This window comes from Bacillus marasmi (assembly GCF_902168435.1).
GTDB lineage: Bacteria > Bacillota > Bacilli > Bacillales > Cytobacillaceae > Bacillus_BU > Bacillus_BU marasmi.
The window spans coordinates 57,672-173,014 of sequence record NZ_LR656165.1 but is presented as its reverse complement, the minus strand read 5'-3'; the positions used below and the strand labels follow the sequence as shown (position 1 = coordinate 173,014).

The window sequence follows — 115,343 nt, the reverse complement described above, 5'->3', positions numbered from 1 at the left end:
ATAATAAATGATCACTGTATTCGTTATATTGAAATAAAACCTGGGAACCCGCCAATTCCGGTTCGATGGGGAGAACGTTATTTGCCACCAGGACTGGTGAAGGAAGGCAAAATTGTTGATGAAGATACATTAGCGGTAATTTTGGATGAGTGCATAGATGCTTGGAAAATACGTCGTCGAAAGGTTCGTTTCTTAGCACCGGATTCCTATGTTACTATCCGTAAGCTCGCGTTACCTGATGATGTTGAGCATGATGAAATCACTGGTTATTTAAACCTAGAAATCGGTGCAAGCATCCATCTACCTTTTGAGGACCCGATATTTGATTATCTTGCCCTTCCGAAGGATATTGAAAAGCGGGAAATTTTGTTATTTGCGGCAAATCGGGAGTATGTGATGCAGTATTCTGATTTATTTTCTGATTTGAAATTGAATCCTTCTGCTGTTGACCTATCATCATTGGCATTATATCGGCTTTACAATTTAATTAATAAGCAGAAAAAAGATGAAAAAATATTAGTGCTTCAATTTGACTTGGACTTAGTTGTCATGAGTATTTTTGAAAATGAAATACCATTCTTTATGAGGCATCATCATTTCCACTATGATGAAAACGATTGGGATATTCGCATTGGTCGCACCGGTTTTCAACAGCCAACCTTTATTGGAGATGTTGATGAATTAAAGGATCAATTTGATGAAGCGATTAAGGAAGTTAATAAACTGATTGATTTTTATCAATTCTCTCTTCATCAAGGGAAAAATGAAATCAACAAAATTGTTATGACTGGTGACAATCCATTTTTGGAGGAAATTAAGCAGGCCCTCCAAGCAAGATTGGATGTAAAGATTGAAATGCTCGATATCAATAATTTAGAAACTTTGAAAAATAGACCATTGCCTAGAAGTCATTATCTAGCCTTTGGACTAGCATTAAAAGAGGTGTAGTCATGCTAGTAGAAATTAACCTGCTGCCGAAAAAAGACCCAAAAAGTACTGCGTTTTTGGTGATTATCAGTTCAGCACTCGTCATTTTGCTTTTAGCAGGACTCCTCATCCTTTGGCAAGGTAATTCCTTAAAGAATGAGTTGAATAGCCTGAATAGTCAAATTTCAGCTACACAAAAGCTCGTCCAAGCTGAACAGGCGAAACTTGATAAAAATAAACTTGGTACAGAGTCCTATGCTCAACTTGACAGTGCGGTGAAATGGTCAAATGATGAGCCGTTAAAATCAGCTCCAATTTTAAAACGTGTTGTGGCACTGTTACCTGAACGTGGCTTTATACAGAATATTTCATATGCAGAAACAGGTACAGTTACTATGTCAGTACAGTTTGATAGCAGTCGAGAAGCGGCTTACTTTTATAAAACTTTACTAGATGCTGATTGGATTAATGCTGCCACATTATCATCCATTGCAACAGCTGATGTAAAAGAAGTAGATGCTGCTGGCAATGAAATCGAAGCAACTTCTGAGAATTTAGTCCCGCGTTATACAGGACAATACTCAGTCACATTAAATCGAGATATTATTAATAGTCAAGAGTTAGCTGAATTACAAGGGGGCGGTGGTCAATGAGTTTTTCAAAGAAAGAAACCATCATCCTAGTGCTAACCGTACTGCTAACAATTCTTGCAATTTTCTCGCTTTATTATTTCTATTTGGAACCAAAATATAATTTAATTGACACGCAAACAGCGTCTTTAAAAACTGAAAAAGAACTCCTTGCTACACTGCAGGAACAGTCGCAGCAAAAATCAAATATCACAGCTGAAAGTCTTGCGGTATTACAGCGAAAGGTCCCTGTTAAACCACAACAGGAGCAATTAATTCTTGATTTAGAGCAAGCTGAGGTCGTTTCAGGTACAAAAATTATTAACATGTCTTTCTCTGAAGGCGATGTTGCTCCACCACCAGCGGAGACTCCGGAGGATACTAATAAAGAAAACGAAAACGGTGATGATGAGGCTAAAGATGAGAATGCCGATGCTGCTGATGAAGATAAAGATAACGAAGCAAAAGAAGAAAATGATGAGAATGCAGATGATAATAAAGAAAAAGAGAATACATATAAACCGACACCACTACCAGGTGGTATTAAACGTTTAATGGTCACTCTATCAGTAGAATCATCTAATTATGAGGAATTAAAGAAATTCATCGAGTCGGTAGAAGGATTACAAAGAACGATTGTTGTTGAAACGATTAGTTTTTCTGGTGTCGCTGAGGTAACAGAATTGCCGGAAGCAAATGCGAAGCAAGATGATGAAAAGATAGCTTATAGTTTAACTCTTTCAGCCTTCTTTATGCCTGGATTAACTGATCTTCAAGACAAGCTCCCTGAACTTGTCGCTCCACCGCCAGCAAATAAAACGAATCCTTTTAATCGTTTCCCGGATTTGTAAAAAACAAATAAATAACTCTATTAAAAAATTTGGCGAAAGCCTTCTTTAACAAGACGACAAAAGTCTTGTTATTTTTTTTGTCCACTATGATAGGATGGTTACAATTCTCAGCACGCACGGAGGAGGGACCAGGGTGGAAAAGCGAGAACATGGAAAAACGATTACGATTAAAATTAACGGAAAGCATCAAGCTTTTGATAAAAATCAGCAAAAGGTTGAGTGTATAGAAAATAGACAGGGGCAAGTTATCAAAAAAAGTGATAGCGAAATGAAGTCTATCGAGACAGATACGAAACAGGTAGAGGAAGTACTACAAAAAAAAGAAAAAACGAATGTGCCCCAAACATCACCAATGAAAGAACAAGAAATTGTAAACCAAACCTCACTAGAAAAAGAAGAGACAATTGTAACCCAAACTTCACCTAAAAAAGAATCCTCAGCAACAGAACAATCTAAAGAGGATCAATTTGATTGGATATTACCAGAGCGATCCCCTGAAAGTGTGTTTCAAGAGTTTAAAGAAATCCCAGATACAAAAAAATCACCTCTAAAACCGTCTAAACTTAAGAAATCTTCATCAAAATGGTTCTCGGGCAAAACGAAAATTAATCGCGGTATCTTTGCGACGATATTTTTTGCGGTCTTTCTTGCAGTCATTCTGGGGACAAGCTTCGGTTTAACGATGTTAAAGCTGGTCTTCATTGAAAAACCAATGGAATCGGAGACTGCCCAACCTGTTACCGCAATTCCTCAGGAACAACAAGCAACGACTGAAAAGACTGGAGGAGTCGTCTATACTCTCCCTACTATTTCAACCTGGGTCATCCAAGAAAGCGCCTATTCCAATTCAGAAGCAGCAAAATCTGTAGTTGATGAAATAAAAGGAAAAGGAATCAGTGCATCGATCTACGAAGGTGAAAAATCCTTTATTCTTATTGGGGTAGCCGACTCAAAGGATAGCGCCAAGGCATTAGGTGTGAAACTGACTGATTCGGGGATTGAAGATCCTTTCTCAAAAGAACTCAGTGCTGGTGGCAAAGAATTAAAAGGAATCAATAAAGATGAGAAAGCCTTCCTCGAAAAGCTGCCATCATTATTCTCAGCCATGACAAAATGTGCTTCCTCAGGAACAATAGTTGATTCAGATCAACAAAAAGTAAATGAGTACGCTAAACAACTTGAGAAAAATAGCAAAATAGAAAATAAACAAATTAAATCATTATTAGCACACAGCGAAGCGGCCATTAAAAATATTAATTCGATCGCAAAGAAATCAGATAAAAAGCAGAGTAATGAGCTTCAACAACATCTATTAACGATTTTATCAGACTATCAAGCGCTTAAATAAAACACTCATTAAACATTGTTAATGTCGAATATTTCTCGGGTAATAAAAAGTTGGTTTGGAATTTTTTCCCATCCAGCTTTTTTATTTTTATATTTATAAGTGTTTTTTGCAGAAGTTATATTAAAATAAGAATGAGGGTTATAGCGTTTATTAAAGGAGCTTTTAATAATGTATTGGTTTATTTTAATTTTTCCATTTCTAATTTATCCTTGGGGTCCTGACCCATACTACACTCAACCAAAGGTAGCATATTTGTATGTTTTTGTATTAGGATATTGGCTATTCGTCATTTTAAAACGAAAGTACGGTTCATTTGAATTTACAAATAAAACAATTTCAATGGAATTTATTGTTGGATTATTTTTTTTATTAATAATCTTCTCATCTGTGTTTTCTGTTAATATTGATACAGCTTTATATGGAACATCAGGAAGATATGAGGGAGCGCTTACTCTTTTTTGTTACATAAGTATTTTTCTGTTTTCTTATCGTTTTTCAAACGTGAATAAGCTACTTAGTACTTTTCGTGGGATGTTATTTGCATCTGGCTTTCTCTCTATTTATGGGATACTACAGCACTTTTTTATCGACTTTCTCCCAAGAAGCAGCACCAAACTAAACGAAATCCGCAGTTATTCTTTCTTCGATAATCCAAATTTCTATGGCTCTTATCTAGTATTAACAATTTTCATATCAGTAATTGTATTCTTACATAATGAAAACAAGAAATATACATTATTTCATTTTATTACAATTTGTTTATCTTTTATTGCGTTAATTTTTTCTGGAACCAGAAGTGGGTGGCTTGGTGTCTTATTTGGAGTGTTGTTTTTAACTGTTTTTGTTGTTTGGAAAAGGAAATATTTATGGAAAAAATGGATTATATTATTAGCGACATGGTTTTTTATATTTGCAATGATAGATATTGTGGAGAATGGTACTTACTTTGCTAGATTCGCCTCTTTAATTTCTGATTCATATAAAGTTACATCTGGAAACGCATCTGGTGGTGAAGGTTCATCAAGATTAATCATTTGGAAAAATACGGTTCCGTTATTAAAAGAATATTATTTGTTCGGATCTGGACCAGACACATTTGAATATGTTTTTCCACAAGATACAGAAGAAAAAAAGAAGTATTTTGGTCATTTAATTGTGGATAAAGCCCATAATGAGTATTTGCAAATAGCGGTTACCCTTGGAATTCCGGCACTTGTTATATATTTATATTTGCTATATTTAGTCTTAAAAACTGCCTTCAGAGCAGTAAATATTGCACAAGGTAATAATCAAATCATTTTATACGGTTTGATTTCAGCAATAAGTGGTTATCTAGTCCAAGCCTTTTTCAATATAAGTGTTGTTCCAGTTGCACCGATTTTTTGGTTTATTTTAGGAATTACAATGTCGTTTTCGACTCATCTTTTAAATAGTGTCCAAAAATCATAGTAAGAAGCAGTTTCCCAGGGTAAGTTTCGATGGGAAACTGCTTTTATTTATTTTTCTTGCTACAATAAACTTTAACAATTTTTGCAGGATACAATTTGTTAACAGAGCCAAATTTTGATAGTATTGAACTGTATCTCCCCATAATTTGAAGGCAATGGAAGGAAAGTGATTTTGATGCAACACCTCATTTTAGCCTCATCATCTCCACGGCGAAAAGAACTACTTGAAACTCTTCATTTAACATTCGATATTTCCAGCAGTGAAGCAGATGAAAGCTATGTACCAGGAACGGCTCCAAAAGATATTGTCATGGAGCTAGCTATTCGAAAAGCAAGCGATGTCGCACAGCGAAATCCTGAATCATTTGTCATTGGTGCCGACACAATCGTGGTGGCGGGTAATCAAGTGTTAGGAAAACCAAAGGATGAAGCGGAAGCAATGGAAATGCTTACCATGCTTTCTGGTAAAACGCACTCAGTTTATACCGGAGTGGCGATAGTAAACGGAGAAACGCAAGTTCAATTTTATGAAAAAACAGATGTAACGTTTTGGGAATTAACAGAATTTGAAATAAACGCTTATATAAAAAGCGGGGAGCCGTTTGATAAGGCCGGGGCGTACGGAATTCAAGGCTTTGGTAGCATGCTCGTCAAGCAAATATCCGGTGATTATTTTTCAGTAGTCGGCCTGCCTGTTTCACGGACAGTTCGTGAATTGCAAAAGCTTGGCTTTAGGCTGCCTTATTAATCTCCCTAATCTTCATCAAGCATCTCAACTCCCCGTCAAAAAGGGAGGAGTTTTGTTGAAACCAGAATCGTTAATGATTCGTGATTTTCCACAGGATGAACGACCACGCGAACGGTTTATTCAAAGTGGTCCGAGAAGTTTATCCAATCATGAACTGCTCGCGATTATGCTCCGTACAGGAACTAAGGACGAATCAGTGCTGCAATTATCTAATCGGTTACTGAACCAATTTGAAGGTTTAAGAATGTTGAAGGATGCGACTTTAGAAGAAATTACGTCTATTAAAGGGATAGGCAAGGCAAAGGCGATTCAATTATTGGCCGCGGTTGAAATTGGTAGACGGATTGCAAATCTTGTACACGAGGACCGCTATGTGATTCGCTCTCCTGAAGACGGCGCTAAGCTAATGATGAACGAGATGCGCTTTCTTACCCAGGAACATTTTGTTTGTTTGTATCTGAACACAAAGAACCAAGTCCTTCATAAACAAACCATCTTTATTGGCAGTCTTAATGCCTCAATCGTGCACCCGCGCGAGGTATACAAGGAAGCACTGAGGCGTTCAGCAGCATCGATCATTTGTCTGCACAATCACCCCTCTGGAGATCCCGCACCGAGCCGCGAGGATATTGATGTAACAAAGCGATTGGTTGAATGTGGAAAAATAATTGGCATTGACTTATTAGATCACCTTATTATTGGTGAGAATAAATATGTTAGTTTGAAGGAAAAAGGTTATTTGTAGCACTATGATTTTGGGTTTCGTTAAGCTATAATATTAGTTATGATTTTTTGACGAAAAGGAACGGATTTTACCATCAAAATTAAAAATCATGTGCGCACATTCGTGTAGATTATTGCACTTGTCTTTACATTGCTTTACAAAAAAGGGGAGATACAACCATGTTTGGATTTGGAACAAAAGATTTAGGAATCGACTTAGGGACGGCGAATACGCTCGTTTATGTAAAAGGAAAAAGCGTTGTATTAAGAGAGCCTTCCGTCGTCGCTTTTCAAACGGATTCGAAGCAAATTGTTGCTGTCGGAAATGATGCGAAAAATATGATTGGCCGGACACCTGGCAATGTCGTGGCTTTACGCCCAATGAAGGACGGAGTTATCGCCGATTACGAAACAACGGCAACGATGATGAAATACTACATACGTCAAGCGACAAAACAAAAGAGTATTTTTGCCGGTAAGCCATATGTCATGGTTTGTGTACCATCAGGAATTACTGCGGTTGAAGAGCGTGCAGTTATTGATGCGACTCGTCAAGCCGGAGCTCGCGATGCTTATACAATCGAAGAGCCGTTCGCAGCAGCAATCGGTGCGAATTTACCAGTTTGGGAACCAACAGGAAGTATGGTTGTTGATATCGGCGGCGGTACAACTGAAGTGGCGATCATTTCTTTAGGTGGAATCGTTACATCGCAATCGATTCGTGTCGCTGGTGACGAAATGGATGAAGCAATCATTCATTTTATTCGTAAGCATTACAATTTAATGATTGGGGAAAGAACTGCAGAAATCATTAAAATGGAAATTGGTTCAGCTGGTAATCCAGAAGGTGTGGACAACATGGAAATTCGTGGTCGTGACCTGTTAACTGGACTTCCAAAAACAATCGAAATTACTGCTGAAGAAATTTCGAAAGCACTACATGATACCGTATATGCGATTGTTGATGCGGTAAAAGTAACACTAGAGAAAACTCCACCAGAGCTTGCAGCGGACATTATGGACCGCGGTATCGTCTTAACAGGTGGGGGGGCGCTACTTCGTAATTTGGACAAGGTTATTAGTGAAGAAACGAACATGCCTGTTTTAATTGCGGAAAATCCACTAGATTGCGTAGCAATCGGTACGGGAAAAGCGCTTGACCATATTCATTTATTTAAAAATAAAGCACGTGATTCCAGATAAACTTTTGTGACTCGTGAACGGGGCTATTGTTCCGTTCACAGTATTCAAAAGTCAAGAATCCAAAAAAGAGGTGTACATCATGCCACCGTTTTTTCTTAATAAACGCCTGATTATCTTACTTGTCAGCATGATTATACTCGTGGCATTGATTGGTTTTTCTTTAAGAGAGAGAGAAGAACTTAGTTGGCCAGAGCAATTCATGAAGGATACGACCGGTTTAGTTCAATCCCTCGTGTCTCGGCCTGTTAATTATGTTGCTGGTTTCTTTGAAAACTTGAACGATTTGCAGGATACGTACCATGAAAACAAAGAATTAAAGAAACGTGTTGACCAAATTGCTCGTTTAGAAGCGGAAGTTCAGTTGCTTGAAAAAGAAAACAAGCGATTAAATGAAATCCTTGATAAAGAGGATACTCTACGAAATTATCAATCTACTCAAGCGACGGTAATTGCTAGAAATCCGGATCGCTGGAACGAACAAGTCATTATTGATAAGGGAAAAACGAACGGAATTGCCAAAAACATGGCGGTGATTACTGCTAATGGTCTGATTGGCAAGGTTAAGACGGTAAATCAATTTACTTCAACAATTCAGTTACTGAGTGCAAACGACCCTAAAAATCGTATCTCTGCGGTTATTTTAGGGGGAGATGTAGAGGTCCATGGTCTCATTATGGGCTATGATGAAAAACGCGAATTATTACTTATGAAACAAATTCCTGCTGACGCAAAGGTTAGCAAGGATCAAAATATTACAACATCTGGTTTAGGCGGCGTCTTTCCACCAGGACTACCGATTGGTAAGGTGGTTGAAGTTGTCCCTGACGAATATGGATTAACGCAAACGGCATATGTGAAGCCGGGTGCTGACTTTTATGATATTCGGCATGTGATGGTAATTGAAAGAGGAATGCTTCAGCCAGAAGCAGAAGATATGGCAGATGATAAGGGGGAGGAACTGTGAGAACCTTCCTTCTTCCTGTCTTATTCACATCTTGCTTTATTTTTGAAAGTATTTTCTTAGAATTAACACCAGGGAAGTATTATACTCACGATAATGTTTTTGTCCCGCACCTGTTAATGATAGCGCTTATTTTCTTAACGATATATGGCAGTCGGAACTTTGGTCTCATTTATGGTTTTGTTTTTGGACTGCTCTATGATGTGATTTACATTGAGGTTATTGGAATTTATTTAGTATTTTTTCCTTTCGTCGCCTATGTGATTTCTAAAATCATGAAAGTACTGCAAAATAACTTATTTATCATGACAATCGTTACACTCGTCGGCATAGCCTTGCTTGAAACCGGTGTGTATTATTTGAGCGTCCTCATCCACCGAACAGGCATGAATGCTTCCACCTTTTTTAACGATCGATTACTACCAACAATAATACTAAATTTAGTACTGACGATAATTTTCGCTTATCCTCTGAAACGGCATTTTGAGAAATTAGCGGATCAATTGCGAAATGACTAATTATTTGTATGGAAAAATATTTTCTTATTTGTTTTATTAAAAGGGATTTTTCACGTTCCTGTCGAATTCTTTTTCCATTGAGGTGAGCTTTCTACCATGAAAAAATCGCAAAATGTAACCATAAAGGGAACGAAAGACGGTATCACATTACATCTCGATGATTCCTGCTCATACGACGAGCTGAAAAGAGAACTCGATATTAAGCTGTCTGCTAATTCTCGCACCAATGATGGTCAACCGCTTACAACGGTAAAGGTTCAAGTTGGAAATCGGTTTTTAACCGACGAAATGCATGAAGAAATTAAAGAGATAATTCGAAAAAAGAAAAATTTGGTCGTAGACGAAATCGTTACGAATGTGATGGCAATTGAAGAGGCGGAGCGAATCAAGGCAGAATCAGAAATTGTTTCTGTTTCGAAGATTATCCGCTCTGGTCAAGTTTTAGAAGTACCGGGAGATTTATTATTGTTGGGTGACGTTAACCCAGGGGGCACAGTGAAAGCTGGCGGAAATATTTTTATCATGGGAACGTTAAAGGGGATTGCCCACGCAGGCTGCTATGGTGATGATCAGGCTATTATTTCAGCAGCTGTAATGAATCCATCTCAGTTGCGGATCAGCGATTGCATCAACCGCGCACCAGACAAAGGTGCTGATTCCGAAATCAAGATGCTTGAATGTGCTTATATTGATGAGAATCGACAAATTGTCGTTGATAGAATACAAGTATTGATGCATCTTAGGCCAAATTTAACAAGATTGGAAGGGGGATTCTAGCAATGGGAGAAGCAATAGTTATTACTTCCGGCAAAGGCGGGGTAGGGAAAACGACCACCTCTGCAAACCTTGGCACTGCTTTGGCATTGCAGGGTAAACGTGTATGTTTAGTTGACACCGATATCGGGTTAAGAAATCTCGATGTTGTGATGGGACTTGAAAATCGAATCATTTATGATTTAGTAGATGTAATACAGGGGAAATGTAAAATTCATCAAGCACTTGTAAAAGACAAGCGTTTTGAGGATTTACTATATTTGCTGCCAGCAGCACAAACCCTAGATAAGACAGCTGTAACGCCGGAGCAAATGAAAGCATTAGTTACAGAACTAAAACAGGATTATGATTATATCATTATCGATTGCCCTGCTGGAATCGAGCATGGCTACAAAAATGCCATTGCTGGTGCAGATAAGGCGATTGTTGTCACAACACCAGAAGTATCCGCAGTTCGTGATGCTGACCGTATCATCGGCCTTTTAGAAAAAGAAGAAAGTATTGAATCACCGAAGTTAGTCATCAACCGAATTCGCAATCACCTGATGAAAAATGGTGACATGCTCGATGTGGATGAAGTGACCGCACACCTTTCTGTTGATTTGCTTGGTATCGTAGCCGATGATGATGAGGTTATCAAAGCCTCCAATCATGGTGAACCGATTGCCCTAAATCCTAATAGCAAGGCCTCAATTGCTTACCGAAACATCGCTCGCCGTATTTTAGGTGAGTCAATCCCGCTTCAATCTCTAGAAGTAGATGAAAAAGGAATGTTTTCCAAAATCAAACGCTTCTTTGGCGCAAAATAACTTTAATACGTATAGGCCTGTCTTCTTATATGGAGGACAGGCCTTGTTATATTTTAATGAATATTCCTAATAGCCTTCTCATAGACTTGTACAAATGTTTGGAGAATGGTGGGGAGATTATGCGTTCTAATGCGGATCAAATCAGGAAACGGATTGCAAAACGAAAGAAGGAGCGCGAAAAGCAGGCTGAGCAAAAGCGTCCAAGTAAGCCGAGTTTTCTATATCAGGAACAGGAAGAACGAGAGGGCTTTGACCGCTTTCCATCCTATGAAATAAGTCCAGATGAAGGGAATCATCCACTTTTTCGGAAAGAAGTCTTTCTGTTTAAGGTGATGGCGGCAGCTTGTTTATTTTTAGTAATGGCGATACTGTTCCGAAATGAATCTCCAAAGCTTGATACGGCGCGGAATTATGTAACGAAGTCGTTTGAAAAAGACTTCCAGTTTGCGACAGTTTCAAATTGGTATGAGGATAAGTTTGGGAAGCCACTTGCGCTATTTCCGGTTCCTGATAGTAAGGGTGGTAGTAAGGAAAACTCCAACGACCAGCAATATGCTTTGCCTGCCTCCGGAAAAATACTAGAGGACTTTGAAGAAAGCGGGCAGCGAGTTATTTTTGAAACCTCAAAGGACGCAGCTGTAGAGGCGATGGGCGAAGGAATGGTTCGCTTTGTCGGTGAAAAGGAGGGCTTTGGGAAAACAGTGGTCATTCAGCATGCAGACAAAAGTGAATCCTGGTACGGCAATTTAGGAGATATTTCTGTCTCGCTTTATGATTTTATCGAAAAAGGGAAAAAGGTCGGCACAGTAACAAACGGTGATTCAGGAGAAAAGGGTTCATTTTATTTTGCTATTAAAAAGGATGAAAGCTTCATCGACCCAATTCAGGTGATTCAATTTGAATAAGCTCTTGTTCTTGCTCCGGCAAGTAAAAGTCCATCCGCTCCTGTGGCTTGTGATTGCACTGGCTGTTTTAACTGCACGATTTTGGGAAGTTACAATCCTATTCTTGATTGTTCTTGTTCATGAATTGGGGCATGCTGCGGCAGCGTCCTATTTCTCATGGCGGATTAAACAAATTACCTTGCTCCCGTTCGGCGGCGTAGTTGAAATGGATGAGCATGGAAATCGTCCATTATTAGAAGAATCAATAGTGATTTTGGCAGGTCCTTTGCAGCACGTTTGGCTGATTGGGGTTGCTTTTTGTTTTTATCAGTTTTCATGGTTAAGTCCTGATCATTTTTCACTATTTTTATCTATGAACGTAATGGTCTTATTGTTTAATTTGCTCCCGATTTGGCCGCTAGACGGGGGCAAGCTCGTCTTTTTACTTTTGTCCTACGTAAAACCTTTTCCGATTGCCCACCGCATGATGATTTACATTTCGTTCTTGTCTATTGTTGTGTTTACCGGTTTTACACTCCTGCTCATGCCGAGTAATTTAAACGTATGGATTATTCTTTCATTTTTACTATTTTCCCTATATTATGAATGGAAGCAGCATCGCTTTATTTTCATGCGGTTTTTGCTTGAACGCTACTATGGAAAAAGGAATGATTTGCGCAACCTCAAGCCATTAAAGGTCGCTGAGGAGGAATTGATCGTCCATGTGCTTGAACGGTTTTGCCGCGGCTGCAAGCATCCAATCATTATTGAAGAAAATGGGAAAGAAAAGGGCATCCTAGATGAAAATGAAATTCTTCATGCTATTTTCGCTGAAAAATTGTTAACCGCCAAAATCCGTGATTTACTTTATATATACTAATAGTCGTAGCTAAAGAGAGGCCCTATTATGAAAAAAATCATTATTAATCATTCTTTAACTGAAAAACGCTATGCTGTTTTAAATGGTACAAAGCTTGAAAAAATCAATATTCATCAGCCCCAACATGAATCTTTGGTGGGGCATATTTATTTGGGAACGGTAGCAAAAGTAATGCCAGGTTTGAACGCTGTATTTGTTGATATTGGTGAGGAGAAGCAAGGATTTTTGCATCGCGACCAATTGGCGTCCTTCAGGAACGCCGCCGGAGCATTTTCTGATCGGAAAAATAAATCAGTAACAGCCTTTACCTATCAAGGAGAAAAACTGCTTGTTCAGGTCGTGAAGGATGAAACCGGTGATAAAGGCCCGCGTCTATCTGGGCTAGTCGAGCTTAATGGTGAACATCTCGTCTACTTAGCAAGCGAAAATACCGTTTCAGTATCTAAAAAAATTACTGATGAGAACGAACGCAAAGCATGGTTTAATTTTGGAATGAAGCAAAAGGTCGGAAATGAAGGCTTTATTTTTCGGACCGCAGTTGAAGGTGAAGAACAAGAGGACATCATAGCAGAAATTAAAGCGCTAAGAAAGCAATATCATGAGCTTGCCAAATTGGTTGTCCATAAGAAGAAACCTGGGCTATATCATCAAAGAAATCATTTCCTTGAGCTTATAAAAACAGAATGTGCGAATCTGGTTGCTGGTGAGATTTGGGTCGATGATTTAGCGTTAAAACAGGAGTTAGAGCGCTTTGCAACTCCAGAACTTTCTGTCATGTTCTATCAAGGTAAGGAAAACATTTTTTCGAGCTATCACATTGAGCAGGAGCTCGATAAAGCAATGCAGCGGAAGGTAGAGCTCGCAAATGGCGCCTATTTGGTCATCGATGAAACGGAAGCCTTAACAGTAATTGATGTCAACACGGGTAAATTTACCGGAAAAACGAAGCGGGAAGAAACGGTTTTAAAAACCAATCTTGCTGCAGCAGTTGAGGTGGCCAAGCAACTTCGTTTTCGCGATATTGGTGGGATTATCCTGATTGATTTTATCGATATGAAGCATGAAGGCGAGCGGCAAGAGGTCCGCCGAGCTATTGAAACGGAACTAGCTAGAGACGAAAAGCCAACGAAGGTACTTGGCTTTACCGAATTAGGAATACTGCAGCTAACAAGAAAGAAAACAAAGCAGGCATTATCTGAGGCGTTGTCGATCGAGTGTCCAACATGTCAGGGGACTGGCAAAGTGTTAAGTCCAGAAAGTGTTGCGTTTAGACTAGAACGCGAATTATGGGAGCACCGCCATTCCGATTATGATGCGGTTTTGGTGGAAACGACTGAAGCTGTGCGCAATGTTTTTGCTGGTGTGAAGGACGTTCATTTAGAGCGGTTCCAGGAGCTGCTCGGCTTGCGAATTTTCCTTACCGTGACAGATGCGGCAAAGCCGTATTATCGGGTGCGGCAATTTGGCACTGTTGATGACCTAATCGCAAAAATCAAACAATATCAACATTAAATTTCATTAATAGTAAGTCACTTTATACGTCAAGATTTTCTGTTGACACTATTAGGCAGATTGTGATAGGATTTTAATGTTATGTTTATAGCATACCGCACATTTCAGGTAGTAAGCTTTTGCAGAATGGTCGAGTTCGGTTACTTGCCGTTACGATACATAGCAAAACGCCTGGTTATGGCGAGTCCCCAATTTTAAGGAGGTGCAGTTCATGTACGCAATTATCGAAACTGGCGGTAAGCAATTAAAAGTAGAAGCAGGTCAAGCTATCTACATCGAAAAGCTTAACGCAGAAGCAGGCGAAACAGTTACTTTTGATAAAGTTCTTTTCGTTGGTGGAGAAAACGTAAAAGTAGGAAGCCCATTAGTTGAAGGCGCTACTGTTACAGCTAAAGTTGAGAAACAAGGCCGCGGTAAAAAAATCATCGTTTTCAAATACAAAGCGAAGAAAAACAACCGTAAAAAGCAAGGTCATCGTCAACCATACACTAAAGTTGTAATCGAAGCAATCAACGCGTAAGGTTTGATTTGATGATTAACATTACGATTAATCGTACTGAATCCGGATTCATTCGCTCGTTCACTATGGATGGACATGCCAATTTTGCTCGTCACGGCGACGATATCGTCTGTGCGGGAGCATCCGCAGTTTCCTTCGGTTCTGTCAATGCTATCGAGGCATTAACTGGTATCGTACCAGAAATTGAACAAGGTCAAGGCGGCTTTCTCCGATGTACATTCCCAACTGATTTACAACAGGATGTACAAGAGAAAGTTCAATTGCTTCTAGAGGCAATGGTTGTTTCCTTAGAAACGATTGAAAGAGATTACGGAAAGCACATAAAAATTACCTTCAAAAAGTAGGAGGTGGAACTCATGTTAAGATTAGATCTTCAGTTTTTCGCATCGAAAAAAGGGGTAGGTTCTACTAAGAACGGTCGTGACTCACATTCTAAGCGTCTTGGCGCTAAACGTGCAGACGGTCAATTCGTTAGCGGTGGATCAATCCTTTATCGTCAACGTGGCACTAAGATTTATCCAGGTGTAAACGTTGGTCGTGGTGGCGATGACACTCTATTCGCAAAAGTTGACGGCGTTGTTAAATTTGAGCGCGTAGGTCGTGACCGCAAGCAAGTAAGTGTATATCCAGTAGCACAAGAAGCGTAAGCTTTCGTTAGAAAACTCTAACCCTTGTTGGTTAGGGTTTTCTTTTTTTTAGAAAAATAGTTCAGCATTTGTTATATGCCATGCCTAAATGAATGGTCACAGGGATGGTTCCTGTGACCAAAACGTCGTGCCAAAGCTGATAAAATGGTCACAGGGATGGTTCTTGTGACCCAAACGTCGTGTCAAAGCTGATAAAATGGTCACAAGGATGGTTCATGTGACCAAAACGTTGTGTCGAAGCTGATAAAATGGTCACAAGCTGTGTTCCTGTGACCAAAACATTGGGCCGAAGCGGATAAAATGGTCACAAGCCGGGTTGCTGTGACCAAAACGTCGGGCGGGATACGATAAAATGGTCACAAGTTGGGTTCCTGTGACCAAAACATTGGGCTGGATACGATAAAATGGTCACAAGGCGGGTTGCTGTGACCAAAACGTCACGCAGTAGTCGATAAAGTCACCACAACGATTAAGTTTCACCAAAAAAATAAAAGCCAAAATCAAACCAAATACAACATCAATCATTTCACCCTTATCACATCAGTTTTGCTAAAATTTTCATTTTTTGCTTACGGTTTGTTCGTTTTTTGATATACTAACACCAAGCAGTTGCTGACACTATATTGGCTGTGTGGGAGTGCATGTATGAAAAAAGAATGGAATACGGTCGAAGTGATGCGTCATGCACGACACGACTGGTTAAATAAAATACAATTAATCAAAGGCAATCTTGACTTAAATAAAACAGACAGAGTGAAGCAATTAATTGAAGAAATTGTCATTGAAGCGCAGCAAGAGGCCAAATTAACCAATTTGAAAATCCCTCAATTTGCAACGCTTATGTTGACGGCAAATTGGGAGTCATATCCGTTCGTTATCGAATACGAAATTATTAACGGAACAGAAATATTAAACATAAACGATTCACAAATGGCTAACTGGACGCAAGCTTTTTTCAATACCTTACATAATGCGGTAGATGCTTTTGGTGAAAACATTCTATCTATTGCAATTGAAACACAAAAAAATGGAATTCGTTTCTTTTTTGATTTTAGCGGAATAATAAAGGATAAAGACAAATTACAGCAATTCCTTGGTGGCGATGGGGGAGCACAACCGTCGCTGAAAATCTTGGAATTCTCTCAACAGGAACTCGCAATAGATGTTTTTATGCCATTTGTGTAAAAGGTATGAAAAGAGCGATTCTCGTCTTGAAGGAAACTAGTTTGTTACAAATAACAGGCGGGAGGAACAAATATGTTCGTCGATCAGGTAAAAGTATATGTTAAAGGTGGAGACGGCGGGAACGGAATGGTAGCATTCCGCCGCGAAAAATATGTCCCGAAAGGTGGACCAGCTGGAGGCGATGGTGGTAATGGCGGCGATGTCGTGTTCGAGGTCGAAGAAGGCCTAAGAACGTTGATGGATTTCCGTTACCAACGTCATTTTAAAGCACCACGCGGAGAGCATGGCATGTCAAAAAACATGCACGGCAAAAACGCTAAAGATCTTGTCGTTAAGGTTCCACCAGGTACAACGATTACAGATGAAGATACAAATGAAATTATTGCTGACTTAACACTTCATGGCCAACGAGCAGTCATTGCTAAAGGGGGAAGAGGAGGTCGCGGTAACTCAAGATTTGCGACACCATCGAACCCGGCTCCAGAGCTTTCGGAAAATGGAGAGCCAGGCCACGAGCGTAATATTGTCATGGAACTAAAGCTGTTAGCAGATGTAGGGCTTGTTGGTTTCCCGAGTGTAGGAAAATCAACACTTCTATCTGTTGTGTCTTCAGCGCGTCCGAAAATTGCGGAGTACCATTTTACAACTATTGTTCCTAACTTAGGAATGGTGGAAACGGCAGATAACCGTAGCTTCGTTATGGCAGACCTACCGGGTTTAATTGAGGGAGCTCACTCCGGTGTAGGGCTTGGTCACCAATTCTTACGTCATATTGAAAGAACACGAGTAATTGTCCATGTGATTGATATGGCTGCCACAGAGGGCCGCGATCCCTATGAGGATTACCTAACCATCAACAACGAGTTAGGTCAATACAATTTACGTCTGACTGAGCGTCCGCAAATTATTGTTGCTAATAAAATGGACATGCCAGATGCTGAAGAAAATTTAAAGGTCTTCAAAGAAAAGTTGACCGATGATTATCCGATTTTTCCAATCTCAGCACTAACGAAAAGTGGTTTGCGAGATTTATTATTTGCGATTGCTAATAAGCTTGAGGAAACACCGGAATTCCCGCTATACGAAGAAAAAGAAGAAGATGCTGGAGTTCACCGTGTCGTTTACAAACATGAAGCGGAGCAAGAAGAATTCTTTATTACTCGTGAGCCAGATGGTAGCTTTGTGCTCTCTGGTGAAAAATTAGAAAGATTGTTCAAAATGACTGATTTTTCACGGGATGAATCAGTGCGTAGATTCTCACGCCAGCTGCGTGGGATGGGTGTCGATGAAGCGCTCCGTGCTAGAGGTGCCAAGGATGGTGACACCGTTAAGTTATTGAACTATGAATTCGAGTTTATTGAATAGAGCTTCGTAAGACGGGGTGGAGAAATGAGAGGACATAAATTCGATAAGAAGTTTTTCTTAGTGCGTGAAGACGTTTTGCCAGAAGCGATGAAGAAAACGCTCGAGGCGAAGGAAATGATTGAACGCGGTAAAGCAGAATCGGTTTGGGATGCTGTTAACAAAGTCGACCTAAGCAGAAGTGCTTTTTATAAATATCGTGATACAGTCTTTCCTTTTCACACGATTGTAAAAGAAAGACTGATTACGTTGTTTTTCCAATTGGAGGATCGTTCTGGAACGCTGTCTGAGCTACTCGGCTTAGTGGCAACTTCCGGCTGTAATGTATTAACGATTCACCAAACAATACCGATTCAAGGCCGGGCAAACGTCACATTGTCGCTAAATGTAGCGAATATGGGGATTGAAATCGATGACCTGCTGACTAAGTTGAAGCGGCTAGAATTTGTAGAAAAAGTTGAGGTGTTGGGATCTGGTTTATAGGCGTTCATGCCTTAGGCCGGATTTCCGCCTGATTTTGATTTTTAAGGGGAAGAGGGAAAAATCGTGAAGGTAGGGTATTTGGGTCCGCGCGCGACATTCACTGACATAGCGGTGCGCAACATGTTTCCTAATGACACTGGTGTTCCGTACATAACGATTCCATCTTGTATGGATGCAGTTGTCGATGGAGAGGTTGAAGTAGCTGTGGTTCCGCTTGAGAATGCGCTTGAGGGCTCAGTTAATATTACGCTTGATTATTTAGTGCATGAGGTTGATTTGCCGATTCTTGGGGAAATCAGGGTACCAATTCGCCAACATTTTATGGTTCATCCTAATAATGCTGAGAACTGGCGTGAAACGGACCGAATTATGAGCCATTCGCATGCTATTGCGCAATGCCATAAGTTTTTACATAAGGAGTTTAAAGGCGTTTTCTGTGAAAATACGACATCGACAGCTGCTGCCGCTCAGTTTATCATTGAGCATCCGGAAATTAAGGCAGCCGCAATCGCCAATGAGTTGGCCGCGAAGGAGTACGGTCTGACTATCGTCCAGCCAGATATTCATGATCTGCCATTTAACCACACAAGTTTTGTCGTGGTGGCGAAGCAGCCTTTGGAGCTATCCGAGGATCGTCCGTATTTTATCGGATACAAAACGACGCTTATGGTCACGCTTCCATCTGACCATCCGGGTGTTTTGCATACAGTCTTGTCGGCTTTTGCATGGCGCAAGCTCAATTTATCGAAAATCGAGTCACGCCCATCCAAGACCGGTCTCGGGAATTACTTTTTCATTATTGATATTGCGATGAAAATGGATGAAGTCCTTCTACCGGGCGCCATTGCCGAGCTCGAAGCAGTCGGTTGCGGAGTAAACCTATTGGGAAGCTATCCGGTGTATCATATTAAATAGAGTGATAAAAGGGGTTCGCTCCTCGTGCGATCCCCTTTTTATCTTTTTGGTAAAAATAATGCTTGTAAGGTATGTGGAAGGAGTAATCGCCCCATTAAACTCCGAAAAGGACATCTAGGGTAATGAATAGAGAGTAATCGCCCCATCTAAACTCCAAAAAAGGCGTCTAGGGTAATGAATAGAGAGTAATCGCCCCATCTAAACTCCAAAAAGGGCATCTAGGGTAATGAATAGAGAGTAATCGCCCCATCTAAACCCCAAAAAAGTGCTCTAGGGTAATGAATAGAGAGTAATCGCCCCATCTAAACTCCAAAAAGGGCATCTAGGGTAATGAATAGAGAGTAATCGCCCCATCTAGCCTCCAAAAAAGGCATCTAGGGTAATGAATAGAGAGTAATCGCCCCATCTAAACTCCGAAAAGGACATCTAGGGTAATGGATAGAGAGTAATCGCCCCATCTAAACTCCAAAAAGACATCTAGGGTAATGATTAGAGGGTAATCGCCCCATCTAAACTCCAAAAAACGCGTCTAGGGTAATGAATAAACACGCACCTCTTCAAACTTTCGATTCCCAAAACTACCACAAACAAAAAGAGCACAATTCCATTGGCTGCACTCTACTCAATTAAAAATCCACCCTGCTTCAAGGCTGCTTCTGCACGATCTAACGTTTCCACAGTTGCAGCCGAAATAGTATGTAAATGAATTCCGTTCGTCAACTCTGATAAGTATGAAGCTTTCGTTGCCCGGACTTTTTCCATGAAATGCTTGACATCGTTACGGTTTGAGACCATGATGGAGGCCGTTAAATCACCGTAGACAGGGTGCTCGATGCGGACGTCCTTAACGGTAACACCGTGATCGACCAATATATTGAGTTCTTCCTCTGTGCGTTCTGGTGGATGAGATACGGCAATAGTTCGCTCAATGACTTCCTCGACGCCTTGCGGTTTTAAGTATAAATAACCCATGCTAGTAGCGATAATCGGTTCTTTTTTTGCTTTTAATATCGTAATATCGCCAACAATGACTTGTCTAGAAACTTTGGTTCTAGAGGCTAATTCACTGCCCGTGATGGGTTGAGTGCTATTTTTGAGGAGATTTAGAAGCAAGGTCCGTCTTTCATCGCCTAAAATTTTTCTTCTTTGTTCTTTCAATATCGTTCACCTTACCCCTCTGATGATTCCCCATTTTATCATACATTAACTGTGACATCTAACTATCCAACACGATTCCTTCAAAAAGTAATGAAAAAAAGCACTAACTCATATGATTTACTAAAATCTAAATTTTTTGTGTGGATGAATAGCAAATTGCCCACTTCGACATACAATGTATGGACTTATGCCACCTTAGGAGGGGAATCAGTGTGAAGATCCATATCGTACAGAAAGGTGATACTCTTTGGAAAATCGCCAAGAAGTACGGCGTGAATTTTGAAGAGCTGAAGAAATTAAACAACCAGCTCAGCAACCCTGATATGATTATGCCCGGTATGAAAATTAAAGTTCCGACCACTGGGGGAACAATTAAAAAGGAAACCCCGTACGGAGGAGCGCCGGCAAAAATCAATATGGGCGCTAAAAAGGAAATGCCAATCGCTAAAGAACAGCCAATCGTTAAGGAACAACCGATTGTGAAAGAGCAACCGATTATGAAGGAACAGCCAATTGTTAAGGAGCAACCAGTTAAAGAAGCCCCAATTAAAGAAATGCCAGTCAAAGAAATGCCGGTCAAAGAGATGCCAATCAAAGAAATGCCAATCAAAGAAGCTCCAATCAAGGAAGTTCCGAAGAAGCCTTTCATTCCAAAAATACCTCTACCAAAGATTCCAGAAATCGATATCAATAACTATTACATGATGAACATGGCGAACGTAAAGGTGGAACAACCTGCACCGCCACCGCCACCGCCACTAAAGGAAGAAGTTGTTGAAAGTCCGATACAAGCGCCTGTACAACAACAACCAATTCAAGAGGAGTGTGTTCAACCCATGTTCCCTTGCCCACCAGGTTATATGTATCCAATTTCACCAGTATTACCGGGATCAGGATTACCGTGTCCGCCGTATCACCAGGCAGCACCATTCCACCAGGCAGCACCATTCCCGCAAACTCAAGGGATGATGAATCCACAAGCTGGAATGGCGCCACAAGCGTTCGCACCAGATTTTGACGAGTCATCGGACTTTATGCCACCAATGCAACCAGGTGGTCAAGTAGCTGGAGTTCAAGCATTCCAACAGCCGATGGGTCAGGCGATGCCACCACAACAACAAATGCCAATGGGTCAGGCGATGCCACCACAACAACAAATGCCAATGGGTCAGGCGATGCCGCTACAACAACAAATGCCAATGGGCCAGGCGATGCCGCCACTTCAGCAAATGCCAATGGGTCAGGCGATGGCTCCACAACAGCAAATGCCAATGGGTCAGGCGATGCCACCACAGCAGCAAATGCCAATGGACCAATCGATGCTACCACAGCAGCAGATGCCAATGGAACAATTTATGCCAACAGGGCAAACCCAACCAATGGACTTTCCAGCATATCCACAAGCTGGCCAAATGATGGACCCTTCATTTGCAGGACATCAAGGAATCCCATTTGGAGGACCGCAATATCCAATTTCACCTGTATTACCAGGAACAGGGCTACCTCCAGGACATTTCCCATTTGGATTTGGTGGTGCACCACAAGGGATGCCATTTTTCCCAATGCATGGCGGGCCGCAAATGCAAGGAATGTGGGAATCTCCTGATATGATGCAAAATCCATTTCCACAAACAGCGCCAATGGGGATGACTAATCCACCACCTGTTGCCGGAACAGCGGATTGTGGTTGTGGAGGTCCACAAGGTCCAGTAGGAGGGGGCATGCCAGGAGCTCCGCAAGGGATGCCGTTCCAGCAAGGAGCACCTGAATTCCAGCAAGGCGGCGTACCGATGCAACAACCATCTCAAGCAGGAATGCCATCATTCCCGCAGGGAGCCGCACCGATGCCTGGAGGACCAATGCACCCACATGGGGGAGCGCCATATTTTCCACAGGCAGGGCAAGTATATTCACCATTTTACGGTCAGCAGCAATATGTGAATCCTTTCGCATCGGGTCAAATGGGTTATCCAAGTCGTGAGGAAAGCAGTGAATATGAAGGCTAAAACATTTGGAGACGATGTATTTAACAGTCGTCTCCTTTCCATTTTAAACAAATCAGTTCCGTTTACGGTTTTTAAGGTAAAAAAAATCCGAGAAAATGTTTACTACATTGATACAGACCGCCGAGCTTATATTTTAAAAGGCTATTCATCGCTGCACCGCTTGCACTTACAAGAAGCTTTTACATCATCCTTGAAAAAACATGGCTTTTTGCAAACGTATTCCTTCCTTCGTTTTTCGGAAAATCCGGTTTATTTTAATAAAAAATATTGGGGTTGGATTGAATATCTAGAGCCGCACCGAGAATCGTTTTCTTACTTGAGTGAAGCTAATCGCACAGCTGGCCTTGAGCTCTTGCATTCCTTTCACTTAACGACAAAGCAGTTTGCCAAAAGCTTTGAGCAGGTTATCCCCCCGTTTCAATTATTGGAAAAATGGCAGGATCGCTTCCATCAATTTGTGAAAAATAAACCAGTCATCGAAAATTACCTTCCCGTTTCGATGTACCGAGAATTGTTAGAATGGGGGAATTTAGCATTAGCAGGGATGAAACGAGAGAATATGGAGTTTGGAGATGATTCCCAACCTGTCATTTTACATGGTGATGTTGCCCATCATAATTTTTTAAAATCAAAATCGGGAAAACTAAATTTAATTGATTTTGATCTCATTTCGATTGGACATGAGAGTGCTGATTTGCTTCAGTATGCTAATCGGATCCTGCCTTATCTCAATTGGTCATTACAGAATTTGGCCAATCACCCATTGTTTCAGCACTATTTACAGCATCGGGCATTTTTATATGCATTGATGTATCCTACTGATATTTTCCGCGAATGGAATCGAATCATAAAAAATGGTTCCTGTTATCGACCTAAAAAACTGATTCAAACAATTGAATTAACAACAAATCAATACCAACAGCGCCAACAATTCCTTAAAGAACTTAAGATTGTGGTAAAATAACAACTAAACATTGCAATCGAAAGGAAGAAGAATATGGAACAGGTGATTGAAAAATTAGTCCAATGGTTACAGCAAAAGGTCAAAGAAAGCGGAACAAATGGATTGATTGTCGGAGTTAGCGGAGGAATTGATTCTGCAGTCGTCGCACATTTAATAAAAAGAGCGTTTCCCAATAACTCGCTAGGTGTGATTATGCCGTTAAAAAGTAACCCACAGGATCGCGAAGATGCGCTAAGAGTAATTGAAAGCTGTGGTATCAAGCATGTTGAGATAGAATTAACTGAAACTCATAAAGCATTATTTGCGACTGTTGAGGAGCAGTTAAAGCAATCAGGTGATTGGAACGAGAATCGCGCTCAATTGGGAGATGCCAATACCCGGGCTCGTCTTAGAATGACAACGCTGTATGCTGTAGCGAATAATTTTGGTTATTTGGTTGTTGGAACCGACAATGCTGCAGAATGGCATACTGGTTATTTTACAAAATATGGCGACGGTGGTGTGGATCTAGTTCCACTTGTTCATTTTACAAAAGGTGAGGTCCGCGAACTGGCAAGAGCTTTAGGTGTTCCAGAGGAAGTAATTACGAAAGCTCCAAGCGCCGGGCTTTGGGAAGGTCAAACGGATGAAAATGAAATGGGTACGACCTATGATATGATTGATCGATTTTTGAAGGGAGAAGCCATTCCAGAAAAGGATCAACAAATTATTGATCGACTTCATCGTATATCCGAGCATAAACGCAATCTTGCTGCAGCACCGCCAAAATTTAATTAAGTTGGTACTGCCTCTAATAGGGCAGTTATTAACAGTAATGAAACCCCCTACTTGCACACAAACTAATGGGGAGCCTCGTGCTCACATGTTAGCCAAGGGGGTTTTTCGTTTGAATAAAAAACGTTTCCTAATTCCGGTTATTGGCTTCTTGTCAATAGGGCTAGCAGGCTGCGGTAATGACGAGTCTGCCGTACAAGACCGCAATACCAAACGAGTTCAGCCATTTGGATATTATTCCAATGAAAATCACAACAATGGTGGTAATGTCCAGATTTTAGACGAGAATGATAATGATGGTCCATTAACAGAAATAATGGATCATTCGCTTGGGACAGAAGGAGCAACAGGCCGTAATGGCCGCGGGCAATACCTCGATGAGAAGGACGAAAATGGGAATCCAAAAAATCCAACCAGACCTTTGGCGAATTCCGACCGAAATTTTTTTGAGAGGGATAATCGCTTTAGCCGCAGTGATGCCAACTACCATGGTCATCTAGATGGCAACCGCGCTAGCACGTTAAGGTCAACAGTGGATAACAATCGTGATGGAATTTACGGAAGTAATAACAATAATGTGATTACCGGGGATGGAGCAAATAACAATATCTATGGAACAAACAACGTTAGATATAATCGCAAAACAGATGGAAATCAAACACGTATTATGGGAACCCCTAATCCGGCCAATAATGTAAGCTTAACTAATCAACTCAATAAAACGGTTGGCGCCGTGGAGAATGTTAAAAAAGTCCAATCGATTGTTAACAACAATCAGGTTGTCATTGCCGTAGATTTAGCGAATTACCATAATGCTGCAAAAACAAGGCAAAAAATCGAGCAAGCAGTCAAAGGATATACCAATGGTCGGACGATTACAATCGTGACAGACCAAGGCAGTTTCCAACGCGTTCGCAGCATGACGGAACGGAACGGTTACCGTGATGAGTACGACCAAGACCTAAGAAACATACTGAAGTCCAATAACTTTAATCAAGCTCGATAATCTTTATATGCAAAGCAGAACCTTCAAGTTGAGAGGGTTCTGCTTTGTTTTTTAGGTTTATCAGTGTTGTTGATGATTGTTCATTTTTTGAAAGGATAATTTTTCTTTGTATGGTCATGCTATATACGTAAAGTTCATGTTTATTGGTTTCCTATTTTTAAAAGAGGTGATCACTATGAATGCCAGAATGTCCGTGTTAATTGCCGTCGCAACGAGTTTTTTGGTGCTATTTTTCAACCAAGAAATCGATGCAGCTGAGAATCTACCAAGGCATTTGGCAGCAACAGAGCAGAAGGTTACGATTATTTTGCAGCGAGTGTATTTAGATGGGGATGTAAGTGAAGAGGTCGTAACGGAAACTGCCAGCTCGATTGCCGAGGTTCAGGATAGGTATGATCAATGGCAATTTATCAGCAAAAAAGGTGACAAGCTAGTATTTCGATATGTCATCGATGATATTTCTCCACTTTTAAAAGCAAACGGATATTTTGGGATAACTGATGAGGGCATACTGACGATATTTTACGGGAAGCCAAAACACTCAAAGATTATTCATTCTTTTTATCAAATTGATGTCGGGAAACTCGAAAGCCGAAAAAAACAGCAGCTTTTGAAGGGCATCCCAATCAAAACGAAGGACCGCTACCAACAGGTATTGGAAACCTTTAAGCCATATACAAAATATGAATAGCTATTCTTTGCGACGAGGCTGAACTCCTATGTGGTTCAGCTTTTGCTATTTGGAAATTTGATACTTTTGTGCCCGAGATTTTCGGTAAAATGCTAGAGCGGTAACGATAGAGCGAGAATCGTGCCCGTGAACCTCGAAAAAGTGCTTGAGCGGTAACGATAGAGCGAAAATCCAAAAAAAGGTAATCAAAATCTTCGTAGCCAACGCTTCAATTCACCACATTCACCAACACTCTACCTCATACCCCCACCCATAACAATTTTCAGACATTAAGATTTTTGTTCATGCTGCGAAAAATGATATGATACAATGAGTAACAGTGAAATTTGAGGAGAGAAAGCATTTGTTTGAATACATAAAAGGCAGCATTGAATCAGTAGGACCAGAGTACATCGTCGTTGAGAATCAGGGGATTGGCTATCAAATTATCACGCCAAATCCGTTTGTTTTTTCAAGACAAATCGGTCAATATATCAAAATCTACACCTATCATTATGTGCGCGAAGATATTATGGCACTATACGGATTTCAAGCGAAGGAAGAAAAAGCGCTATTTACGAAACTTCTTAATGTGTCGGGGATTGGACCGAAGGGAGCGCTCGCGATTCTTGCATCTGGAAATCCTGAGCAAGTGATTGCTGCAATTGAAAGCGAAGATGAAGCATTCTTGATTAAATTCCCAGGAGTTGGCAAGAAAACCGCTCGACAAATGATTCTTGATTTAAAAGGAAAGCTACAAGCGATTGTTCCGGACTACTTCCCAGATTTATTTACGGCGGGTGAGGACCGCTTCCAACAGCCATCGTTAGCAGAATGGGAGGAAGCTGAGCTTGCACTTAAAGCGCTTGGTTATTCTGATAAGGAAATTCGAAAAATTGCCCCTGAGTTGCAAAAAGAAAAGCTTTCGACTGACCAATATATAAAGAAAGCCTTACAAAAGCTGTTAAGATAGAAGATTGATACACAAAAAGGGTGAGAGAACTCATGGATGATAGGCTTATTTCTGCCGAAGCGGACGACCGGGATGATTCCTATGAGCAAAGCTTACGGCCACAAACATTAACCCAGTACATTGGACAAAATAAAATCAAAGAAAATCTAGATATTTTTATTAAAGCAGCAAAGCTTCGTCAGGAAACACTGGATCATGTTTTGTTGTATGGTCCACCGGGGCTTGGAAAAACAACACTAGCAACCATTATTGCTAATGAAATGGGCGTTAATATCCGAACTACCTCTGGTCCGGCAATTGAACGTCCAGGAGACTTAGCGGCGATTCTAACTTCTCTTGAGCCTGGGGATGTCCTTTTCATTGATGAAATACATCGACTACAGCGATCGATTGAAGAGGTGCTCTATCCAGCCATGGAGGATTTTTGCCTCGATATTGTCATTGGCAAAGGTCCAAGCGCACGCTCAGTACGTCTTGATTTACCTCCATTTACATTAGTAGGGGCAACAACGAGAGCTGGCTCGATTTCAGCACCGTTAAGGGATCGCTTCGGTGTTCATGGACGACTCGAATACTATAATGTGGCGCAGCTTACGGATATCGTAGCAAGAACCGCAGAAATTCTTGATACGGAAATTGAACCACAGGCAGCTGAGGAAATCGGTCGCCGTTCAAGGGGAACGCCAAGGATTGCCAATCGCCTTCTAAGAAGGGTGCGGGACTTTGCCCAAGTTCGTGGAACGGGTCATATAGATTTAGCCATGGCTAATGAATCGCTACAGAGATTGCAGGTTGACCGTTTAGGTCTTGACCATATTGACCATAAATTACTTAAAGGGATCATTGAAAGATTTCGAGGAGGCCCAGTCGGATTGGACACAATTGCCGCATCAATCGGTGAGGAGTCGACGACGATTGAGGATGTATATGAGCCGTACCTGCTGCAGATTGGTTTTTTGCAGCGAACACCGCGCGGCCGTATCGTGACTGATTTAGTTTATCGTCATTTTAATCTGGAGGTGCCTGATAATTAATGACAGGTATGGCGAAAACCATTATGATGATTGGAGCAATCATTTTTGTTATCGGATTCATCATGAATTTTATTCATTTAGGAAAACTGCCTGGTGATATCGTTTTTAAAAAGGGCAACACAACTTTTTATTTTCCAGTTGTGACGTCGATTTTATTAAGCGTTATTTTATCGATTGTTTTTTATGTGATTGGCCGTTTTCGATAAATGGCAGTAAGAATTAAAGTACGTTATAGGTAAAGGTGACCATAGTATGAAAGTTGATTTATTTGATTTTGATTTACCAGAAGAGCTGATTGCGCAGGTGCCGCTAGAAAATCGGACCGACAGTCGCTTAATGGTACTAGATAAGAATACAGGTGTAGTTAAGCATGAGATTTTTAAAAATATTGCTGAGTATTTTCGCCCAGGGGATTGTCTTGTTTTAAACGATACGAAGGTACTTCCTGCAAGGCTTTACGGCACAAAGGAAGAAACGGGCGCTCATGTTGAGGTTTTACTGTTAAAGCATGACAAAGGTGACCAATGGGGAACCTTGGTTAAGCCGGCAAAACGGATTAAAGAGGGGACGAAAATCAGCTTCGGTGATGGACGTCTTACTGCTATCTGCGTGGGGACAAGCGACCATGGAGGGCGAAAGCTAGATTTCCAGTATGAAGGAATTTTCTATGAAGTGCTTGATTCTTTAGGAGAAATGCCACTTCCTCCATACATTAAGGAGCAGCTCGAGGACCGTGACCGTTATCAAACCGTATATGCAAAGGACATAGGCTCTGCCGCTGCACCGACAGCCGGTCTCCATTTTACCGAGGAGCTATTAGCAGAGCTAAAGCAAAAGGGTGTGAAGCTTGCATTTATTACTCTTCATGTTGGGCTTGGTACATTCCGTCCGGTCAGTGTTGACGATATTCATGAGCATGAAATGCATTCTGAGTACTATCAAATGTCAGAAGAGACAGCGCAGCTGCTAAATGAGGTGCGCGCTTCGGGCGGAAGAATTATTTCGGTGGGGACGACCTCAACTCGAACGCTGGAAACAATTGCCTCAGCTCATAATGGCGGATTTGCTGAGTTGAATGGATGGACGAATATATTTATATACCCAGGCTATGAATTTAAGGCGATTGATGGCATGGTAACAAACTTCCATTTGCCAAAATCCACTTTAATTATGTTAATTAGTGCGCTTGCAGGACGGGAACATGTATTAGAGGCGTACAAGCTTGCTGTTACTGAACGCTATCGTTTCTTTAGCTTCGGCGACGCGATGTTGATACTATAGTTTGATGATAAAAAAAGGATAATAGGAGGACAAGAGTTTGTCTGCTATTCGTTATGAATTAATAAAAACATGTAAACAAACAGGGGCTAGACTTGGACGCGTTCACACACCACATGGTTCGTTTGACACGCCAACGTTTATGCCGGTTGGCACATTGGCGACTGTAAAAACAATGTCACCAGAAGAGCTAAAAGCGATGGGAGCCGGAATTATTTTAAGTAATACCTACCACTTGTGGCTTCGTCCGGGTAATGAAATCGTGAAAGCAGCAGGTGGGCTCCATAAATTTATGAATTGGGATCGCGCAATATTGACCGATTCAGGTGGATTCCAAGTATTTAGCTTAAGTGAATTCCGAAAAATTGAAGAAGAAGGGGTTCATTTCCGCAATCATTTAAACGGTGATAAATTATTTTTATCTCCTGAGAAAGCGATGGAAATTCAAAATGATTTAGGCTCAGATATTATGATGGCCTTTGATGAATGTCCACCCTTCCCAGCCACATTTGAATATATGCAAAAATCAGTTGAACGAACATCTCGCTGGGCAGAACGCTGCTTGAAGGCTCATAAGCGTCCAGAGGATCAAGGTTTGTTTGGAATTGTTCAAGGGGGAGAATATGAGGAACTGCGACGTCAAAGTGCAAACGACCTTATTTCGCTTGATTTTCCAGGGTATGCGATTGGTGGATTATCCGTAGGGGAACCGAAGGATGTAATGAATCGCGTGCTTGAATTTACCACACCGATGCTGCCGACCAACAAACCGCGATATTTAATGGGGGTTGGTTCACCAGATTCACTTATTGATGGTGCTATTCGTGGTGTTGATATGTTCGATTGCGTTCTGCCAACTCGAATTGCCCGAAATGGTACATTGATGACAAGTGAAGGCCGTTTAGTGGTTAAAAATGCAAAATTCGCGAAGGATTTTGGACCATTAGATCCAAACTGCGATTGCTATACTTGTAAAAATTACTCTAGAGCCTATATTCGCCACTTAATTCGTTGTGACGAAACATTCGGAATACGTTTAACATCTTATCATAACCTACATTTTCTGATAAAATTGATGGAAGAGGTCAGACAAGCGATTCGTGAAGATCGTTTAGGTGACTTTAGAGAAGAGTTTTTTGAAAAATACGGCTTCAACAAGCCTGATGCAAAGAACTTTTAAAAAAACTGCTAACTAGTGAAAGGAGCTGAAAGGTTTGGAAAACTTACTTGGAACAGTTGGACCATTAGTTCTGATGTTTGCTTTGTTTTACTTCTTATTGATTCGTCCTCAGCAGAAGCGACAAAAGGCAGTAACACAGATGCAAAGCGATTTGAAAAAGGGTGACAGAGTAGTCACAATTGGTGGACTCCACGGATTTGTTGATTCACTAGATGAAGCAACAGTAGTAATCAAGTGTGGCGATGGTAGCCGTTTAACTTACGATCGCAATGCGATTCGTGAAGTAGTAGCAGAAAATAACTAATTAAAAGGAAGCAAGCTATTATGCTCGCTTCCTTTTTGCTTGTGTCTAGCTTAAGGGCGACTTTAGCACTCACTGTTAAGCAGATGTTCTTGATTTTGATGTAAGGTTGACACCTAAAATTCCACCCATCATCGCGATGAGCATGAAGCAGACATGATAGATGATTTGCTGCTGATCAAAGAGTCGATCGTAGCCAAGATACTGGAATAAGAAGATGACTAAGGAATAAAGTAGCCCAGTCAAGCCCCCAAGCATCCAGCCTTTTTCTTTTCCTTTTCCTCCTGAAATAAATCCTCCTGCAAATAAAGCGATAAATGAAGCAGCAGTAATGACAACCTGTAGTCCAGATTCTTGGACAGACGTTAATTTTAAAATGAAGGAAAAAATTAGGCTACCTACAATTTCCAATAGAAAAATGGCAATTAAGCCGTGTAATACAGCTAAGCCAAATGTTCTGGATGCGATGATCATCCTCTCCCTTCTTAAATACCAATAGAATTCATTTTGAGTCTATTGGATTTCAGTATTTGATAGTACAAGCATATTCGCCGAACGATAGGATTAGAATCAGAGATTCATAAATCTGATAATAAATGGAAAAGCCCAAATTCCATTATGTTTTGACGCAGTTTGCGTAAACTATGTCTGACTATGACTGGAGGGGCAAAGGATGGAAGAATATTTTATTATCATCGTTCGCACAATTCTACTTTATTTGCTCATCTTATTGATGTTTCGCTTAATGGGAAAGCGGGAAATTGGTGAATTGAGTTTATTAGATTTAGTAGTTTTCATGATGATTGCTGAAATGGCGGCACTATCGATAGACAAGACAAAGGATTCGGTATTTCGATCTATTGTCCCAATGCTTTTGTTAATGGGAATACAAATGGTTTTTGCCTATTTATCACTAAAAAGTAAGAAGTTCCGCGATCTTATCGATGGTAAGCCATCAATTATCATAAATAACGGCAAAATTGATGAACGCGAGATGAGAAAGCAACGCTATAATTTTGATGATTTATTGTTGCAGTTAAGAGAACAGAATATCAGAAGTATAGCTGATGTTGAGTTTGCGATTTTAGAGACATCAGGTAAGCTGTCTGTGCTCGAAAAGAACGGTCAAGGCGATCAGAGAGAGCAGGAAGGAGGTTTTACGATTCCATTAATCATTGATGGGGAAATCGTTGAGGAAAACCTCCGAAAAATAAATCAAACGAATTTATGGCTCCGCCAGGAATTAAGAAAGCGTGGCTTCCAAAATCCAAAAGATATTTCTTTTTGCAGCTACCAAGATGGTGAATTTTTCATAGATATCATTGATGAGCAGTAATTCATGATGAATAAAAGGGAAATCAAGACCTTGTATCACGTTATCTGAAGACCCAATTAGCTAAAGGCTTACCAATTACTGGAATCCAACGAATGTCTTCTTTGTGCAGCAACTTAAACACAAACAGGAGAACCGTATAAAATAAAGCCATTTCACCAGCTGTAATTAACAGCTTTAAGCCAAGCGGCACTTGTAGGGAGAAGTGCTCTAAGAGCCAGAAACCGCACCAGCCTGTGACACCTATAACAATAAATGTTTTTAAATATTCGAGAACATAAAATGAAAATGAAATAGTCTTTAAAACTGTGGCAAAGTGCAGGAAGGTTACAAGTACGAAGCCAGTAATAATTCCTAAGGCTGCCCCGTTTATGCCGAAGCTTGGCTGACTTGCCAATAGAAAAATAACCCCGGTTTTTACAACTGATCCAATTAAGCTGTTTATCATTGCCGCACGAGCCAGATTCAACGCTTGAAGAACAGCCTGCAGTGGTCCTTGATAATAATAAAATAAGAAAAACGGGGCCATGATTTTTATAAAACCTGAGCCACTTGTTGAGCCGTACATAACTTCCATCAGAGGGTCTGCCAACACAAACAAGAGAACGACTGATATTCCGCCTGTCAGAAAGGTCAATCTTAGGGCTTGCTGTAGCCTATGCTCGATAAGTTTTTTGTTATTGTTCGAATTTGCCTCGCTGATGGCCGGAACGAGTGAAGTTGATAACGATAATGTAATGAACGAGGGGAGCATTAGAACTGGAATCGCGAATCCGGTCAGAGCTCCATATTGTTTTGTTGCCTCAATCGTCGCAACTCCTGCAAAAGCAAGACTGTGAGCGACAACGATTGGTTCAAAAAACCAGGCAATTGACCCGATCATTCTGCTGCCGGTTGTTGGCAAAGCAACACTCATGAGCTCGTGAAAGGTTTGTTTTCCTGAATGGACAAATTTAAAAAAATTAGTACGTAGCTTAAAGCGCTTTTTTAATTTAAACGAAGTTAGTAAATAAATCAGTGATGCTAATTCACCGATTACGGAAGCAAACATAGCTCCTGCGGCCGCATACTCAATTCCATATGGTAAAAATGCTTTAGTAAACGCTGCAATTAAGGCAATGCGGACCAACTGTTCGAGTACTAAAGCGATTGCAGTAGGCTTCATGTTTTGTTTCCCCTGGAAATAACCGCGTAACACCGATGACACAGCAATGATCGGAACAATTGGTGCAATCGCAAGCAGTGGATAAAGGGTCCGCGAATCCGTGAATAAAGTTTCTGCGAGATACGGTGTTAACAATAATAGGGCAGGGGTAAAAATGATTGATAACAAAAGCGTAATCGATAAGGATACGATTAAGATTTTCTTTATTGTTTTATTGTCGCCTTTTGCCTCTGCTTCTGCGACGCTTTTGGAAATGGCAACAGGCAGCCCTAATTGTGTTATCGTAATGACTAAAGTAAAGGTCGGTATAGCCATCATATAAAGGCCAACACCTTCTTCACCAATGAAACGAGCTATGACGATTCTATTGATAAACCCCAATACCTTGGTCACAAAGGTCGAAATTAGAAGAATTACAGTTCCTTTTAAAAACTTAGACATCTGGGCTCCCAACCTTCTCAAACATGCTGATATCATATACAATTAACTATATGCAAGAGAGTGGACAAAGCATGACAAGTTGTTTCGCTGATACAATAAAAAAGAGACTTATGCTTGGAGGCGGATATTATGGAAAATACTCATGAGTACGAAAGATTTCGTGAATTAGTAAGCCCAGCGTTAAAAAGTAAGGTATCGGAGTTTCAAATACTTGGTTATGAATCAGTGTCAGAGCAAGAAGTCTGGGACTTTTTAATAAACAAACAATGGCGTAAAGTAAAAGAAGATATCCATCTTTATGAAATCATTCGAGATGTTTTAGGTGTTCAGGTTGGTCAATACATGAGCTATGCAACCGTGGAAGCGTTCCGAACGCCAGAATTTGATTTGGAAAATGAAGAGGATCGTAAAGCGTTACTTAGATAAATATGAATGAATATTAACTTTTGTTGACATTTTAAAAGTGGAATTGACTTCCACTTTTAACTGTTTCATAATGACAATACTGACTTTTCTTGATTTTTTTTTGCGCTTTTCTATTTGTCTAGCCCAAGGCGGCCATCGGCCCGAAGTCTTAAGCCGATCTGCTTGCGCTTGCGCTTTTCTACTAAGGGAGGATTTATACATAATGGTAAAACGGAGTCGCATTATTGCCTTTTTAATCTTCATCGTTGTGTTCGGTGGAGTGATGGGGGCGACAACAAAAAACATCATTGAGGATATTAAGCTTGGCTTAGATCTTCAGGGTGGATTTGAAATTCTCTATGAAGTAACTCCAGCAAAAAAAGGGCAAAAAATTACCGATAAGGTATTAGCTGATACGGCTGAAGCGTTAGATAAACGTGTCAACGTATTAGGGGTAAGTGAGCCGAATATCCAAATTGAAGGAGAAAACCGGATTCGCGTTCAGCTCGCTGGTGTTACCGATCAAAACAAAGCTCGGGAAATTCTTTCGACTGAGGCAAATTTATCGTTCCGTGATTACAATGACCGTGTCATGTTGGACGGGGCTGACCTCGTTGAGGGTGGAGCGAGTCAAACCTTTGACCAAAACGGAAAACCTAGCGTTTCGCTGAAACTAAAGGATGCAGATTTATTCCGTAATGTAACCCAAGAAATTGTCGATATGGCTCCTAATAATGTGCTTATCATTTGGCTTGATTTTGAAGAAGGTAAGGATTCCTTTAAGGCAGAAATTACGAAGGAAAATCCTAAGTACCTTTCTGCACCAAGCGTAAATGAAGTTTTTCCACAGAAGGAAGTTTCTATCGTTGGGGCATTTACAGTTGAAGAAGCAAAAGAACTTGCTGCTTTGTTAAACTCAGGTGCGTTGCCTGTTAACCTTGATGAAATTTATTCAACCTCTGTAGGCGCTAAGCTTGGTGAACAAGCGATGAACGAGACGGTTTTTGCAGGGATTATTGGTATTTTGGCAGTATTCCTATATATGATTGCCTACTATCGTTTCCCAGGCTTTATCGCTACTATTACACTAACTGTTTACAGTTTTATTACACTATTGATTTTTGATTTAATGGGCGTTGTTCTAACGCTTCCAGGAATTGCAGCGTTAATTCTTGGGGTGGGTATGGCCGTAGATGCCAATATCATCACCTATGAACGGATTCGTGAGGAAATTAAAGTTGGTAAATCAATTAAGTCGGCGTTCAATGCCGGAAATGATAACTCGTTATCAACGGTAACTGATGCCAACTTAACGATGCTACTTGCTGGTATTGTCCTATTTATTTACGGTACAAGCTCAGTTAAAGGGTTTGCCACCGGGATTATCATCAGTATTTTAGTCAGCTTTATTACCAACGTTTATTTATCAAGATGGTTGCTTGGACTTTGGGTCAACAGCAATTGGCTGAAAAATAAACCAGGTTGGTTCGGTGTTAAGAAGCGTGATATCCACAGCCTTAACGATAATATTGATACGTTAGATTTACCTACAAAATTCGATCGGATTGATTTTGTTAAGCACCGTCGCAAGTTCTTTATCGGTTCCGCTGCGATGTTAGTTGCTGGTATTGCAATCCTGCTTGTCTTCCGCTTGAATTTAGGGATTGATTTTACGAGTGGTACACGTGTTGAGGTACTAGCAAAAGACCGTATTACTGCTGAAGAATTTTCAAACGAGCTGGAAAAATTAGACTTAAAAACTGACGATATCGTCATTTCCGGTGAGGATAAAAATGTCGGCGTTGCCCGCTTCAAGGGGATTCTGACTAAACAAGAAATCTCTGAGTTAAAAACTCACTTTAAAGATGAATTTGGTTCTGAACCAAATGTAAGTAGCGTAACTCCGACCGTCGGTAAAGAGTTAGCTAAAAATGCTTTTGTCGCTTTGATTCTTTCCTCAATCGGGCTGATTATCTTTGTAACTTTCCGATTCGAGTTGCCAATGGCAGTCACAGCGATTATTGCCCTATTGTACGCGACGTTCTTTGTCATACCGGTCTTCAGCTTAACAAGGCTGGAGGTTGATATTACCTTCATTGCTGCGCTGTTAACAATCGTAGGTTACTCGATAAATGACACGATTGTAACGTTTGACCGGATGCGTGAGAATATGCAAAAACGCCGTCGGATCAAGACTTATGAAGAAATCGTGGATATCGTCAACACAAGTATTCGTCAAACATTAGGCCGTTCCTTGAATACGGTGCTAATGGTAACGGTGACGGTTGTGGCACTATTCATTTTTGGTAGTGAAACGATTCGTCCGTTCGCCATCGCCTTGACCGTTGGATTAGTAGTTGGTACTTACTCTTCAATTTACATTGCCGCACAGCTCTGGGTGGAATGGAAGCATAAGGAACTGAAGAAAAAAGGTGTGTTAATCACCTACAAAGAAAAACGCAAAAATAACGATCAACCACAAGTATAATCATATTGAACACTCCCAGCTTTTGTCGGAATGCTGGGAGTGTTTTTTTGTTTAAATGCAATTTACTGTTTTAATAGTAGAGTTGTTAAGTACCCTCGATTTTGCGCTGACAAGAAATTAGGGTACTTATGATTGTTCAAAGTACCCTTATTTATGAGTTGACGAAAAAACAGGTCACTTATGAGCAGTCTTAGTGCCCTCAGTTTATGTACTGGCATCAAAATAGGTCACTTAGGGCTGTCTTATTACGAATCCACGGATAAATTTTAAAAAATCCATGGATAAATTCCGAAATCCACGGATAAATCCCGAAATTCGCGGATAAACACCCAATACCCAAAGCGTGAAATGTCCGTCAATTACAAATCATCTCTATATTCCATTAACGGGAACTTTCATTGAAACCCCTGACTTGCTTTTGTATAATAAGAAGGTTGAGGGGTGAAAAACGAATGTTAAAATCAAAATCTAGATGGATGGTTCGGCAGACTAATGAAGAAAAAGTTCAACATATACAGAAAGAACTCGCAATTTCACCACTTGTAGCCTCACTTCTTGTCAATCGTGGCATTGAATGTGTTGAAGAGGCACAAAAGTTTTTATATACAAAAGATCAATCCTTCCACGACCCTTATCTTCTCAAGGATATGGATAAGGCTGTCAGTAGAATTAAATATGCGATAGAGAACCAGGAACAAATTTATATTTTTGGAGATTATGATGCTGATGGTGTAAGCAGCACGACCGTTATGATGAAAACGCTCCAAGATTTAGGGGCGAAGGTTCATTACTATATTCCTAATCGATTTACTGAAGGATACGGACCGAATGAAGCGGCATTTAAGAATTTAGCAAGTAGTGGGGTAAGCTTAATCATCACAGTCGATACAGGGATATCGGCGTTGCATGAAGCTCAAGTGGCTAAGGATTTAGGAGTCGACTTAATTATTACCGACCACCATGAACCGGGACCAACACTCCCCGAAGCCTATGCGATAATCCATCCGAAATTGCCGGATAGCACCTATCCATTTCGCGAATTGGCTGGTGTCGGAGTGGCATTCAAGCTAGCGCATGCCTTATACGGAAAAGTACCTGAACATCTGCTTGAGATTGTCTTGATTGGTACGGTAGCGGACCTTGTTTCGCTTACAGGGGAAAATCGCCTCATTGTCACGCGCGGCATCCAAAAGATGAAAACGACAACCAATATTGGCTTACAAGCTTTGCTGAAGTTGGCGTCAGTTAATCCTGCAATGATTAACGAAGAGACGATTGGATTTACGCTTGGGCCGAGAATCAATGCAGCGGGTCGGCTAGAAAGTGCTGATATTGCCGTCGATTTATTATTAACAGAAGATGAAAATGAAGCGATAACGATAGCTGAGGAAATGGAGCAGCTGAATAAAGAGCGCCAAGCCATTGTAAATCAAATTGCTGAAGAGGCGATAAAAGAGGTGGAGGAAAACTATCCAATCTCGGAAAATGCGGTTTTGGTGATAGGGAAAGAAGGATGGAATGCTGGGGTTATCGGAATTGTAGCTTCAAAGCTAGTTGAACGATTTTACCGGCCAACGATTATCTTAAGCTATGACTTAGAGAAAGGTCTGGCAAAAGGTTCAGCCCGTAGTATCGCTGGATTCGATCTGTTTCAAAATCTATCAACCTGTCGGGAAATATTACCTCATTTCGGGGGGCATCCAATGGCAGCAGGGATGACCTTGAAAATGGAGGACGTGGACGAGCTGCGAGGAAGGTTGAACGCACTGGCTAAGCAGCAATTGACAGAGGAAGACTTCATTCCAGTTGTAAATATTGATACGGCCGTTTCATTGACCAATATTGATTTGAAAGCCATTGAGGAGATGCAAATGCTGTCTCCATATGGAGTTGATAATCCTAAGCCGAAGGTGCTAATTGACTCGGTTGAATTGGAGACGATTAGAAAAATAGGTTCTGAGCAAAATCATTTGAAGGTTACTTTAGCTGAAAGCTCGGCCAAGCTTGATGGTGTTGGCTTTGGCCTTGGTCACCTATTTGAGCATATTGCGCCTAATGCGAAATTATCGGTGATAGGAGAATTATCGATAAATGAGTGGAATAATATGCGCAAACCACAAATCTTTCTGGCAGATATGGCAGTGGCATCATGGCAGTTGTTTGATTTTCGCGGTAATAAAAAGCAAATTCAATATGTGGAATCGGTGCCGAAGCACCAAAGGAAATGGATTGTTTTTCATTCCGCACATTGTGCACTGATACCTGACCACCAAAATGAAGAGGTAATTTGTGTTGAAACAGAGGATTACGCGAAAACAATCGAGCTTGACGGTCAAAACATCGTCGTCGTGGATATGCCACCAACAAAAGCGATAATTGAGCAGCTGTTTATCGGGAAAAAACCAGCCCGTGTGTATGTTCAATTTTATAAGCGAGACAGCGACTTTTTTAGCACCGTGCCAACACGGGAACACTTTAAATGGTTTTATGCATTTCTGGCTAAGAAAGGGCCGCTGAACATGACTCAGCATGGGCATTTGCTCGCGAAAAACCGCGGCTGGTCAAAGGAAACAATAGAATTTATGTCACAGGTGTTTTTTGAATTGGACTTTGTTACAATAAACAATGGACTCATTTCCTTGCAAAAATCAACACAGAAACGAGATTTATCAGAATCGAAGACGTACCAAATGAAATTGGCGCAATTCTCCCTTGAAAAAGATTTATTATTCTCATCGTATCAGCAATTAAAAGGCTGGTTTGATCAAATGATTCAAGGGTCTGTTCATAATGAGGAGGAAATAAACGCATGGATTTAAAGAAATTTATCACAACCGTACCAGATTGGCCAAAACCAGGAATTCAATTTAAGGACATCACTACATTGATGGACAATGGTGAAGCATATAAATATGCGACAGACCAAATTGTCTTATATGCTCGCGAAAAGCAAATCGACCTTGTTGTCGGACCTGAAGCACGTGGGTTTATTATAGGCTGTCCGGTTGCTTATTCTTTAGGAGTAGGCTTTGCTCCTGTTCGTAAAGAAGGAAAGTTGCCTCGTGAAACGGTAAAGGCAGAATACGGACTGGAATACGGTAAGGACGTTCTAACGATTCATAAAGATGCGATCAAACCAGGACAAAGAGTATTGATTACAGATGATTTATTGGCAACAGGTGGAACAATTGATGCAACGATTCGTTTAGTGGAACAGCTAGGCGGTAAGGTTGCTGGAATCGCCTTCTTAATTGAGCTTTCTTATTTAGAAGGTCGAAGCAAACTAAGAGATTACGATTTATTAACATTAATGCAATTTTAATCATAACGGGAAGAGCACTCAATTTGGGTGCTCTTTTGTGTTAAATATACCCATGATATTGTCGAAAAATCGAGAATCGGGTGCTTATTTAGAATAATTTTTCGAAAAATAACATAAAGGTTTTGAACGTTAGGGGTCAGTATACTATAATTAATGATTAGAACCCAAAAAAATATTTGTAAAAAACGCTGCGTGGTTAGAAAAAATTGCCTATTACTTTACATCTGCAGTATTTTTTTCGATAATAAATACAATCATTATTATTTAATAAATCTTGTAAAAAGGTTCAAGTATAAAAAAGTTGAAATATAAAGGTGATTATATGGCGAACGATCAAGTACTTAGCGCCGAACAAGTCATCGACCGAACAAAAGCATACTTAAATGCGGAGCATGTTAAACTAGTTCAAAAGGCATATGAATTTGCAAAACATGCCCATCGTGAACAATACCGAAAATCTGGGGAGCCGTATATCATCCATCCAATTCAAGTCGCAGGAATACTTGCCGATTTAGAAATGGACCCTTATACAGTTGCTGCTGGTTTTCTTCATGATGTCGTCGAGGATACTGACGTTACCTTAGAGGATTTGAAAGAGGCATTTAATGTGGACGTAGCGATGCTTGTCGATGGAGTGACGAAGCTCGGAAAAATTAAATATAAATCCCATCAGGAACAACAGGCAGAAAACCACCGCAAAATGTTTGTTGCCATGGGCAAAGACGTGCGGGTTATTTTAATAAAACTGGCGGACCGCCTTCACAATATGCGAACGCTTAAGCATTTGCCACATGAAAAGCAACGAAGAATTGCCAACGAAACATTGGAGATTTTCGCTCCACTTGCGCATCGTTTAGGGATTTCAAAAATTAAGTGGGAGCTTGAGGATACGGCATTACGTTACTTAAATCCTCAGCAGTACTATCGAATAGTCAATTTAATGAAGAAAAAGCGTGCCGAGCGCGAGCAATATCTTGAAGAGGTCATTGCCGAAGTAAGAGAACGAATGGAAGAGGTCTCGATAAAATCCGATATTTTTGGTAGACCAAAGCACATTTACAGTATTTACCGAAAAATGCATTTGCAAAATAAGCAGTTTAATGAAATATACGATTTATTAGCAGTACGTATCATTGTAAATAGCATTAAGGATTGCTATGCAGTATTAGGGATCATTCATACCTGTTGGAAGCCAATGCCAGGCAGGTTTAAGGATTATATCGCCATGCCTAAGCCTAACATGTATCAATCTTTGCATACGACTGTGATTGGTCCGAAGGGTGAGCCACTTGAGGTGCAAATTAGAACGTCTGAAATGCATGCGATTGCTGAATTTGGAATTGCTGCTCACTGGGCTTATAAAGAAGGTAAAGCGCCGAGTGACATTGGTACTTATGAAGAAAAGCTTACGTGGTTCAGAGAAATTCTTGAAATTCAAAACGAAACAACGGATGCCGAGGAATTTATGGAATCGCTTAAAGTCGATTTATTTTCCGATATGGTATTTGTTTTTACACCAAAAGGCGATGTAATTGAACTGCCAGCTGGCTCAGTTCCTATCGATTTTTCCTATCGAATCCATTCCGAAATCGGAAACAAAACGATTGGTGCGAAGGTTAACGGCAAGATGGTTACGCTTGATTACAAGCTGAAAACCGGTGATATTATTGAGATTTTAACATCAAAGCATTCATATGGGCCAAGCCAAGACTGGTTGAAATTAGCTCAAACTTCTCAGGCGAAAAATAAAATCAGAGCCTTTTTCAAAAAGCAACGGAAAGAGGAAAATGTTGAAAAAGGCCGGGAACTTGTTGAAAAAGAAATCCGCAATATGGATTTTGATGTAAAGGAAATCCTAACTGCTGACAACTTAAAACGTGTTGCCGAGAAATTTAATTTTGCTAGTGACGAGGATATGTATGCTGCCGTAGGTTACAATGGCGTAACCGCGCTTCAGGTGGCGAATCGCTTAACTGAAAAATGGCGTAAAAAACGTGATCTTGAACAAGTCACTGATGTTAAGACTGCGGTATCAGAGTTGAAGGGCTTCCCTGCAAGCAAAAAGCGCGAGTCAGGTGTTCGTGTGACTGGGATCGATAATTTGTTGATACGTTTGTCGCGCTGCTGTAACCCAGTTCCTGGTGACGAAATCGTTGGTTTCATTACTAAGGGCAGAGGGGTATCAGTGCATCGGGCCGACTGTACAAATATCAATACTGAGGACGCCAAGGAAAGACTGATTCCGGTAGAGTGGGAAACCGCGCTTAATGACCGGAAGGAATATAATGTGGATATTGAGATTACCGGCTATGATCGCCGCGGTTTATTGAACGAAGTGCTTCAAGCCGTTAATGAAACGAAAACTAATATTTCAGCGGTAACCGGTAAATCTGATCGAAATAAAGCAGCGACCATCATTATGACAATCGCCATTCACAATGTGGCGCATTTGCAGAAGGTCGTTGATCGCATTAAACAAATTCCTGATGTGTACGCCGTCAGACGGATTATGAATTAAGGAGTTTTTACGGAATGAAGGTAGTAGTACAGCGCAGTAAAGCAGCAAGCGTAACTGTGGACGGAGCTGTTGTTGGAAAAATAAATAAAGGCTTCGTCTTGTTAGTCGGTGTAACACACGAGGATACAGAAGCGGACGCAGCCTATTTGGCAGATAAAATAGCAAACCTCCGAATCTTCGAAGACGATTCTGATAAGATGAATTTATCGTTACTTGATGTCGGCGGAGAGGTGTTATCCGTTTCTCAGTTTACCTTGTATGGTGATTGCCGCAAAGGTCGTCGTCCCAATTTTATGGACGCAGCAAGACCAGAGCATGCCATTGAAATCTATGAAGCGTTTAATCGACTAATGCGTGAGAAGGGTGTTCACGTTGAAACGGGTGTATTCGGAGCGATGATGGACGTCGCGCTTGTCAATGACGGCCCCGTTACGTTGATTGTTGAAAGTAAATAGATTGTTTTGTTGGATTGTTAGCTCCTCATCTTAATGGTGGGGAGTTTTTTGAATTCTGGCTATTGAGCGGGGAACGGGGATCTAGCTAATCACACCATCTAGGTCAGAAAATATCGGTTTAGAGTAATGAATAAAGGCTAATCGCACCATCTAGGACTAAAATTTGCGATTTAGAGTAATGAAAATTTGCTAATCACACCATCTAGGACAGAAAATATCGGTTTAGAGTAATGAATAAAGGCTAATCGCACCATCTAGGACAGAAAAAATCGGTTTAGAGTAATGAAAACCGGCTAATCGCACCATCTAGGACAGAAAATATCGGTTTAGAGTAATGAATAAAGGCTAATCACACCATCTAGGACAGAAAATATCGATTTAGAGTAATGAATAAAGGCTAATCGCACCATCTAGGACAGAAAATATCGATTTAGAGTAATGAATAAAGGCTAATCGCACCATCTAGGACAGAAAATATCGGTTTAGGGTAATGAATAAAGGCTAATCGCACCATCTAGGACAGAAAATATCGATTTAGAGTAATGAATAAAGGCTAATTGCACCATCTAGGACAGAAAAAATCGGTTTAGAGTAATGAATAAAGGCTAATCGCACCATCTAGGACAGAAAAAATCGGTTTAGAGTAATGAATAAAGGCTAATCGCACCATCTAGGACAGAAAAAATCGGTTTAGAGTAATGAATAAAGGCTAATCGCACCATCTAGGACAGAAAATATCGGTTTAGGGTAATGAATAAAGGCTAATCGCACCATCTAGGACAAAAAATCGCGACTTAGAGTAATGAATAAAGGCTAATCGCACCATCTAGGACAGAAAAAATCGGTTTAGAGTAATGAATAAAGGCTAATCGCACCATCTAGGCCTTAAAATATCGACTTAGGGTAACGCAAACAAGCTAATCGCACCATCTACAATAAAAAAACTTGCTTTAGAGTAACGAAAGCAACCACAAAACCACAAAACCATAAAACCATAAATCCTCACGACCACCACACCACCACATCCCCAGCAAAAAAGGCTCGTCCAAAGACGAGCCCGCCAAACAACTTTATTTGCTAAAATATTTTACTAATCCCTGATAGATTCCAGTAGCGGCTTTTTCCTGAAACCCTTTTGTCGTGATGATGCCTTCTTCGGTTTTGTTGCTTAAATACCCTAATTCTAGCAGGGCGGCATTTTGTTTATTTTCCCGGATGACATGGTAATCACCGTGGCGTACGCCTCGGTCTTTTAGACCGATATTCTGAACCAATGCTTGATGGAGCGCGCTGGCTAGTGGCTTTTGAAACGAATAATGGTAAAAGCTTGTTGTACCTCGCACCTGTCTGTCTTCACTGCTATCATAATGAATGCTAATGTAGGCATCCGCTGCATGATAATGGGAGAGACGAACCCTTGATGATAGGGATAGGAAGGTATCATTGGAGCGGGTAAAAATAACATTAGCACCACTTGCGGTTAATTTTTTACCGAGCAGATGTGCCGTTTGAATCGTGATATATTTTTCAGATGTTCCACTGTAGCCTGATGTACCATGATCCTTTCCGCCATGCCCAGGATCAATCACGATGGTTTTATTTTTCAAATGAATTTCTGCCCCAGATTTCTCAATTTGCTGGCCGCTGCCCTTCACTTTTACAACCCAGCCTGCAACATAGGCTTTATTTCCGTTGTTAAGACGGATTTCAAACCAGTCATTTACTTGCTTCACATTCTCGAATACTTCACCTTTATTGACGCGGTCAACAACATCAGCTTGGATGTTCGGATTTTTTCTGATGTTTGTTCCGTCATGCAATATTTCTATCGATTTATTTGTAGCAATCGCGACAGTCTGAGTTTCAGAGGCTCCGCCTTGCTCAATAAACCATGAGGCAACCCAGCCATAGGCCCCCTTTTGGTATTCGATTTTGATCCAATTGTTGGCTACTTCTAAAATTTTAAAGCTATCACCCTGACTTACTTTTCCGATAATCGTACCTTCAAGTGAACTTTTAGAGCGGACATACAAAGTGGATGCGGTTACTGTGCCATAGCCCTTCTCCAGTTTTGAATCGGATTTTTCTTTTGACTGCTCGGGCTGTTTTTCCGCAGCAGCTTTTACCTTTATGTATTGCTTGCTGACCCACCCTTGACCACCTGAATAGGATACTTTTACCCAGTCAGCGCTCGTGCTTGTAATTTCAACGGTCGTCCCGTTACTTAAAGTATCAAGCACTTTATAGTTTGTACCTGGGCCGGAACGAACTCGCAAACCATCAGTTGTCACTTGAGCGTTACTACCTTTGCTCAAATTAGAAGAGCCAGATGATTGCTTTTGATCAGTCTTTACGACCCAATTAGCAACCCAGCCCTTTTTATTTTTACTAAGATCGATTTGAATCCAGTCGCCGCTTTCTTTAATTACTGAAAATTTTTCGCCGCTATCGACCTGTGCGACTTTTTTATAGCTTAATCCTGGTCCTTCACGGACATTGGTTTGGTTAGAAATGATGGTAACAGTGCTGGTTGCGGCTGCAACAGAAGTCTTAATCGGGTGTAATGTCGTAAAACAAAGAATGATAATAAAGACCCAAATAAAATATGTATTTTTCGGCAAGCAGTGTCCTCCTTTCACCTATATCCATTTTAACGGACTAGAATATGTAATTCATTCCTTTTTTTCAGCGTTCTAGAATTTATCACCTAAATGAAACATTTTTGCCACTATTGGGAAAGATAATAACAATGAACCAACAGGAGGGGACTAATTTGAGAAATAGCGGGAAATCGATGTCAGCCATTGCAGGAGAAAATCAATTGTTCGGGATTGATTTTCATGATTTTATTCAACAAGAACAGCAAGCAACTGTATATGAATTAGCAACAGAATTTGGTCTAACTCTTGGGGATGTTAAAAAATTGAAAAAGCATATGGAGCGCTCGTAAAGATTGAAGGAGTACTATCATGGCGCCTCCGCTTTTTATTCTTGACAATCCCGAAAATGCTCTTTATGATTATATAGATAAAATGACTTATAGAAAACCAGTGATCGGGAAGAGTAATGAAGATTACACATGATTAGAGAGGAAATGTCGCGGCTGAAAGCATTTCTACATGTGCCTTGATGAAAGAACACCCAGGAGGTTTCGCTCTGAAACGGCAAATGGCCCTACTAGGAGCAGGACGTAAGCAGGCGTTAACTGTTAGAGCGGGAGCTATTTTTAGCTTCAACTAGGGTGGTACCACGGGAAAATTCTACAACTCTCGTCCCTTTGTTATTTTTAACAAGGGGACGGGAGTTTTTTATTTTTACATAAAATGACAATCAATCCCGTTGTTAAAGAAATAGGTAGGTTTTAAGGAGGATATTTAACACATGTCAATTCAAATTCCGCGTGGGACGCAGGACATTCTACCAGGTCAAGTGGAGAAATGGCAGTTGATTGAAAAGAAAGCTAGAGAGCTTTGCGAAAAATATCAATACCACGAAATTCGCACACCGATTTTCGAGCATACAGAATTATTCCAACGCAGTGTTGGGGATACAACAGATATTGTCCAAAAGGAAATGTATACATTTACAGATCGTGGCGATCGAAGTATTACATTGCGTCCGGAAGGAACTGCTTCAACGGTTCGTGCTTATGTTGAAAAGAAAATGTTCGGTAATGCCACACAACCTGTGAAGCTTTACTATATGGGACCTATGTTCCGATATGAGCGTCCACAGGCAGGACGGTTCCGTCAATTTGTCCAGTTTGGAGTAGAGGCGCTTGGCAGCTCTGATCCTGCGATTGATGCAGAGGTCATTTCACTGGCGATGTCGCTTTATCAAGAGCTTGGCTTAAAAAAGTTAAAGCTTGTGATCAATAGCCTTGGCGATAAAGAAAGCCGAAATGCACACAGAGAGGCGCTAATCGGGCATTTTCAACCACGTATTGGGGAATTTTGTTCTGATTGTCAAAGCCGCTTAGAGAAAAATCCAATGAGAATCTTGGATTGTAAACAAGACCGTAATCATGAACTAATGCAATCAGCTCCATCGATTATCGATTATTTAAATGATGAATCTCGTAGCTATTTTGAGAAGGTGCAAAAGTACTTGACTGCACTAGATGTTGAATTTGAAATCGATCCAAATTTAGTTCGCGGTCTTGATTATTACAATCATACAGCTTTCGAAATTATGAGCAATGCGGAAGGCTTTGGGGCGATTACGACTTTATGTGGTGGCGGTCGCTATAATGGTCTCGTTGAGGAACTTGGCGGACCAGAGACACCAGGGATTGGCTTTGCGATGAGTATTGAAAGATGTTTAGCTGCATTAGAAGCCGAGAAGGTCGAGCTTCCATTGTCTGAAAGCATTGACTGCTACTTGGTGTCGCTTGGTGAAGAAGCGAAGGATTATACCGTTACGCTTTTACATCAACTCCGCAAGGCTGGTTTTTCATCAGAACGCGATTACTTAGATCGTAAAATTAAGACTCAATTTAAAGCTGCCGATCGTCACCAAGCAAAATTTGTTGCCGTTTTAGGTGATGATGAATTGAAGGCTAATAAAATCAATCTAAAAAATATGGCAACTGGTGAACAAACTGAAGTAGATTTACCATCATTCATTGAAACTTTATCAGGTTTTTGTAAATAAAGAGGGGGATTAGAAAACTATGTTTGGAAGAACGTATTTTTGTGGAGATGTTCCAGAGACTGCCATTGGCGAAAAAGTAACTCTTAAAGGTTGGGTGTCAAAGCGTCGTGATTTAGGTGGGGTTATTTTCATCGACCTTCGCGACCGTACTGGCATTGTTCAAATCGTATTTAATCAAGAAACTTCAAGCGATGCATTAGCGATTGCGGAAAAGGTTCGTTCAGAATATGTCCTTGATATTAAAGGAACTGTTGTTGCTCGTGATGCAAGCACCATCAATGAAAACATTTCTACTGGTAAAATTGAAGTAATGGTGGATGAAGTAAACATTATTAACGAAGCAAAAACACCACCATTCCAAATTGAAGATAAGACAGATGTATCAGAAGACCTAAGACTAAAATACCGTTATCTTGATATGCGCCGTCCAGTAATGTTTGAGACGTTCAAAATGCGCCATCAAGTTACAAAAGCAATTCGCGATTATTTAGATGGCGAAGGCTTTCTTGATATTGAAACACCAATCTTAACAAAAAGTACTCCAGAAGGTGCACGTGACTATTTAGTACCAAGTCGTGTACATCCAGGGGAATTTTATGCATTACCACAATCTCCGCAAATCTTTAAGCAACTGTTAATGGTTGGTGGAGTAGAGCGCTATTATCAAATCGCGCGTTGCTTCCGTGATGAGGACCTGCGTGCTGACCGTCAGCCGGAATTTACGCAAGTCGATATCGAAACTAGCTTCTTGAGCCAGGACGATATCATTGCTCTTATTGAGAAAATGATGGCAAAAATCATGAAAGAGGTTAAAGGTGTTGAGATCGCGCTACCCATTCAACGCATGACCTATGATGAAGCAATGAGCCGTTACGGTTCAGATAAACCGGATACTCGCTTCGGCCTTGAGTTAGTAGATCTTTCTGAAATCCTTAAGGATTCAGGCTTTAAAGTATTCTCAGGTCCAATTGCTGCAGGCGGACAGGTTAAAGCATTGAATGTAAAGGGTGCTGCTGACCGTTATTCACGTAAAGATATCGATCATCTAACTGAATTTGCAGCAGTTTATGGTGCAAAGGGCTTAGCTTGGTTTAAAGCTGAAGAGGATGGCTTAAAAGGTCCGATTGCGAAGTTTGTATCTGAGGAAGAACAAGCACAAATTAAAGCAGCATTGGATGTTGAATTAGGTGACTTAATCCTATTTGTGGCTGATAATAAAAAGATTGTTGCTGATAGCTTAGGCGCACTACGTCTGAAGCTTGGTAAGGAATTAGACCTAATCGATCAAAGTCTATTCAACTTCTTATGGGTAACTGATTGGCCACTGCTTGAATACTCAGAAGAAGACGGCCGTTACTATAGTGCGCATCATCCATTTACAATGCCATTCCGTGAGGACTTGGATTTATTAGAAACAGATCCTGGCAAGGTACGCGCTCAAGCATATGATATCGTGTTAAACGGATATGAGCTTGGTGGAGGTTCATTACGTATTTTCGAACGTCCAGTTCAAGAAAAAATGTTTAGCGTTCTTGGTTTTACACCAGAAGAAGCTCGAGAACAATTCGGATTCTTACTTGAAGCGTTTGAATATGGAACGCCTCCACACGGCGGAATCGCTCTAGGTTTAGACAGATTAGTTATGCTATTAGCTGGAAGCACAAATCTTCGTGATACGATTGCATTCCCTAAAACAGCAAGTGCTAGCTGTTTATTAACTGAAGCACCGTCACAAGTAAGCAAAACTCAATTAAGAGAGCTTTATTTGGATTTAACTGTAAAAATGGACAAGTAATTGCCACTTCTCAATTCTTGTTTCCTGAAATATTTTATGGTACTATTTAAGTAATAAGAAAGAGTCCTGATGTGTTAGTTACATTAGCAGATGTTTTGACCTAACATTTTCACTTTGGGAGTTTGAGTTTTCAAGTCGCGTTCACGCCTCGTTATAGGGGACCTACATAAGCTTGAAACAGGACACCCACCTGCAGGGAGCAGGATCAAAACGAAGCAATTACGTGACGGCACGATTGGGGCTTTTTCACTTTTATATTAGTACTCACACTCCTTGGATTTTTTCCATGGGGTTTTTTGTTGTGTTTGTTGATGAGATTAGTTAAGTGAGTTGGCCTTTTCTCTCTTTTGGGATGTGGGTATTGGTAACAAAATGAGGTCGAGAACGAGGAGAATTGTTACCAATGAGGGGGATTGGTAACAAAATTAATCCATGACTGGGGAAAAGTGTTACCAATAAAGCATATTGGTAACAAAATTTGAAGTTCAGTAAAAAAAATTGCTACCAACGAAATGCAAACTCCATCGATAAATCAAAGAGCTTCTCTTTTTACCAAATTCCTATCGAAATACTATTATTTTTATGAGCAAGTATGTTATATTCATTATCGGGAAAAAGCTAAGAAGTAAAACAAAATGAACAGTTTGGTGTTGGAGTGATAAAGTATGCTACATCAATTTTCTAGAAATGAATTAGCCATTGGTCAAGAAGGTCTCGATATCATGAAGGGGAGCACGGTTGCAGTACTTGGTATCGGCGGTGTTGGCTCGTTTGCAGCTGAAGCGTTGGCGCGGTCAGGTGTGGGACGTCTGGTGCTTGTCGATAAGGATACAGTAGATATTACGAACGTCAATCGTCAGGTTATTGCACTATTATCAACCGTTGGACAACCAAAGGCAGAATTAATGAAAGAACGGATTAAAGATATTAATCCTAATTGTGAAGTTATCGCTTTGAAAATGTTTTATACAGAAGAAACATATGAGCAATTTTTCAGTTATGGACTTGATTTCGTCGTCGATGCATCCGATACAATTATCTATAAGATCCATCTAATGAAGGAATGCCTGAAACGGAATATACCGATGATTTCTAGTATGGGCGCTGCTAATAAAATGGATCCAACTCGGTTCCAAATTGCTGATATTTCTAAAACCCATACGGATCCAATCGCAAAAGTCATCCGAACGAAGCTTCGCAAAGAGAGAATTCACAAAGGAATCCCGGTAGTCTTTTCTGATGAAAGCCCAATTGTGATTCGCGAGGATGTCCGCAAGGTGGTCGGTAATGATCAAGCTGAAATCCGTAAAGCGCAAATGCCACCTTCATCAAATGCATTTGTACCATCGGTTGCAGGACTCATTATGGCTAGCTATGTTGTCCGACAATTATTATCCGATATTAAAATTACCCGAGTAAGTGATGAACATAAATAGACATTAAGAAGCTGGGACAGAACTAAATTGTTCGCTAACCAAATGATTTCTTGTAGGACTATATTAGAGTTCAGTGTTGATTTTCATGTAGGTATGAGAATCTAAATAAGAGTAGAATTTCCCCTTATTTTATGTAAATGGGGCTAAATGAGCTGAAATAAGGGTAGATTTTCCGCTTAACTACTCCCCAAAAGACAAAATCAATTGATTTTTATGAAATAAGCGGAAAAACTCCCGTTATTATAAGGGAAATATGGGTCTTTTCCAAAATAAGCGTAATTCTTCCGCTTATTTTCAAACACAAGGAAATCAACATTCGGGTTAACAAACCCTCAAGCAAAAAAACTGCACTTAATGTGTGATCCACATTTATTTCAGGGTAGCTCTATAGTAAAAAGGAATTAAAAAATCGAACTATTAGGAAATTCTAAGTTAGAATTTCGCATGATAGTTCGGTTTTTTGTTTAGCTGAAATACATATGTCCCAGCCTCTTTTCTCGTATCATTCGTTTCGCTTAAGTGACATTCTCACACTAATACTTTTGACAATAATATGACACTGTTGCGACAGGAATCGAAAAACGGTAATTTAAAAGAAGAAATAGGACACTCTTTTACAAAGAGAGGAGCATGACATGGAATCGAAACCAATCGTCTCAATCGAGAACTTAACGAAAGTAATTAAAGGCAGGACCATCATTGATGATTTAAGCTTTGATGTATATCGGGGGGAGGTATTTGGCTTCCTTGGTCCGAATGGTGCCGGGAAAACAACAACCATCAGGATGATTGTCGGGTTAATGAGCATTACCTCCGGTGATATTAAAATTGATGGTTTTAGCATTCAGAAGAATTTTGAAAAAGCAGTGCAGTCGGTCGGTGCTATCGTTGAAAATCCTGAAATGTATAAATTTTTAAGTGGCTATCAAAACCTTCAACAATATGCGAGGATGGTCGGAGGAGTATCGAAAGCGAAAATTGATGAAATTGTTGATTTAGTAGGTCTCTCCGAACGGATTGATGATAAGGTAAAGACTTACTCTTTGGGAATGCGGCAACGACTGGGGCTTGCTCAATGCTTGCTGCATGACCCTGCGGTTTTAATTTTAGACGAACCTACTAATGGACTTGATCCGGCAGGTATTAGAGAAATCAGGGATTATTTACGATTTTTAGCAAAAGAAAAAAATATGGCTGTCATTGTATCTAGTCATATCTTGTCTGAAATGGAAATGATGTGTGATCGTATCGGCATCATTCAAAATGGTAAACTAGTTGATGTTCAACAAGTTAAGGAGTTTGTCCAAGGTGCTGCGGAAACGATTGTAGAATTTGAAGTAACACCACTTCCACAAGCCATATCAGTCCTCGGTGAACGATACCCGAACTTGAGCATTCAAAAAGGTGAGCGGACTATCACTTTAACAATCGCAAAAGAGTTAATTCCGGACATCATTAAAGCTTTTGTTCATACTGACCTTAAGGTTTACGGGGTTCGTGAATTGACGAAAACATTAGAGGATCGTTTCTTGGAAATTACAAAAGGGGATGGAGGGAAAATCTTATGATTGGGTTAATTGAAAATGAGATGATTAAGATTTTTCGTCGTCCTGGCACCTATGTCATGCTTGGTTTATTGATAATCGTGATTGCAATTGCCGGTGTCACAATGAAATACAATATTGGCAATATGGAAGATAATGATCCACAATGGAAACAAAATTTGCAAATGGAGAATGATGCGTTAAAAAGACAAATGGAGAGCGAAAAAGGTCAGTCAGGTATGAATGAATACTACAAAGAGAGTATTGCACGTAACGAATACCGAATCGAACATGATTTACCACCTCTAGAAGCTTATACAATCTGGAGCTTTGTCAGTGATATTTCGCAAATGATTGATTTTGTTGGTATTTTTATCATTACAATTGCTGCCGGTATTGTTGCCAGTGAATTTAATTGGGGGACAATCAAGCTCCTATTAATTAGGCCAATTAGTCGTGCGAAAATATTGACTTCAAAGTATATCACTGTATTTTTGTTTGGATTATTGATGCTGACAATAACATTTTTGCTATCGGGTATTTTAGGTGCAATATTATTTGGTTTCCCTGATAAACCTACACCATATTTGCTTTATCAGGAAGGTGTAGTTTCTGAACTGCCGATAGGGCTTTATTTAATTGTTTATTATTGCTTAAAATCAATCAATATGGTGATGCTTGTGACGATGGCGTTTATGATGTCGGCTGTTTTTCGCAATAGCTCACTGGCGATTGGACTATCAATCTTTCTCATGTTTATGGGTGGGAATGTAACGCAGTTATTAGCTGTTAAGTACGAATGGGCAAAGTATATTTTATTTGCCAACACCAATTTGATGCAGTATTTTGAAGGTAGGCCAATGATTGAGGGAATGAGCTTGTCGTTTTCCGTTGTCATGCTACTCTTGTATTTTTGTCTATTTATAGGGCTAGCCTATTATGTATTTAAAAAGAGGGATATTACAGCATAAAAAATAGAGGTCCGCTTCAATGGACCTCTATTTCTTATTTAACCGTTCATACACTGAAGCCAGTGCTTGTTCAAATTTACCGGTGCGCTTCGGCTCATAGTATTGTTTATTTTTGATGCGATCAGGCAAATATTGCTGCTTAACCCAGCCGTTTTCAAAATCATGTGGATATTGATAATCAATGCCCCGGCCGAGCTCCTTCGCACCTTTGTAATGAGCATCGCGAAGGTGTGCGGGAACTTCCCCTGAGATGCCTTTTCGTATATCAGATAAAGCGGAGTCAATTGCAATAATAGCTGAATTAGACTTTGGTGAAAGACAAAGCTCAATAACGGCATTAGCTAGTGGAATACGGGCCTCAGGGAAACCCAATCTTTCTGCAGTTTCTATCGCGGCAAGCGTTCGCGCTCCTGCTTGTGGACTAGCTAAACCAATATCTTCATAGGCAATCACAATTAATCTTCGGGCGATACTTAGTAAATCACCAGCTTCAATTAACCGGCCTAAATAATGTAGTGCAGCATTTACATCACTGCCACGAATTGATTTCTGAAAGGCTGAAAGCACGTCATAATGTCCGTCACCATCTTTATCATAAGACATGCTTTTTCTTTGGATGCATTCTTCGGCGGTTTTGACATCGATTTTTATTTTTCCATCGTCAGCTGGGGACGTTGATAGCACTGCAAGCTCAAGGGCATTTAAGGCACTGCGTACATCCCCGTTTGAAACGGTTGCTAAATGGAGTAAAGCATCATCTGTAACCTCGGGATTCCATTTTCCAAGACCACGTTCTTCATCTGCCAACGCTCGTGTTAACGCAATCACGATATCGTCAGGGCTTAATGGCTTTAATTCGAAAATTTGGCAGCGACTGCGAATCGCTGGATTGATAGCTAAATAAGGATTGCTTGTCGTAGCTCCAATTAAGGTAATCATTCCATTTTCTAAATATGGGAGGAGGAAGTCCTGTTTGCCTTTATCAAGGCGATGAACTTCATCAAGTAGTAATATTACCTTACCAGACATTTTTGCTTCAGCTGCAACAATTTCCATGTCCTTTTTATTGTTGGTGACAGCATTTAACGTCCGGAACGCATATTTTGTGCTACCAGCAATCGCGCTGGCAATCGATGTTTTGCCAATTCCGGGTGGCCCGTATAAAATCATCGACGATAATTGCCTCGCTTTGACCATTCGGTTGATAATCTTACCTTCTCCAACCAAATGATCCTGGCCGATTACTTCATCTATATTTTTCGGTCGCATTCGAAATGCAAGTGGTTTTTCTGACATCCTTCATCTCTCCAACCTGTAACAAAATCCCATTTTAATCAAGACACTACCCATTTAACATATCATGTTGGAGGGAAAATTGCATTTTCTTGTGCTATAATAGCAAAAGTGATTTTAAATTTGATAAAATTGATTTGAATGTAAGGAATTAAAATTCACGCATGTAATTACGGAATCATAATAATGGAAAAACTTATAATAATTAACTTGCGAAAAATAAAAAGAGGTGCTGGTAATGAAAATCTCAACTAAAGGTCGATACGGCTTAACCATCATGATCGAATTAGCCAAAAAACATGGAGATGGTCCATTGTCATTAAAAGCAATTGCTCAATCGAATGACCTGTCTGAACATTATCTGGAGCAGCTAATTGCTCCATTACGTAATGCCGGACTTGTAAAAAGTATTCGTGGGGCATACGGTGGATACGTGTTAGGAAATACGCCTTCAAAAATAACGGCTGGTGATATTATTCGCGTCTTAGAAGGACCGATTACTCCTGTTGAAGGAATTGAAGAGGAAGAGCCAGTAAAACGTCAGTTATGGATTCGCATTCGCGACGCAGTAAAGGATGTTTTAGACAATACGACATTGGAGGATTTAGCGAATTTTTCCGATGATGATAATGTACCAGATTCTTATATGTTTTATATTTAAAAGCATTGCATTGTTTATAGTTTATAATGTGAGATTAGGTTAATCCATGCATTACATTAACTTTATACGGAGTACTGCTTGAAAGTAGGTGAAATACACTTGGAACGGATTTATGTGGACCACGCTGCCACCTCACCAATGCATCCTCAGGTGGTAGAGGTCATGACACAAGCTATGAAGGAAACTTTTGGGAATCCTTCAAGTATCCATTCTTTTGGACGTGAAGCACGTCACCGTTTGGATGTCGCCCGCGATGGAATCGCCAAAAGTATTGGAGCAAACTCAACAGAATTGATTTTTACAAGTGGAGGCACGGAAAGTGACAACCTGGCAATTTTGGGTGTTGCCCATGCAAATAGTCAAAAAGGCCGTCATATTATTACCACGGCAATCGAGCATCATGCTATCCTTCATTCCTGCAAGAGGCTGGAAAAGGATGGATTTGAGGTTACATATTTACCAGTCGATGAAGCCGGTCGTGTTTCGGTGGATGCTGTAAAAGAAGCTTTGCGCGAAGATACGATTCTTGTTTCGGTTATGTATGGTAATAACGAGGTGGGCACAATCCAACCTATCGCTGAAATTGGCCATTTACTTGAGGAGCATCAGGCGTTGTTCCATACTGACGCAGTTCAAGCTTACGGTTTGGAAAGTATCAATGTGAAAGAGCAAAAGATTGATTTGTTATCTGTTTCCTCCCATAAAATCAACGGACCAAAAGGGATAGGCTTTCTGTATGTTAAAAGTGGAATAAAGCTGTTTCCCCAAAGTTTCGGTGGTGAGCAGGAGCGAAAGCGACGTGCCGGAACTGAGAATGTTCCAGCAATTGTTGGATTTCATGAAGCTGTCAAAATTGCTCAATCTGAGCTTAAAGCAAGAGGCGCTCAATATCGTCAATATAAACAGTGTATGATTGATGAGCTGACAGAAGCTCAGATTGATTTTTCCATAAACGGAATACTTGATAATTCCTTGCCACATGTTTTAAACTTAAGCTTTCCTGGAGTCAATGTTGAATCGATGCTGGTCAATTTGGATTTAGCAAAAATTGCAGCATCAAGTGGTTCGGCTTGTACGGCTGGGTCAATCGATCCTTCCCATGTCCTTGTCGCAATGTTTGGGAAAGACTCTGAACAGATTGTGAATTCGATTCGTTTCAGCTTTGGTTTAACCAATAATCTTGAGCAAATCCAAAAGGTTGGCAAAGAAACAGCTAAAATCGTTAAACGATTGACTGAATCATAACTATAGAAGGATCGCTACTATAGCGAGGTGAAGATGGTGCAAAAAGCAATTAAGGATACCCGGGTTGTCGTCGGGATGAGCGGTGGAGTCGACTCATCTGTTGCCGCTTTATTACTAAAGCAGCAAGGCTATGACGTTATCGGGATTTTTATGAAAAACTGGGATGATACGGATGAATTTGGTGTCTGTACAGCAACCGAAGACTATGAAGATGTAATTCGGGTTTGCAATCAGATTGGCATTCCGTATTATGCTGTTAATTTTGAAAAGCAATATTGGGACAAGGTGTTTACTTATTTTCTTGAAGAATATAAAGCAGGTCGTACGCCTAATCCAGATGTCATGTGTAATAAAGAAATTAAATTCAAAGCGTTTTTAGAGCACGCGTTAAAGCTTGGAGCTGATTATTTAGCAACCGGCCACTATGCTCGCGTAGAGTTTCGCGACGGTGAATACAAAATGCTCCGTGGGATTGATGAAAATAAGGATCAAACTTATTTCCTTAATCAGTTATCTCAAAGTCAACTTGAAAAGGTTATGTTCCCTATAGGTAGCCTTGAAAAAGCAAGAGTTCGCGAATTAGCTAAAGAAGCTAATTTAGCTACGGCTACGAAAAAAGATAGCACAGGCATTTGTTTTATTGGCGAACGAAACTTTAAAGAGTTTCTTGGGAATTACCTTCCAGCCCAGCCAGGGAATATGGAAACCTTTGATGGTGAAGTGAAGGGGCACCATGATGGGCTAATGTACTATACAATTGGTCAGCGTCATGGACTGGGAATCGGTGGTTCCGGTGAGCCGTGGTTTGTCATTGGCAAAGATTTAGAGCGTAATGTTCTATATGTTGGTCAAGGCTTCCATCATGAAAAGCTTTATTCCGATTCGATTACGGCAACAAAAACTAGCTGGATGTCAAATCGTCCTGTTAGTCAGGAATTTACTTGTACTGCAAAATTCCGCTATCGCCAGGCTGATAATAAGGTGACAGTGAAAGTAGTAGATGCAGATAAGGTTGAAGTCATTTTCGATGAACCTATTCGTGCTGTGACACCTGGACAGGCTGTTGTATTTTACAATGGTGACGAGTGCTTAGGCGGCGGAACGATTGATGAAGTATACAAAAACGGTGAACGTCTGACGTATGTTGGCTAAGCTGTAAACAAGGTGCTGACTGTCAAAACAGTCAGTGCTTTTTTTTATGTCTAGCGTAAGCTGCTAGCCCCTCGAGGTCTTAAGACAATCCGTCTAAAAGGTAAAAAGCCACCTTTCGGCCGGCTTGTCTTAAGCTTGTCGGGGCTGAGCGAGCCGCTTCCGCTTTTCGAGTTTTATGCTATAATTTTTGAGAACGGAGTGAGATAAATGGATAAGAACCAACTTGGAATTGAAATGATGAAAGAAGGAAAATGGGAAGAAGCAGCCAAAGTTTTTATGGAAGTAATTGAAGCAAACCCGAACGATGCAGTAGCTTATGTTAATTTTGGTAATGTTTTATCAGCAGTTGGCGACCCTGAACGTGCGATGAAATTTTTTGAAAAGGCAATTGAACTAGGCGGCGGTGGAGCAGCCTATTATAGTGCAGGTGCACTACTATATGAAAAAGAACAATTTGATGAAGCTAAAAAAATGTTTGATCAAGCAATAAAAGAAGGCTTACATACTTCCGATAATTATTTTATGCTCGGCATGTGTTTAGTACAGCTCCAAACTGCTCGTCTTGCCTTACCGTATTTACAGCGGGCTGTTGAACTAAATCCAGACGACGCTGAAGCCCTGTTCCAATATGGCCTCTGTTTAGCACAGGAAGGCCTGTTAGATGAAGCCATCTCGCAATTACATAAATGCATTGAAATCGATGAACAGCATGCTGATGCACTTTATAATCTTGGTGTGGCGTATGCGTTTAAGGAAAATAAAGAACAAGCACTATCCTATTTGGATAAAGCAATCGAAATTCAACCAGATCATTTATTAGCGCTAAATACAAAGGCTGTCATATCTAGTTCAGATAATAATGTAAACTAACGATTTGAGTTGAAAGGGGGGAATTCCGTGGAACAACAGGACTCACTAGATTTATTTTCGGAACAGGGAAAATTTATCAAGGGCAAGCATTTGGTCACGATTTTTCACAATGAACAAAATTTATATACGGTGATGAGAATTCGTGTTGAGGAAACAAATTTGTCCTATGAGGATAAAGAGGCTGTCATCACCGGGTACTTCCCCCGAGTTCATGAACAAGAAACGTATATTTTTTATGGTGATATGAAGGACCATCCCCGTTTCGGCTTGCAGTTTCAAGCTACGCATTTCCGAAAGGACATGCCGCAATCAAAACAGGGAGTTATCAACTATTTAGCTGGTGAGATGTTTAAAGGAATCGGTAAAAAAACGGCTGAAAAGATTGTTGAAACTCTAGGTGAGAATGCAATCTCGAGAATATTAAATCAACCCTCGTTACTTGATTCCATACCAAAGCTTCCCCCTGAACGAGCCAAACTGCTTTACGATACGCTCATGGAGCATCAAGGGCTAGAGCAAATTATGGTCGCACTGAACCAATATGGATTCGGTCCGCAAATTTCGATGAAAATTTATCAAGCTTATAAAGAACAAACACTTGAGGTTATTCAAAAGAATCCTTATCAACTTGTCGAAGATATTGAAGGGATTGGCTTTGGTCGCGCCGATGAACTAGGTCATCAGCTTGGCATTACCGGAGCTCATCCCGATCGAATAAAAGCAGGCTTATATTACATGCTTGAGAGTGAGAGTATTCAAGCGGGACATGTATTTCTTGAAGCGCGTGATTTGTTAATCTCGGTCAAAGCCCTTTTAGAAGAAAATAAACGACAAGAGATCATTGAATTCGAGGATATTTCAAATGAGCTGATTAAACTTGGTGAAGAAGGAAAAATAGTCATTGAAGAGCAACTAGTTTATTTACCTTCGCTTTACTTTTCGGAAAAGGGAATTGTTTCACAGGTTAAACGATTAATGGCGCAAACAGAGTATGCTGAGCAATTTCCGGAATCGGAATTTTTATTGGCCTTAGGTGAGCTGGAGGAGCGTATTGGTGTTCAATATGCTCCGACACAAAAGGAAGCGATTCAAACGGCGCTCATGTCTCCAATGCTGATATTAACTGGTGGTCCGGGCACTGGGAAAACGACTGTTATTAAGGGGATTGTCGAGCTATATTCAGAGCTACATGGCTGCAGTTTAAATCCTAAGGACTATAAAAAAGAGGAGCCGTTTCCGTTTTTATTGGCAGCACCGACCGGTCGTGCAGCGAAGCGAATGGCTGAATCAACTGGCTTGCCAGCGGTAACGATTCACAGACTTCTTGGCTGGAACGGTGCTGAAGGCTTTGATCATCATGAAGGAAATCCTTTAGAAGGTAAAATCTTAATCGTTGACGAGACTTCCATGGTCGATGTATGGATGGCTAACCAACTTTTTAAAGCATTGCCACCAACCATTCAAGTAATATTAGTGGGTGATGAGGACCAGCTTCCATCCGTAGGTCCCGGTCAAGTCTTAAAGGATATGCTTCGTTCCGAGGTCATTCCAACTGTACGCTTAACCGATATTTATCGTCAGGCCGAAGGGTCGTCGATTATCGATTTAGCTCATGAAATTAAGCAGGGCAAGCTGCCTCCTCAAGTAACCGCACAGCAGAAGGACCGCTCGTTTATTCGCTGCTCCACTGCTCAGATTGCCGATGCCGTGGAGAAGGTCGTCCTTAACGCGAAAAAGAAAGGTTTTACTTCCAAGGATATTCAAGTACTGGCTCCTATGTATCGCGGACCAGCAGGGGTTGACCGCTTAAATGAGTTACTTCAAGAAATATTTAATTCTAATCCTGATGGTACGCGCAAAGAATTGCAATTTGGAGAAATAAAGTATCGGATTGGTGATAAAGTACTTCAGCTGGTGAACAAGCCCGAAAATAATGTTTTTAACGGTGATATTGGCGAAGTTATATCGATTTTTTATGCGAAGGAAAATGAAGAAAAGCAAGATATGGTGCTCGTTTCGTTTGAAGGCAATGAGGTCACCTATACTCGAAATGACTTGAATCAATTGACTCTTGCGTATTGCTGTTCAGTTCACAAATCACAAGGAAGCGAATTTCCGATTGTGATTTTACCAATCGTGAAAAGCTATTATCGAATGCTAAGACGGAATTTAATCTATACGGCGATTACGAGAAGTAAACAATTTTTGATTATCTGTGGTGAAGAGGAAGCGTTACGGACTGGGGTTGAACGTGCAGATGACCAGGCCCGCAATACCAAATTGTCGGACAAGCTTATCGAGGCATTGGAGCCGATGCGTCAAGCAGTACAGGAATCTCTACAGACTGCTCATGACTCCGAGCAGGAGGAACTCTCGTACGAAGAAAAGCTACTGTTAACTGACCCATTGATTGGAATGGAGCAACTGACTCCGTATGATTTTATGGAGGAACAGAAATAGATTTATTTGAGTAGTGTCTAGCGCAAGGCGCCATCGGTTCGAGGTCATAAGCCAATCCGTCCAGAAGGTAAAAGACAACCTTCCGGCCAGCTCGTCTTATGCTTGTCACCGATAGGCGGGCGCCTTGCGCTTTTCTTAGAAATGGTAAACGTTTCTCATTATGATTTTAAGACTGGAAGCCAAAACTAACAATGTTCGGAAAGGTGGGGAAAACTTTTGCGAACGTATTCGTTAGTTAAAGGTCTTCCAGTTTTTGATTTAAGGAATGGTTCAAAACTCGGCGAAGTTTGCGACTTATGTATTTCGAGCAATGGGAAAGTAGAAGGGCTGCTGCTAAAAAAGAAGACATTGTTTCACAAAATGAACAGAATTGAGATTGAAAATGTTGTTTCCTTTGGCACAGATGGTGTTATGGTTAGTCAGCCTCAGGTATTGGAACCACTTGTCGAACCTCCCGATTTTACGATTGAGCATCAACATAAACTTACCGGTAAAATGGTGATGTCGGCTGAAGGGGAGAAGTTGGGTCTTGTTGAGGATGTTTACTTTTTGGAAGAATTGGGCACAATCGTAGGGTATGAATGTACGGATGGATTCTTTTCAGATATAAAGGAAGGGAAACGAGTCGTGAAAACCGTTCAGCCACCTGCGATTGGAAAGGATACCATCATCGTAAATGTAGATCATGAGTGAGGTGTCCTACTTGTTACAGTGCCCAAACTGCCAGAGTAAAGATATTGGAAAAATCGGTATTAATCAGTATTATTGCTGGAATTGTTTTATCGAGCTTTCCTTGGGAAATGGTCTAATCCATACCCATCAAGTCGAGGAAGATGGTTCATTAAGTTCACTTGATGATTTATTTGATGAGGACGAGCGTAGATACAGTGTGTAAAAATGACAATTAGAGGTGATACGGATGAACAAGGTAGTTTCCTCTGCTCTTGCCATCGGTGCAGGAGTGGCAGCATTTACTATGATGCGAAATAATAATATGATGTCTGGCCGACAAATGAAACGAATGGGAAAACGTATCAGTAAAATGTTTTAAATTAGATTAGTGTGGTAATATCCCCTAGGCGTGAGCCTACGGGGATTTTTTTTATGTTGATGATTTGTGGCGGTATTCGGGTGGGATAGACGGAGGCGTAGTATGTACACCGTATAAGTGCCCTCAATTTCAGATTTACGGAAAATTAGGGTACTAAGGGAAGTCATAAGTACCCTCAATTTCAGATTCATCGAAAATTAGGGTACTAAGGGGCGATAAGTGCCCTCAATTTCAGTTTCACCGAAAATTAGGATACTAAGGGAAGCCATAAGTGCCCTCAATTTCAGATTTACGGAAAATTAGGGTACTAAGGGGTGATAAGTGCCCCCAATTTCAGTTTCACCGAAAAATAGGATACTAAGGGAAGCCATAAGTGCCCTCAATTTCGGTTTCACCGAAAATTAGGATACTAAGGGAAGCCATAAGTGCCCTCAATTTCAGATTCATCAAAAATTAGGGTACTAAGGGAGGCGATAAGTACCCTAATTTTCAACTGTACCAAAAATCAGGGCACTTAAATAAACAAGAAACAACTATTCTCACTATAACCAAGAAAAAAATCGAAGCATAAATTCCCCTTAACACTAGAAACTATTATGGAGGAGGGGTGAGCATGGAGATTCAGATGAAATGGTTTTATCGAATCGGCTTCTTATTGCTTTTATTTGGTATGATATTTATTTTTCTAAAACTGCAGCAATTATGGTTGCCTGTTCTAAGAATAATGATTACCGTATTCATCCCATTTATCATCGCTGCATTTATCAGCTATTTGCTCCATCCAACGATAGAAAGGTTACATGGAGCCGGTTTACACCGCGGCTTGGCTGTTATCATCATCTATTTAATATTTTTTGGGGGTATCGGATATGGATTATACAAAGGTATCCCAGCCATTATCCACCAATTAAAGGATCTATCAGAAAATATCCCCGTACTAGCAGACCAGTACCGGGACATGGTCGATGAAATACAGAAAAAAACGAATCAATGGCCAGAAGGCGCCCGAGAAAGAATAGACGATGGTATCCTTGCTGTTGAGGAAAAGCTGAATCAATTTTTGGAAAAGGTCTTAACCGGATTTGTTGAGTTGATAAATTCAATTGTCGTATTTGCCATTATCCCTTTCATCGCTTTTTATATGCTTAAAGATTATCATCTTATGAAAAAGGCATTATGGTACATAACGCCACGAAAATGGCGAAAACAAGGGGTCTTGTTTTTACGGGATGTTGATGCCACCCTCGGAAATTACATTCGTGGTCAACTCTTAGTCTGCCTTGTGGTGGGTGCGATATCAGCTGTTCTGTTTTGGGTAACAGATATGCGCTATCCGTTATTGCTAGGGTTTATTATTGGAGTAACGAATGTAATCCCATATTTTGGACCGATTATTGGCGCGATTCCAGCTGTCATCATTGGTGCAACTGTATCTGTAAAAATGGTGATTGTTTCGCTGATTATTATCTTCGTTTTGCAATTTCTCGAAGGGAATATTTTATCACCGTTTATAGTCGGAAAAAGCTTACATATGCATCCAATTTTAATCATGTTTGCACTTTTGGTTGGTGGGGAGATCGGTGGGATTTTGGGGTTGATCATTGCAGTCCCAATCCTGTCGATCATCAAGGTGGCCATCATCCATGGCAAGGAGCATATCATGAAATATCGGGAAAATATCAGCACATTACCCAAACATTGACAAACTATTTCCCGATTTTATATAATTCGGCTATATGCATATTTAACATGTTGAAGGAACAAGTATGTTATAGACCATCTTAAGGTAAAGTCTGGAAGCGAAAGTTCGCATTTCAAGATGAACATTTACCTGCCAGAGAGGAATTTCCCAGGCTGAAAGAAATTCTAGGATGAAGAATAACAGAACGCTAGTCCGGAGTGCAGCTAACCCCTGCCGTTTACCGCGTTAAGGTGATTTGAGAGGTGGACGTGCTAGTTTTGTCCATAATCAGGGTGGTACCGCGAGAAGCATAGCTCTCGTCCCTGTTTTTAGGGATGAGGGCTTTTTGTATTGTTTTTTAGAAAATAAGGAGGGTTTTTTGGTGAAAAAGAATTTAACAGGCTCAGATATTCGCCGGCTTTATTTAGAATTTTTTAAAGAAAAAGGACATGCAGTGGAGCCAAGCGCCCCGCTTGTACCGCATGATGATCCGTCACTACTATGGATTAACAGCGGTGTTGCAACATTAAAAAAATATTTTGATGGTCGTGTCGTTCCTGAAAATCCAAGAATCACTAATGCGCAAAAATCAATCCGCACAAACGATATCGAAAATGTAGGAAAAACAGCTAGACACCACACATTCTTCGAAATGCTAGGGAACTTCTCTATCGGCGAATACTTCAAGGAAGAAGCGATCGAGTGGGCTTGGGAATTCTTAACAAGTGAAAAATGGATTGGCTGGGATCCGGAACGCTTATCAGTTACCATCCATCCTGAAGATACAGAAGCATATGAATATTGGCATAAGAAAATTGGTATTCCTGAAGAAAGAATCATCCGTTTAGAAGGGAACTTCTGGGATATCGGTGAAGGCCCAAGTGGACCGAATACAGAAATTTTCTATGACCGAGGTCCAGAATATGGCGACGACCCGACAGATCCTGAACTATATCCTGGCGGTGAAAATGAACGTTATCTAGAGGTTTGGAACCTTGTGTTCTCACAATTCAACCATAACCCTGATGGAACATACACACCACTTCCAAAGAAAAACATTGATACTGGGATGGGACTTGAGCGGATGGCCTCCGTTGTTCAAGATGTTCCTACGAACTTCGATACAGACTTATTTATGCCGATTATCAATGCAACAGAAGAAATTTCTGGTGTGAAATACCGTGAAAATAAAGAACTTGACGTTGCCTTTAAAGTAATCGCTGACCATATTCGTACAGTAGCGTTTGCGATTGGTGATGGTGCCCTACCTTCAAACGAAGGCCGTGGATATGTATTACGTCGTCTACTTCGTCGAGCCGTTCGCTATGCAAAGCATATCAATATCGAGCGTCCGTTTATGTATGAATTAGTTCCAGTTGTCGGCGAAATTATGCACGATTTTTATCCAGAGGTCAAAGAAAAAACAGACTTTATTCAAAAAGTAATTAAAAACGAAGAAGAGCGATTCCATGAAACCTTACATGATGGCCTAGCGATTCTATCAAGTGTGATTAAAAAGCAAAAAGACCAAAATAGCGATACCATTCCTGGTGAAGATATTTTCCGATTATATGACACTTATGGCTTCCCGGTTGAATTAACAGAAGAATACGCCGAAGAAGAAGGCATGAAGGTTGACCATAATGGCTTTGAAAAGGAAATGGAGTTACAACGTGAGCGCGCACGTGCCGCAAGACAAGATGTTGATTCCATGCATGTTCAAGGTGGCGTACTTGGCGATATTAAAGTACAGAGCGACTTTATTGGTTACAATCAATTAGAAACAAATGCAACAGTATTAGTGATTTTAAAAGATGGACAAATTGTGACTGAAGCAAATGCAGGCGATGAAATTCAGTTCATTTTAGATGAGACGCCTTTCTATGCCGAAAGCGGTGGTCAAATTGCTGACAAAGGTATGCTTGAAGCAGCAGGAGTAAAAGTAGCTGTTAAAGACGTTCAAAAAGCTCCAAACGGACAGAATCTTCAACAAGCTGTTGTTGTTGAGGGGACGCTGACAACTAATCAACAAGTTACAGCATCCGTAGACCAAGATAATCGGGCTCACATCATTAAAAACCATACAGCAACTCATTTACTTCATCAGGCATTAAAGGATGTGCTTGGCGAGCATGTTAATCAGGCGGGTTCTCTTGTTGAAGCAGAGCGATTACGTTTTGACTTCTCTCATTTCGGTCAAATACATCCGGAAGAATTAGAAAGAATTGAAACAATCGTCAATGAAAAAATTTGGCGCAGCTTGCAAGTTAACATCGATTTAAAACCAATCGCTGAAGCGAAAGAAATGGGAGCGATGGCGTTATTCGGCGAAAAATACGGCGATATCGTTCGTGTTGTTCAAGTTGGTGATTACAGCTTAGAGCTTTGCGGAGGATGTCACGTGCCAAATTCGTCTGTGATTGGATTATTTAAAATTGTTTCAGAATCAGGTATCGGGGCTGGAACTCGTCGTATTGAAGCAGTCACTGGCGAAGCAGCTTACCAATTATTGAATGATCAATTGAGCATTTTAAAGGATGCAGCTACAAAGTTGAAAACAAATCCGAAAGATGTCGCTAATCGTGTTGAAGCACTTCTCGGTGAAATCAAGCAATTACAACGTGAAAATGAATCTTTAGCTGCAAAATTGGGCAATATTGAAGCTGGAAGCATTATTTCTAAAGCGAAGGAAATTGATGGTGTGAAGGTGCTTTCTGCAAAGGTTCAAGCAACAGATATGAACAATTTGCGAAACATGGCTGACGATTTAAAACAGAAAATCGGTTCTGGAATTATCCTACTTGGCAGCGTAAACGAAGGAAAAGTCAATCTGATTGCCGGAGTCACAAATGATTTAATTGAAAAGGGCTTCCATGCAGGAAAGCTTATTAAAGAAGTGGCTACTCGCTGCGGAGGTGGCGGCGGAGGTCGTCCTGATATGGCTCAAGCGGGTGGTAAAGACCCTAGCAAATTGGACGCTGCGCTAATCTTTGTTGACGAATGGGTGAAATCCGTTTGATTCGTAAACAAAGTAGTGTAAAATGTAGATAACCATTTCATATCAACGGTTTATTGCTCCACTGAAAAAAGCGAGGTGCAAAAGATGAGCTCATTTGATAAAACAATGAGATTTAACTTTCCTGAAGAGCCAATTGAGCATAATGTCACGGAAGTTCTTAATCAGGTTTATGCAGCACTACAGGAAAAAGGATATAACCCTATTAATCAAATTGTTGGTTATTTGTTATCGGGTGATCCTGCCTATGTTCCACGTCATCGTGATGCTCGCAATATTATCCGCAAATTAGAACGTGATGAAATTATTGAAGAATTGGTTAAATCTTACTTAAAACATCATCATGAGGGGTAGTTTATGCGGGTAATGGGTTTGGATGTCGGTACAAAGACAGTTGGTGTGGCAATAAGTGATGAATTAGGCTGGACCGCACAAGGACTGACAACCTTAAAGATTAACGAGGATGAACAAGAGTTTGGATTTGAGGAAATTGAAAAGCTGATTAAAGAACACCTAGTCGATAAAATAGTCGTTGGATTGCCTAAGAACATGAACGGAAGTATTGGTCCACGGGGCGAGGCATGTCAGTTTTACGCAAGTGAATTGGAGCGACTATATGGAGTTCCCACCGTCCTATGGGATGAAAGGCTTACGACAATGGCAGCAGAGCGAGTTCTTCTTGAAGCTGATGTCAGTCGAAAGAAACGGAAAAAAGTCATTGATAAAATGGCCGCAACGCTCATACTACAAGGCTACTTAGATAGCAAATAATAAAGAGGTGCTAATAATGGATCACGGAGAAAACAACATTACAGTAGTAGACGAAAACGGTAACGAACAGTTATGTGAGGTTTTGTTTACATTTGATTCAGAAGAATTTGGGAAGTCTTATGTGCTATATTATCCAGTTGGTGCGGATGAAGGCGATGAAGAGGATATCGAAATCCATGCTTCTGCATTCACTCCTAACGTAAATGGAGAAGATGGCGATTTAATGCCAATCGAAACAGACGAAGAATGGGATTTAATCGAAGAAATGCTTAATACTTTCCTAGAAGAGCAAGATGAAGAATAATTTTTTATAGAAAAGCTGCCCGAGACTCAGGTCCCGGGCATTTTTTTGTGTTTGAGTACTTGGATAGTGTGGGTGACAAATAATTAGTACCCAATAAAGGTCATTAAGCACTTGGTTTATGTAAAAAACGAAAACAAAATCGATGATGAGTCCTTATTTTCGAACATGAAAATAGAAAAATATGGATGAAACCAAAAAAAATGTAGTATTTTGCTACAAAAAATGAAAATATAGTATAATGGGTCGAGATATATAAAAGAAAAAGTTAGCCTTATGTGAGTGGAGGGAAGGTTTTTGTCAGACAGGAAGCAAGATAAAAATGTTTTTCAACAAAGCTTGATTGAGCGCCAAAGCGAAGCAAAGGTAGTCCGTAAAATTGTACTGATTGCAGCTATTATTATTTTCTTATTAATTGGTGCCGTATTTGGTGGAGGTTATTTCTATATTAAATCAGCATTGAAACCGGTGGATCCTAGCAATAAAAAAGAAGTGGCAGTTGAAATCCCGATTGGATCATCCGTATCTGGAATTGGTCAAATATTACAAGAAAATGGCATTATTAAGAATGCCAAAGTATTTAAATACTATGTGAAATTTAAAAATGAAGCAGATTTTATGGCTGGTGAATATCAGTTAGCACCATCTATGACTCTTCCAGAAATTTTGAGTAAGCTCAAAACTGGAAAAGTGTTAGAAGAAGTAGTCTTTAAAATAACCATTCCCGAAGGCAAGCAATTGCGACAAATTGCTGAGATTATCGCTGAAAAAACGAATAGAGAGCATGATGAGGTTTTTAATACGTTAAACGATTCGGAATTTGTAAAATCGATGATGGAAAAATACCCTGATCTGTTAACAAATGAAATCCTAAGTGACCAAGTCATGTATCCGTTAGAGGGTTATTTATTTCCAGCCACCTATCCATTCTATGAAGAAGCACCTTCGTTAGAAAAAATTGTAACTGAAATGCTGAACAAAACGAGAGACGTTGTTCGTGAATACGAAGGCCAAATGAGTGAAAAGGAGATGTCGCCTCATAAGCTATTAACGATGGCTTCTTTAATTGAAGAAGAAGCAACTGAGAAAGCTGATCGACATACAATCGCAAGTGTCTTTTACAATCGTATAAATATTGATATGCCTTTGCAAACGGACCCAACCGTTTTGTATGCAAAAGGCAAACATAAGGACCGAGTTTTGTACGAAGATTTAGAGGTAGATTCCCCATATAACACATACAAAAATACGGGACTTCCACCTGGCCCAATCGCTTGTGCAGGGACTATGTCGATTGAGGCTGCATTGAATCCAGAGGAAACGGATTTCCTATATTTCCTTGCAACAGCGGAAGGGAATGTAATTTTTACCAAATCGCTTGATGAACATAATCGAGAGAAGGCCAAGCATATTACTGGTAAATAACTTAAATTAGCATTCTAAATTTTTTTGTGATAAAATTATTCGAGTGTTTTATCCACCATTGCAATAGCGTCCACCACGGAAAGGAGTTTTTATTGAAACAGTACAACTGTTTCATATCTCTTATCTGTGAACGCTATTTTTTCTTGTTAAAAAGTTAAATTTAGTACAGTCTAGCTACAGCGGCTAGGGGCTCGGGGTCACAATGCAAGCCGCTACCGCTTTTCAAAGGGGTGAACGTGGCTTGGATAATCAAAAGCTGCAATTATATATAGAGGAGTTAATTCCTAAACGTACAGAATTGCTGACTGAAATAGAGCAGTATGCACAGGAAAATGAGATACCGATTATGGAAATAGTCGGGATTGAGGCATTGCTACAGCTCCTTAGAATCCAAAATCCTCAAACCATTTTAGAGGTTGGGACAGCTATCGGTTATTCTTCACTAAGAATGGCGTATGCACTGCCTGATGCAAAAATCATTACCATTGAAAGAGATGAGTCTCGGCTTCAAAAAGCAGTAGAGTACATCGGCAAGGCTGCAAAACAGGAGCAAATTATCATCATTAATGGGGATGCGCTTGAGGTAGAGGAGCAAATAAAACCACATGGGCCTTTCGATGTGATTTTTATTGATGCCGCAAAAGGGCAGTATCAGCGCTTTTTCGACCTATATTCGCAGTACTTAGCGGATGGTGGTTTAATTATTACTGATAATGTCTTGTTTAAAGGATTGGTTGCTGAGGCAATGATTGATAGTAGAAGCTTGCGAGCGTTAGTTAGAAAAATTCGTAACTATAACAGCTGGCTAATGGAACACCCCGATTATCATACTGTAATTATTCCCGTTGGAGACGGGATTGCGATTAGTAAAAAAAGAGGTGAACAAGGATGAGCAAACCGGAATTATTAGTGACGCCCACTTCACTAGACGATATTGCACCACTATCTGAAGCTGGTGCAGATGCTTTTATGCTTGGTGAACAGCGTTATGGTCTGCGATTAGCAGGAGAATTTAACCGTGATATGGTGAAACAAGCGATTGAAATAGCTCATCAGCATGGGAAAAAGGTATATGTTGCGATGAATGCTATTTTCCACAATGAAAAGATTGATGAGTTAGCAGAGTACATTGCATTTTTAAGCTCTGTAGGGGCTGATGCCATTGTGTATGGCGATCCAGCTGTGCTAATGGTTGCTCGTGAAACAGCACCGAATATGAAGTTACATTGGAATACCGAAACATTAGCAACAAACTGGTATCACTGCAACTATTGGGGGCGTAAGGGAGCAAAACGAGCGGTTTTAGCCCGAGAAATTAGTATGGACGCAGTGATTGAAACAAAGGAAAATGCTGAAGTGGAAATTGAAGTGCAAGTGCACGGAATGACTTGCATGTTCCAATCAAAACGGAGCTTGCTTGGTCATTATTTTGAATATCAAGGCAAGCAGGTGGAAGTACAAAAAAGCAAATACGAAAGAAATAAGTTCTTGCATGATAAAGAACGCGGCAACAAATATCCAATTTTTGAAGATGAAAATGGCACCCATATTATGAGTCCAAACGATGTTTGTATGATTGATGAACTTCAAGATATGATTGAAGCTGGCGTAGATTCATTCAAAATCGAAGGCATCTTGAAAAATCAGGAATATTTGATTGCGGTAACGCAGCTTTATCGGAAAGCTATTGATGTTTGTGTTGAAGACCCTGATGCATATGAGGATTTAAAAACGGATCTATTGGAGGACATACGTGAAGTTCAGCCAGTTGACCGTTCACTCGACACAGGTTTCTTCTTCAAGGAAACCGTTTATTAATTATACCTAACAACGAAAGTTGATTGGAGCGGAAATCAACCACCATTAAAGGAGGCAAAAAAGGATGACTGCAGATATAAAAAGCAAAATATCCGAAATCATTGATGGCAAACGTGTCATCGTAAAAAAACCGGAACTCCTTGCGCCTGCCGGTAATCTAGAAAAGCTAAAGATTGCTGTACAATATGGAGCAGATGCAGTATTTATCGGTGGACAGGAATACGGGCTGCGTTCAAATGCAGATAATTTCACTTTTGCGGAAATGAGAGAAGGCGTCGAATTCGCCAAACAATATGGTGCAAAAATTTATGTAACGACTAATATTTTTGCCCACAATGAAAATATTGATGGATTAGAGGATTATATTCTTGGTCTTAAAAATGCAGGAATTCATGGAATTATCGTAGCGGATCCTCTTATTATTGAAACGTGTCGCAGACTTGCACCTGAGATCGAAGTCCATTTAAGTACACAACAATCTCTCTCGAATTGGAAAGCAATCCAATTTTGGAAAGAGGAAGGACTTGAGCGGGTCGTATTAGCTCGTGAAACGAGTGCTGAGGAGATTAAAGAAATGAAGGAGAAGGTTGATATCGAAATTGAAACCTTCATTCATGGGGCAATGTGTATTGCCTACTCAGGCCGTTGCACCTTGAGTAATCATATGACAGCTCGGGATTCCAATCGAGGCGGCTGCTGCCAGTCCTGTCGTTGGGATTATGACCTCTATGAGAAGGATGGAGAGACGGAAACCGCGTTATTTGCTGAAAATGATGAGCCGTTCGCGATGAGCCCAAAGGACCTTAATCTCATTCAGTCAATTCCAAAAATGATTGAACTAGGAATTGATAGCCTGAAAATCGAAGGGCGGATGAAATCAATCCATTATATTGCAACTGTAGTGAGTGTTTATCGTAAGGTGATAGATACGTATTGTGCCGACCCTGATCATTTTGAAATTAAACAGGAATGGCTAGATGAGTTGGATAAATGCGCGAACCGTGATACCGCATCAGCATTTTTTGAAGGGGTACCAGGGTATAAAGAGCAAATGTTTGGAAATCATAGCAAAAAGACGACATACGAATTTGCTGGATTGGTATTAGACTATAATCCTGAGACACAAATGGTGACTCTCCAACAACGGAACCATTTTAGACCAGGAGACGAAGTAGAATTTTTTGGTCCGGAAATTGAAAACTTTACTTATGTGATTGATAAGATTTGGGATGAAGACGGAAATGAGCTTGATGCAGCGCGTCATCCACTCCAGATAGTAAAATTTAAAATGGACCGACCAGTTTTCCCTAACAACATGATGCGAAAGGAGAACTAAACCTTATGGTTCCCAAACCTGTTGTTATAGGTGTCGCCGGTGGCTCAGGATCTGGTAAGACAAGTGTAACAAAGTCAATTTGCCGTCATTTCACCGGTCATTCCATCTTAATGCTTGAACAGGATTACTATTACAAAGATCAAAGCCATGTACCGTTTGAACAGCGTTTAAAAACAAATTATGATCATCCATTGGCATTTGATAATGATTTATTAATTCAACATATTAAAAGCTTGTTAAATTATCAATCGATTGATAAGCCGGTCTATGATTATTCCATCCATACCCGCTCTGATGAAGTCATCAAGGTGGAACCAAAGGATGTTATTATTTTAGAAGGAATTTTAGTACTTGAAGATGAACGTCTTCGTGATTTAATGGATATTAAATTATTTGTTGATACAGATGCTGATTTGAGAATTATTCGTAGACTTAAGAGGGATATTAAGGATAGAGGTCGAACGATGGAATCCGTTATTGATCAATATGTGAACGTTGTGCGACCTATGCATAACCAATTTATTGAACCAACGAAGCGATATGCGGATATTATTATTCCAGAGGGCGGTCACAACCACGTAGCCATTGATTTGATGGTCACAAAAATACAAACAATTCTTGAACAAAAATCATTTTTATGAAACAATAGCATAGATAATAAAAAAGTATAAAATTAGGCGCGCCCTATCTCAGGACGCGCTCCTATGTATTTATTGATCCTACATATTATTTATCCACAATTTCAATGGGGGATTGTGACGACTAGAAGGAGTGAATGTCTTTGGCTACAGAAAAAGTATTCCCGATGACACAGGCAGGGAAAGAAAAGTTAGAACAAGAATTAGAACAGTTAAAAACCGTGAAACGAAAAGAAGTTGTTGAACGGATTAAAATTGCTAGAAGCTTTGGTGACCTTTCTGAAAACTCAGAGTACGATTCTGCAAAAGAAGAGCAAGCATTTGTTGAAGGTCGGATTACGACTCTTGAAAACATGATTCGTAATGCAAAAATCATTGCTGAAGATGAAATGCGCAGCGATGAAGTTGCTTTAGGTCGATCTGTAACATTTATTGAGCTTCCTGATGGCGATGAAGAAACCTATACGATTGTAGGTAGTGCAGAAGCAGATCCATTTGAAGGTAAAATTTCAAACGATTCACCAATTGCCCGAAGCTTAATGGGCAAAAAAGTTGGCGATGAAGTTTCTGTTCAAACTCCTGGTGGAGAAATGAACGTAAGAATTACTTCAATTAAATAGCAATAATAGTTTGAAAACTGTGCACCTCGTCAAAACTTATGACGAGGTGTTTTTATGCTGAAAAGGAAACGAATTTTAGTATGGGCCATTATTAGCTTTATTTGTGTCCTACTGTTAATGGGAAGACTAGTGCAAATTCAATTGATAGATACAAAGAGCTTTTCGAAGCATCAAGTTAATATTTTGGAAGCAAGCGTAAAGCAACGATCCCAAGAGGTAGTATTGGATAGTGGTAGAGGTAATTTTCTAGACCGCAATGGTAAACCTCTTATTTATGATAGGCAGCAGGTGCTCATTCTGTTTCCTTTTTTAAAAAAAATGAACTGGGATCCAGGTAAGGTTGCTGATATCATTCGCGCAGATAAGCAGGACTTAATGAAACAAATCCAAACTGCAAACAAACCCTTTGCGTACGGTGAACCCAATCCGCTCCGATTGACTAGCTCGCAAATGGAAAAAATCAATGCGTTAAAAATTCCTGGAGTATTTGCCGTTGAGCGGAAATACTTGCTTGAGAAGACTCCTGCAGAGCAGTTGATTGGAATTGTAAAGGAAAATAATCAAGAGCTTCTAAAGCGTTATCCAAACAAGGAATATCCCAGCAATACCTTAATTGGAATTTCCGGGCTTGAAAAAAGCTTTGATGAGTTTTTAATTGCTGAAGGAGAGTCCAAGCTTGTATATCATGTTGATGGTGATGGTGCACCGTTATTTGGTGTTGATGTGAGATACGTTGATTCGGCAAATCCTTATTATCCAGTCAACATTAAAACAACAATTGATAAAAAAATGCAAATGACAGCTGAAAGTCTTGTTGATACTCACGGAATAAAAAAAGGTGGATTAGTTTTGCTCGATGCAAAAACTAACCAAGTGTTAGCGATGGTTTCTCGTCCAAGCATTAATCATAAAGATCCTTATGCTGGGAATGGGATTGAGAATCTCATGATTAAGCAGCAAATTATGGGTTCGGTTTTTAAGACAGTCATCGCCGCTGCGGCTATCGATTATAATTTGAATGCACCGACTCGAACCTTCAATTGTAGTCGAAAAATTAATGGAGACCCAGATTTAAAGTATAATCATGGGATGCTTACATTTAACGATAGCTTTGCTCGCAGCTGCAATGCAACTTTTGGGCAAATTGCTAATGAACTGAAGGATATCGATCCAAACATTATTGAGGAATATGCAGCTAAGCTAGGAATTGTCGGACAGGTTGGCTGGAGGGGCTCGGTATTTCATCTGGATGAATTTGCGCAATTACCCGATGAAGAGAAGGGACGCGTCTTTCTTAGTGAAAGCGCCAAAAAGGATCAAAACTTTGTTGCGATGACTGGAATAGGTCAACACGAGGTCAGGGCAACACCGCTTGCTGTTGCTAATATGATGGCAACGATTGCTAGAGGCGGAAAAAGGGAAATGGTCCGCGTAACTTCAAAAATCGAATATCAAAATGGGACGACGATGTTTGATTTTAACGAAAGTGGAGCAAAGGAAGAAACGATTGCCCCATACACCGCGATGAAATTACAGGAGCTACTGCGTGAGGTTGTTACAAATGACCACGGTACAGGGCGTTGGTTTAAAGATCTTCCTTATGCAGTTGCTGGAAAATCGGGTACAGCAGAAACTGGGAAATTCGAGAATGAGAAGCAGCTACATAACAAATGGTTTGCTGGCTATTTCCCCTATGAGAATCCAAAATATGTGTTAGTTGCTGTAAATTTAGACGTGCCTGACGATCAAGGTGGAGTCAATCAACTCTTCGCAGATATGGTGTCAGAGCTATATGAGATAGATCAACTCAAAAATGCCCAATAATAAACTCCTTCAAGTTTTAATAATGTCGTGTTAAAATATTAAGCGAACTTGTCAAAGGAGGCTTTATCTTTTGAAAAGCAATTTTAATCAATCACGAGAAGGTATGCGTTCTGAAGTGCGTTCAAAACGAAGAAGAACAAATATGATTTTGAATGGCTTAATTGCCCTTGTGCTACTGTTAATCGTGATCGTATCAGTCTCTATTTTTTCAAATGATGATGAAACTGAAACGCAAAAGGACCAAGCTATTGAGGAGAAACGAAACGATAGCCCAGCGGAAAAAACGACAAAAGAGGTAAAACAAGAAACCTCAAAACAAAGTAAGTCAACTCAATCTGATTCTAAAACTAAAGACAAAGATACCAAGAAAGACAAAAAGCAGGAGAGTGACACCGAGGTGATTACTGAAGGTGGCGGCGACAATGTTCAAAGGATGATTGTGAATCCTGCATGGGAACCAGTGGGTACAACGCAATCTGGGCCAAATTCTTCTGAATCAGTGGACTGGGATGAACGAGTGAAGGCGCTCGCTTCGGCAATTGGTGCTGATGAAAGCACAATGACGGTGTGGTATTTAAGTCGAGATGGCGGTCCGGATAAATCTATCGGAACCGTGACAGAAAAAGGAAATCCTCAAGCTTACCGTGTATATCTTGAATGGCAAGATGAAGGTGGTTGGAAGCCAGTAAAGGTTGAGGAATTAATAGAAAATGACAAAGTTCAACAATAATTAACTTAAATCAGGGCTGCTTCTATTTCAGAAGTAGTCCTTTTTGTTTTATACTACATAAGTACGTTAAAATATGGATAAGGCTAACAAAGATACAAACAATTGAAAAGAGGTTGAAGAATGAAGGTTGCTATCATCGGAGCAATGGAAGAAGAAGTAAGCTTACTTAGAAAAAATATTGAAAATCAGCAGGTTGAAATAATTGCAGGTTGCGAATTTACGACTGGAAATATGGATGGAGTGGAGGTAATACTGCTCCGTTCAGGAATCGGAAAAGTGAATGCTGCTATGTCGACAACCATTTTACTGCAAAAATTTGCACCTGATTATATTATTAATACTGGTTCAGCAGGTGGCTTTGATCCAAGTTTAAACGTTGGCGATGTGGTCATTTCCTCTGAAGCCCGTCACCATGATGTTGATGTGACAGTATTTGGTTATGAATATGGACAAGTTCCTAAATTACCACCTGCCTTCACAGCAACAGAAAAGCTTGTTTTAATCGCAGAACAAAGCGCAAAAGAAATAGAAGGCATTCAGGTTGTAACAGGTGTTATCGCTACAGGAGATACGTTTATGAACGATCCAGAACGAGTAGAGCATGTCCGTTCAAAATTTACGAACCTCCAAGCGGTTGAAATGGAAGCTGCTGCAATCGCACAAGTTGCCCACCAGTTTGATGTACCATTTGTGATTATCCGTTCCTTGTCAGACATTGCCGGAAAAGAATCCAATGTCTCGTTTGAACAATATTTAGATAAGGCAGCAGTCAATTCCGCAACATTAGTTATGAAAATTGTAGCGGGATTGAAAAACAGCTAATGAAAGACTAAGGGTTCCAGTATTGGAGCCCTTTTTGATTGAGGAAAGGAACTGAAATATTTGAGATATGTAATTTGTCGGAATATTACTAACGAATTATGTTTACATTAGCCAATGTTCTGACTATAATAACCAGTGTAAGCGAAAATTACCAATATCATTAAGGAGGTCGAATAAAATGACAGTAAACACTTTAACTACAAACAACCAAAACTTAATCATCCAGTTACACACATTCGACCAACAGGTATGGTGCGCTTAATTTTTTACCTTATAAAGCATATCCTAGCCGCAAGGGGAATGGTGTCTCCTGCGGTATTTTTGTGCCCAATTTGAACTAACAGCCGCAGGAATAGGTCTCTCTTGCGGTTTTTTGTGTTGTTCGGGTATGGAAAAAAATAACAGTAAAGGAGGTGATTAGAAATGACTTTAAATATTCTATTTTTAACAATTACTATTAATAAACGAAAGCGATCGAAGGAAGAAGTAAATCATCAGCAATTCGTTGAACACATTTATGAACAAAATAAAGACCGACAATTTTCAATGTATCGTTATTTCTAATTTTTAGTTAAAAATAAAAAGAAGGGTGGTTATATATATGATGATGCTCGGTAAAAACTCAAAAAAACGCTTGTGGGTGGAGAAAGATACCGCATAGTGAAGTTTCAAAAAGAAAGCATTAGCCCCAGCGGTTAATGCTTTTTTGTGTGTCAGTCTAAATGTTGCTTTCATCTCCAATCAACATCGTCAAGATCAATCCTTTTTTGTTTATAAAAATAATAACGGACAGACACATACTAGCCTCTTTTTACATAGGAATTAGGTATAGGCGATGGCCTAATTTTGCGGGGGGTGAATATATGTCTGGAATCTTAACAGCACTCGGTTATTTAGTAAAGGAAATTATCTTTCTTGTCTCATATGTAAAAAATAATGCATTTCCTCAGCCCTTGTCTGCAGCAGATGAACGAAAATATTTACAACTCATGGCAAATGGAGATCAGCATGCCCGGAATATGCTGATTGAGCATAATTTGAGGCTAGTTGCTCATATTGTGAAAAAATTTGAAAATACTGGTGAAGATGCCGAAGATTTGATTTCAATTGGAACAATCGGATTAATAAAAGCAATTGAGAGTTATTCAGAAGGAAAAGGAACGAAGTTGGCTACTTATGCTGCTCGGTGTATAGAAAATGAAATTCTGATGCATTTAAGAGCTTTAAAGAAGACAAAAAAGGATGTTTCATTACATGACCCGATTGGACAGGATAAAGAAGGAAACGAAATCAGCTTAATCGATGTACTGAAAAGTGAGTCAGAGGATGTTATTGATACAATTCAATTAAATATGGAGCTCGAAAAAGTAAAAAAATATATCGATGTATTAGATGAAAGGGAAAAGGAGGTCATTATCGGGAGATTTGGTTTAGATCTTCAAAAAGAAAAAACTCAACGAGAAATCGCTAAAGAGCTCGGAATTTCAAGGAGCTATGTTTCACGGATTGAGAAGCGGGCGCTAATGAAAATGTTTCATGAATTTTATCGAGCTGAAAAGGAAAAACGTAAAAATGGAAATGGTTAATGTCCCGCATAATTACGGACAACTTAAAATGCATCGAATAATAAACCAACAAACAACAAAAAATATTCACAAAAAAAACAGCACTGTTGATCGTGCTGTTTTTTGTTGGTTATAAAATTATAAATTTTAACGCTGTGGATAAGTTTCACAACGTTATACACGTCCAGCTCCAGCGCCTCATCAAGGCGCTTGCGCTTTTGTTCTGAGTTCAACTCGATTATATTTTCTTTAGCTTAAAAGGGCTGACCATTAGTAACGATAACAGAATCATAATAAAGATAAAGCTTTGAGGTGGTGTGTGTGGAATCGCCAAAAAGCTTAGTGTAGCAAGGCAGCCAGCGGCAGTAATAGGTAATCCGGTAAAGTATCCATTGCTTTCTGTAATATTGAAGCGGGCTAAGCGAAATGCACCACAACCAATGAAGAATACAGTGAAGAAAATACCTGGGGCACCAAATTCAAATAAAATTCCTTGATATAATAATAGTGCAGGGGCGACTCCAAATGATATAATATCACTCATGGAATCGAGTTGCTTGCCAAGCTCTGATTCAATATGAAATTTCCTTGCGGCCATCCCGTCAAAGCGGTCAGCCAATGCTGCAACAAAAATTAGTAGGAGACTGAGTCTTAAATTGCCATTTAATCCAACAATGATTGCATATCCACCTAGGCCTAAATTTGTTAGTGTTAAGACGTTTGCTGTTTGACTCTTTAGCTTCTTAATGGTTTGATCAAATACTTCTAGTAAAAACAATTATCCTCACTCCTTAGGACGGAAAGGGCTTACTGAACTTATATAATAATATTTAATTTTAAAGGTTTTATGCATGTGAGTAAAGATTATTTCACACATATTTGGAGGTTAGGGCATGATTAGTGCTTTATACAGAATCTTAATTGAATTAACAAATGGACGACTGACTTCAGCGATACTAAAACGATTTGCTACCTCACAACTGAGTCGTTTTATTATACCTTCTTTCGCAAAGGTCTATAATCTTAATTTGAAGGAAATGGAAAAAAATCTCAATGAATTTTCTACATTACATGATTTATTTACAAGAAGATTAAAGCGAAATGCGCGATCTCATGACCCGGCTACAAACATTGTGAGCAGTCCCGTTGATGGTGTGTTGGAGGATTTTGGGATAATCAATAAATCAAATGAAATCACCGTGAAAGGGAAAAGTTACTCTATTGGTGAAATGCTTGGGAGTGATGAGGTCCTCGCAAAATACCTAGAGGGAACCTACATGATTATTTATTTAAGTCCAAGCAATTATCATCGTATCCATAGTCCGATTGGCGGAGAAATTACCGAACAATGGACGCTTGGTAGGAAATCCTATCCCGTGAACAAGCACGGATTAAAATATGGACGTCGGCCGCTTTCGAAAAACTATCGAAGGATTTCAGAAATCAAGCATGACTTTGGCCATATGGCAGTCGTAAAAGTTGGAGCGATGTTTGTCAATTCCATTGAAATCGTTCATGAAGGATCCAAGATTGCCAAAGGCGAGGAATTAGCGTATTTTACATTTGGCTCAACAGTTGTGTTATTGTTTGAAAAAAATAGCTTTACCTTAAATCCAGACTTAAAGCCGCCAAGTTCTGTTGTCGTCGGCCAAAAACTAGGTGAATTAGTTAAAAGGGATGAAAAAAAATAAGCCGTCTGGCTTAATGAATTAGGAAGAGACTTTTATTGTATGAAATAAGGATCTTCGTTTTAATTCCTTTTCAATTAAGCAAATAAAATCAGGGTTTAGTTTCAGCTCTTTTGCTTTGTGATATGATTCTAATAGCAGTTTATCGGATAGCTTTCTCAACCGTTTCACCTCCAGATAAAATGTTGGAATTCTTTTTCATTCTCGGACATATCATGGTAAGATGCTTTCTGTAACATTACTCTATCAAATAAAAAATATTAGAACAACCGTTCTAATATCCACAATATTCAGTGGATAACCTGTGATTAATTTGTTTATAAATGGAAAAAACATAGAGTTAAAAGACTGGATAATGTGAATAAAGTTATCCACAGGTAAGGCAAAAAGGAGAAACTGTCGAAAACTTTTAAAATAAGATAACATAAAGGGATTCATTTCGATTAATTTCTACATAAGAACGAATTAGGAATATGAGGTGTAACAATTGATTAAAAAATTCTTACCAGACCAACATGTTAAAAGCGTATTTGAAATTTCTCCAGAGAAGTTAAAATCTCGGGGGATAAAGGCAATTATTACTGATCTGGACAATACACTTGTGGAATGGGATCGTCCGAATGCAACGCCAAAGTTGATCAAATGGTTTGATGACATGAAGAAAAATAATATTATGATCACGATTGTTTCAAATAATAATGAAGAACGAGTTAAGGCGTTTTCTGAGCCACATGGAATTCCATTTATTTTTCAAGCTAGAAAGCCGATGGGACGAGCATTTCGTAAGGCGCTAGCTCAGATGGGCGTGAAAAAAGAAGAGGTTGTCGTGATTGGTGACCAGCTATTGACGGATGTATTTGGTGGAAATCGAAGTGGTATTCATACGATTCTAGTAGTGCCTGTAGCAAAAACGGACGGGTTTATCACAAAATTTAACCGGCAAGTTGAAAGAATTTTATTAAATTGGTTCAGAAAAAAGGGAATGATTCAATGGGAGGATTAAAGTGTGAGTGAAGAACAATTTGTGTGTATTGGTTGCGGTGTGAAAATCCAAACAGACCAACCAGGAGATTTAGGATATGCTCCCCAATCAGCATTGGAAAAGGAAAATATTATTTGTCAGCGCTGTTTTCGCCTGAAAAATTATAATGAGGTTCAGGATGTTCAATTGACCGATGATGATTTTTTAAAAATCTTAAATGGTCTTGGTCAGAAGGATGCATTAATTGTAAAAATTGTTGATATTTTTGATTTTAACGGAAGCTGGTTACCTGGGTTACACCGCTTTGTTGGGAAAAATAAAATTCTCTTGGTCGGAAATAAGGTTGATTTATTACCAAAATCAGTTAAGCCAAATAAATTAATACATTGGATGAAGCAGGAAGCAAGAGAGCTTGGCTTAAAGGCTGAGGATGTCCTCTTAGTCAGTGCGTCAAAAGGACAATTTATCCGCGAAGCAGTTGCGGCAATTGAGGAATATCGTAATGGCAAGGATGTCTATATTGTCGGTTGTACGAATGTTGGTAAATCAACGTTTATTAATCGCGTGATTAAAGAGTTTTCTGGGGAGAAGGACGTGATTACCACTTCTCATTTCCCAGGTACAACTCTTGATATTATCGAAATTCCATTATCAGATGGTAAGGCGTTGATAGATACACCAGGAATTATCAATCATCATCAAATGGCTCATTTCGTAGATAAACGAGATTTGAAGTATATTACACCGAAAAAGGAAATAAAACCTAAGATTTATCAGCTTAATGAAGGCCAAACCTTGTATTTTGGTGGTTTAGCAAGATTTGATTATATAAGTGGTGGTCGTCATTCGTTTACATGCTATTTATCGAATGAATTGTCTATACACCGTACAAAACTTGAAAATGCAGATGAACTTTATCGTAATCATGTAGGTGAGTTGTTGACACCACCGCGTCCGGAACAGCTTGGAGAATTTCCAGAGCTTGTTCGCCATGAGTTTACGATTAAGGAAGCTAAAACAGATGTCGTTTTTTCAGGACTTGGTTGGGTAACTATTAACGAACCAGGTGTGAAAATCGCAGCCCATGTTCCAAAAGGCGTTCAAGTGATGATCCGAAAGTCATTAATATAGATAAAGCATTGTTTTTAAAAAGGGGAGAGGAAAGTGAAGAAGTTATTCGGTGTAATTGGCGACCCCATCGCTCATTCGATGTCACCGTTAATGCATAACGATTTGTTCCAATTGTATCAATTAGACGCTCATTATTTTCCCTTTCATGTTAAAAAGGAAAATCTAGCAGATGCCATTAAAGGCTTAAAAGTATTGGGCGTAAGTGGCTTTAACGTCACGGTTCCACATAAGGTTGACATCATTCCGTTATTGGATGAAATCGATCCATTAGCCAAGGCAATTGGGGCAGTAAATACCGTTGTGAATGTTGATGGTAAACTAATTGGATATAATACAGATGGGAATGGCTATGTACGCGCATTAACTAACTATGTTCATCATATCGAGGACAAACGGATGTTGATGATTGGCGCAGGTGGCGCAGCACGAGGTCTGTTCTTTTCCCTGGCAAGTGCCGGTGTGAAAAGATTAGATGTAGCAAACAGAACGGTTGAAAAAGCAGATGCGCTGATTGAAGAGTGTCCATATGAGGTTAAGGCAAATTCGTTGTCGCTCAAGGATGCGGAACTTGCCCTTGCTGAGTACGATTGTGTTATTCAAACTACTTCGATCGGAATGGCTCCAAAAACAGACGAGCTACCAATAAACCTAGAACGTTTGAAAGCTGGAGCATTTGTTAGTGATATTATTTATAACCCGCTTGAGACTCGGCTATTAACCGAAGCTAAAGAGCGCAAAGCAAGCATTCAAAACGGTCTCGATATGTTTGTATATCAAGGGGCACTAGCCTTTGAACTGTGGACAGGGATATTCCCTGATACGGAGAGAATGAGAAAGACTGTTGAAATGCAATTAGGAGGAAAAACATGTTAACTGGAAAGCAAAAAAGATTTTTACGTTCAAAAGCGCATCATCTCGACCCAATCTTTCAAGTTGGTAAGGGCGGAGTCAATGACAATATGATCAAGACAATCGCTGAAGCCTTGGAAGTAAGAGAATTAATGAAAATCAGTATACTTCAAAACTGTGAGGACGATAAGGATGTAGTAGCAGAGCAGTTAGCCAAAGGTTGCCGAGCTGAGCTAGTTCAAGTGATCGGGAAAACAGTCGTGTTGTATAAGGAGTCAAGAGAAAATAAACAAATCGAGTTGCCATAACAATGAAGGAGGGCTGATTTTGAAAAAAGTCGGCATACTTGGAGGCACTTTTGATCCTCCTCATAACGGTCATCTCCTAATTGCGAATGAGGTGCTTGATGCTTTAGGTTTGGATGAAATTTGGTTTATTCCTAATCATGAACCACCTCATAAACATAAATCAGGTGGCGCAAATAATGCGGACCGTGTGAAAATGCTCGAGCTAGCAACACGCAGTCATCCTAATTTTAAAATAGATAAAATCGAACTTGAACGAACTGGACCATCATATACGTATGATACGATGAAGCTATTGAATGAAATGCATCCGGGATACGATTTTTATTTTATTATCGGTGCTGATATGATTGAGTATTTAGCGAATTGGTATAAAATAGATGAGTTGATTGAAATGGTCAAGTTTGTTGGAGTAAACAGACCGGATTATCAGGAAATATCTCAATATCCGATCATAAATGTATCCGTTCCGGAAATGGGCGTTTCATCGAAATTAGTGCGTGATCGCCTGAAGGAAAAGAAGTCCATTCGATATTTGGTTCCAGAGCCTGTTCAAGAGTATATAGAGGAGAATAAGCTATATGAATCGTGAAAATGCACTACAAATTGTTAAGACTCAATTGACTGAACATCGTTACCAGCATACGCTTGGTGTGATGGAATCGGCAATTGAGCTTGCCAAGCAATATGGGGCTGATCCGAAAAAAGCGGAATTGGCAGCCATTTTTCATGATTATGCCAAGTTTCGTCCAAAAAAAGAAATGCAGCAAATTATTATTGACCAAGGCATGAACCCTTTGCTGCTACAATATAACAGTGAACTATGGCACGCGCCAGTTGGGGCTTATTTGGTTGAAAAGGAAGCGGGAATTACTGATTCAGAGATTTTGAATGCTGTCCGTTTTCATACCTCAGGAAGACCAGAAATGACACTTTTGGAGAAAGTGATATACTTGGCTGATTATATTGAACCAGGACGTCATTTTCCTGGTGTAGAAGAAGTTAGAGAATTGGCTAAAATAAGTTTAACAGATGCATTAATCGCATCAATGAAGAACACAATTGTTTTTTTACTGAAAAAAAATCAACCAGTGTTTCCAGATACAATTGATACGTACAATCATCTCATATTAACTAAGGAGAAATGATTACATGACTAATAAAACATTATTACATACTGTTGTAAAAGCAGCAGACGATAAAAGGGCAGAAGATATTCTAGTACTAAACATGCAAGGAATCTCAATGATTGCTGATTACTTTGTGATTTGTCACGGTAATTCTGATAAGCAGGTTCAAGCAATTGCCCGTGAAATTAAAGAGAAAGTTGACGAATTACAAATGCCAGTAAAGCGCATCGAGGGCTTTGATGAAGCGAAATGGATTTTGGTGGATTTAGGTGACGTCGTGGTTCATGTATTCCATCGTGAAGAACGGAGCTATTATAAGCTAGAACGTCTTTGGGGAGATGCTCCTATCGAAAATGTATTAAGTGAGTTAACAAATGACCTATAACGGTTTTGCCTATGTTTATGATGAGTTAATGAGGGATACTCCATATGATCAATGGGTGGACTTTGTACTCCGACAAGCAAAGAAGTATCAGGTAGAGGCCGATAGAATTTTGGATTTAGCCTGTGGAACAGGAGAGCTCTCGGTTTGGCTCGCTGAGGCTGGTTATAAAGTAACCGGTGTGGATTTGTCAGAGGACATGCTCTCTGTTGCTAATGCAAAGGCGAGTGAAAAAGGACTTTCGATTGAGTTTTTTCAACAGGATATGACTGAACTTGAAGGTTTTGATGCCTTTGATGTGATTACGATATTTTGTGACTCATTGAATTATTTGCAAACTGAGGAAGCTGTCATCAGCACTTTTCAGCGAGTTTATGAGCATTTACAGCCAAATGGATTGTTTTTATTTGATGTCCATTCGCTCTATAAGATGAATGACATTTTCCTAAATGGTCCTTTTGTTTTAAATGATGACGACGTCTCATATATTTGGCATTGCTTTGCGGGGGAATTTCCGAATAGTGTAGAACATGAGCTAAGTTTCTTTGTCCTAGATGACAAGAGCGGTCTATACAAACGTATAGATGAACTACATATGCAACGAACTTATCCAATCGACCAATATGTTACATGGCTTGAGGGGAATGGTTTTGAAGTGCTAGAAATTGGAGCGGACTTCACGAACAAAACGCCACAACCCGAATCAGAAAGAATATTCTTCACAGCAAGGAAAAAATCACAATAAGAGGGTGACTACTGCCACCCTCTCGTTTTTTTTATATAAAAATAACAAAAGTTCGCAGGAATTTCAAACATAATCAAGAATTTATACTAGGATATTGTTTTTTTACCAACTCAATATCCTTTCTAAATTTACGGTGGGTAGCATGAAATACGTGCTCAAACACATCGCCTAATTCTTCTTCTAACACCTTGATTCCTTCACCAGTAATCCCACCTTTTACACATACCTTTTCCTGTAATGCTGGCAATGTATAATATCCGTTTTTTAACAATTCGCCAAGGCCGATTAACATCTCACTAGCCAAAACATTGGCTGTCTCTTCATTTATTTCTGTTTCCTTCACTGCTGCCTCGATAAATCGTTGTGTTAAATAACTAAAAAAGGCTGGACCGCAGCTGACGATATCAGACGCCACCCTTGTAACCTTTTCATCAATTTCGATTGGGACAGAGATTTTTCGAAATAAATGCTCAAGCGCTATATGCCATTTCCGAGAGCAGTGTGAGCCAAAGGTAAGTAAAGAAACGCCTGCACTAGCACGATTTGTAATGCTTGGAATAACCCGTGCAACAGAGCATGGAACAATTGCCTCAAGAAGATCTACACTAATAGGACTTGTAATTGAAACCACGCATTTATCCTTAGTTAAAAACGGTGTAATATCTTGAATGACTCGAAAAATGTCATGTGGTTTCAAGCATAAAAATATTAAATCTGATTTGATTGCCACAGCTTTAGGTGTGGAAACTACGGAAATATCGTGATATTTATTTTTAAGCACAAGCGCTTTTTTCATCGTTCTATTTACGATTGTTAAGGAAGAAGGAGCGACTGCCTTTTGTTCTAGCATGGCTTCTGTTAAAATCCTCCCCATATTTCCAATGCCAATGACACCAATTTTCATGACTCTATCCTCCTTCATGAACAGGTTTCTCCTATACCATATGAATGAATTTTTAAGAATATAACTATTGAAAGGATGGTACAAGTTGAAAGAGTGGTTAAAGGAAAATAAGCTTTACGTGTTTGGTGGGACTCTTCTTTTGGTGGTGATGATTTATTATTATTGGTTTGCAAGGCCTTCTATCCCTCTTCCCGTCACAGAGCCAAATATACAGGAAGCAACATCGGGGAATATTGTTGAACAACAACCAGAACAGCAGGATACACCAAAAATCATCATGATTGATATTAAGGGGGCAGTGGTAAAGCCTGGTGTTTATGAGGCAACCGAGGGAGAGCGTGTACACGACTTAATTGAACGTGCTGGTGGCTTATCTGAAGGTGCAGATTCAACGAAGATTAATTTTGCGATGTATGTGAAGGATGAGATGATTTTATATATTCCTGCAGTTGGGGAAATAGTTGAAGGTTTATCGGAGCCAGGAAGTGCATCCACAGGTCAAGTTGATAATGGGAAGGTTAACTTAAACACTGCAGATGCGACAGAGCTTGAAACACTCCCGGGAATTGGACCTTCAAAAGCAGCAGCAATTATTGAATATAGAGAAACGTCTGGTCCTTTCAAATCGATTGAGGATCTTCAATCTATTAGTGGAATAGGCACAAAAACCTTTGAAAAATTAAAAGAAAAAATCACAATTGACTAAATATCACAAATTGACGGACGTTTCCCTTGGCATTACACTTAAGTGGAGGCACTGCCTAGTCACTCAATTATCGCAATATGTTTAAAGGAGTAAGAAATTTATGTCAAGAAAAAGCTGGGATAGATATTTTATGGATATCGCTAATGTTGTAGCAACACGGGGAACGTGTAATCGTTTAAAAGTAGGTTGTGTAATTGTCAAAGATAAACACATTGTCTCTACAGGTTATAATGGTTCGATACATGGCCATGAACATTGTGAAGATGTTGGCTGTTTGCTCAATGAAGAAGGCCGTTGTATCAGATGCTTACATGCTGAAGAGAACAGTGTGTTGCATGCTGAGAGAGCTGATTTAAAAGGTGCTACAGCTTATGTGACCCACGAACCTTGTGAGAAATGTGCAAAAACATTGGCACAAGCAGGTATCGTAAGAATCGTTTTCGAAAGTGAATATCCAAATAAGTGGAATGAACATTTCTTGAAAGATATTGAAGTTGTACATTTAGTCGAAAAATCAGAAGAAAAATAATGATATTTATCGAAGCGAACAGTGAGGGGCTTGAGCCTTTGTTTCTACTGGTCAAGCCCTAATGCGCTTTTCTATTATGCAATGGAGGATTTTGCTGATGAAAGGGAGAGGCATTTATCTAGCCTTAGCCGCATTATTTGGAATTTTAAGTGCTTTTGTAAACATTGGATTATTTGGATTGCTAACACTTCTTTATCTGTATATTCTTAAGCGCTTTAAATCGGTTACAAAGCTTCAATTGATGCTCATTTTATTTGTTTTCATATTAAATGGTTTTGTTGGATTTTCTGCAAAACAGAACAATAGAACGGAATTAAGCGGAGGGGAACAAAGCCTTCATATTGAGCTCCAGCAATCCAGGATAAATGGAGATCTCCTTGTCATAAACGGTATCCATAAAACCACGACTGAAAAGCTGCTAATCCGTTATCGAATACATTCTCCTCAAGAAAAAGCCTATCTTGAAAATACCCTGCAATACGGCTTTACCTGTACCTTATCTGGTAAGCTCGAGCCTCCTTCGATTTATCACAACCCCAATGTATTTAACTATCAAAAGTATTTATCTACGAAGCAAATTTATTGGATTTTCGATGTGCATGATATTCCCATCGAAACATGTGAAGCACCTGAAATAACGTTTTTATCATTGATGGACAAGCTTCGTTCAGATGGAGCGAAATATGTTGCCAAGCATTTTCCCGAGCCAACTGCAGCACTTGCCATTGCCTTATTGTTTGGTGACCAATCGATGATGGATGGTGAGCTCATCACTTCTTATCAAAAAATGGGTATCGTTCATTTGTTAGCTATTTCTGGTTTACAGGTCACGTTTTTAAGTGGTGTCCTGTTTTATTGTGGCTTAAGAATAGGAATTGTCAGGGAAAAAATGATCGTCGTAATTATGATATTTTTGCCTATTTATGCACTTTTGACAGGGGCAACAGCCTCAGTAGTTAGAGCTGTTATGATGATGATGGTTATTCTAATCAGCCTTAGATTTGGAAATCAACGAATACTACCACTAGATGCATTATGCTACTCATTTCTTATATTACTTTTGTATTCCCCATATTTCATTTATGATGTTGGATTCCAACTATCGTTCAGTGCGTGTACAGCATTACTACTGTCAGCTCCAGTTTTGTTAAAAAATGAAGGAACGCTAAACCAATTAATTTTAACCTCATATATTGCTCAGCTTGCCACGCTCCCAATTATTTTAGTTCATTTCTTTGAAGTATCACTGTTATCGATTATTGCGAATTTACTATTTGTTCCATTTTTTTCTATAATTCTTACCCCGTTTTTTTTCATTGTGTTTTTGTTACATCCTTTTCTCGGTTTTCTTGTTGACCCCCTAATATGGGCACTAAATAAAATCATCTTCATCGTCAATGAATTGATTAACGGTTTCTCCTCTTTGCCATTAAATATGTTGGTTGTTGGAAGACCTAGCAACCTTCTGCTGCTCTTACTCTTCATTTCGATTTTAATGATTTTTTATAGGCTAGAAAGGTATCGAACAAACCGAATTCGCATGAGTTTATTGATTGTATTCCCAATTGTTATCATCACGATGATTCACCTTTGGTCTCCATTTGGTGAAGTAACCTTTATTGATGTTGGTCAAGGTGATTCAATCCTTATCAGATTACCTTATAATCGGGGGAATTATCTAATTGATACAGGAGGGAATCTGCCATTTTCTAAGGAGCCCTGGCAGGAAAAACGTTCAAATTTTGATGTGGGTGATGATGTTGTCGTTCCTTTTTTAAAAAGTAAGGGGATTACAAGGCTGGACAAACTCATTCTTACCCATGGTGATATGGATCATATTGGTGGCGCGACAGCGATTATTGATGAATTAACTGTTAGGGAGATATTGCTCCCAAATGCAAAGGAACAATCTGAGCTTGAACTTGAACTTACATTAAAGGCAAGGCAGTCAGGTATACCCATTAACTATGTTATAGAAGGGCAGGGTTGGCGAGAAGAGGATGATTGGCTTAAAGTATTAGCACCAGATTTGTCTAATGATGAGGGCGACAAAAACAATCAATCGATTGTCCTCTATGGCGAGATTGGGGGATTATCATGGCTGTTTACAGGAGATTTAGAAGTCGAAGGTGAACAGCGTCTAGTACAAAAATATCCATCCATCGATATTGATGTATTAAAAGTAGGACATCATGGGAGCAAAACATCATCATCTGAACTATTTCTAAAGCAATTTAAGCCAGAGGTGGCGATTATTTCCGTTGGTGGGAAAAATCGCTACGGACACCCGCATCGCGAAATTATAGAGAGGTATCAGGCGAATGGTATCAAATTGTATAGGACGGATCAGAAAGGGGCTATTTCTTATTTTTTTAAAGGCAGAAGTGGAACTTTTTCAACTATGCTTCCATAGTATAAGGTAATCGCAGCAACATCTTAAAAATCCAGAAGCTTAAGAGAAAGGCTGTGTTAACGCACAGTGTTGATTTTTGGCAAGTTGATCTTCGCTGCAGGCACGTAGACTCCTATGGGAGTAGCTGGCATGGGAGACCCCACAGGCGCAAAGCGCGAGGAGAACGAAAAGCGGAAGCGGCTTGCTCAGGGGCGACAGGCACAAGACGAATCACGCAAGAGACGTTAGTCTCTGGAGGGATTTGGCTTGTGACCCCGAGCCCCTAGCTGCTGCAGCTAGAAAGGCTCCCAGTTAGCCCCATAAACCGCAAGTGCCTGGAGCGGAAATCAAAAGCCAAAAGAAAAAGACTGCACATGAATGCAGTCTAAGCGTTGAAACTATGTAGTGTCGAATTAAGATCCGACAACATCTATAACTGTTGCAATGATAAATAGTGTTGCGAAAAATCCGAATGATACGATGAACCCCATTGCTGAGTCGATAGCATCATTACGTTTGTCGACAAGCTTTTCAAATTCGTTCACAGTTGATCCCCTCCCCTATTTCATTTTTTAGTATAAGCCAAACATTCAAAAAAATCCAGAACTCTCTTTTCACTTCCTTTAATGACAAGAGTTGTCACAAATAGTTCAAACGTTTTTCGTCAAAAATATTATTACAAACGTGATACCGTCGTAAAGTAAGATCCTAGGCCTTATATTTACGACGTTTATTATAGAAAGGGAATTGGCGAATAGCGGATTTGTCAATTCCCTCCCTCCAATGCACTTGTCAAATGATGATAGCTTCTTTACGATAGTGTAGAGGCAGTTTAATTTTTGTAAGTGAACGGAGAGAGAATGAGTGATTTTTGAACTTTGGAAGCAAATCAGAAAAAAACAAATTGCTCCTGTATATTTATTATTTGGTGCAGAGACCTTTTTCATAAATGAAACAAAGCAATTACTTATGAAGCATGTTCTGGAAGAGGACGAGTCTGATTTCAATTTGTCTAGCTACGATCTAGAGGAAACACCAATAGAAGTGGTTTTGGAGGATGCGGAAACCTTGCCATTTTTGGGTGAGAGACGGTTAATATTTTTACATAATCCCGTGTTCCTTACGGCTGAAAAAACAAAGGAAAAGGTTGAACATAATCTCGCTAGGCTTGAGGCATATTTAAAGGAACCGGCACCTTTTTCAGTGCTGGTATTTACTGCGCCATACGAAAAGCTGGATGAAAGAAAAAAAATAACGAAAGAATTAAAACGGACTGCCGCCTTATTTGAGGCGAAAAAGCTGTCGCAGACAGAGCTCAAGCAATGGATATTTGAACGGGCGGAATCCCAACAAGTGCAAATAACCGATGCTGCAGCAGAACGGATGATTGAACTTGTTGGCGCCAATTTATTTATGCTGGTTGGCGAAATGGACAAACTCACATTATATGCGACAGAATCAAAGTTTATTGATGAACACCTGGTTGAAAAATTGGTCTCAAAATCGCTGGAACAAAATATTTTTACTTTGATTGATAAGATTGTTAATCGAAATGTTGAAGGGGCATTAAGAATTTATTATGACCTTTTAAAGCAAAATGAGGAGCCGTTAAAAATTCTGGCTATGATTGTTGGGCAATTTAGATTGATTTACCAGGTAAAAGAGCTCGCAAGACGTGGCTATGGCCAGCAGCAAATGGCAACCTTTCTTAAAGTCCATCCTTATCGGGTGAAGCTTGCAGCTGGGCAAGCTCGTAGTTTCTCGGATGAAGAATTAACCCATATGATGCGTATGCTCGCCGATGCGGATTATCAAATGAAAACCGGGGGCATGAATAAAGAAATGCTAATCGAAATGTTCTTACTTCAATTAAATACGAGGAAATAAAAAAACGACCTTTTAGGAGGGTCGTTTTTTTTATAGCATTAAGCGTTTAAAGAATTGATTTTCTTAGCTAAACGTGATTTCTTTCTAGCAGCAGCGTTTTTGTGGATTAAGCCTTTACCAGCAGCTTTGTCAAGCTTGCTTGCAGCTTCAGCAAAGTTTTGAGCAACATTTGCATCGTTAGTAACGATTCCAGCTTCTGTTTTCTTAACAGCAGTACGCATTGCAGATTTAAATTGAGTGTTAGCAGCATTTGCTTTTTCGCTTGTTTGTACGCGTTTGATTGCAGATTTAATATTTGGCATTCCGTTCACCTCCTAAAAAGATCGAGATTATATCAACTCGATTTACACTTTCGCATTCATTAACATTTAATTAAGAACAAGTGATATTTTATCAAACGCCCAAAATAAATGCAATACTCTCCTATTAATTTACCTAAATGCGAATGTTTATTCCATGAACAGGAAAGGATAATAATTGGAAAAACTCTATAAAATTCCTGTGACTTATTGGAATTCATTCAAATCTAGCAATTCTTCTAACTGAAAAAATGGAGGGAAACAGATGGGTGATTCACTCGATTTAAGTAAATATGCTGTTCGCACAGATTTAGCAGTTGAAGCGAGGGAAATGGTCCTGGCTGAAAGAGCAAATAGTGTTCAACATGAAGAAAACCTCTCGCAAATTGAAGGGGTCATCATAAAAGAAAAGGAAGAGGATGATATAAAAATTTCCTTAGTAGAAATTACAAAGGAAGCAGAGGAAGCGATTGGGAAAAAGCCTGGACGCTATTTAACGCTTGAAGTGGTGGGAATAAGACAGCAGGACAGCGAGCTTCAGCAAAAGGTAGAGCAGATTTTTGCCCGCGAATTTGCTCATTTTTTAAAAATGCTAGGCATCAGTGATGAGGCGTCATGTTTAGTAGTAGGTTTGGGGAATTGGAATGTAACACCAGACGCCCTTGGTCCATCTGTTTGTGAGAATCTCTTAATTACCAGACATTTATTCCAATTGCAGCCTGAAAATGTAGAGCCAGGATTCCGTCCGGTCAGCGCGTTGGCACCAGGTGTTATGGGAATCACCGGGATTGAAACGAGTGATATCATTTTTGGTGTTGTTGAAAAGGCAAAGCCAGATTTTGTGATTGCGATTGATGCGCTGGCGGCTCGCTCGATTGAAAGAGTGAATTCGACGATTCAAATTTCTGATTCGGGAATTCATCCTGGATCAGGGGTTGGAAATAAACGTAAGGAAATTAGCAAGGAGACATTAGGAATTCCGGTGATAGCGTTAGGGGTTCCAACTGTAGTTGATGCAGTATCGATAACAAGCGATACGATTGATTTTATCCTCAAGCATTTCGGGCGTGAAATAAAGGAAGGCAATCGTCCTTCAAAGGCTTTAACACCTTCTGGCATGACCTTTGGTGGTAGAAAAAAGTTGACCGATGAAGATATGCCGGAAGAGCAGCATCGCAAATCATTTCTTGGAATGATCGGTGTGCTACCAGATGAAGAAAAACGGAAATTGATTTATGAGGTGCTCGCGCCATTGGGACATAATCTAATGGTAACGCCAAAGGAAGTGGATGTTTTTATTGAGGATATGGCTAATTTATTAGCTAATGGGCTAAACTCTGCGCTTCATCACAATGTTAATCAGGAAAACGCAGGCTTCTATACGAGATAAAGCTAGATTTCTGTTAAGTAGAGCTTACTCATTGTAAAAAGTAGGATCAATTATTGTTCTATCTTCTCTAGCAAATTCATAGTATTTACTAGAATGGCTTAAGAGAGGTGGAACCATGAAATTTAGTAGGAAATCGGGTTTAATAGTTGCCGTTCGAGCATCAAGTCTTGTGAAGGTAATATCGACTTTTCTGCTCTTTATATTTTTTGTTTTTACAGTCAGCGGTTTGTTGACATCGTTAAAGCCTGAATACCGCTTATCATCATCTTCGGTGAATAATGTGGCCACACATATGACTGGGGAGTGGCTCTTTCATTTGATGGGTACAGAAAATCATTATTTTCTTGATGGTCTTCCCGAGAGTAGTCAGCCTCCAAAACTAACTAATATTGTGTTTAAAATGTCTACCAATATTAATCTTGATGATCCCAGAAGTTTGTTAGGGCGTGAGCTGCCAGGATTCTCATTATTTGACGGAAAAATCCTCGTTGCGGGGGAAGGGACCAATTATACAAATATGCCATTTGAGTCGGCACCACCAATTGAGGTTTTGAACGCTGAGAAAGAAGCGGCATTGCAAAATACAGAGGGAATCGAAGCAGGGAATCCAAATCAGGAAAATACGGATAAGCCACCAATGACGACTGAAGGTCGCCAAGTTGTCTTTGTTTATTTTACTCATAATCGTGAATCGTATCTCCCCTACTTAAAGGGTGTAACGAATCCCGATGCTGCTTATCACTCTGAGTTAAATGTTATGAAAATCGGTGATAAATTGAAGGAACAGCTTGAGAGCCGTGGAATTGGTACTTTGGTTGATAAAACTGACATTCAAGGCAATCTTACTCGAAAAGGATTAACTTACCCTCAATCCTATCTCGAGTCTAGACCAGTTGTTCAAGCTGCCATGGCTAATAATCGTGATCATCAATTTTTTATTGATATTCATCGTGACAGTCATCGTAAGGACATGACAACTAAGGTCATTAATGGTCAATCCTATGCAAAGCTGGCCTTTATCATTGGCGGAAATCAGAGTAATTATCAAAAAAATGAAAAACTGGCAACTGAGCTACACGAAATCCTTGAAGAAAAATATCCTGGCTTAAGTCGTGGGGTCTTTGTCAAACGTGAAGGAAACGGCAAATATAATCAGGATTTATCAGAAAATGCCTTTTTAGTCGAATTTGGTGGCGTTGATAATACTTTCGAAGAACTTTATCGTTCCTCGGATGCGTTAGCAGACGCTTTAAGTGAATATTATTGGCAGGCAGAAAAGGTGAATCAAGATAACAGCCAGCCGGCAAATCCAAATTAGCAGTAATTGCAGGTGAGAAAGATGAAGTTATTTATGTTGAAAAGCTTTATACTAGCGTCCATTATGTTTGTATGTGTTTTGTTTGGCATGCAACAGGCCAATGATGGTATCCATCGAATGAAGGGTTATGATGATTCTGACTTTGGTAGGGCAATATCATTTAGTGAGAACGAGAAAGGGAATATCGAAGCATCGTTCTTAGGTCAAGATGTCGACAGTCATGATTTTACAAAAAAGAAAGAAGAGATTGAGGAAATGAATGCCTATAACATTTTTTCATCCGCAGGTAAAAATATTACAAAAGGCATTGAAGAATTGACAGGAAAAACACTAGACTATTTTGCCAAGAAAATTAGTGAATAACACAGGGATGAGTTTCGACCCTGTGTTATTTTTTTCGGCAGAATTTTCTTTTGATTGATAACTAAATCCTCAGTTGGTATAATGAAGGATAGTGTATACGTGCGAGAATTGTAGGAGTGAACAAGAATGAACCGAGATGAAAAGCTAAAACGACAATCAAAAATCCGTAATTTTTCTATTATTGCTCATATAGATCATGGTAAATCGACATTAGCAGACCGCATTTTAGAAAAGACAAACGCTTTAACACAGCGTGAAATGAAGGATCAGCTACTAGATTCGATGGACCTAGAGAGAGAACGGGGAATTACGATCAAATTAAACTCTGTCCAATTAACATACAAAGCTAAGGACGGAGAAGAGTATACGTTTCATTTAATTGATACACCAGGACACGTCGACTTCACATATGAGGTTTCCCGCAGCTTAGCTGCTTGTGAAGGTGCAATCCTTGTTGTCGATGCGGCTCAAGGAATCGAAGCGCAAACGTTAGCTAATGTATATTTAGCATTGGATAATAATTTAGAAATTCTACCTGTTATTAATAAAATTGACCTACCAAGTGCAGACCCCGAACGTGTCCGCCATGAAATTGAGGAAGTGATTGGCCTTGATGCATCTGAAGCTGTATTAGCTTCAGCAAAGGCTGGAATTGGGATTGAAGAAATTCTGGAACAAATCGTTGAAAAGGTTCCTGCACCAGAGGGTGATCCTGATGCTCCGTTGAAAGCACTTATCTTTGACTCATTATTTGATGCGTACCGTGGCGTTGTTGCATACATTCGGGTCGTTGAAGGTACCGTTAAGGTTGGCGATAAAATCAAAATGATGGCCACTGGTAAAGAATTTGAAGTTACTGAAGTTGGTGTTTTTACACCTAAAGCAATGCCGCGTGCAGAGCTTTCTGTCGGTGATGTTGGTTTTTTAACAGCAGCCATCAAAAATGTTGGGGATACTCGCGTTGGGGATACAATCACCAATGCGAAAAATGGAGCGACTGAGGCATTACCTGGATATCGACGCTTAAATCCGATGGTATATTGTGGTTTGTATCCAATTGATTCAGCTAAATTTAATGATTTGCGTGAAGCGTTGGAGAAACTGCAATTAAATGACTCAGCTTTACAATTTGAAGCGGAGACATCACAGGCGTTGGGCTTTGGTTTCCGATGTGGTTTCTTAGGATTATTGCACATGGAAATCATTCAAGAACGAATTGAACGTGAATTCAAAATTGATTTAATTACAACTGCACCAAGCGTTATTTACCATGTAATTAAAACTGATGGTGAAGAAGTCAAAGTCGATAACCCATCAAAAATGCCTGATCCGCAAAAAATTGACAGAATCGAAGAGCCTTACGTTAAAGCAACAATGATGTCGCCAAACGACTATGTTGGGGCAATCATGGAGCTTTGTCAGGCGAAACGTGGTATTTTCATTGATATGCAATATTTGGATGAAAATCGTGTCAGCATTATTTATGAAATTCCACTTTCTGAAATTGTGTATGATTTCTTTGATCAGTTAAAATCAAGCACAAAAGGCTATGCTTCATTTGACTACGAGCTAATTGGCTACAAAGAGTCAAAGCTTGTGAAGATGGATATCCTGCTAAATGCGGAAAAGGTCGATGCCTTAAGCTTTATCGTTCATAAGGATTTTGCGTATGAGCGTGGCAAAATTATCGTAGAAAAGCTGAAGGAACTTATCCCAAGACAACAATTCGAAGTGCCAGTACAAGCTGCAGTAGGTCAAAAGATTGTTGCCAGGTCTACGATTAAATCGATGGGGAAAAACGTGCTTGCGAAATGTTACGGTGGGGATATTTCCCGTAAGCGTAAGCTATTAGAGAAGCAAAAAGAGGGTAAAAAGCGGATGAAGCAAGTTGGCTCAGTTGAGGTTCCACAAGAAGCGTTCATGGCTGTACTCCGTATGGATGATAATAACACGAAAAAATAATGATTTATAGGAGGTTAGACATGCTTGTTCACCAGGCAATGCTAGCCTCTTTTTCATAGGTTTAGAACTTTTAATTAACTATTTTGAAACGAATGGAGTTGTGATTTGTGATTCATGCCGCGTATCTTCACATTCCGTTTTGTGAACATATTTGCCATTATTGTGATTTTAATAAGGTTTTTTTAAAGGGACAACCCGTTGATGAATATCTATTAGCAATGGAAAAAGAAATCAAGCTGACCTTTGCTGAGGTTCCTCCACCAAAGGTTTTCAAGTCCATTTTTGTTGGTGGAGGCACACCAACCTCGTTAACAGAACAACAGCTCGAAAAGCTATGTGAAATCATTACAACAAATCTTCCCGTCAATGCCCAAACTGAATTTACATTTGAAGCGAACCCTGGCGACTTATCGAAGGCGAAATTTCAAATACTAAAAAATGCGGGGGTTAATCGGTTAAGCTTTGGGGTTCAAACCTTCAATAATGAACTATTAAGAAAAATTGGCAGAACCCATTGTGCTGAAGATGTACTCCAAACGATACATCTCGCCAAAGAAACCGGATTTGAAAATATTAGCATTGATTTAATTTACAGTCTGCCAGGTCAGACAATGACAGATTTTACCGAAACCTTGAAATCTGCTTTTGCCTTAAATCTCCCTCACTATTCCGGGTATTCGCTTATCATTGAACCGAAAACAGTCTTTTACAATTTGTTTACGAGAGGAAAACTCCCAACAGTTGGCGAGGATATGGAAGCGAGAATGTATGAGACGCTAATGGAGGAAATGGAAAAGCACGGATATCAACAATACGAGATAAGTAATTTCGCAAAAACAGGATTTGAAAGCAGACATAACCTCACCTATTGGAATAATGAACCATATTATGGCTTTGGTGCCGGTGCCCACTGCTATGTAGGAGGATATCGTCGCTCTAATTTCGGACCATTGAAAAAATACATGGAGCCGCTGTCGGAAAATGTGCTACCGTTGATGGAAAATCACTTTGTGACGAAAAATGAGTCAATTGAGGAGGAAATGTTCCTCGGGCTAAGAAAACAATCAGGTGTATCTTTGTCGAAATTTAAAAGCAAATTCCATGAAGATGTTCGCCAATTATTTCCAGGGGAACTAGAAAAATTGCAAAAACAAGGTTTGATTGAACTAGTCGGAGGACATATTCGACTCACAAAACGAGGGAAATTACTTGGTAACGAAGTTTTTCAATCGTTTTTAGGTGTTATCTAAACGTTGACACTGTGCTACTAATTTGATAATTTATAAATAGAATTAGCACTCGTTAATCTTGAGTGCTAACAGAGGTGATGTTCCGTTGTTAACAGATCGTCAATTACTAATCTTTCAGGTAATCGTTGATGACTTTATTCGATCTGCACAACCAATCGGTTCAAGAAGCTTGTCAAAAAAAGATGAAATTTCATTTAGCTCTGCGACGATTCGTAACGAAATGGCTGACTTAGAGGAAATGGGTTTTATTGAGAAAACGCATATCTCATCTGGACGAATCCCGTCCGAAAAAGGATACCGTTATTATGTGGACCATTTATTAGCTCCACAACGTTTAGGATCAGATGATGTCTTAATGGTCCGGTCAATTTTTGAAGAACGTATATACGAGCTTGAAAAAATTGTTCAGAGATCGGCAAAAATTTTGTCGGAATTAACAAATTACACCTCGATTGTCTTAGGTCCGGCTGTGAATGAAAACCGATTGAAGAAAATCCAAATTATTCCTTTGAATCAGGAAACAGCCATCGCAATTATCGTCACCGATACGGGCCACGTGGAGAATCGGATGTTCCATTTACCGGCGTCGCTTGATGCAAATGAAATCGAAAAGCTGGTTAATATCTTGAATGACCGATTAGTAAATGTGCCGATGGCTGATTTGAATGAAAAAATATATAAAGAAGTTGCAGTGCTATTGCGTCAGCACATTCATCATTACGATACAATGTTGACCACGATTGCTGAAACATTAAAGTTACCTGCTGCTAACAAATTGTTTTTTGGTGGCAAAACCAATATGCTCAGACAGCCTGAGTTTCATGATATCGAAAAAATAAGGCTGTTAATGAACATGATTGAACAGGAAGACAGCATTTATGATTTGCTGCAAAAAAATCCTGAAGGCATTAATGTTAAAATCGGTCGTGAAAATAATAATTTAGCAATGGAAAACTGCAGTCTAATCACGGCAACCTATTCAGTTGGTGCAGAAAAGCTCGGATCCATCGCCATCCTCGGCCCTACACGGATGGAATATTCAAGGGTTATTAGTTTATTGCAGATGATTTCAGGTGATTTGTCTAAGGTTTTAACAAAACTGTATCAAAACAACTGACACAGGAAATATTGATTAGGGTGGAGCAAAAGGTTCCATCCCCTTTCTATGTAATAAATAAAAACACACCTTAAGGGAGGTGAACAAAATTATGACACAGGAACAAAATGTGAAAAATGAAGAAGTTGTAGAAGAGAAGCAACAAGGTGAGGAAATCGTAGAAGAAATTTTTGCTGAAGCCAATCCTGAAAGTGGTCAAGAGACTGCTGAAGATGCACAGCCAAGTGATGAACTTGCCGAAGCAACCGCTAAAATTGCTGATTTAGAAGCTAAAATTGAAGCATCTGAAAACCGCTATCTCCGTCTACAAGCAGATTTTGATAATTTCCGTCGTCGCAGTAGACTGGATGCTGAGGCGAGCGAAAAATATAGAGCACAAAGCTTAGTTACAGACCTTTTACCTGCATTGGATAATTTTGAAAGAGCACTTGCCATGACTGCTGAAAATGAGCAAACAAAATCGTTGCAACAGGGGATGGAAATGGTATATAAAAGTATTCTTGAAGCCTTGAAAAAAGAAGGCGTTGAACCGATTGAAGCAGTTGGTCAAGAGTTCGATCCTAATTTCCATCAAGCTGTAATGCAGGTTGAAGATGCTAATTTTGGCTCAAATATTGTTGTGGATGAATTTCAAAAAGGCTATTGCCTGAAGGACCGCGTAATCCGTCCTTCGATGGTTAAGGTGAATCAATAAAAACATGTATGGATCGACTTACATAGTAAGTATATGGGAGGCAAAGAAACATGAGTAAAATCATTGGTATTGACTTAGGTACAACAAACTCTTGTGTATCTGTTTTAGAAGGCGGCGAGCCAAAAGTAATTCCAAATCCAGAAGGTAATCGTACAACTCCATCAGTTGTAGCGTTTAAAAATGGTGAGCGTCAAGTTGGGGAAGTGGCAAAGCGTCAAGCAATCACGAATCCTAATACAATTATTTCAATTAAACGCCATATGGGTACTAGTCATAAAGAAAATATTGAAGGTAAAGATTATAGTCCACAAGAACTATCGGCAATTATCCTTCAATATTTAAAGTCTTATGCAGAGGAATACCTTGGCGAGCCAGTTACTAAAGCTGTTATTACAGTACCTGCGTACTTTAATGATGCTGAGCGTCAAGCTACAAAGGATGCTGGTAAAATTGCGGGTCTTGAAGTTGAGCGTATTATCAACGAGCCTACTGCTGCAGCATTAGCATATGGTTTGGATAAAACAGATGAGGACCAAACGATTCTAGTATTTGACCTTGGTGGTGGAACATTTGACGTTTCCATTCTAGAATTAGGAGACGGAGTATTCGAAGTTAAAGCAACTGCTGGGGATAACCGTCTTGGTGGAGATGATTTCGACCAAGTTATCATTGATTATTTAGTAGATCAGTTCAGAAAAGAAAACGGAATTGACCTTTCAAAAGATAAAATGGCTTTACAACGCTTAAAAGATGCAGCTGAAAAAGCGAAGAAAGATTTATCTGGTGTTACTTCAACACAAATCTCTTTACCGTTCATCACTGCTGGTGAAGCAGGACCATTACACTTAGAAGTGAATTTAACTAGAGCAAAATTTGATGAAATTTCTGCTCACTTAGTTGAAAGAACAATGGGTCCTACTCGCCAAGCGTTAAGAGATTCAGGTCTTTCAGCGTCTGAAATTGATAAAGTAATCCTTGTTGGTGGTTCAACTCGTATCCCTGCGGTAGTTGAAGCAATCCGTAAGGAAATTGGTAAGGATCCTTCAAAAGGAGTTAATCCAGATGAAGTTGTTGCGATGGGTGCAGCAATCCAAGGTGGCGTTATTACTGGGGACGTAAAAGACGTTGTCCTTCTTGACGTAACTCCATTATCACTTGGTATTGAGACAATGGGCGGTGTATTTACTCGCTTAATCGATCGTAATACAACAATTCCAACTTCAAAATCACAAGTATTCTCAACGGCTGCTGATAGCCAAACAGCTGTTGATATTCACGTTCTACAAGGTGAACGTCCAATGGCAAGCGACAATAAAACTTTAGGTCGTTTCCAATTATCTGATATTCCACCAGCACCACGTGGAATTCCACAAATTGAAGTAACTTTTGATATCGATAAAAACGGTATCGTAAACGTTCGTGCTAAAGACCTTGGCACAAACAAAGAACAAGCAATTACGATTAAATCATCTACAGGATTATCAGATGAAGAGATTCAAAAAATGGTTCGTGAAGCAGAAGAAAATGCTGAAGCAGACAAAAAGCGTAAGGAAGAAGTTGAGCTTCGCAACGAAGCTGACCAATTAGTCTTCCAAACTGAAAAAACACTCAAAGAACTTGAAGATAAAGTTGATGCTGCTGATGTTGCGCAAGCAAACGAAGCGAAGGATGCTTTAAAGGCTGCAATCGAGAAAAATGATTTAGAAGAAATCAAAGCGAAAAAAGATGCTCTACAAGAAATCGTGCAAAACTTGAGTGTTAAGCTCTATGAAGAAGCTGCAAAGCAACAGCAAGCTGCCCAAGGCGCACAAGATGCAAAACCTAAAGACGACAACGTAGTCGATGCTGAATTTGAAGAAGTAGACGATAATAAATAAGAATAGCGAGACCGCACAGAGCTGGTCGCTGGAGCTAGCTATAAAAATCATCATTAAGAAAAAGTCAAAGTCAGGTCGTCCAGGCTTTGGCTTTTTCATCTTTTTCGCTAATTTAGCCCTAAGTTTTTCTTATTGATTTTATCGAGTCGTAAATGATAGAATAATCTTTATGTGAATGGATTCGGGAGGGTAAGCATGAGTAAACGGGATTACTATGAAGTCCTAGGTGTCGCAAAAGGCGCATCAAAGGATGAAATCAAAAAAGCTTATCGTAAGCTATCAAAACAATATCACCCTGACATAAATAAAGCTGAGGACGCAGCTGATAAATTTAAAGAAATAAAAGAAGCGTATGAGGTCCTAAGTGACGATCAAAAAAGAGCACACTATGATCAATTTGGTCATACAGATCCAAACCAAGGCTTTGGAGGCGCTGATTTCGGTGGCGGCTTCGGTGGCTTTGAGGATATTTTCAATACCTTCTTTGGCGGCGGTGGGGGAAGACGTCGTGATCCAAATGCGCCGAGACAAGGTGCAGACTTACAATACACGATGACGCTAACGTTCGAGGAAGCAGTATTTGGAAAAGAAACTGACATTCAAATTCCGCGAGAAGAGGAATGTGAAACCTGTCATGGCTCAGGTGCAAAACCTGGAACAAATCCAGAAACCTGTCAGCACTGTCATGGTAGCGGGCAAATTAATGTCGAGCAAAATACACCATTTGGTAGAATTGTTAATCGCCGTACATGTCACCATTGTAATGGGACAGGTAAACAAATTAAGCATAAATGTTCCACTTGTGGCGGAGCAGGTAAGGTGAAAAAACGCCGTAAGATTCATGTGAAGATTCCTGCTGGTATCGATGATGGCCAACAGCTTCGTGTTTCCGGTCAAGGGGAAGCTGGCATTAATGGAGGACCTCCTGGAGATTTATATGTAGTCTTCCATGTTCGTGAACATGAATTCTTTGAACGTGATGGAGAAGACATTTATTGCGAAATGCCAATTACTTTCTCTCAGGCTGCACTTGGAGATGATGTTGAAATACCTACCCTACATGGTAAAGTGAAATTAAAGGTTCCTGCTGGTACCCAAACAGGAACGAAATTTAGACTGAAGGGGAAAGGTGTACCAAATGTTCGCGGCTATGGTATCGGTGATCAGCACGTAATCGTAAGGGTTATTACACCTACCAAATTATCAGATAAACAAAAACAATTACTTCGTGAATTTGCAGAGGCAAGTGGCAAAATTCCAAGTGGTGGACCTGAAGATAGTTTCTTTTCGAAAGTAAAACGCGCCTTTAAAGGTGACTAATCATTTTAGAAAATGGAGTTGGTAGAAATGAAATGGTCAGAAATCAGCATTCATACAACAAATGAAGCGATTGAGCCAATTTCAAATATTTTACACGAGGCTGGAGCTAGCGGCGTTGTAATCGAGGATCCCTTTGAGCTAAGTAAGGAAAGGGTGGACCGTTTCGGTGAAATCTACCAACTTAACCCTGATGATTATCCGGATGAAGGTGTCATTATTAAGGCTTATATTCCTATTAACAGCTTCCTTGGTGAAACTGTTGAGGAAATTAAAGATGCAATTAATAATTTAATCTTATTTAATATTGATATTGGTAAAAATAGTGTAACCATCTCAGAAGTTAACGAGGAAGAGTGGGCAACTGCTTGGAAAAAATACTATAATCCAGTTAAAATATCAGAACGGTTTACGATTGTACCAACGTGGGAAGACTATACTCCTGTATCTAGTGATGAGTTAATAATTGAACTTGACCCAGGTATGGCGTTTGGTACAGGTACTCACCCTACAACAGTGATGTGTGTTCAAGCGCTAGAGCGTACTGTTAAAAAAGGTGACGAATGTATTGATGTTGGAACAGGAACAGGAGTATTGAGTATTGCAGCTGCCATGCTTGGATCTTCTAAAGTTACTGCTTTAGATCTCGACGAGGTTGCGGTTCATTCGGCCATCCTTAATATTAAGCTTAATAAAGTTAATGATGTGGTGAGCGTTGCTCAAAATAATTTACTTGATGGAATTAGCGAGCAAGTTGATATCGTTGTTGCTAACATTCTTGCAGAAGTTATTTTACGCTTCACAGACGATGTGGCAAAGGTGGTCAAGCCAGGCGGTTACTTTATTGCTTCAGGCATTATTGGGCAAAAGAAACAACAAGTAAAAGAAGCAATCGAACAGGTTGATTTTACAATTCAGGAAACGCTGGTCATGGAAGATTGGGTCGCGTTTATTGCTAGGAAAAATTAGTAGGTACAGTGGTCGGATACAATAGGTTTCTCGCCTTAAGTGGCGAGTTTCTTTTTGTATCTTTTTATTAATTCGATGTAGAATGGAGGATTGGCATGCAACGATATTTTGTAAATGCCGGGTCCGATGCATCCGATTTTCAAATAAGTGGTGAAGATTACCATCACATCATTCGTGTCATGCGAATGAAAGAAGGCGATGAAATCGTTTGTGTTACAGAGGATGGGAAAAGTGCTCTTTCAGTAATTGAAGAAATTACCGATGAAATGATTGCGGTAAAGGTTGTAAAATGGGAAGATGGGTCAACTGAACTACCGGTCCGTGTCACAATCGCGAGTGGATTGCCCAAAGGGGATAAGCTGGAATGGATTATTCAAAAAGGCACTGAGTTGGGTGCTCATGAGTTTGTCCCTTTTCTTGCAGCCCGCTCCATTGTAAAATGGGATGAAAAGAAAGCCTCAAAAAAAGTTGAACGATGGCAAAAAATAGCCAAAGAGGCGGCGGAACAATCCTATCGTGCGGAAATTCCTGCTGTAAAGGCGCCGGTTTCAATTCGAACTTTGCTTCAAATGGCAGAGAACTTTGACGTAAAGCTTGTCGCTTACGAAGAAGAAGCGAAACAAGGTGAAGCAGCGGTTTTAGCCCAAACGTTACAAAAGCTAATCCCTGGAAAATCGTTATTAATTGTATTCGGCCCAGAAGGCGGATTGGCTCCTCATGAAATATCTCTTTTATCGGAAAACGGGTTTGTGGCTTGTGGATTGGGTCCAAGAATTTTACGGACTGAAACAGCTCCACTTTATTTATTAGCAGCTGTGTCTTATCAATTAGAATTATTGAGGTGATCATTATGCCTACAGTAGCGTTTCATACACTTGGCTGTAAAGTAAACCATTATGAAACAGAAGCGATTTGGCAATTATTTAAAGAACAAGGATACGAACGTGTGGAATTTGAAGCAACCTCCGACGTTTATATTATTAATACATGTACCGTTACAAACACAGGAGACAAAAAGAGTCGGCAAATTATCCGTCGGGCAGTCCGTAAAAACCCGGATGCAGTCATCTGTGTCACTGGTTGTTATGCGCAAACCTCTCCAGCTGAAATCCTTGCAATTCCTGGCGTTGATGTTGTCGTTGGAACGCAAGATCGCGTTAAAATGCTAGATTACATCGAACAATATAAGCAAGAACGCCAGCCAATTAATGGCGTAAGAAATATTATGAAGAGCCGTGTTTACGAAGAATTGGATGTCCCTGCTTTTACAGACCGTACCCGGGCTTCCTTAAAAATTCAAGAAGGCTGCAACAATTTCTGTACTTTCTGTATTATCCCATGGGCACGTGGATTAATGCGTTCTCGTGATCCAAAAGAAGTTATTCGCCAAGCTCAGCAATTAGTAGATGCCGGGTATAAAGAAATTGTCCTAACTGGAATTCACACTGGCGGTTATGGTGAAGACATGAAGGATTATAATTTGGCGTTACTATTGAAGGATCTTGAAAAAGAAGTTCACGGTTTAAAACGTCTTCGTATTTCGTCGATTGAAGCTAGTCAAATTACCGATGAAGTCATTGAAGCAATTAAAAATTCTAATGTCATCGTTCGCCACCTTCATATCCCGCTTCAATCAGGGTCAGATTCCGTTTTAAAGCGGATGCGCCGTAAGTATACAATGGAGTTCTTTGCGGAGCGACTTAATCGTTTGAAGGAGGTTCTCCCAGGACTTGCTGTCACATCAGATGTGATTGTTGGTTTCCCAGGTGAAACAGAAGCAGAATTTATGGAAACGTATAATTTTATTAAAAATCATCAATTCTCCGAGCTTCACGTTTTCCCATATTCCAAGCGGACAGGAACACCAGCAGCTCGAATGGAGGACCAAGTTGATGAGGAAGTGAAAAACGAGCGGGTTCATCGCTTGATTTCCTTGTCCGACCAATTGGCAAAAGAATACGCTTCACAGTTTGACGATGAAGTACTTGAAGTCATCCCAGAGGAAAAATTTGATGATGATACAAACAGTCCACTTTATGTCGGCTATACAGACAACTACTTAAAGGTTGTCTTCGCTGGTACGGAAGCCATGATTGGAAAAATTGTCAAAGTGAAGTTAACTAAAGCTGGTTATCCATACAATGAAGGTCAATTCATTCGAGTTGTTAATGATGACCTCGTTAAAGAGGAAACAGAAGAAGCTATTTAATAGACACATCATGACTGTCGAGTATGCACATTGTCGCTGCTCGGCAGTTTTTTTTGGCCCTTTAATAATGTGAATATTTGACTATTGATTGCGATTGAGGAGCTATTATTACCGTTGAAGACAAAAAAAAGAGTAGAAGGTAACGATAGAAGAGTTATCGTTACCGATGCAGGCGAAGCGGCAAACCCAACGGTAAAGTTAACAACTTAAAAACTGACTTTATTGTATAAACCGACTCAATTCATTTAACACTAAACAATGCAATCTATGATAACGGTCCTAATCTAAGAAATCACTCGAAATTTCGGGATTCGAATGTTATGATGATAGAGGTACGGACAACTAAAATGCACTGTGAAAGGAGAAACATCTTATGTTAGGAAAAGTTGCAGCAATGATTGATCATACTCTATTAAAAGCAGATGCTAAAAAAGAGCAAATTGAAACGCTTTGTCACGAAGCCAAAGAATACACCTTTGCTTCTGTTTGTGTAAACCCAACATGGGTCAAGTATGCTAGTGAATTACTAGAAGGTAGCCCAGTTAAGGTATGTACTGTAATTGGCTTTCCATTAGGTGCAAATACCCCTGAAACGAAAGCTTTTGAAACAACTAACGCAATTGAAAATGGTGCTACAGAAGTTGATATGGTCATTAATATCGGTGCTTTAAAAGATGGAAATGATGAATTAGTACAGCGTGATATTCGTGCAGTTGTGGACGCTGCTCAAGGAAAAGCACTTACTAAAGTAATCATTGAAACCAGTCTACTTACTGATGAAGAAAAAGTCCGCGCTTGTCAACTTGCTATCAAGGCAGGAACAGATTTTGTTAAAACCTCAACAGGCTTTTCTACCGGTGGGGCAACCATAGAAGATATCGCGCTAATGCGAAAAACAGTTGGTCCTGATATTGGGGTCAAGGCTTCGGGCGGAGTTCGCAATGCGGACGATGCAAGGAATATGATTGAAGCAGGTGCAACAAGAATCGGGGCAAGCTCTGGTGTTGCCATCGTAAATGGCTTAACAAGTAGCTCTGATTATTAAAATTAAAAAAGAGGATGTCCATCATTTAGGGCATCCTCTTTCATGTTTATCGTATTTGGTTTGTTCCATTGGTTACCCCACACAATCCAAACTCCAAATTTAAGCTCGCCTTCCATGCACATACTCAATCCACCTCCCGAACTGCTCAGCAAACGGAAGCACGATTAACGAAGTAAGCACATTAAATAGCAAACTAGAATGCGCTAACTGGACATCAGCGCTATCTGCAGCCAATGGAGAAAGCGCAGCCATCCAATCAATTAATGGGATAAATAAGGCAACTCCGACGACGTTTAACCATATATGCGCGTAAGCACACAATTTTGATTCATGGCCAGAACCGATTGAGGCCAAGTAGCCGGTAATACACGTACCAATGTTCGAACCTAGCATAATCGCAATTCCTGAATCAATCTTTAAGATTCCGCCAGATAAAAAGCCCATCGTAATTCCCGTCATGGCTGTGCTCGACTGTATTAACGCTGTAAAAATAGTTCCAAAACCAATACTTAGCAAATGACTCTCATTTAACATAGCTAAAATACTTCCGACAGCATCAAGCTTTGTAAGAGGTGTAGCTAAAAATTCAAATCCTCTTATGGCTATAAAAACGGCTGACATTCCAAATAAAATGGAGCCAGAACTTCTCAGCTTTTGATTGCGAAACAACATTAACACAGCACCAATAATTGTCATCGGAATCAAGTATTGATTAATATTGAAGGTAATAATTTCTGTGGTGAAGGTCGTTCCAATATTTGTTCCTAAAATAATGCCAATCGATTTTGAAAAATTGAGCATACCAGCAGCAATTAGTCCAATGGTTATCACCATTACTGCGGAGCTACTGTGAAGAACTGCAGTTACCAAAATACTTGTTAACATCGCCTTGAAAGGGGAGCTAGTAACTCGTTCAAGTAGTCGCTTAAAGGTTTCTCCTGAAAGTTGGAACAAGCCAGCCCTTAAAATGGTCATGCCTGTGATGAATACAGCGATGAGTAAGATAAAAAGCAATATATATAACATGTCCACACACTCCCACTGTTTATATATGCTATGGATTCCATATATAGACATGTAACTTGATCATAAAAATTCATCAAATAGCAGAAAATAATCGTCGAAAAAGAACAATTTTTCTCGAATCTTAGGAACAAGTTCAAATTGAGTTGACCTAATATGTTGAGTATATTATAATTGTCAAAGTACATGGGTTTCCATGTCCTCGATGTTAGTGTGTTGTGTTCGGAGGGAGGGAAAGAGAATGTCTAAAACCGTCGTTCGTAAAAACGAATCGCTTGAAGATGCTCTTCGTCGCTTTAAACGTACAGTATCTAAATCAGGTACAATACAAGAAGCTAGAAAGCGCGAATTCTACGAAAAGCCTAGTGTAAAGCGTAAGAAAAAGTCAGAAGCAGCAAGAAAACGTAAGTGGTAAGAGAGGGTGTAATACATTGAGTCTTCTCGAGCGTTTAAATAATGATATGAAGCAAGCGATGAAGAATAAGGAAAAAGACAAACTTTCTGTAATTCGGATGATTAAATCTTCATTGCAAAATGAAGCAATCAAGCTTGGTAACGAGCTATCCGAAGAGCAAGAGTTAACTGTCCTTTCTCGCGAAATGAAACAACGCAAGGACTCCCTCAACGAATTTGAAAAAGCCGGTCGTGAAGATCTGGTTGAAAAATTGCGTACAGAATTGACATTTGTCGAGGTGTACATGCCGAAACAGCTTTCTGAAGAAGAAGTGACTGAGATTGTCAAACAAGCAATCGCAGAAGTAGGTGCAACATCAAAAGCTGAGATGGGAAAAGTAATGTCTGCTGTCATGCCTAAGGTTAAAGGAAAAGCAGACGGAACACTCGTAAATAAACTTGTTCAACAACACCTTTCATAATAACAACATCAATGGCCGTAGAGATTTATCTCTACGGCTTTTCACATAGTTTTAAAAAAGATGAAACTATTATCCGTTTTGTCCGTAAATACTAATATGAGGCAATGAGAGGAGGGGATACAGGTGCGAAGATTTGTATACATCATGATGCTTATTTTTGGATTTAGTTTGATTGCGCTTCCGCAGGCAGCCTCAAGCAATGAACAAATTGTCTACGTTGTCCCAATAGAAGAAACAGTCGAAAAAGGCTTACACGCCTTTTTGCAAAGAGCCATTAACACCGCAGAGGAAAACAACGCAGATGCGATAATCTTTGAGGTAAATACACCTGGTGGAGCAGTTGATGCTGCAGGTGAAATTGGTAAGCTTCTAACATCAACTGATATAAAAACGGTCTCATTTATTAATAAACATGCTCTTTCCGCAGGAGCGTATATTGCGATTAATACTGATGAAATCTATATGGTACCAGGCTCCACAATGGGCTCAGCGGCGATTATTGACCAACAGGGAAATACAGCCGGGAAAAAGGCAGAATCGTATTGGTTAGCTGCAATGAAAGCAGCTGCGAATGGAAGTGAGCGCAATCCTATTATTGCTGCGGCAATGGCAGATGAGAGTATTGATTTACCCGAATACGGAGCTCCGAAAGGGAAACTGCTTACCTTGACGGCTGAGCAAGCAATCGAAGTAGGTTATTCAGATGGAACAGTAAAAAATTTAGATGATTTACTTGCGAAACTGGGCTTTGAAAATGCAGATGTTCGGTCAATGGAAGAAAGCTTTGCTGAAAAGGTTGCAAGGTTTATTACAAATCCAATCGTAGTACCAATTTTGCTAACAATCGGAAGCTTAGGATTAGTGCTAGAATTGTACTCTCCAGGCTTTGGAATTCCGGGCTTTATGGGATTATCTGCCTTGCTGTTATTTTTTTACGGCCATTTAGTGGCTGGATTAGCTGGATTTGAAACGATTATTCTTTTCGTGGTTGGAATTGCTCTAGTCATATTAGAGCTATTTTTACCAGGAGGGATTGTTGGAGCAATTGGGACCATTTCCATTTTGGGGAGTTTATTTTTAGCGACTGATAATGTGGTTCACATGGGGATTTCAATCCTCATTGCAATAGGTGTTTCAATTCTGGCATCAATACTAATGATAAGGGTGTTTGGAAAAAAAATGAGCCTATTTAAGAAAATTATCCTAACAGACTCAACGAGTACTGAAAGTGGTTATGTTTCAAATCGAAATCGGACTGAATTGCTTGGACTCAAAGGAATGACCTTAACCGCACTTAGACCAGCCGGAACGGTTTTACTGAATGAGGAACGGGTAGATGTGGTAAGTGAAGGTGAATTTATTCCGAAGGATACTCAAGTAATAGTAGTAAAGGTTGAGGGTCCCCGCATTGTTGTGAGAAGTTGTTCATAATTAATGGTTATTCCGTTTAAAAAATAAAGAATAGATATTTAAGGAGGTATATACATGGCAGCAGGAACAGCTTTTTTAATTATTGCCATCGTTCTAGGTTTCATATTACTAGGAATTTTGTTTACCTTTGTTCCGGTAATGCTCTGGATTTCAGCCCTTGCAGCAGGTGTAAAGGTGAGTATTTTCACGTTAATTGGGATGAGATTACGCCGCGTTATTCCGAGCAGGGTTATCAATCCGCTGATTAAAGCCCACAAGGCGGGTATTAATGTGACAAATAACCAGCTTGAAAGTCATTACTTAGCAGGTGGTAATGTTGACCGTGTTGTAAATGCCTTAATTGCTGCACACCGCGCAAACATCGAGTTAACATTTGAGCGTTGCGCTGCAATTGACTTAGCAGGTCGTGATGTGCTAGAAGCCGTTCAAATGAGTGTTAATCCGAAGGTTATTGAAACTCCATTTATCGCTGGGGTAGCGATGGATGGGATTGAAGTAAAGGCGAAAGCAAGAATTACTGTACGTGCAAATATTGAGCGCCTTGTCGGTGGTGCTGGTGAAGAAACAATTGTAGCCCGTGTTGGGGAAGGGATTGTCTCTACAATTGGTTCCAGTGATAATCACAAAAAGGTACTGGAAAATCCTGATATGATTTCACAAACAGTTCTTTCAAAAGGTTTGGATGCTGGTACAGCGTTCGAAATTCTTTCGATTGATATCGCTGACGTTGATATCGGCAAAAATATTGGTGCTGAGCTACAAACCGAACAAGCGGAGGCAGATAAGAAAATTGCCCAGGCTAAAGCTGAGGAACGTCGTGCAATGGCGGTTGCTCAAGAGCAGGAAATGAAGGCGAAAGTTCAAGAAAAGCGGGCTAAGGGAGTTGAAGCAGAAGCAACAGTACCGTTAGCGATGGCTGAAGCGTTGCGTGAAGGAAATATTGGAGTAATGGATTATATGAACTACCAAAACATTTCTGCCGATACTGATATGAGAGATTCAATTGGAAAGATGACGGGCGATAAAAAGCAAAATGATAATAAGTAGGGAGTCAGCCAGATAGGAGGCTCACAATATGGAGTTTTTTTTCGATAATCCATTTATTTTGGTGATATTGATTGGGATTATTTCCTCGCTTTTTAAAAAGAATAAAGAAGCACAGCAGGAAAAACAAAAAGGAAATAAACCGAAGCCAGTTCGAACCGAGGAAGCCCCTGCACCTGTCCGTAAAAATCGCCCAAGTCGGGCTCAGCAGCAGAATCCCTCTAAATCACCTAGATCGAAGCAGCCTAGACAAACCAGCAGAGAAAGGGATTTGGCTAGGGAGAATCAAACTGATGTAATGGATCAGCGCTATGCTGCCCTAAAAATCCATCAAGAAGAACCGTATCATACCAATTCTGCAATGGAATCAGCACCTACACAGGAGCGAAACTTGATTTATCGTGATGATGAACAAAATAAACAAAGAACGTTAAATGTCGATTCTAATGCCTTAGTGGATGGTTTAATTTGGTCCGAGGTGCTCGGTCCCCCGCGGGCAAAAAAGGCGCACCGAGCGGTTAAATAAGCCTTTAAAACTGAAAAATTTGTGCTAGAATCCCCAGTCATTTCATAAACATGAGATGAAAGGGGGTTCTTTTTTTATGGCAAAAAAATGGGGCCAGCTTATTCGCAACTGGGTTACAAAGAACATGGAGCTTCCTCAGGATGTCATGATGGATTTGCCCCGCATCACCATGGTTGGACAAATTCATATATACATTGAGAACCACCGCGGTTTATTAACTTTTACCGACCGAGAAATACGCCTCTTGTTAAAACAAGGCCAGCTATTAGTAAAGGGTAAGGCCTTTGTAATAAAAACGATTTTACCCGAGGAAATTTTGCTTGAGGGAAAAATAGATCAGGTTATATATATCAATGATTGATTCAGGGGGAGCGCAATGAAGAACCAATGGCTCGAGTTTTTTTCCGGAACTGTCACAGTAAAGGTCTCGGGAAGGGGAATTGAAAGATTCATTAATCAGCTATTACGCAATGGCATTACGATTTGGGATGTAAAAAGATATGGAGTCGATACTGTTGTTTTTAGCTTGAAGCTGCAAGATGTAAAATCAATACGGCCGCTTATCAGGGATAGTGAGTGTAAGCTCACTTTTCAACGAAGAAACGGAATGCCGTTTCTCTTTAAACAGATGTTAAGAAACAGCGGTCTGGTGGCTGGGGCCTTTCTGTTTCTTTTTGTCATTATGCTGCTTTCGAATATGGTCTGGCGAGTAGAGATAAAGGGAGCAAATCCAGCGACGGAGCATAAAATTTATAAGCAATTGGACAAGATGGGGGTTAAGCCTGGAAAGCTCCAATTTTTCGTAGATGACGTCGAGACGATTCAACGAAAACTTACGAATAACATTCAAGTTCTTACCTGGGTCGGTGTAGAATTAAGGGGGACAACCTTTCATCTCGAAGTTGTTGAAAAGAAGGAGCCAAAAAAACTTGAGGAATTGGGTCCGCGCCATTTAGTCGCAAAAAAAGAAGGTGTTATTTCAAAAATATATGTAGAAAAAGGCCAAAAACAGGTGGAAATAAATCAGCATGTAAATAAAGGTCAAATGCTCGTTTCTGGGATAATCGGCAAAGAAGAAAAAACGGAAATTGTCTCCGCAAAAGGAGAGGTATACGGCGAAACATGGTATAAGTCAATGGTAGAACTGCCAATAAAAAGCACTTTTCAGGTATACAACGGTAACGAAAAACAAAAATACTCCATCAAATTCGGAAGTGTGACCATTCCAGTTTGGGGTTTTGGAAAACCAAATTATCTAGCATATGAAGAAGATACAACCAATCATAAGCTTCGTTTTCTAAAATGGGAGCTGCCAATTTCCTTCAATGATACAGTTTTGCGTGAAAAGGAAGAAGTCACCAGAATATACTCAAATGAAGAAGCAATCGAAGTAGCAAAGGAAATTGCAAGAAAGGATATAAAAAGTAAGCTATCTGAGGATGCTATAATTAAAGGGGAAAATGTTTTACATCAAGCTATTGACAATGGTAAAGTTACATTATCAATACATTACCAAATTATAGAGGATATTGCCGAGCCACAACCAATAATCCAAGGAGACGAAGAATGACAGAAGAGCGAAAAACAATTGATGTAAAAATTAATAACCAAGAGGAAGCTGTAACCCTTTTCGGTAACTCTGATAGCAATTTAAAAATCATTGAACAAGAGCTCCAGGTGTCAATCATAACTCGTGGAGAAAGTCTAATTATCTCCGGCCATCCAGATCAACTTGATTTAGCTGGCAAAGTCATTGATAAACTACTGGAAGTAATCAAAAAAGGGATTGCTATTAGTCAACGGGATGTAAGTTATGCTGTAAAATTGGTGAAAAAGGGAACAATCGATTATTTTGGTGAGCTATATGAAGAAGAAATAAGCAAAAACGCAAAAGGTAAATCGATTAGAGTGAAAACCTTCGGGCAGCGCCGCTACGTTTCCGCAATTAAGCAAAATGATTTAGTGTTCGGAATTGGTCCTGCTGGAACAGGGAAAACATATTTAGCTGTTGTGATGGCAGTTAATGCTTTAAAAAATGGCCAGGTGAAAAGAATTATTTTAACAAGACCAGCAGTTGAAGCTGGAGAGAGTCTTGGATTTTTACCAGGCGACTTAAAAGAAAAAGTGGATCCTTATTTAAGACCTTTGTATGATGCACTTTATGATGTGTTAGGGCAGGAGCATACTGTTCGTCAAATCGAACGCGGAACGATTGAAATTGCTCCTTTGGCATATATGCGTGGTAGAACGTTGGATGATGCCTTTGTCATCCTAGATGAGGCTCAAAATACGACACACGCGCAAATGAAAATGTTTTTAACAAGACTTGGCTTTGGTTCAAAAATGGTCATTACCGGTGACCGCACCCAGGTTGACTTGCCAAAAGGTGTGAAATCAGGGTTAACTGAAGCGGAGAATATTTTGAAGAATATAAAAGGAATGTCATTTGTGTATTTAGAGGCAACAGATGTTGTCCGACATCCTCTAGTTGCAAAAATAATCGGAGCTTATGATCAATCTGAAATCGT

At 39.9% G+C, this 115,343-nt stretch carries 114 protein-coding genes, 1 other RNA gene, 2 pseudogenes and 1 other annotated feature (2 of these 118 cut by a window edge); of the genes and pseudogenes, 105 read left to right on the top strand and 12 right to left on the bottom strand.

What is annotated here, in order from left to right; genetic code table 11:
* From pilM to pheA, 22 genes are all read left to right on the top strand, one after another.
* A protein-coding gene (gene pilM / locus FXW34_RS03065) for a type IV pilus biogenesis protein PilM (protein WP_147532507.1) crosses the window boundary here: on the top strand, positions 1 to 948 show its 3' portion. Its footprint begins 45 nt before the window's first position; 948 of the gene's 993 nt are visible here — the last part of the coding sequence; its start codon lies off the left edge, out of view; its stop codon occupies positions 946 to 948.
* A gap of 2 nt (positions 949 to 950) precedes the next feature.
* Positions 951 to 1,580, top strand: coding sequence for a fimbrial protein (locus FXW34_RS03060; RefSeq protein ID WP_147532506.1), 630 nt, complete (start codon positions 951 to 953; stop codon positions 1,578 to 1,580).
* The gene (locus FXW34_RS03055) at positions 1,577 to 2,407 is read left to right on the top strand and encodes an ICP22 family protein (RefSeq protein ID WP_147532505.1); all 831 of its coding nucleotides are present in this window, start codon (positions 1,577 to 1,579) and stop codon (positions 2,405 to 2,407) included. The genes FXW34_RS03060 and FXW34_RS03055 overlap by 4 nt, the downstream gene beginning before the upstream one ends.
* 133 nt (positions 2,408 to 2,540) lie before the next feature.
* A complete protein-coding gene (locus FXW34_RS03050) occupies positions 2,541 to 3,755 on the top strand; it encodes an SPOR domain-containing protein (RefSeq protein WP_187118815.1) in 1,215 nt (404 codons plus the stop codon).
* Positions 3,756 to 3,923: 168 nt separating this feature from the next.
* Positions 3,924 to 5,204 carry an O-antigen ligase family protein gene (locus FXW34_RS03045; protein WP_147532503.1) on the top strand — a complete coding sequence of 427 codons (1,281 nt, stop codon included), beginning with the start codon at positions 3,924 to 3,926 and terminating at the stop codon, positions 5,202 to 5,204.
* Positions 5,205 to 5,378: 174 nt separating this feature from the next.
* Positions 5,379 to 5,951, top strand: coding sequence for a Maf family protein (locus FXW34_RS03040; RefSeq protein ID WP_147532502.1), 573 nt, complete (start codon positions 5,379 to 5,381; stop codon positions 5,949 to 5,951).
* 73 nt (positions 5,952 to 6,024) lie between these two features.
* Positions 6,025 to 6,696: a RadC family protein gene (radC, locus tag FXW34_RS03035; RefSeq protein ID WP_187118823.1), complete on the top strand. Its 672-nt coding sequence runs from the start codon at positions 6,025 to 6,027 to the stop codon at positions 6,694 to 6,696.
* Between the two features lie 158 nt (positions 6,697 to 6,854).
* Positions 6,855 to 7,877, top strand: coding sequence for a rod shape-determining protein (locus tag FXW34_RS03030; RefSeq protein ID WP_147532500.1), 1,023 nt, complete (start codon positions 6,855 to 6,857; stop codon positions 7,875 to 7,877).
* Positions 7,878 to 7,956: 79 nt separating this feature from the next.
* Positions 7,957 to 8,841, top strand: a complete 885-nt coding sequence (mreC, locus tag FXW34_RS03025) for a rod shape-determining protein MreC (protein ID WP_147532499.1) — start codon at positions 7,957 to 7,959, stop codon at positions 8,839 to 8,841.
* Entirely contained in the window at positions 8,838 to 9,356 is a 519-nt protein-coding gene (mreD, locus tag FXW34_RS03020) for a rod shape-determining protein MreD (protein WP_147532498.1), read from the top strand. The genes mreC and mreD overlap by 4 nt, the downstream gene beginning before the upstream one ends.
* A 96-nt stretch (positions 9,357 to 9,452) precedes the next feature.
* Positions 9,453 to 10,133: a septum site-determining protein MinC gene (minC, locus tag FXW34_RS03015; RefSeq protein WP_147532497.1), complete on the top strand. Its 681-nt coding sequence runs from the start codon at positions 9,453 to 9,455 to the stop codon at positions 10,131 to 10,133.
* 2 nt (positions 10,134 to 10,135) lie between these two features.
* Positions 10,136 to 10,939, top strand: coding sequence for a septum site-determining protein MinD (gene minD, locus FXW34_RS03010; RefSeq protein WP_147532496.1), 804 nt, complete (start codon positions 10,136 to 10,138; stop codon positions 10,937 to 10,939).
* Between the two features lie 119 nt (positions 10,940 to 11,058).
* Positions 11,059 to 11,844 (top strand): M23 family metallopeptidase, encoded by a 786-nt coding sequence (locus FXW34_RS03005; protein ID WP_147532495.1) that lies wholly within the window; start codon positions 11,059 to 11,061, stop codon positions 11,842 to 11,844.
* Positions 11,837 to 12,703, top strand: coding sequence for a M50 family metallopeptidase (locus tag FXW34_RS03000; protein WP_147532494.1), 867 nt, complete (start codon positions 11,837 to 11,839; stop codon positions 12,701 to 12,703). The genes FXW34_RS03005 and FXW34_RS03000 overlap by 8 nt, the downstream gene beginning before the upstream one ends.
* A 27-nt stretch (positions 12,704 to 12,730) precedes the next feature.
* A complete protein-coding gene (locus tag FXW34_RS02995; RefSeq protein WP_147532493.1) occupies positions 12,731 to 14,215 on the top strand; it encodes an Rne/Rng family ribonuclease in 1,485 nt (494 codons plus the stop codon).
* Positions 14,216 to 14,426: 211 nt separating this feature from the next.
* Complete coding sequence (gene rplU / locus FXW34_RS02990; RefSeq protein WP_147532492.1) at positions 14,427 to 14,735, top strand: 50S ribosomal protein L21; 309 nt, start codon at positions 14,427 to 14,429, stop codon at positions 14,733 to 14,735.
* Positions 14,736 to 14,746: 11 nt separating this feature from the next.
* The gene (locus FXW34_RS02985; RefSeq protein ID WP_147532491.1) at positions 14,747 to 15,079 is read left to right on the top strand and encodes a ribosomal-processing cysteine protease Prp; all 333 of its coding nucleotides are present in this window, start codon (positions 14,747 to 14,749) and stop codon (positions 15,077 to 15,079) included.
* Positions 15,080 to 15,091: 12 nt separating this feature from the next.
* Positions 15,092 to 15,382 carry a 50S ribosomal protein L27 gene (rpmA, locus tag FXW34_RS02980; RefSeq protein ID WP_147532490.1) on the top strand — a complete coding sequence of 97 codons (291 nt, stop codon included), beginning with the start codon at positions 15,092 to 15,094 and terminating at the stop codon, positions 15,380 to 15,382.
* Between the two features lie 645 nt (positions 15,383 to 16,027).
* Complete coding sequence (locus tag FXW34_RS02975; protein WP_147532489.1) at positions 16,028 to 16,567, top strand: sporulation initiation phosphotransferase B; 540 nt, start codon at positions 16,028 to 16,030, stop codon at positions 16,565 to 16,567.
* 72 nt (positions 16,568 to 16,639) lie between these two features.
* Positions 16,640 to 17,932, top strand: a complete 1,293-nt coding sequence (gene obgE / locus FXW34_RS02970) for a GTPase ObgE (RefSeq protein ID WP_147532488.1) — start codon at positions 16,640 to 16,642, stop codon at positions 17,930 to 17,932.
* A 24-nt stretch (positions 17,933 to 17,956) separates the two neighbouring features.
* Positions 17,957 to 18,412, top strand: coding sequence for an ACT domain-containing protein (locus tag FXW34_RS02965; protein WP_147532487.1), 456 nt, complete (start codon positions 17,957 to 17,959; stop codon positions 18,410 to 18,412).
* 63 nt (positions 18,413 to 18,475) lie between these two features.
* A complete protein-coding gene (pheA, locus tag FXW34_RS02960) occupies positions 18,476 to 19,327 on the top strand; it encodes a prephenate dehydratase (protein WP_147532486.1) in 852 nt (283 codons plus the stop codon).
* Positions 19,328 to 19,945: 618 nt separating this feature from the next.
* Here the strand turns inward: pheA and FXW34_RS02955 are convergent.
* Positions 19,946 to 20,485, bottom strand: coding sequence for a transcription repressor NadR (locus tag FXW34_RS02955; protein WP_147532485.1), 540 nt, complete (start codon positions 20,483 to 20,485; stop codon positions 19,946 to 19,948).
* Between the two features lie 179 nt (positions 20,486 to 20,664).
* Between FXW34_RS02955 and safA the strand changes: the two are divergent.
* A pseudogene (gene safA, locus FXW34_RS23665) lies at positions 20,665 to 20,832 on the top strand (SafA/ExsA family spore coat assembly protein); the annotation flags it as partial.
* A 221-nt stretch (positions 20,833 to 21,053) separates the two neighbouring features.
* Here safA and FXW34_RS23660 read toward each other — a convergent pair.
* A pseudogene (locus tag FXW34_RS23660) lies at positions 21,054 to 21,134 on the bottom strand (hypothetical protein); the annotation flags it as partial.
* A gap of 1,346 nt (positions 21,135 to 22,480) precedes the next feature.
* On the opposite strand from FXW34_RS23660, the gene FXW34_RS02945 reads away from it, so the two are divergent.
* The 10 genes from FXW34_RS02945 (at position 22,481) to yajC (ending at position 30,674) form a co-directional block, all read left to right on the top strand.
* Positions 22,481 to 23,455: a phosphotransferase gene (locus tag FXW34_RS02945; RefSeq protein ID WP_147532483.1), complete on the top strand. Its 975-nt coding sequence runs from the start codon at positions 22,481 to 22,483 to the stop codon at positions 23,453 to 23,455.
* 33 nt (positions 23,456 to 23,488) lie between these two features.
* A complete protein-coding gene (nadE, locus tag FXW34_RS02940; RefSeq protein ID WP_147532482.1) occupies positions 23,489 to 24,232 on the top strand; it encodes an NAD(+) synthase in 744 nt (247 codons plus the stop codon).
* A 109-nt stretch (positions 24,233 to 24,341) separates the two neighbouring features.
* Positions 24,342 to 25,235 carry a YhcN/YlaJ family sporulation lipoprotein gene (locus tag FXW34_RS02935; protein ID WP_187118813.1) on the top strand — a complete coding sequence of 298 codons (894 nt, stop codon included), beginning with the start codon at positions 24,342 to 24,344 and terminating at the stop codon, positions 25,233 to 25,235.
* 175 nt (positions 25,236 to 25,410) lie between these two features.
* Entirely contained in the window at positions 25,411 to 25,926 is a 516-nt protein-coding gene (locus FXW34_RS02930) for a BofC C-terminal domain-containing protein (RefSeq protein WP_147532480.1), read from the top strand.
* A gap of 343 nt (positions 25,927 to 26,269) precedes the next feature.
* Positions 26,270 to 26,878 (top strand): Holliday junction branch migration protein RuvA, encoded by a 609-nt coding sequence (gene ruvA / locus FXW34_RS02925; RefSeq protein WP_147532479.1) that lies wholly within the window; start codon positions 26,270 to 26,272, stop codon positions 26,876 to 26,878.
* Positions 26,879 to 26,910: 32 nt separating this feature from the next.
* Positions 26,911 to 27,912, top strand: a complete 1,002-nt coding sequence (ruvB, locus tag FXW34_RS02920; protein WP_147532478.1) for a Holliday junction branch migration DNA helicase RuvB — start codon at positions 26,911 to 26,913, stop codon at positions 27,910 to 27,912.
* Positions 27,912 to 28,118: a DUF2905 domain-containing protein gene (locus FXW34_RS02915; protein WP_147532477.1), complete on the top strand. Its 207-nt coding sequence runs from the start codon at positions 27,912 to 27,914 to the stop codon at positions 28,116 to 28,118. The genes ruvB and FXW34_RS02915 overlap by 1 nt, the downstream gene beginning before the upstream one ends.
* 46 nt (positions 28,119 to 28,164) lie before the next feature.
* Positions 28,165 to 29,193, top strand: a complete 1,029-nt coding sequence (queA, locus tag FXW34_RS02910; protein ID WP_147532476.1) for a tRNA preQ1(34) S-adenosylmethionine ribosyltransferase-isomerase QueA — start codon at positions 28,165 to 28,167, stop codon at positions 29,191 to 29,193.
* A gap of 37 nt (positions 29,194 to 29,230) precedes the next feature.
* Positions 29,231 to 30,370, top strand: a complete 1,140-nt coding sequence (gene tgt / locus FXW34_RS02905) for a tRNA guanosine(34) transglycosylase Tgt (protein WP_147532475.1) — start codon at positions 29,231 to 29,233, stop codon at positions 30,368 to 30,370.
* 34 nt (positions 30,371 to 30,404) lie between these two features.
* Positions 30,405 to 30,674, top strand: a complete 270-nt coding sequence (gene yajC / locus FXW34_RS02900; RefSeq protein WP_147532474.1) for a preprotein translocase subunit YajC — start codon at positions 30,405 to 30,407, stop codon at positions 30,672 to 30,674.
* A gap of 75 nt (positions 30,675 to 30,749) precedes the next feature.
* Here yajC and FXW34_RS02895 read toward each other — a convergent pair whose 3' ends face one another.
* Positions 30,750 to 31,145 carry a TIGR04086 family membrane protein gene (locus tag FXW34_RS02895; protein WP_147532473.1) on the bottom strand — a complete coding sequence of 132 codons (396 nt, stop codon included), beginning with the start codon at positions 31,143 to 31,145 and terminating at the stop codon, positions 30,750 to 30,752.
* Between the two features lie 199 nt (positions 31,146 to 31,344).
* On the opposite strand from FXW34_RS02895, the gene FXW34_RS02890 reads away from it, so the two are divergent.
* A complete protein-coding gene (locus FXW34_RS02890; RefSeq protein WP_147532472.1) occupies positions 31,345 to 32,007 on the top strand; it encodes a DUF421 domain-containing protein in 663 nt (220 codons plus the stop codon).
* A gap of 40 nt (positions 32,008 to 32,047) precedes the next feature.
* Here the strand turns inward: FXW34_RS02890 and spoVB are convergent, their stop codons facing one another.
* A complete protein-coding gene (gene spoVB / locus FXW34_RS02885) occupies positions 32,048 to 33,610 on the bottom strand; it encodes a stage V sporulation protein B (RefSeq protein WP_147532471.1) in 1,563 nt (520 codons plus the stop codon).
* Positions 33,611 to 33,739: 129 nt separating this feature from the next.
* On the opposite strand from spoVB, the gene FXW34_RS02880 reads away from it, so the two are divergent.
* The 6 genes from FXW34_RS02880 to dtd all read left to right on the top strand — a co-directional run bounded on the left by FXW34_RS02880 (position 33,740) and on the right by dtd (position 42,798).
* A complete protein-coding gene (locus tag FXW34_RS02880; RefSeq protein WP_147532470.1) occupies positions 33,740 to 34,036 on the top strand; it encodes a post-transcriptional regulator in 297 nt (98 codons plus the stop codon).
* 202 nt (positions 34,037 to 34,238) lie between these two features.
* A complete protein-coding gene (gene secDF / locus FXW34_RS02875; RefSeq protein ID WP_147532469.1) occupies positions 34,239 to 36,503 on the top strand; it encodes a protein translocase subunit SecDF in 2,265 nt (754 codons plus the stop codon).
* Positions 36,504 to 36,955: 452 nt separating this feature from the next.
* On the top strand, positions 36,956 to 39,322 hold the full coding sequence (gene recJ / locus FXW34_RS02870; protein WP_147532468.1) for a single-stranded-DNA-specific exonuclease RecJ: 2,367 nt from the start codon (positions 36,956 to 36,958) through the stop codon (positions 39,320 to 39,322).
* Positions 39,313 to 39,825 (top strand): adenine phosphoribosyltransferase, encoded by a 513-nt coding sequence (locus tag FXW34_RS02865; RefSeq protein ID WP_147532467.1) that lies wholly within the window; start codon positions 39,313 to 39,315, stop codon positions 39,823 to 39,825. Before recJ ends, FXW34_RS02865 begins: the two co-directional genes overlap by 10 nt.
* A 322-nt stretch (positions 39,826 to 40,147) precedes the next feature.
* Positions 40,148 to 42,343 carry a RelA/SpoT family protein gene (locus tag FXW34_RS02860; protein WP_147532466.1) on the top strand — a complete coding sequence of 732 codons (2,196 nt, stop codon included), beginning with the start codon at positions 40,148 to 40,150 and terminating at the stop codon, positions 42,341 to 42,343.
* Positions 42,344 to 42,357: 14 nt separating this feature from the next.
* Entirely contained in the window at positions 42,358 to 42,798 is a 441-nt protein-coding gene (dtd, locus tag FXW34_RS02855) for a D-aminoacyl-tRNA deacylase (protein WP_147532465.1), read from the top strand.
* A 1,070-nt stretch (positions 42,799 to 43,868) separates the two neighbouring features.
* On the opposite strand, the gene FXW34_RS02850 is transcribed toward dtd, so the two are convergent.
* Positions 43,869 to 45,419, bottom strand: a complete 1,551-nt coding sequence (locus FXW34_RS02850; RefSeq protein ID WP_246140834.1) for an N-acetylmuramoyl-L-alanine amidase family protein — start codon at positions 45,417 to 45,419, stop codon at positions 43,869 to 43,871.
* A gap of 152 nt (positions 45,420 to 45,571) precedes the next feature.
* On the opposite strand from FXW34_RS02850, the gene FXW34_RS02845 reads away from it, so the two are divergent.
* The 7 genes from FXW34_RS02845 to FXW34_RS02815 all read left to right on the top strand — a co-directional run bounded on the left by FXW34_RS02845 (position 45,572) and on the right by FXW34_RS02815 (position 53,197).
* On the top strand, positions 45,572 to 45,748 hold the full coding sequence (locus tag FXW34_RS02845) for a hypothetical protein (RefSeq protein WP_187118812.1): 177 nt from the start codon (positions 45,572 to 45,574) through the stop codon (positions 45,746 to 45,748).
* Between the two features lie 91 nt (positions 45,749 to 45,839).
* Positions 45,840 to 46,078 (top strand) — a binding site (T-box leader).
* A gap of 101 nt (positions 46,079 to 46,179) precedes the next feature.
* Complete coding sequence (hisS, locus tag FXW34_RS02840) at positions 46,180 to 47,451, top strand: histidine--tRNA ligase (protein ID WP_147532463.1); 1,272 nt, start codon at positions 46,180 to 46,182, stop codon at positions 47,449 to 47,451.
* Between the two features lie 19 nt (positions 47,452 to 47,470).
* Positions 47,471 to 49,246: an aspartate--tRNA ligase gene (gene aspS / locus FXW34_RS02835; protein WP_147532462.1), complete on the top strand. Its 1,776-nt coding sequence runs from the start codon at positions 47,471 to 47,473 to the stop codon at positions 49,244 to 49,246.
* A 60-nt stretch (positions 49,247 to 49,306) separates the two neighbouring features.
* A non-coding RNA gene (ssrS, locus tag FXW34_RS02830) (6S RNA) lies at positions 49,307 to 49,492 on the top strand.
* 419 nt (positions 49,493 to 49,911) lie between these two features.
* A complete protein-coding gene (locus FXW34_RS02825) occupies positions 49,912 to 50,682 on the top strand; it encodes a tRNA threonylcarbamoyladenosine dehydratase (protein ID WP_147532461.1) in 771 nt (256 codons plus the stop codon).
* Positions 50,683 to 51,317: 635 nt separating this feature from the next.
* A complete protein-coding gene (locus tag FXW34_RS02820; protein ID WP_147532460.1) occupies positions 51,318 to 52,250 on the top strand; it encodes an ABC transporter ATP-binding protein in 933 nt (310 codons plus the stop codon).
* The gene (locus FXW34_RS02815; protein ID WP_147532459.1) at positions 52,247 to 53,197 is read left to right on the top strand and encodes an ABC transporter permease; all 951 of its coding nucleotides are present in this window, start codon (positions 52,247 to 52,249) and stop codon (positions 53,195 to 53,197) included. Before FXW34_RS02820 ends, FXW34_RS02815 begins: the two co-directional genes overlap by 4 nt.
* 27 nt (positions 53,198 to 53,224) lie before the next feature.
* Here FXW34_RS02815 and FXW34_RS02810 read toward each other — a convergent pair whose 3' ends face one another.
* Positions 53,225 to 54,493, bottom strand: coding sequence for a replication-associated recombination protein A (locus FXW34_RS02810; protein ID WP_147532458.1), 1,269 nt, complete (start codon positions 54,491 to 54,493; stop codon positions 53,225 to 53,227).
* A gap of 235 nt (positions 54,494 to 54,728) precedes the next feature.
* Between FXW34_RS02810 and cymR the strand changes: the two genes are divergently transcribed.
* From cymR to sigK, 24 genes are all read left to right on the top strand, one after another.
* Positions 54,729 to 55,151, top strand: a complete 423-nt coding sequence (gene cymR, locus FXW34_RS02805; RefSeq protein WP_147532457.1) for a cysteine metabolism transcriptional regulator CymR — start codon at positions 54,729 to 54,731, stop codon at positions 55,149 to 55,151.
* Between the two features lie 99 nt (positions 55,152 to 55,250).
* Positions 55,251 to 56,396 carry a cysteine desulfurase family protein gene (locus FXW34_RS02800; RefSeq protein ID WP_147532456.1) on the top strand — a complete coding sequence of 382 codons (1,146 nt, stop codon included), beginning with the start codon at positions 55,251 to 55,253 and terminating at the stop codon, positions 56,394 to 56,396.
* Between the two features lie 36 nt (positions 56,397 to 56,432).
* Complete coding sequence (gene mnmA / locus FXW34_RS02795) at positions 56,433 to 57,548, top strand: tRNA 2-thiouridine(34) synthase MnmA (RefSeq protein WP_147532455.1); 1,116 nt, start codon at positions 56,433 to 56,435, stop codon at positions 57,546 to 57,548.
* Between the two features lie 207 nt (positions 57,549 to 57,755).
* A complete protein-coding gene (locus FXW34_RS02790; RefSeq protein WP_147532454.1) occupies positions 57,756 to 58,418 on the top strand; it encodes a tetratricopeptide repeat protein in 663 nt (220 codons plus the stop codon).
* Positions 58,419 to 58,445: 27 nt separating this feature from the next.
* Positions 58,446 to 60,878, top strand: coding sequence for an SF1B family DNA helicase RecD2 (gene recD2 / locus FXW34_RS02785; RefSeq protein WP_147532453.1), 2,433 nt, complete (start codon positions 58,446 to 58,448; stop codon positions 60,876 to 60,878).
* Positions 60,879 to 61,094: 216 nt separating this feature from the next.
* Positions 61,095 to 61,571, top strand: a complete 477-nt coding sequence (locus tag FXW34_RS02780) for a PRC-barrel domain-containing protein (protein WP_147532452.1) — start codon at positions 61,095 to 61,097, stop codon at positions 61,569 to 61,571.
* 10 nt (positions 61,572 to 61,581) lie between these two features.
* Positions 61,582 to 61,773, top strand: a complete 192-nt coding sequence (locus FXW34_RS02775) for a hypothetical protein (RefSeq protein ID WP_147532451.1) — start codon at positions 61,582 to 61,584, stop codon at positions 61,771 to 61,773.
* A 24-nt stretch (positions 61,774 to 61,797) separates the two neighbouring features.
* Positions 61,798 to 61,929, top strand: a complete 132-nt coding sequence (locus FXW34_RS02770; protein ID WP_147532450.1) for a YrzQ family protein — start codon at positions 61,798 to 61,800, stop codon at positions 61,927 to 61,929.
* A 613-nt stretch (positions 61,930 to 62,542) separates the two neighbouring features.
* On the top strand, positions 62,543 to 63,631 hold the full coding sequence (locus FXW34_RS02765) for an AI-2E family transporter (protein ID WP_147532449.1): 1,089 nt from the start codon (positions 62,543 to 62,545) through the stop codon (positions 63,629 to 63,631).
* Between the two features lie 361 nt (positions 63,632 to 63,992).
* The gene (gene alaS, locus FXW34_RS02760; protein ID WP_147532448.1) at positions 63,993 to 66,629 is read left to right on the top strand and encodes an alanine--tRNA ligase; all 2,637 of its coding nucleotides are present in this window, start codon (positions 63,993 to 63,995) and stop codon (positions 66,627 to 66,629) included.
* Between the two features lie 84 nt (positions 66,630 to 66,713).
* On the top strand, positions 66,714 to 66,980 hold the full coding sequence (locus FXW34_RS02755; protein ID WP_147532447.1) for an IreB family regulatory phosphoprotein: 267 nt from the start codon (positions 66,714 to 66,716) through the stop codon (positions 66,978 to 66,980).
* A gap of 3 nt (positions 66,981 to 66,983) precedes the next feature.
* The gene (ruvX, locus tag FXW34_RS02750; protein ID WP_147532446.1) at positions 66,984 to 67,397 is read left to right on the top strand and encodes a Holliday junction resolvase RuvX; all 414 of its coding nucleotides are present in this window, start codon (positions 66,984 to 66,986) and stop codon (positions 67,395 to 67,397) included.
* A gap of 16 nt (positions 67,398 to 67,413) precedes the next feature.
* The gene (locus tag FXW34_RS02745; RefSeq protein WP_147532445.1) at positions 67,414 to 67,701 is read left to right on the top strand and encodes a DUF1292 domain-containing protein; all 288 of its coding nucleotides are present in this window, start codon (positions 67,414 to 67,416) and stop codon (positions 67,699 to 67,701) included.
* A 294-nt stretch (positions 67,702 to 67,995) separates the two neighbouring features.
* Positions 67,996 to 69,123 (top strand): endolytic transglycosylase MltG, encoded by a 1,128-nt coding sequence (gene mltG, locus FXW34_RS02740; protein WP_147532444.1) that lies wholly within the window; start codon positions 67,996 to 67,998, stop codon positions 69,121 to 69,123.
* Positions 69,124 to 69,364: 241 nt separating this feature from the next.
* Positions 69,365 to 70,015, top strand: a complete 651-nt coding sequence (locus FXW34_RS02735; RefSeq protein ID WP_147532443.1) for an O-methyltransferase — start codon at positions 69,365 to 69,367, stop codon at positions 70,013 to 70,015.
* Positions 70,012 to 70,941: a peptidase U32 family protein gene (locus FXW34_RS02730; protein WP_147532442.1), complete on the top strand. Its 930-nt coding sequence runs from the start codon at positions 70,012 to 70,014 to the stop codon at positions 70,939 to 70,941. The genes FXW34_RS02735 and FXW34_RS02730 overlap by 4 nt, the downstream gene beginning before the upstream one ends.
* Positions 70,942 to 71,005: 64 nt before the next feature.
* Positions 71,006 to 72,277, top strand: coding sequence for a peptidase U32 family protein (locus FXW34_RS02725; protein ID WP_147532441.1), 1,272 nt, complete (start codon positions 71,006 to 71,008; stop codon positions 72,275 to 72,277).
* A gap of 5 nt (positions 72,278 to 72,282) precedes the next feature.
* Positions 72,283 to 72,918, top strand: coding sequence for a uridine kinase (gene udk / locus FXW34_RS02720; RefSeq protein ID WP_147532440.1), 636 nt, complete (start codon positions 72,283 to 72,285; stop codon positions 72,916 to 72,918).
* A 140-nt stretch (positions 72,919 to 73,058) separates the two neighbouring features.
* The gene (gene greA / locus FXW34_RS02715) at positions 73,059 to 73,535 is read left to right on the top strand and encodes a transcription elongation factor GreA (protein WP_147532439.1); all 477 of its coding nucleotides are present in this window, start codon (positions 73,059 to 73,061) and stop codon (positions 73,533 to 73,535) included.
* Between the two features lie 57 nt (positions 73,536 to 73,592).
* Positions 73,593 to 75,359, top strand: coding sequence for a peptidoglycan D,D-transpeptidase FtsI family protein (locus tag FXW34_RS02710; protein ID WP_147532727.1), 1,767 nt, complete (start codon positions 73,593 to 73,595; stop codon positions 75,357 to 75,359).
* Between the two features lie 70 nt (positions 75,360 to 75,429).
* On the top strand, positions 75,430 to 76,089 hold the full coding sequence (locus tag FXW34_RS02705; RefSeq protein WP_246140832.1) for a YrrS family protein: 660 nt from the start codon (positions 75,430 to 75,432) through the stop codon (positions 76,087 to 76,089).
* Positions 76,090 to 76,209: 120 nt separating this feature from the next.
* A complete protein-coding gene (mtnN, locus tag FXW34_RS02700) occupies positions 76,210 to 76,911 on the top strand; it encodes a 5'-methylthioadenosine/S-adenosylhomocysteine nucleosidase (protein WP_147532438.1) in 702 nt (233 codons plus the stop codon).
* Positions 76,912 to 77,334: 423 nt separating this feature from the next.
* Positions 77,335 to 77,475 (top strand): YrzI family small protein, encoded by a 141-nt coding sequence (locus tag FXW34_RS02695; protein WP_147532437.1) that lies wholly within the window; start codon positions 77,335 to 77,337, stop codon positions 77,473 to 77,475.
* 299 nt (positions 77,476 to 77,774) lie between these two features.
* Complete coding sequence (gene sigK, locus FXW34_RS02690; protein WP_147532436.1) at positions 77,775 to 78,497, top strand: RNA polymerase sporulation sigma factor SigK; 723 nt, start codon at positions 77,775 to 77,777, stop codon at positions 78,495 to 78,497.
* A gap of 217 nt (positions 78,498 to 78,714) precedes the next feature.
* Here sigK and pssA read toward each other — a convergent pair whose 3' ends face one another.
* A complete protein-coding gene (gene pssA / locus FXW34_RS02685; protein ID WP_147532435.1) occupies positions 78,715 to 79,254 on the bottom strand; it encodes a CDP-diacylglycerol--serine O-phosphatidyltransferase in 540 nt (179 codons plus the stop codon).
* 115 nt (positions 79,255 to 79,369) lie between these two features.
* Between pssA and FXW34_RS02680 the strand changes: the two genes are divergently transcribed.
* Complete coding sequence (locus FXW34_RS02680; protein WP_147532434.1) at positions 79,370 to 80,167, top strand: phosphatidylserine decarboxylase; 798 nt, start codon at positions 79,370 to 79,372, stop codon at positions 80,165 to 80,167.
* Positions 80,168 to 80,185: 18 nt separating this feature from the next.
* On the opposite strand, the gene sda is transcribed toward FXW34_RS02680, so the two are convergent.
* Positions 80,186 to 80,335: a sporulation histidine kinase inhibitor Sda gene (gene sda, locus FXW34_RS02675; RefSeq protein ID WP_425457388.1), complete on the bottom strand. Its 150-nt coding sequence runs from the start codon at positions 80,333 to 80,335 to the stop codon at positions 80,186 to 80,188.
* Positions 80,336 to 80,651: 316 nt separating this feature from the next.
* On the opposite strand from sda, the gene FXW34_RS02670 reads away from it, so the two are divergent.
* The 8 genes from FXW34_RS02670 to FXW34_RS02635 are packed head-to-tail and all read left to right on the top strand — an operon-like array spanning position 80,652 to position 85,688.
* On the top strand, positions 80,652 to 81,167 hold the full coding sequence (locus tag FXW34_RS02670; protein ID WP_147532432.1) for a YqeG family HAD IIIA-type phosphatase: 516 nt from the start codon (positions 80,652 to 80,654) through the stop codon (positions 81,165 to 81,167).
* A 3-nt stretch (positions 81,168 to 81,170) separates the two neighbouring features.
* Entirely contained in the window at positions 81,171 to 82,277 is a 1,107-nt protein-coding gene (gene yqeH, locus FXW34_RS02665; RefSeq protein ID WP_147532431.1) for a ribosome biogenesis GTPase YqeH, read from the top strand.
* A 33-nt stretch (positions 82,278 to 82,310) separates the two neighbouring features.
* Complete coding sequence (aroE, locus tag FXW34_RS02660) at positions 82,311 to 83,150, top strand: shikimate dehydrogenase (protein WP_147532430.1); 840 nt, start codon at positions 82,311 to 82,313, stop codon at positions 83,148 to 83,150.
* Positions 83,144 to 83,434 carry a ribosome assembly RNA-binding protein YhbY gene (gene yhbY / locus FXW34_RS02655; RefSeq protein ID WP_147532429.1) on the top strand — a complete coding sequence of 97 codons (291 nt, stop codon included), beginning with the start codon at positions 83,144 to 83,146 and terminating at the stop codon, positions 83,432 to 83,434. The genes aroE and yhbY overlap by 7 nt, the downstream gene beginning before the upstream one ends.
* A 19-nt stretch (positions 83,435 to 83,453) precedes the next feature.
* Positions 83,454 to 84,023, top strand: a complete 570-nt coding sequence (locus FXW34_RS02650; RefSeq protein ID WP_147532428.1) for a nicotinate-nucleotide adenylyltransferase — start codon at positions 83,454 to 83,456, stop codon at positions 84,021 to 84,023.
* Positions 84,013 to 84,579, top strand: coding sequence for a bis(5'-nucleosyl)-tetraphosphatase (symmetrical) YqeK (gene yqeK, locus FXW34_RS02645; protein ID WP_147532427.1), 567 nt, complete (start codon positions 84,013 to 84,015; stop codon positions 84,577 to 84,579). The genes FXW34_RS02650 and yqeK overlap by 11 nt, the downstream gene beginning before the upstream one ends.
* A gap of 4 nt (positions 84,580 to 84,583) precedes the next feature.
* Complete coding sequence (rsfS, locus tag FXW34_RS02640) at positions 84,584 to 84,946, top strand: ribosome silencing factor (RefSeq protein WP_147532426.1); 363 nt, start codon at positions 84,584 to 84,586, stop codon at positions 84,944 to 84,946.
* Positions 84,936 to 85,688 carry a class I SAM-dependent DNA methyltransferase gene (locus FXW34_RS02635; protein WP_147532425.1) on the top strand — a complete coding sequence of 251 codons (753 nt, stop codon included), beginning with the start codon at positions 84,936 to 84,938 and terminating at the stop codon, positions 85,686 to 85,688. The genes rsfS and FXW34_RS02635 overlap by 11 nt, the downstream gene beginning before the upstream one ends.
* A gap of 73 nt (positions 85,689 to 85,761) precedes the next feature.
* Here the strand turns inward: FXW34_RS02635 and comER are convergent, their stop codons facing one another.
* On the bottom strand, positions 85,762 to 86,592 hold the full coding sequence (gene comER, locus FXW34_RS02630; protein WP_147532725.1) for a late competence protein ComER: 831 nt from the start codon (positions 86,590 to 86,592) through the stop codon (positions 85,762 to 85,764).
* An 85-nt stretch (positions 86,593 to 86,677) separates the two neighbouring features.
* Between comER and FXW34_RS02625 the strand changes: the two genes are divergently transcribed.
* The 3 genes from FXW34_RS02625 (at position 86,678) to FXW34_RS02615 (ending at position 90,240) form a co-directional block, all read left to right on the top strand.
* Positions 86,678 to 87,298: a helix-hairpin-helix domain-containing protein gene (locus FXW34_RS02625; protein WP_246140831.1), complete on the top strand. Its 621-nt coding sequence runs from the start codon at positions 86,678 to 86,680 to the stop codon at positions 87,296 to 87,298.
* 100 nt (positions 87,299 to 87,398) lie between these two features.
* Complete coding sequence (locus FXW34_RS02620) at positions 87,399 to 87,827, top strand: deoxycytidylate deaminase (protein WP_147532424.1); 429 nt, start codon at positions 87,399 to 87,401, stop codon at positions 87,825 to 87,827.
* Positions 87,828 to 87,924: 97 nt separating this feature from the next.
* Complete coding sequence (locus FXW34_RS02615; protein WP_187118810.1) at positions 87,925 to 90,240, top strand: DNA internalization-related competence protein ComEC/Rec2; 2,316 nt, start codon at positions 87,925 to 87,927, stop codon at positions 90,238 to 90,240.
* 392 nt (positions 90,241 to 90,632) lie between these two features.
* On the opposite strand, the gene FXW34_RS02610 is transcribed toward FXW34_RS02615, so the two are convergent.
* A complete protein-coding gene (locus FXW34_RS02610) occupies positions 90,633 to 90,764 on the bottom strand; it encodes a YqzM family protein (protein WP_147532422.1) in 132 nt (43 codons plus the stop codon).
* Positions 90,765 to 91,083: 319 nt separating this feature from the next.
* Between FXW34_RS02610 and holA the strand changes: the two genes are divergently transcribed.
* Positions 91,084 to 92,106, top strand: a complete 1,023-nt coding sequence (gene holA / locus FXW34_RS02605; RefSeq protein ID WP_147532421.1) for a DNA polymerase III subunit delta — start codon at positions 91,084 to 91,086, stop codon at positions 92,104 to 92,106.
* 38 nt (positions 92,107 to 92,144) lie between these two features.
* Here holA and rpsT read toward each other — a convergent pair whose 3' ends face one another.
* Positions 92,145 to 92,408, bottom strand: a complete 264-nt coding sequence (rpsT, locus tag FXW34_RS02600; RefSeq protein WP_147532420.1) for a 30S ribosomal protein S20 — start codon at positions 92,406 to 92,408, stop codon at positions 92,145 to 92,147.
* Between the two features lie 262 nt (positions 92,409 to 92,670).
* Between rpsT and gpr the strand changes: the two genes are divergently transcribed.
* From gpr to deoC, 13 genes are all read left to right on the top strand, one after another.
* The gene (gene gpr / locus FXW34_RS02595; protein ID WP_147532419.1) at positions 92,671 to 93,795 is read left to right on the top strand and encodes a GPR endopeptidase; all 1,125 of its coding nucleotides are present in this window, start codon (positions 92,671 to 92,673) and stop codon (positions 93,793 to 93,795) included.
* Positions 93,796 to 93,910: 115 nt separating this feature from the next.
* Positions 93,911 to 95,113 carry a stage II sporulation protein P gene (spoIIP, locus tag FXW34_RS02590; RefSeq protein ID WP_147532418.1) on the top strand — a complete coding sequence of 401 codons (1,203 nt, stop codon included), beginning with the start codon at positions 93,911 to 93,913 and terminating at the stop codon, positions 95,111 to 95,113.
* Between the two features lie 21 nt (positions 95,114 to 95,134).
* Positions 95,135 to 95,476, top strand: coding sequence for a YqxA family protein (locus tag FXW34_RS02585; RefSeq protein ID WP_147532417.1), 342 nt, complete (start codon positions 95,135 to 95,137; stop codon positions 95,474 to 95,476).
* A 126-nt stretch (positions 95,477 to 95,602) separates the two neighbouring features.
* On the top strand, positions 95,603 to 97,438 hold the full coding sequence (lepA, locus tag FXW34_RS02580) for a translation elongation factor 4 (RefSeq protein ID WP_147532416.1): 1,836 nt from the start codon (positions 95,603 to 95,605) through the stop codon (positions 97,436 to 97,438).
* A gap of 107 nt (positions 97,439 to 97,545) precedes the next feature.
* Complete coding sequence (hemW, locus tag FXW34_RS02575; RefSeq protein ID WP_147532415.1) at positions 97,546 to 98,688, top strand: radical SAM family heme chaperone HemW; 1,143 nt, start codon at positions 97,546 to 97,548, stop codon at positions 98,686 to 98,688.
* An 85-nt stretch (positions 98,689 to 98,773) separates the two neighbouring features.
* On the top strand, positions 98,774 to 99,805 hold the full coding sequence (gene hrcA, locus FXW34_RS02570; RefSeq protein WP_147532414.1) for a heat-inducible transcriptional repressor HrcA: 1,032 nt from the start codon (positions 98,774 to 98,776) through the stop codon (positions 99,803 to 99,805).
* Positions 99,806 to 99,896: 91 nt separating this feature from the next.
* A complete protein-coding gene (grpE, locus tag FXW34_RS02565; RefSeq protein ID WP_147532413.1) occupies positions 99,897 to 100,499 on the top strand; it encodes a nucleotide exchange factor GrpE in 603 nt (200 codons plus the stop codon).
* A gap of 50 nt (positions 100,500 to 100,549) precedes the next feature.
* Positions 100,550 to 102,376 (top strand): molecular chaperone DnaK, encoded by a 1,827-nt coding sequence (gene dnaK / locus FXW34_RS02560; RefSeq protein ID WP_147532412.1) that lies wholly within the window; start codon positions 100,550 to 100,552, stop codon positions 102,374 to 102,376.
* 195 nt (positions 102,377 to 102,571) lie between these two features.
* Positions 102,572 to 103,696, top strand: coding sequence for a molecular chaperone DnaJ (dnaJ, locus tag FXW34_RS02555; RefSeq protein ID WP_147532411.1), 1,125 nt, complete (start codon positions 102,572 to 102,574; stop codon positions 103,694 to 103,696).
* A 27-nt stretch (positions 103,697 to 103,723) separates the two neighbouring features.
* Positions 103,724 to 104,662 carry a 50S ribosomal protein L11 methyltransferase gene (prmA, locus tag FXW34_RS02550; RefSeq protein WP_147532410.1) on the top strand — a complete coding sequence of 313 codons (939 nt, stop codon included), beginning with the start codon at positions 103,724 to 103,726 and terminating at the stop codon, positions 104,660 to 104,662.
* A gap of 95 nt (positions 104,663 to 104,757) precedes the next feature.
* The gene (locus tag FXW34_RS02545) at positions 104,758 to 105,507 is read left to right on the top strand and encodes a 16S rRNA (uracil(1498)-N(3))-methyltransferase (RefSeq protein WP_147532409.1); all 750 of its coding nucleotides are present in this window, start codon (positions 104,758 to 104,760) and stop codon (positions 105,505 to 105,507) included.
* Between the two features lie 5 nt (positions 105,508 to 105,512).
* Positions 105,513 to 106,871, top strand: coding sequence for a tRNA (N(6)-L-threonylcarbamoyladenosine(37)-C(2))-methylthiotransferase MtaB (mtaB, locus tag FXW34_RS02540; RefSeq protein WP_147532408.1), 1,359 nt, complete (start codon positions 105,513 to 105,515; stop codon positions 106,869 to 106,871).
* 373 nt (positions 106,872 to 107,244) lie between these two features.
* Positions 107,245 to 107,916, top strand: a complete 672-nt coding sequence (gene deoC / locus FXW34_RS02535; RefSeq protein ID WP_147532407.1) for a deoxyribose-phosphate aldolase — start codon at positions 107,245 to 107,247, stop codon at positions 107,914 to 107,916.
* Positions 107,917 to 108,015: 99 nt separating this feature from the next.
* On the opposite strand, the gene FXW34_RS02530 is transcribed toward deoC, so the two are convergent.
* Entirely contained in the window at positions 108,016 to 108,942 is a 927-nt protein-coding gene (locus FXW34_RS02530) for a Na/Pi symporter (RefSeq protein WP_147532406.1), read from the bottom strand.
* A 238-nt stretch (positions 108,943 to 109,180) separates the two neighbouring features.
* Between FXW34_RS02530 and rpsU the strand changes: the two genes are divergently transcribed.
* From rpsU to FXW34_RS02490, 8 genes are all read left to right on the top strand, one after another.
* Positions 109,181 to 109,354, top strand: coding sequence for a 30S ribosomal protein S21 (rpsU, locus tag FXW34_RS02525; RefSeq protein ID WP_019154564.1), 174 nt, complete (start codon positions 109,181 to 109,183; stop codon positions 109,352 to 109,354).
* Between the two features lie 16 nt (positions 109,355 to 109,370).
* On the top strand, positions 109,371 to 109,814 hold the full coding sequence (locus tag FXW34_RS02520; protein ID WP_147532405.1) for a GatB/YqeY domain-containing protein: 444 nt from the start codon (positions 109,371 to 109,373) through the stop codon (positions 109,812 to 109,814).
* A 147-nt stretch (positions 109,815 to 109,961) separates the two neighbouring features.
* Complete coding sequence (locus tag FXW34_RS02515) at positions 109,962 to 111,245, top strand: NfeD family protein (protein WP_425457393.1); 1,284 nt, start codon at positions 109,962 to 109,964, stop codon at positions 111,243 to 111,245.
* A 54-nt stretch (positions 111,246 to 111,299) separates the two neighbouring features.
* A complete protein-coding gene (floA, locus tag FXW34_RS02510) occupies positions 111,300 to 112,292 on the top strand; it encodes a flotillin-like protein FloA (protein ID WP_147532404.1) in 993 nt (330 codons plus the stop codon).
* Between the two features lie 28 nt (positions 112,293 to 112,320).
* Positions 112,321 to 112,815 (top strand): hypothetical protein, encoded by a 495-nt coding sequence (locus tag FXW34_RS02505; RefSeq protein WP_147532403.1) that lies wholly within the window; start codon positions 112,321 to 112,323, stop codon positions 112,813 to 112,815.
* Positions 112,816 to 112,891: 76 nt separating this feature from the next.
* A complete protein-coding gene (yqfC, locus tag FXW34_RS02500) occupies positions 112,892 to 113,176 on the top strand; it encodes a sporulation protein YqfC (protein WP_147532402.1) in 285 nt (94 codons plus the stop codon).
* A 15-nt stretch (positions 113,177 to 113,191) separates the two neighbouring features.
* Entirely contained in the window at positions 113,192 to 114,385 is a 1,194-nt protein-coding gene (yqfD, locus tag FXW34_RS02495) for a sporulation protein YqfD (protein ID WP_147532401.1), read from the top strand.
* Positions 114,382 to 115,343 carry the 5' portion of a PhoH family protein gene (locus FXW34_RS02490; protein WP_147532400.1) on the top strand. It continues 10 nt past the right edge of the window, so only the first 962 of its 972 coding nucleotides appear in the window; the start codon lies at positions 114,382 to 114,384; its stop codon lies beyond the right edge, outside the window. The genes yqfD and FXW34_RS02490 overlap by 4 nt, the downstream gene beginning before the upstream one ends.

Coding starts and splice junctions, on each gene's coding strand:
- FXW34_RS03060 (WP_147532506.1), top strand. CDS start 951: ATGCTAGTAGAAATTAACCTGCTGCCGAAAAAAGACCCAAAAAGTACT.
- FXW34_RS03055 (WP_147532505.1), top strand. CDS start 1,577: ATGAGTTTTTCAAAGAAAGAAACCATCATCCTAGTGCTAACCGTACTG.
- FXW34_RS03045 (WP_147532503.1), top strand. CDS start 3,924: ATGTATTGGTTTATTTTAATTTTTCCATTTCTAATTTATCCTTGGGGT.
- FXW34_RS03040 (WP_147532502.1), top strand. CDS start 5,379: ATGCAACACCTCATTTTAGCCTCATCATCTCCACGGCGAAAAGAACTA.
- radC (WP_187118823.1), top strand. CDS start 6,025: ATGATTCGTGATTTTCCACAGGATGAACGACCACGCGAACGGTTTATT.
- FXW34_RS03030 (WP_147532500.1), top strand. CDS start 6,855: ATGTTTGGATTTGGAACAAAAGATTTAGGAATCGACTTAGGGACGGCG.
- mreC (WP_147532499.1), top strand. CDS start 7,957: ATGCCACCGTTTTTTCTTAATAAACGCCTGATTATCTTACTTGTCAGC.
- minC (WP_147532497.1), top strand. CDS start 9,453: ATGAAAAAATCGCAAAATGTAACCATAAAGGGAACGAAAGACGGTATC.
- minD (WP_147532496.1), top strand. CDS start 10,136: ATGGGAGAAGCAATAGTTATTACTTCCGGCAAAGGCGGGGTAGGGAAA.
- FXW34_RS03005 (WP_147532495.1), top strand. CDS start 11,059: ATGCGTTCTAATGCGGATCAAATCAGGAAACGGATTGCAAAACGAAAG.
- FXW34_RS02995 (WP_147532493.1), top strand. CDS start 12,731: ATGAAAAAAATCATTATTAATCATTCTTTAACTGAAAAACGCTATGCT.
- rplU (WP_147532492.1), top strand. CDS start 14,427: ATGTACGCAATTATCGAAACTGGCGGTAAGCAATTAAAAGTAGAAGCA.
- FXW34_RS02985 (WP_147532491.1), top strand. CDS start 14,747: ATGATTAACATTACGATTAATCGTACTGAATCCGGATTCATTCGCTCG.
- rpmA (WP_147532490.1), top strand. CDS start 15,092: ATGTTAAGATTAGATCTTCAGTTTTTCGCATCGAAAAAAGGGGTAGGT.
- FXW34_RS02975 (WP_147532489.1), top strand. CDS start 16,028: ATGAAAAAAGAATGGAATACGGTCGAAGTGATGCGTCATGCACGACAC.
- obgE (WP_147532488.1), top strand. CDS start 16,640: ATGTTCGTCGATCAGGTAAAAGTATATGTTAAAGGTGGAGACGGCGGG.
- FXW34_RS02965 (WP_147532487.1), top strand. CDS start 17,957: ATGAGAGGACATAAATTCGATAAGAAGTTTTTCTTAGTGCGTGAAGAC.
- FXW34_RS02945 (WP_147532483.1), top strand. CDS start 22,481: ATGAAGGCTAAAACATTTGGAGACGATGTATTTAACAGTCGTCTCCTT.
- nadE (WP_147532482.1), top strand. CDS start 23,489: ATGGAACAGGTGATTGAAAAATTAGTCCAATGGTTACAGCAAAAGGTC.
- FXW34_RS02930 (WP_147532480.1), top strand. CDS start 25,411: ATGAATGCCAGAATGTCCGTGTTAATTGCCGTCGCAACGAGTTTTTTG.
- ruvB (WP_147532478.1), top strand. CDS start 26,911: ATGGATGATAGGCTTATTTCTGCCGAAGCGGACGACCGGGATGATTCC.
- FXW34_RS02915 (WP_147532477.1), top strand. CDS start 27,912: ATGACAGGTATGGCGAAAACCATTATGATGATTGGAGCAATCATTTTT.
- queA (WP_147532476.1), top strand. CDS start 28,165: ATGAAAGTTGATTTATTTGATTTTGATTTACCAGAAGAGCTGATTGCG.
- FXW34_RS02895 (WP_147532473.1), bottom strand. CDS start 31,145: ATGATCATCGCATCCAGAACATTTGGCTTAGCTGTATTACACGGCTTA.
- FXW34_RS02890 (WP_147532472.1), top strand. CDS start 31,345: ATGGAAGAATATTTTATTATCATCGTTCGCACAATTCTACTTTATTTG.
- spoVB (WP_147532471.1), bottom strand. CDS start 33,610: ATGTCTAAGTTTTTAAAAGGAACTGTAATTCTTCTAATTTCGACCTTT.
- FXW34_RS02880 (WP_147532470.1), top strand. CDS start 33,740: ATGGAAAATACTCATGAGTACGAAAGATTTCGTGAATTAGTAAGCCCA.
- secDF (WP_147532469.1), top strand. CDS start 34,239: ATGGTAAAACGGAGTCGCATTATTGCCTTTTTAATCTTCATCGTTGTG.
- recJ (WP_147532468.1), top strand. CDS start 36,956: ATGTTAAAATCAAAATCTAGATGGATGGTTCGGCAGACTAATGAAGAA.
- FXW34_RS02865 (WP_147532467.1), top strand. CDS start 39,313: ATGGATTTAAAGAAATTTATCACAACCGTACCAGATTGGCCAAAACCA.
- FXW34_RS02860 (WP_147532466.1), top strand. CDS start 40,148: ATGGCGAACGATCAAGTACTTAGCGCCGAACAAGTCATCGACCGAACA.
- dtd (WP_147532465.1), top strand. CDS start 42,358: ATGAAGGTAGTAGTACAGCGCAGTAAAGCAGCAAGCGTAACTGTGGAC.
- hisS (WP_147532463.1), top strand. CDS start 46,180: ATGTCAATTCAAATTCCGCGTGGGACGCAGGACATTCTACCAGGTCAA.
- aspS (WP_147532462.1), top strand. CDS start 47,471: ATGTTTGGAAGAACGTATTTTTGTGGAGATGTTCCAGAGACTGCCATT.
- FXW34_RS02825 (WP_147532461.1), top strand. CDS start 49,912: ATGCTACATCAATTTTCTAGAAATGAATTAGCCATTGGTCAAGAAGGT.
- FXW34_RS02820 (WP_147532460.1), top strand. CDS start 51,318: ATGGAATCGAAACCAATCGTCTCAATCGAGAACTTAACGAAAGTAATT.
- FXW34_RS02815 (WP_147532459.1), top strand. CDS start 52,247: ATGATTGGGTTAATTGAAAATGAGATGATTAAGATTTTTCGTCGTCCT.
- FXW34_RS02810 (WP_147532458.1), bottom strand. CDS start 54,493: ATGTCAGAAAAACCACTTGCATTTCGAATGCGACCGAAAAATATAGAT.
- cymR (WP_147532457.1), top strand. CDS start 54,729: ATGAAAATCTCAACTAAAGGTCGATACGGCTTAACCATCATGATCGAA.
- FXW34_RS02790 (WP_147532454.1), top strand. CDS start 57,756: ATGGATAAGAACCAACTTGGAATTGAAATGATGAAAGAAGGAAAATGG.
- FXW34_RS02770 (WP_147532450.1), top strand. CDS start 61,798: ATGAACAAGGTAGTTTCCTCTGCTCTTGCCATCGGTGCAGGAGTGGCA.
- FXW34_RS02765 (WP_147532449.1), top strand. CDS start 62,543: ATGGAGATTCAGATGAAATGGTTTTATCGAATCGGCTTCTTATTGCTT.
- FXW34_RS02755 (WP_147532447.1), top strand. CDS start 66,714: ATGAGCTCATTTGATAAAACAATGAGATTTAACTTTCCTGAAGAGCCA.
- ruvX (WP_147532446.1), top strand. CDS start 66,984: ATGCGGGTAATGGGTTTGGATGTCGGTACAAAGACAGTTGGTGTGGCA.
- FXW34_RS02745 (WP_147532445.1), top strand. CDS start 67,414: ATGGATCACGGAGAAAACAACATTACAGTAGTAGACGAAAACGGTAAC.
- FXW34_RS02730 (WP_147532442.1), top strand. CDS start 70,012: ATGAGCAAACCGGAATTATTAGTGACGCCCACTTCACTAGACGATATT.
- FXW34_RS02725 (WP_147532441.1), top strand. CDS start 71,006: ATGACTGCAGATATAAAAAGCAAAATATCCGAAATCATTGATGGCAAA.
- udk (WP_147532440.1), top strand. CDS start 72,283: ATGGTTCCCAAACCTGTTGTTATAGGTGTCGCCGGTGGCTCAGGATCT.
- mtnN (WP_147532438.1), top strand. CDS start 76,210: ATGAAGGTTGCTATCATCGGAGCAATGGAAGAAGAAGTAAGCTTACTT.
- FXW34_RS02695 (WP_147532437.1), top strand. CDS start 77,335: ATGACTTTAAATATTCTATTTTTAACAATTACTATTAATAAACGAAAG.
- sigK (WP_147532436.1), top strand. CDS start 77,775: ATGTCTGGAATCTTAACAGCACTCGGTTATTTAGTAAAGGAAATTATC.
- FXW34_RS02680 (WP_147532434.1), top strand. CDS start 79,370: ATGATTAGTGCTTTATACAGAATCTTAATTGAATTAACAAATGGACGA.
- yhbY (WP_147532429.1), top strand. CDS start 83,144: ATGTTAACTGGAAAGCAAAAAAGATTTTTACGTTCAAAAGCGCATCAT.
- yqeK (WP_147532427.1), top strand. CDS start 84,013: ATGAATCGTGAAAATGCACTACAAATTGTTAAGACTCAATTGACTGAA.
- rsfS (WP_147532426.1), top strand. CDS start 84,584: ATGACTAATAAAACATTATTACATACTGTTGTAAAAGCAGCAGACGAT.
- FXW34_RS02635 (WP_147532425.1), top strand. CDS start 84,936: ATGACCTATAACGGTTTTGCCTATGTTTATGATGAGTTAATGAGGGAT.
- comER (WP_147532725.1), bottom strand. CDS start 86,592: ATGAAAATTGGTGTCATTGGCATTGGAAATATGGGGAGGATTTTAACA.
- FXW34_RS02620 (WP_147532424.1), top strand. CDS start 87,399: ATGTCAAGAAAAAGCTGGGATAGATATTTTATGGATATCGCTAATGTT.
- FXW34_RS02615 (WP_187118810.1), top strand. CDS start 87,925: ATGAAAGGGAGAGGCATTTATCTAGCCTTAGCCGCATTATTTGGAATT.
- rpsT (WP_147532420.1), bottom strand. CDS start 92,408: ATGCCAAATATTAAATCTGCAATCAAACGCGTACAAACAAGCGAAAAA.
- gpr (WP_147532419.1), top strand. CDS start 92,671: ATGGGTGATTCACTCGATTTAAGTAAATATGCTGTTCGCACAGATTTA.
- spoIIP (WP_147532418.1), top strand. CDS start 93,911: ATGAAATTTAGTAGGAAATCGGGTTTAATAGTTGCCGTTCGAGCATCA.
- FXW34_RS02585 (WP_147532417.1), top strand. CDS start 95,135: ATGAAGTTATTTATGTTGAAAAGCTTTATACTAGCGTCCATTATGTTT.
- lepA (WP_147532416.1), top strand. CDS start 95,603: ATGAACCGAGATGAAAAGCTAAAACGACAATCAAAAATCCGTAATTTT.
- grpE (WP_147532413.1), top strand. CDS start 99,897: ATGACACAGGAACAAAATGTGAAAAATGAAGAAGTTGTAGAAGAGAAG.
- dnaK (WP_147532412.1), top strand. CDS start 100,550: ATGAGTAAAATCATTGGTATTGACTTAGGTACAACAAACTCTTGTGTA.
- dnaJ (WP_147532411.1), top strand. CDS start 102,572: ATGAGTAAACGGGATTACTATGAAGTCCTAGGTGTCGCAAAAGGCGCA.
- prmA (WP_147532410.1), top strand. CDS start 103,724: ATGAAATGGTCAGAAATCAGCATTCATACAACAAATGAAGCGATTGAG.
- FXW34_RS02545 (WP_147532409.1), top strand. CDS start 104,758: ATGCAACGATATTTTGTAAATGCCGGGTCCGATGCATCCGATTTTCAA.
- mtaB (WP_147532408.1), top strand. CDS start 105,513: ATGCCTACAGTAGCGTTTCATACACTTGGCTGTAAAGTAAACCATTAT.
- deoC (WP_147532407.1), top strand. CDS start 107,245: ATGTTAGGAAAAGTTGCAGCAATGATTGATCATACTCTATTAAAAGCA.
- FXW34_RS02530 (WP_147532406.1), bottom strand. CDS start 108,942: ATGTTATATATATTGCTTTTTATCTTACTCATCGCTGTATTCATCACA.
- rpsU (WP_019154564.1), top strand. CDS start 109,181: ATGTCTAAAACCGTCGTTCGTAAAAACGAATCGCTTGAAGATGCTCTT.
- FXW34_RS02515 (WP_425457393.1), top strand. CDS start 109,962: ATGCTTATTTTTGGATTTAGTTTGATTGCGCTTCCGCAGGCAGCCTCA.
- floA (WP_147532404.1), top strand. CDS start 111,300: ATGGCAGCAGGAACAGCTTTTTTAATTATTGCCATCGTTCTAGGTTTC.
- FXW34_RS02505 (WP_147532403.1), top strand. CDS start 112,321: ATGGAGTTTTTTTTCGATAATCCATTTATTTTGGTGATATTGATTGGG.
- yqfC (WP_147532402.1), top strand. CDS start 112,892: ATGGCAAAAAAATGGGGCCAGCTTATTCGCAACTGGGTTACAAAGAAC.
- yqfD (WP_147532401.1), top strand. CDS start 113,192: ATGAAGAACCAATGGCTCGAGTTTTTTTCCGGAACTGTCACAGTAAAG.